At 52.4% G+C, this 114,763-nt stretch carries 110 protein-coding genes, 4 tRNA genes and 1 rRNA gene (1 of these 115 cut by a window edge); 42 read left to right on the top strand and 73 right to left on the bottom strand.

From position 1 onward, the window contains the following. From treB to nrdG, 4 genes are all read left to right on the top strand, one after another. A protein-coding gene (gene treB / locus NNN64_RS02265) for a PTS trehalose transporter subunit IIBC (RefSeq protein ID WP_271440319.1) crosses the window boundary here: on the top strand, positions 1-1,105 show its 3' portion. The gene continues 314 nt to the left of window position 1, outside the view; only the last 1,105 of its 1,419 coding nucleotides appear in the window; its start codon lies beyond the left edge, outside the window; it ends in the stop codon at positions 1,103-1,105. 49 nt (positions 1,106-1,154) lie between these two features. Next, a complete protein-coding gene (gene treC, locus NNN64_RS02260; RefSeq protein WP_271440318.1) occupies positions 1,155-2,807 on the top strand; it encodes an alpha,alpha-phosphotrehalase in 1,653 nt (550 codons plus the stop codon). Positions 2,808-3,216: 409 nt separating this feature from the next. Continuing rightward, the gene (gene nrdD, locus NNN64_RS02255; RefSeq protein ID WP_137383946.1) at positions 3,217-5,355 is read left to right on the top strand and encodes an anaerobic ribonucleoside-triphosphate reductase; all 2,139 of its coding nucleotides are present in this window, start codon (positions 3,217-3,219) and stop codon (positions 5,353-5,355) included. 120 nt (positions 5,356-5,475) lie between these two features. Further along, on the top strand, positions 5,476-5,940 hold the full coding sequence (nrdG, locus tag NNN64_RS02250) for an anaerobic ribonucleoside-triphosphate reductase-activating protein (RefSeq protein ID WP_271440317.1): 465 nt from the start codon (positions 5,476-5,478) through the stop codon (positions 5,938-5,940). Positions 5,941-5,943: 3 nt separating this feature from the next. Here the strand turns inward: nrdG and NNN64_RS02245 are convergent, their stop codons facing one another. From NNN64_RS02245 to pmbA, 13 genes are all read right to left on the bottom strand, one after another. Further along, complete coding sequence (locus tag NNN64_RS02245) at positions 5,944-6,228, bottom strand: type II toxin-antitoxin system RelE family toxin (RefSeq protein WP_000220581.1); 285 nt, start codon at positions 6,226-6,228, stop codon at positions 5,944-5,946. Then, positions 6,218-6,460, bottom strand: coding sequence for a type II toxin-antitoxin system RelB/DinJ family antitoxin (locus tag NNN64_RS02240; protein ID WP_000212724.1), 243 nt, complete (start codon positions 6,458-6,460; stop codon positions 6,218-6,220). Before NNN64_RS02240 ends, NNN64_RS02245 begins: the two co-directional genes overlap by 11 nt. A 77-nt stretch (positions 6,461-6,537) precedes the next feature. After that, positions 6,538-8,451: a BglG family transcription antiterminator gene (locus tag NNN64_RS02235; RefSeq protein WP_271440316.1), complete on the bottom strand. Its 1,914-nt coding sequence runs from the start codon at positions 8,449-8,451 to the stop codon at positions 6,538-6,540. 21 nt (positions 8,452-8,472) lie between these two features. Further along, a complete protein-coding gene (dagF, locus tag NNN64_RS02230; RefSeq protein WP_271440315.1) occupies positions 8,473-9,213 on the bottom strand; it encodes a 2-dehydro-3-deoxy-phosphogluconate aldolase in 741 nt (246 codons plus the stop codon). Next, positions 9,210-10,328 carry a DgaE family pyridoxal phosphate-dependent ammonia lyase gene (locus tag NNN64_RS02225; RefSeq protein ID WP_271440314.1) on the bottom strand — a complete coding sequence of 373 codons (1,119 nt, stop codon included), beginning with the start codon at positions 10,326-10,328 and terminating at the stop codon, positions 9,210-9,212. The genes dagF and NNN64_RS02225 overlap by 4 nt, the downstream gene beginning before the upstream one ends. Further along, on the bottom strand, positions 10,312-11,445 hold the full coding sequence (locus NNN64_RS02220) for an amidohydrolase/deacetylase family metallohydrolase (RefSeq protein ID WP_271440313.1): 1,134 nt from the start codon (positions 11,443-11,445) through the stop codon (positions 10,312-10,314). The genes NNN64_RS02225 and NNN64_RS02220 overlap by 17 nt, the downstream gene beginning before the upstream one ends. 111 nt (positions 11,446-11,556) lie before the next feature. Continuing rightward, entirely contained in the window at positions 11,557-12,201 is a 645-nt protein-coding gene (locus NNN64_RS02215; RefSeq protein ID WP_003830379.1) for a DUF4310 family protein, read from the bottom strand. An 11-nt stretch (positions 12,202-12,212) separates the two neighbouring features. After that, entirely contained in the window at positions 12,213-12,989 is a 777-nt protein-coding gene (locus NNN64_RS02210) for a DUF4311 domain-containing protein (RefSeq protein ID WP_003025764.1), read from the bottom strand. Positions 12,990-13,011: 22 nt separating this feature from the next. Then, on the bottom strand, positions 13,012-13,311 hold the full coding sequence (locus tag NNN64_RS02205; protein WP_038636649.1) for a DUF4312 family protein: 300 nt from the start codon (positions 13,309-13,311) through the stop codon (positions 13,012-13,014). Positions 13,312-13,313: 2 nt separating this feature from the next. Continuing rightward, positions 13,314-13,676 carry an SFCGS family glycine-rich protein gene (locus tag NNN64_RS02200; RefSeq protein WP_137383954.1) on the bottom strand — a complete coding sequence of 121 codons (363 nt, stop codon included), beginning with the start codon at positions 13,674-13,676 and terminating at the stop codon, positions 13,314-13,316. A 10-nt stretch (positions 13,677-13,686) separates the two neighbouring features. After that, positions 13,687-13,995 carry a PRD domain-containing protein gene (locus tag NNN64_RS02195; RefSeq protein ID WP_016151467.1) on the bottom strand — a complete coding sequence of 103 codons (309 nt, stop codon included), beginning with the start codon at positions 13,993-13,995 and terminating at the stop codon, positions 13,687-13,689. Between the two features lie 345 nt (positions 13,996-14,340). Then, positions 14,341-14,727 (bottom strand): cytochrome b562, encoded by a 387-nt coding sequence (gene cybC, locus NNN64_RS02190; protein WP_005134218.1) that lies wholly within the window; start codon positions 14,725-14,727, stop codon positions 14,341-14,343. A gap of 80 nt (positions 14,728-14,807) precedes the next feature. Then, positions 14,808-16,160, bottom strand: coding sequence for a metalloprotease PmbA (gene pmbA / locus NNN64_RS02185; protein WP_271440312.1), 1,353 nt, complete (start codon positions 16,158-16,160; stop codon positions 14,808-14,810). A gap of 95 nt (positions 16,161-16,255) precedes the next feature. Between pmbA and yjgA the strand changes: the two genes are divergently transcribed. Then, complete coding sequence (gene yjgA, locus NNN64_RS02180) at positions 16,256-16,807, top strand: ribosome biogenesis factor YjgA (RefSeq protein WP_137378430.1); 552 nt, start codon at positions 16,256-16,258, stop codon at positions 16,805-16,807. A 36-nt stretch (positions 16,808-16,843) separates the two neighbouring features. Here yjgA and NNN64_RS02175 read toward each other — a convergent pair whose 3' ends face one another. Both NNN64_RS02175 and mpl read right to left on the bottom strand, forming a co-directional pair. Beyond that, positions 16,844-17,368 (bottom strand): GNAT family N-acetyltransferase, encoded by a 525-nt coding sequence (locus NNN64_RS02175; RefSeq protein ID WP_271440311.1) that lies wholly within the window; start codon positions 17,366-17,368, stop codon positions 16,844-16,846. A gap of 142 nt (positions 17,369-17,510) precedes the next feature. After that, a complete protein-coding gene (mpl, locus tag NNN64_RS02170) occupies positions 17,511-18,890 on the bottom strand; it encodes a UDP-N-acetylmuramate:L-alanyl-gamma-D-glutamyl-meso-diaminopimelate ligase (RefSeq protein WP_271440310.1) in 1,380 nt (459 codons plus the stop codon). Positions 18,891-19,065: 175 nt separating this feature from the next. Between mpl and fbp the strand changes: the two genes are divergently transcribed. Continuing rightward, complete coding sequence (gene fbp, locus NNN64_RS02165) at positions 19,066-20,064, top strand: class 1 fructose-bisphosphatase (RefSeq protein ID WP_271440309.1); 999 nt, start codon at positions 19,066-19,068, stop codon at positions 20,062-20,064. A 125-nt stretch (positions 20,065-20,189) separates the two neighbouring features. On the opposite strand, the gene NNN64_RS02160 is transcribed toward fbp, so the two are convergent. The 5 genes from NNN64_RS02160 to ytfQ all read right to left on the bottom strand — a co-directional run bounded on the left by NNN64_RS02160 (position 20,190) and on the right by ytfQ (position 25,992). Next, positions 20,190-21,302, bottom strand: a complete 1,113-nt coding sequence (locus tag NNN64_RS02160; RefSeq protein WP_271440308.1) for a methyl-accepting chemotaxis protein — start codon at positions 21,300-21,302, stop codon at positions 20,190-20,192. 103 nt (positions 21,303-21,405) lie between these two features. Then, positions 21,406-22,407 carry a galactofuranose ABC transporter, permease protein YjfF gene (yjfF, locus tag NNN64_RS02155; protein ID WP_271440307.1) on the bottom strand — a complete coding sequence of 334 codons (1,002 nt, stop codon included), beginning with the start codon at positions 22,405-22,407 and terminating at the stop codon, positions 21,406-21,408. Continuing rightward, positions 22,394-23,416, bottom strand: a complete 1,023-nt coding sequence (ytfT, locus tag NNN64_RS02150; protein ID WP_271440306.1) for a galactofuranose ABC transporter, ATP-binding protein YtfT — start codon at positions 23,414-23,416, stop codon at positions 22,394-22,396. Before ytfT ends, yjfF begins: the two co-directional genes overlap by 14 nt. 13 nt (positions 23,417-23,429) lie before the next feature. Continuing rightward, positions 23,430-24,932, bottom strand: a complete 1,503-nt coding sequence (ytfR, locus tag NNN64_RS02145) for a galactofuranose ABC transporter, ATP-binding protein YtfR (protein ID WP_271440305.1) — start codon at positions 24,930-24,932, stop codon at positions 23,430-23,432. Between the two features lie 103 nt (positions 24,933-25,035). Next, positions 25,036-25,992 (bottom strand): galactofuranose ABC transporter substrate-binding protein YtfQ, encoded by a 957-nt coding sequence (gene ytfQ, locus NNN64_RS02140; protein ID WP_271440304.1) that lies wholly within the window; start codon positions 25,990-25,992, stop codon positions 25,036-25,038. Between the two features lie 309 nt (positions 25,993-26,301). Between ytfQ and ppa the strand changes: the two genes are divergently transcribed. The 3 genes from ppa (at position 26,302) to NNN64_RS02125 (ending at position 30,204) form a co-directional block, all read left to right on the top strand. After that, positions 26,302-26,829, top strand: coding sequence for an inorganic diphosphatase (gene ppa, locus NNN64_RS02135; RefSeq protein WP_005134479.1), 528 nt, complete (start codon positions 26,302-26,304; stop codon positions 26,827-26,829). Positions 26,830-27,038: 209 nt separating this feature from the next. Continuing rightward, complete coding sequence (gene yncE / locus NNN64_RS02130; RefSeq protein WP_271440303.1) at positions 27,039-28,109, top strand: 7-bladed beta-propeller protein YncE; 1,071 nt, start codon at positions 27,039-27,041, stop codon at positions 28,107-28,109. Between the two features lie 85 nt (positions 28,110-28,194). Further along, complete coding sequence (locus NNN64_RS02125; protein ID WP_271440302.1) at positions 28,195-30,204, top strand: TonB-dependent receptor domain-containing protein; 2,010 nt, start codon at positions 28,195-28,197, stop codon at positions 30,202-30,204. A 57-nt stretch (positions 30,205-30,261) separates the two neighbouring features. On the opposite strand, the gene NNN64_RS02120 is transcribed toward NNN64_RS02125, so the two are convergent. The 3 genes from NNN64_RS02120 to tamA are packed head-to-tail and all read right to left on the bottom strand — an operon-like array spanning position 30,262 to position 36,115. Then, positions 30,262-30,606 (bottom strand): gamma-glutamylcyclotransferase family protein, encoded by a 345-nt coding sequence (locus NNN64_RS02120; RefSeq protein ID WP_048212859.1) that lies wholly within the window; start codon positions 30,604-30,606, stop codon positions 30,262-30,264. 2 nt (positions 30,607-30,608) lie between these two features. Then, positions 30,609-34,385, bottom strand: coding sequence for an autotransporter assembly complex protein TamB (gene tamB / locus NNN64_RS02115; RefSeq protein WP_271440301.1), 3,777 nt, complete (start codon positions 34,383-34,385; stop codon positions 30,609-30,611). After that, complete coding sequence (gene tamA, locus NNN64_RS02110) at positions 34,382-36,115, bottom strand: autotransporter assembly complex protein TamA (RefSeq protein WP_271440300.1); 1,734 nt, start codon at positions 36,113-36,115, stop codon at positions 34,382-34,384. The genes tamB and tamA overlap by 4 nt, the downstream gene beginning before the upstream one ends. A gap of 212 nt (positions 36,116-36,327) precedes the next feature. Here tamA and msrA point away from each other — a divergent pair, with 212 nt between their 5' ends. Together msrA and NNN64_RS02100 are read left to right on the top strand one after the other, a co-directional pair. Beyond that, positions 36,328-36,966 (top strand): peptide-methionine (S)-S-oxide reductase MsrA, encoded by a 639-nt coding sequence (msrA, locus tag NNN64_RS02105; protein WP_271440299.1) that lies wholly within the window; start codon positions 36,328-36,330, stop codon positions 36,964-36,966. 296 nt (positions 36,967-37,262) lie between these two features. Then, positions 37,263-38,600: a hemolysin family protein gene (locus NNN64_RS02100; RefSeq protein ID WP_271440298.1), complete on the top strand. Its 1,338-nt coding sequence runs from the start codon at positions 37,263-37,265 to the stop codon at positions 38,598-38,600. Positions 38,601-38,665: 65 nt separating this feature from the next. Here the strand turns inward: NNN64_RS02100 and NNN64_RS02095 are convergent, their stop codons facing one another. Next, positions 38,666-38,872 (bottom strand): DUF1107 domain-containing protein, encoded by a 207-nt coding sequence (locus NNN64_RS02095; RefSeq protein ID WP_003025710.1) that lies wholly within the window; start codon positions 38,870-38,872, stop codon positions 38,666-38,668. A 326-nt stretch (positions 38,873-39,198) separates the two neighbouring features. Between NNN64_RS02095 and NNN64_RS02090 the strand changes: the two genes are divergently transcribed. After that, on the top strand, positions 39,199-39,756 hold the full coding sequence (locus tag NNN64_RS02090) for a YtfJ family protein (RefSeq protein WP_271440297.1): 558 nt from the start codon (positions 39,199-39,201) through the stop codon (positions 39,754-39,756). Here NNN64_RS02090 and cysQ read toward each other — a convergent pair. Beyond that, on the bottom strand, positions 39,746-40,486 hold the full coding sequence (cysQ, locus tag NNN64_RS02085; RefSeq protein ID WP_271440296.1) for a 3'(2'),5'-bisphosphate nucleotidase CysQ: 741 nt from the start codon (positions 40,484-40,486) through the stop codon (positions 39,746-39,748). The genes NNN64_RS02090 and cysQ overlap by 11 nt on opposite strands. 188 nt (positions 40,487-40,674) lie before the next feature. Here cysQ and NNN64_RS02080 point away from each other — a divergent pair, with 188 nt between their 5' ends. Continuing rightward, positions 40,675-42,618 (top strand): bifunctional 2',3'-cyclic-nucleotide 2'-phosphodiesterase/3'-nucleotidase, encoded by a 1,944-nt coding sequence (locus NNN64_RS02080; RefSeq protein ID WP_271440295.1) that lies wholly within the window; start codon positions 40,675-40,677, stop codon positions 42,616-42,618. Between the two features lie 62 nt (positions 42,619-42,680). On the opposite strand, the gene NNN64_RS02075 is transcribed toward NNN64_RS02080, so the two are convergent. Continuing rightward, entirely contained in the window at positions 42,681-43,061 is a 381-nt protein-coding gene (locus NNN64_RS02075; RefSeq protein ID WP_271440294.1) for a winged helix-turn-helix transcriptional regulator, read from the bottom strand. Between the two features lie 89 nt (positions 43,062-43,150). Here NNN64_RS02075 and NNN64_RS02070 point away from each other — a divergent pair, with 89 nt between their 5' ends. From NNN64_RS02070 to NNN64_RS02060, 3 genes are all read left to right on the top strand, one after another. After that, positions 43,151-43,999 (top strand): SDR family oxidoreductase, encoded by an 849-nt coding sequence (locus NNN64_RS02070; protein ID WP_271440293.1) that lies wholly within the window; start codon positions 43,151-43,153, stop codon positions 43,997-43,999. An 81-nt stretch (positions 44,000-44,080) separates the two neighbouring features. Then, complete coding sequence (locus NNN64_RS02065) at positions 44,081-44,905, top strand: AraC family transcriptional regulator (RefSeq protein WP_271440292.1); 825 nt, start codon at positions 44,081-44,083, stop codon at positions 44,903-44,905. 76 nt (positions 44,906-44,981) lie between these two features. After that, complete coding sequence (locus tag NNN64_RS02060; protein WP_271440342.1) at positions 44,982-45,950, top strand: DMT family transporter; 969 nt, start codon at positions 44,982-44,984, stop codon at positions 45,948-45,950. Between the two features lie 61 nt (positions 45,951-46,011). Here NNN64_RS02060 and NNN64_RS02055 read toward each other — a convergent pair whose 3' ends face one another. Next, the gene (locus NNN64_RS02055) at positions 46,012-47,583 is read right to left on the bottom strand and encodes a methyl-accepting chemotaxis protein (RefSeq protein WP_271440291.1); all 1,572 of its coding nucleotides are present in this window, start codon (positions 47,581-47,583) and stop codon (positions 46,012-46,014) included. Positions 47,584-47,828: 245 nt separating this feature from the next. Between NNN64_RS02055 and ytfE the strand changes: the two genes are divergently transcribed. After that, positions 47,829-48,491 (top strand): iron-sulfur cluster repair protein YtfE, encoded by a 663-nt coding sequence (gene ytfE / locus NNN64_RS02050; RefSeq protein ID WP_137383984.1) that lies wholly within the window; start codon positions 47,829-47,831, stop codon positions 48,489-48,491. Between the two features lie 131 nt (positions 48,492-48,622). Here the strand turns inward: ytfE and cycA are convergent, their stop codons facing one another. Then, on the bottom strand, positions 48,623-50,032 hold the full coding sequence (gene cycA / locus NNN64_RS02045; protein ID WP_271440290.1) for a D-serine/D-alanine/glycine transporter: 1,410 nt from the start codon (positions 50,030-50,032) through the stop codon (positions 48,623-48,625). Between the two features lie 308 nt (positions 50,033-50,340). Continuing rightward, on the bottom strand, positions 50,341-50,961 hold the full coding sequence (gene fklB, locus NNN64_RS02040; RefSeq protein ID WP_170974407.1) for an FKBP-type peptidyl-prolyl cis-trans isomerase: 621 nt from the start codon (positions 50,959-50,961) through the stop codon (positions 50,341-50,343). Between the two features lie 218 nt (positions 50,962-51,179). Between fklB and NNN64_RS02035 the strand changes: the two genes are divergently transcribed. Beyond that, positions 51,180-51,830: an OapA family protein gene (locus tag NNN64_RS02035; protein WP_271440289.1), complete on the top strand. Its 651-nt coding sequence runs from the start codon at positions 51,180-51,182 to the stop codon at positions 51,828-51,830. A gap of 88 nt (positions 51,831-51,918) precedes the next feature. Here NNN64_RS02035 and NNN64_RS02030 read toward each other — a convergent pair whose 3' ends face one another. The 6 genes from NNN64_RS02030 to NNN64_RS02000 all read right to left on the bottom strand — a co-directional run bounded on the left by NNN64_RS02030 (position 51,919) and on the right by NNN64_RS02000 (position 55,347). Then, positions 51,919-52,842 carry a DMT family transporter gene (locus tag NNN64_RS02030; protein ID WP_202039798.1) on the bottom strand — a complete coding sequence of 308 codons (924 nt, stop codon included), beginning with the start codon at positions 52,840-52,842 and terminating at the stop codon, positions 51,919-51,921. A gap of 142 nt (positions 52,843-52,984) precedes the next feature. Next, positions 52,985-53,434 (bottom strand): 50S ribosomal protein L9, encoded by a 450-nt coding sequence (gene rplI / locus NNN64_RS02025; RefSeq protein ID WP_137383988.1) that lies wholly within the window; start codon positions 53,432-53,434, stop codon positions 52,985-52,987. A gap of 41 nt (positions 53,435-53,475) precedes the next feature. Continuing rightward, positions 53,476-53,703 (bottom strand): 30S ribosomal protein S18, encoded by a 228-nt coding sequence (gene rpsR, locus NNN64_RS02020; RefSeq protein ID WP_000135199.1) that lies wholly within the window; start codon positions 53,701-53,703, stop codon positions 53,476-53,478. Between the two features lie 4 nt (positions 53,704-53,707). Next, the gene (gene priB / locus NNN64_RS02015) at positions 53,708-54,022 is read right to left on the bottom strand and encodes a primosomal replication protein N (RefSeq protein ID WP_003025674.1); all 315 of its coding nucleotides are present in this window, start codon (positions 54,020-54,022) and stop codon (positions 53,708-53,710) included. Positions 54,023-54,028: 6 nt separating this feature from the next. Then, the gene (gene rpsF / locus NNN64_RS02010) at positions 54,029-54,424 is read right to left on the bottom strand and encodes a 30S ribosomal protein S6 (RefSeq protein ID WP_003025672.1); all 396 of its coding nucleotides are present in this window, start codon (positions 54,422-54,424) and stop codon (positions 54,029-54,031) included. Between the two features lie 158 nt (positions 54,425-54,582). Continuing rightward, positions 54,583-55,347 carry a TSUP family transporter gene (locus NNN64_RS02000; protein ID WP_271440288.1) on the bottom strand — a complete coding sequence of 255 codons (765 nt, stop codon included), beginning with the start codon at positions 55,345-55,347 and terminating at the stop codon, positions 54,583-54,585. A gap of 298 nt (positions 55,348-55,645) precedes the next feature. Between NNN64_RS02000 and yjfY the strand changes: the two genes are divergently transcribed. Continuing rightward, positions 55,646-55,921 (top strand): DUF1471 family protein YjfY, encoded by a 276-nt coding sequence (gene yjfY, locus NNN64_RS01995; protein WP_202039800.1) that lies wholly within the window; start codon positions 55,646-55,648, stop codon positions 55,919-55,921. A 131-nt stretch (positions 55,922-56,052) separates the two neighbouring features. On the opposite strand, the gene NNN64_RS01990 is transcribed toward yjfY, so the two are convergent. From NNN64_RS01990 to ulaA, 6 genes are read right to left on the bottom strand one after another with little or no spacing between them, the layout of a single operon-like run. Then, positions 56,053-56,739, bottom strand: coding sequence for an L-ribulose-5-phosphate 4-epimerase (locus NNN64_RS01990; RefSeq protein WP_271440341.1), 687 nt, complete (start codon positions 56,737-56,739; stop codon positions 56,053-56,055). Continuing rightward, on the bottom strand, positions 56,739-57,593 hold the full coding sequence (locus NNN64_RS01985) for an L-ribulose-5-phosphate 3-epimerase (RefSeq protein ID WP_271440287.1): 855 nt from the start codon (positions 57,591-57,593) through the stop codon (positions 56,739-56,741). Before NNN64_RS01985 ends, NNN64_RS01990 begins: the two co-directional genes overlap by 1 nt. A 9-nt stretch (positions 57,594-57,602) precedes the next feature. Continuing rightward, positions 57,603-58,253, bottom strand: a complete 651-nt coding sequence (ulaD, locus tag NNN64_RS01980) for a 3-keto-L-gulonate-6-phosphate decarboxylase UlaD (protein WP_271440286.1) — start codon at positions 58,251-58,253, stop codon at positions 57,603-57,605. A gap of 12 nt (positions 58,254-58,265) precedes the next feature. Beyond that, complete coding sequence (gene ulaC / locus NNN64_RS01975; protein ID WP_271440285.1) at positions 58,266-58,733, bottom strand: PTS ascorbate transporter subunit IIA; 468 nt, start codon at positions 58,731-58,733, stop codon at positions 58,266-58,268. 11 nt (positions 58,734-58,744) lie between these two features. Continuing rightward, on the bottom strand, positions 58,745-59,050 hold the full coding sequence (gene ulaB / locus NNN64_RS01970) for a PTS ascorbate transporter subunit IIB (RefSeq protein WP_045439008.1): 306 nt from the start codon (positions 59,048-59,050) through the stop codon (positions 58,745-58,747). Positions 59,051-59,065: 15 nt separating this feature from the next. Beyond that, positions 59,066-60,463 carry a PTS ascorbate transporter subunit IIC gene (gene ulaA / locus NNN64_RS01965; RefSeq protein ID WP_271440340.1) on the bottom strand — a complete coding sequence of 466 codons (1,398 nt, stop codon included), beginning with the start codon at positions 60,461-60,463 and terminating at the stop codon, positions 59,066-59,068. Between the two features lie 367 nt (positions 60,464-60,830). On the opposite strand from ulaA, the gene ulaG reads away from it, so the two are divergent. Both ulaG and ulaR read left to right on the top strand, forming a co-directional pair. Beyond that, positions 60,831-61,895: an L-ascorbate 6-phosphate lactonase gene (ulaG, locus tag NNN64_RS01960; RefSeq protein WP_271440284.1), complete on the top strand. Its 1,065-nt coding sequence runs from the start codon at positions 60,831-60,833 to the stop codon at positions 61,893-61,895. Positions 61,896-62,000: 105 nt separating this feature from the next. Then, positions 62,001-62,756, top strand: coding sequence for an HTH-type transcriptional regulator UlaR (gene ulaR, locus NNN64_RS01955; RefSeq protein WP_271440283.1), 756 nt, complete (start codon positions 62,001-62,003; stop codon positions 62,754-62,756). Here ulaR and yjfP read toward each other — a convergent pair. Further along, entirely contained in the window at positions 62,753-63,502 is a 750-nt protein-coding gene (gene yjfP / locus NNN64_RS01950; protein WP_271440282.1) for an esterase, read from the bottom strand. The two genes, ulaR and yjfP, sit on opposite strands and share 4 nt — an antisense overlap. Positions 63,503-63,683: 181 nt before the next feature. On the opposite strand from yjfP, the gene bsmA reads away from it, so the two are divergent. Further along, positions 63,684-64,013: a biofilm peroxide resistance protein BsmA gene (bsmA, locus tag NNN64_RS01945; RefSeq protein WP_271440281.1), complete on the top strand. Its 330-nt coding sequence runs from the start codon at positions 63,684-63,686 to the stop codon at positions 64,011-64,013. A gap of 147 nt (positions 64,014-64,160) precedes the next feature. Further along, positions 64,161-64,436, top strand: coding sequence for a DUF1471 family protease activator YjfN (yjfN, locus tag NNN64_RS01940; RefSeq protein ID WP_005134428.1), 276 nt, complete (start codon positions 64,161-64,163; stop codon positions 64,434-64,436). An 85-nt stretch (positions 64,437-64,521) separates the two neighbouring features. Here yjfN and NNN64_RS01935 read toward each other — a convergent pair whose 3' ends face one another. The 15 genes from NNN64_RS01935 to nnr all read right to left on the bottom strand — a co-directional run bounded on the left by NNN64_RS01935 (position 64,522) and on the right by nnr (position 82,370). Next, positions 64,522-66,144, bottom strand: coding sequence for an isovaleryl-CoA dehydrogenase (locus NNN64_RS01935; RefSeq protein WP_271440280.1), 1,623 nt, complete (start codon positions 66,142-66,144; stop codon positions 64,522-64,524). 119 nt (positions 66,145-66,263) lie between these two features. Next, positions 66,264-66,995: a 23S rRNA (guanosine(2251)-2'-O)-methyltransferase RlmB gene (rlmB, locus tag NNN64_RS01930; RefSeq protein WP_271440279.1), complete on the bottom strand. Its 732-nt coding sequence runs from the start codon at positions 66,993-66,995 to the stop codon at positions 66,264-66,266. Positions 66,996-67,065: 70 nt separating this feature from the next. Then, positions 67,066-69,528, bottom strand: coding sequence for a ribonuclease R (gene rnr / locus NNN64_RS01925; RefSeq protein WP_271440278.1), 2,463 nt, complete (start codon positions 69,526-69,528; stop codon positions 67,066-67,068). Positions 69,529-69,566: 38 nt separating this feature from the next. Next, positions 69,567-69,992 carry a nitric oxide-sensing transcriptional repressor NsrR gene (nsrR, locus tag NNN64_RS01920; protein WP_005134424.1) on the bottom strand — a complete coding sequence of 142 codons (426 nt, stop codon included), beginning with the start codon at positions 69,990-69,992 and terminating at the stop codon, positions 69,567-69,569. Between the two features lie 228 nt (positions 69,993-70,220). Continuing rightward, positions 70,221-71,519 carry an adenylosuccinate synthase gene (gene purA, locus NNN64_RS01915; protein WP_005134423.1) on the bottom strand — a complete coding sequence of 433 codons (1,299 nt, stop codon included), beginning with the start codon at positions 71,517-71,519 and terminating at the stop codon, positions 70,221-70,223. A 102-nt stretch (positions 71,520-71,621) separates the two neighbouring features. Further along, a complete protein-coding gene (locus NNN64_RS01910; RefSeq protein WP_005122170.1) occupies positions 71,622-71,819 on the bottom strand; it encodes a DUF2065 domain-containing protein in 198 nt (65 codons plus the stop codon). Between the two features lie 83 nt (positions 71,820-71,902). Then, positions 71,903-72,907 (bottom strand): protease modulator HflC, encoded by a 1,005-nt coding sequence (hflC, locus tag NNN64_RS01905; RefSeq protein WP_005122169.1) that lies wholly within the window; start codon positions 72,905-72,907, stop codon positions 71,903-71,905. A 2-nt stretch (positions 72,908-72,909) separates the two neighbouring features. Beyond that, entirely contained in the window at positions 72,910-74,163 is a 1,254-nt protein-coding gene (gene hflK, locus NNN64_RS01900; protein WP_271440277.1) for an FtsH protease activity modulator HflK, read from the bottom strand. A 189-nt stretch (positions 74,164-74,352) separates the two neighbouring features. After that, the gene (gene hflX / locus NNN64_RS01895) at positions 74,353-75,633 is read right to left on the bottom strand and encodes a ribosome rescue GTPase HflX (protein ID WP_271440276.1); all 1,281 of its coding nucleotides are present in this window, start codon (positions 75,631-75,633) and stop codon (positions 74,353-74,355) included. Positions 75,634-75,707: 74 nt separating this feature from the next. Further along, positions 75,708-76,016 carry an RNA chaperone Hfq gene (gene hfq, locus NNN64_RS01890; RefSeq protein WP_003025584.1) on the bottom strand — a complete coding sequence of 103 codons (309 nt, stop codon included), beginning with the start codon at positions 76,014-76,016 and terminating at the stop codon, positions 75,708-75,710. 210 nt (positions 76,017-76,226) lie between these two features. Beyond that, complete coding sequence (gene miaA, locus NNN64_RS01885; protein ID WP_271440275.1) at positions 76,227-77,177, bottom strand: tRNA (adenosine(37)-N6)-dimethylallyltransferase MiaA; 951 nt, start codon at positions 77,175-77,177, stop codon at positions 76,227-76,229. Beyond that, the gene (gene mutL / locus NNN64_RS01880; protein WP_271440274.1) at positions 77,170-79,032 is read right to left on the bottom strand and encodes a DNA mismatch repair endonuclease MutL; all 1,863 of its coding nucleotides are present in this window, start codon (positions 79,030-79,032) and stop codon (positions 77,170-77,172) included. The genes miaA and mutL overlap by 8 nt, the downstream gene beginning before the upstream one ends. Before the next feature lie 9 nt (positions 79,033-79,041). Further along, positions 79,042-80,373 (bottom strand): N-acetylmuramoyl-L-alanine amidase AmiB, encoded by a 1,332-nt coding sequence (gene amiB / locus NNN64_RS01875; RefSeq protein ID WP_271440273.1) that lies wholly within the window; start codon positions 80,371-80,373, stop codon positions 79,042-79,044. Positions 80,374-80,389: 16 nt separating this feature from the next. Then, positions 80,390-80,851 carry a tRNA (adenosine(37)-N6)-threonylcarbamoyltransferase complex ATPase subunit type 1 TsaE gene (gene tsaE / locus NNN64_RS01870; RefSeq protein ID WP_271440272.1) on the bottom strand — a complete coding sequence of 154 codons (462 nt, stop codon included), beginning with the start codon at positions 80,849-80,851 and terminating at the stop codon, positions 80,390-80,392. Beyond that, positions 80,823-82,370 carry a bifunctional ADP-dependent NAD(P)H-hydrate dehydratase/NAD(P)H-hydrate epimerase gene (nnr, locus tag NNN64_RS01865; protein ID WP_271440271.1) on the bottom strand — a complete coding sequence of 516 codons (1,548 nt, stop codon included), beginning with the start codon at positions 82,368-82,370 and terminating at the stop codon, positions 80,823-80,825. Before nnr ends, tsaE begins: the two co-directional genes overlap by 29 nt. Between nnr and queG the strand changes: the two genes are divergently transcribed. Further along, the gene (gene queG, locus NNN64_RS01860) at positions 82,369-83,508 is read left to right on the top strand and encodes a tRNA epoxyqueuosine(34) reductase QueG (RefSeq protein WP_271440270.1); all 1,140 of its coding nucleotides are present in this window, start codon (positions 82,369-82,371) and stop codon (positions 83,506-83,508) included. The genes nnr and queG overlap by 2 nt on opposite strands. Before the next feature lie 269 nt (positions 83,509-83,777). Here the strand turns inward: queG and NNN64_RS01855 are convergent. The 4 genes from NNN64_RS01855 to orn form a co-directional block, all read right to left on the bottom strand. Further along, positions 83,778-83,853 (bottom strand) — tRNA-Gly (locus NNN64_RS01855). Positions 83,854-83,889: 36 nt separating this feature from the next. Further along, positions 83,890-83,965: transfer RNA gene (locus NNN64_RS01850), tRNA-Gly, on the bottom strand. A gap of 36 nt (positions 83,966-84,001) precedes the next feature. Continuing rightward, positions 84,002-84,077, bottom strand: a tRNA-Gly gene (locus tag NNN64_RS01845). A 241-nt stretch (positions 84,078-84,318) separates the two neighbouring features. Next, positions 84,319-84,864: an oligoribonuclease gene (orn, locus tag NNN64_RS01840; protein WP_040232952.1), complete on the bottom strand. Its 546-nt coding sequence runs from the start codon at positions 84,862-84,864 to the stop codon at positions 84,319-84,321. Between the two features lie 106 nt (positions 84,865-84,970). On the opposite strand from orn, the gene rsgA reads away from it, so the two are divergent. From rsgA to mscM, 3 genes are all read left to right on the top strand, one after another. Beyond that, positions 84,971-86,023: a small ribosomal subunit biogenesis GTPase RsgA gene (gene rsgA, locus NNN64_RS01835; protein ID WP_271440269.1), complete on the top strand. Its 1,053-nt coding sequence runs from the start codon at positions 84,971-84,973 to the stop codon at positions 86,021-86,023. Positions 86,024-86,115: 92 nt separating this feature from the next. Next, positions 86,116-87,084, top strand: a complete 969-nt coding sequence (gene asd / locus NNN64_RS01830) for an archaetidylserine decarboxylase (protein WP_271440268.1) — start codon at positions 86,116-86,118, stop codon at positions 87,082-87,084. Positions 87,085-87,101: 17 nt separating this feature from the next. After that, positions 87,102-90,416, top strand: a complete 3,315-nt coding sequence (gene mscM / locus NNN64_RS01825; RefSeq protein ID WP_271440267.1) for a miniconductance mechanosensitive channel MscM — start codon at positions 87,102-87,104, stop codon at positions 90,414-90,416. 94 nt (positions 90,417-90,510) lie between these two features. On the opposite strand, the gene yjeM is transcribed toward mscM, so the two are convergent. Both yjeM and epmA read right to left on the bottom strand, forming a co-directional pair. After that, positions 90,511-92,013 (bottom strand): glutamate/gamma-aminobutyrate family transporter YjeM, encoded by a 1,503-nt coding sequence (yjeM, locus tag NNN64_RS01820; protein ID WP_271440266.1) that lies wholly within the window; start codon positions 92,011-92,013, stop codon positions 90,511-90,513. Between the two features lie 216 nt (positions 92,014-92,229). Next, on the bottom strand, positions 92,230-93,207 hold the full coding sequence (gene epmA / locus NNN64_RS01815; protein ID WP_137384013.1) for an elongation factor P--(R)-beta-lysine ligase: 978 nt from the start codon (positions 93,205-93,207) through the stop codon (positions 92,230-92,232). A 324-nt stretch (positions 93,208-93,531) separates the two neighbouring features. On the opposite strand from epmA, the gene frdA reads away from it, so the two are divergent. The 4 genes from frdA to frdD are packed head-to-tail and all read left to right on the top strand — an operon-like array spanning position 93,532 to position 96,825. Continuing rightward, a complete protein-coding gene (gene frdA, locus NNN64_RS01810) occupies positions 93,532-95,322 on the top strand; it encodes a fumarate reductase (quinol) flavoprotein subunit (protein ID WP_003830519.1) in 1,791 nt (596 codons plus the stop codon). Further along, complete coding sequence (gene frdB, locus NNN64_RS01805; protein ID WP_137384014.1) at positions 95,315-96,049, top strand: fumarate reductase iron-sulfur protein; 735 nt, start codon at positions 95,315-95,317, stop codon at positions 96,047-96,049. The genes frdA and frdB overlap by 8 nt, the downstream gene beginning before the upstream one ends. A gap of 10 nt (positions 96,050-96,059) precedes the next feature. Beyond that, positions 96,060-96,455, top strand: a complete 396-nt coding sequence (frdC, locus tag NNN64_RS01800; protein ID WP_271440339.1) for a fumarate reductase subunit FrdC — start codon at positions 96,060-96,062, stop codon at positions 96,453-96,455. A gap of 10 nt (positions 96,456-96,465) precedes the next feature. Next, a complete protein-coding gene (gene frdD / locus NNN64_RS01795; protein WP_048212909.1) occupies positions 96,466-96,825 on the top strand; it encodes a fumarate reductase subunit FrdD in 360 nt (119 codons plus the stop codon). A 41-nt stretch (positions 96,826-96,866) separates the two neighbouring features. Here frdD and ampR read toward each other — a convergent pair whose 3' ends face one another. Then, complete coding sequence (gene ampR / locus NNN64_RS01790) at positions 96,867-97,742, bottom strand: LysR family transcriptional regulator AmpR (protein ID WP_271440265.1); 876 nt, start codon at positions 97,740-97,742, stop codon at positions 96,867-96,869. Positions 97,743-97,873: 131 nt separating this feature from the next. Between ampR and blaCMY the strand changes: the two genes are divergently transcribed. Then, positions 97,874-99,019: a CMY-2 family class C beta-lactamase gene (gene blaCMY / locus NNN64_RS01785; RefSeq protein WP_271440264.1), complete on the top strand. Its 1,146-nt coding sequence runs from the start codon at positions 97,874-97,876 to the stop codon at positions 99,017-99,019. A gap of 93 nt (positions 99,020-99,112) precedes the next feature. Continuing rightward, positions 99,113-99,646: a lipocalin family protein gene (locus NNN64_RS01780; RefSeq protein ID WP_202039898.1), complete on the top strand. Its 534-nt coding sequence runs from the start codon at positions 99,113-99,115 to the stop codon at positions 99,644-99,646. On the opposite strand, the gene sugE is transcribed toward NNN64_RS01780, so the two are convergent. Beyond that, on the bottom strand, positions 99,643-99,960 hold the full coding sequence (gene sugE / locus NNN64_RS01775) for a quaternary ammonium compound efflux SMR transporter SugE (RefSeq protein ID WP_016151397.1): 318 nt from the start codon (positions 99,958-99,960) through the stop codon (positions 99,643-99,645). The genes NNN64_RS01780 and sugE overlap by 4 nt on opposite strands. Before the next feature lie 259 nt (positions 99,961-100,219). Between sugE and NNN64_RS01770 the strand changes: the two genes are divergently transcribed. Continuing rightward, positions 100,220-100,819 carry a LuxR C-terminal-related transcriptional regulator gene (locus NNN64_RS01770; RefSeq protein WP_271440263.1) on the top strand — a complete coding sequence of 200 codons (600 nt, stop codon included), beginning with the start codon at positions 100,220-100,222 and terminating at the stop codon, positions 100,817-100,819. A gap of 30 nt (positions 100,820-100,849) precedes the next feature. Here the strand turns inward: NNN64_RS01770 and ecnB are convergent, their stop codons facing one another. The 3 genes from ecnB to efp all read right to left on the bottom strand — a co-directional run bounded on the left by ecnB (position 100,850) and on the right by efp (position 101,904). Then, positions 100,850-100,996, bottom strand: a complete 147-nt coding sequence (gene ecnB, locus NNN64_RS01765; protein WP_003025482.1) for a lipoprotein toxin entericidin B — start codon at positions 100,994-100,996, stop codon at positions 100,850-100,852. Positions 100,997-101,103: 107 nt separating this feature from the next. Next, the gene (ecnA, locus tag NNN64_RS01760; RefSeq protein ID WP_040232999.1) at positions 101,104-101,238 is read right to left on the bottom strand and encodes a lipoprotein antitoxin entericidin A; all 135 of its coding nucleotides are present in this window, start codon (positions 101,236-101,238) and stop codon (positions 101,104-101,106) included. A gap of 99 nt (positions 101,239-101,337) precedes the next feature. After that, a complete protein-coding gene (gene efp, locus NNN64_RS01755) occupies positions 101,338-101,904 on the bottom strand; it encodes an elongation factor P (RefSeq protein WP_005120972.1) in 567 nt (188 codons plus the stop codon). A gap of 40 nt (positions 101,905-101,944) precedes the next feature. On the opposite strand from efp, the gene epmB reads away from it, so the two are divergent. Further along, a complete protein-coding gene (epmB, locus tag NNN64_RS01750; RefSeq protein ID WP_040232942.1) occupies positions 101,945-102,973 on the top strand; it encodes an EF-P beta-lysylation protein EpmB in 1,029 nt (342 codons plus the stop codon). 131 nt (positions 102,974-103,104) lie between these two features. On the opposite strand, the gene NNN64_RS01745 is transcribed toward epmB, so the two are convergent. From NNN64_RS01745 to NNN64_RS01735, 3 genes are all read right to left on the bottom strand, one after another. After that, on the bottom strand, positions 103,105-103,458 hold the full coding sequence (locus NNN64_RS01745; protein ID WP_137384019.1) for a DUF4156 domain-containing protein: 354 nt from the start codon (positions 103,456-103,458) through the stop codon (positions 103,105-103,107). Between the two features lie 252 nt (positions 103,459-103,710). Then, a complete protein-coding gene (gene groL, locus NNN64_RS01740) occupies positions 103,711-105,354 on the bottom strand; it encodes a chaperonin GroEL (protein ID WP_137384020.1) in 1,644 nt (547 codons plus the stop codon). A 43-nt stretch (positions 105,355-105,397) separates the two neighbouring features. Then, positions 105,398-105,691, bottom strand: a complete 294-nt coding sequence (locus NNN64_RS01735) for a co-chaperone GroES (protein ID WP_005120976.1) — start codon at positions 105,689-105,691, stop codon at positions 105,398-105,400. 275 nt (positions 105,692-105,966) lie between these two features. On the opposite strand from NNN64_RS01735, the gene yjeH reads away from it, so the two are divergent. Then, on the top strand, positions 105,967-107,232 hold the full coding sequence (gene yjeH, locus NNN64_RS01730; protein ID WP_271440262.1) for an L-methionine/branched-chain amino acid transporter: 1,266 nt from the start codon (positions 105,967-105,969) through the stop codon (positions 107,230-107,232). Between the two features lie 49 nt (positions 107,233-107,281). Here yjeH and NNN64_RS01725 read toward each other — a convergent pair whose 3' ends face one another. After that, positions 107,282-107,758, bottom strand: a complete 477-nt coding sequence (locus tag NNN64_RS01725) for an FxsA family protein (RefSeq protein ID WP_271440261.1) — start codon at positions 107,756-107,758, stop codon at positions 107,282-107,284. Positions 107,759-108,095: 337 nt separating this feature from the next. On the opposite strand from NNN64_RS01725, the gene aspA reads away from it, so the two are divergent. The 6 genes from aspA (at position 108,096) to NNN64_RS01695 (ending at position 114,092) form a co-directional block, all read left to right on the top strand. After that, on the top strand, positions 108,096-109,532 hold the full coding sequence (gene aspA, locus NNN64_RS01720) for an aspartate ammonia-lyase (RefSeq protein WP_048212919.1): 1,437 nt from the start codon (positions 108,096-108,098) through the stop codon (positions 109,530-109,532). A 115-nt stretch (positions 109,533-109,647) separates the two neighbouring features. Beyond that, positions 109,648-110,949, top strand: a complete 1,302-nt coding sequence (gene dcuA, locus NNN64_RS01715) for an anaerobic C4-dicarboxylate transporter DcuA (RefSeq protein WP_181509695.1) — start codon at positions 109,648-109,650, stop codon at positions 110,947-110,949. 125 nt (positions 110,950-111,074) lie between these two features. Further along, complete coding sequence (gene cutA, locus NNN64_RS01710; protein WP_003025447.1) at positions 111,075-111,422, top strand: divalent cation tolerance protein CutA; 348 nt, start codon at positions 111,075-111,077, stop codon at positions 111,420-111,422. Further along, entirely contained in the window at positions 111,398-113,107 is a 1,710-nt protein-coding gene (locus NNN64_RS01705) for a protein-disulfide reductase DsbD (protein ID WP_271440260.1), read from the top strand. The genes cutA and NNN64_RS01705 overlap by 25 nt, the downstream gene beginning before the upstream one ends. Before the next feature lie 36 nt (positions 113,108-113,143). Further along, entirely contained in the window at positions 113,144-113,719 is a 576-nt protein-coding gene (locus NNN64_RS01700) for a transcriptional regulator (RefSeq protein WP_271440259.1), read from the top strand. Between the two features lie 297 nt (positions 113,720-114,016). After that, positions 114,017-114,092, top strand: a tRNA-Phe gene (locus NNN64_RS01695). Between the two features lie 551 nt (positions 114,093-114,643). On the opposite strand, the gene rrf is transcribed toward NNN64_RS01695, so the two are convergent. Next, positions 114,644-114,759 (bottom strand): 5S ribosomal RNA (rrf, locus tag NNN64_RS01690). Positions 114,760-114,763: the final 4 nt, after the last annotated feature.

Genomic DNA, 114,763 nt, shown 5'->3' with positions numbered 1-114,763 from the left:
GCTGATTTCTCACTTCGCGGAGATTTTCTTCCCACTGCTCCCTGCGCTGATCAGCGGTGGTTTGATCTTAGGTTTTCGTAACGTCATCGGCGATGTGCCGATGAGCAACGGTCAGACGCTGGCGCAGATGCATCCCTCGCTCAAAACGCTCTACGACTTCTTGTGGCTGATTGGCGAAGCGATCTTCTTCTATCTGCCGGTGGGGATTTGTTGGTCTGCCGTGAAGAAAATGGGCGGTACGCCGATCCTCGGCATCGTGCTAGGCGTCACGCTGGTTTCTCCGCAACTGATGAACGCCTATTTGCTCGGCCAGCAGGTACCGGAAGTGTGGAACTTCGGCCTGTTCAGTATCGAGAAAGTGGGCTACCAGGCGCAGGTTATTCCGGCGCTGCTGGCGGGCCTGGCGCTCGGCTTTATTGAAACGCGGATGAAACGCATCGTCCCGGATTATCTGTACCTGGTCATCGTCCCGGTATGTTCGCTGATCCTGGCCGTATTCCTCGCCCATGCCTTTATCGGTCCATTTGGCCGCATGATCGGCGACGGTGTCGCGTTTGCCGTCCGCCATCTGCTGACCGGCAGCTTTGCCCCGATTGGCGCAGCATTGTTCGGCTTCCTGTATGCCCCGCTGGTGATCACCGGTGTACATCAGACCACGCTGGCTATCGATATGCAGATGATCCAGAGCATGGGCGGCACACCGGTATGGCCGCTGATTGCGCTGTCTAACATCGCTCAGGCCTCTGCGGTGGTCGGCATCATTATCTCCAGCCGTAAACACAATGAGCGTGAAATCTCTGTTCCTGCTGCGATCTCCGCCTATCTGGGGGTAACTGAACCCGCGATGTACGGCATCAACCTGAAATATCGCTTCCCGATGCTGTGCGCGATGATTGGTTCGGGCCTTGCCGGGTTGTTGTGCGGCCTGAACGGCGTGATGGCAAACGGCATTGGCGTCGGCGGCTTGCCGGGCATCCTCTCCATCCAGCCAACGTACTGGCAGGTATTTGGTCTGGCGATGGTGATTTCAATTGTTATCCCGATGGTACTGACTTCGTTCATCTACCAGCGTAAATACCGTCAGGGCACCTTACAGATTGTCTGACTTTTCTTCGGGGCGCAGTTGCGCCCCATCGTATCTCCAGGAAACAGCAATGAATATTCCACACTGGTGGCAAAACGGCGTTATCTATCAAATTTATCCCAAGAGTTTTCAGGACACCACCGGTAGCGGTACCGGTGATTTGCGCGGTGTAACACAGCGTCTCGACTACCTGCAGAAACTGGGGGTCGATGCTATCTGGCTGACGCCATTCTACATTTCACCGCAAGTTGATAACGGCTATGACGTCGCTAACTATATGTCCGTCGATCCGGCCTACGGTACGCTTGCAGACTTTGACGAACTGGTCGCGCAGGCGAAGGCACGTGGCATCCGCATTATTCTCGATATGGTGTTTAACCATACTTCAACCCAGCACGCCTGGTTTCGTGAAGCGCTGGATAAAAATAGCCCGTATCGTCAGTTTTATTTCTGGCGCGATGGCACGTCAGAGGCCAGCCCGAACAACTGGCGCTCCAAATTTGGCGGCAGTGCCTGGAGCTGGCACGCCGAAAGCGAGCAGTATTATCTGCACCTCTTTGCCCCGGAGCAGGCCGATCTGAACTGGGAAAACCCGGCGGTTCGCGCTGAGCTGAAAAAAGTGTGCGAGTTCTGGGCCGATCGCGGCGTGGACGGTCTGCGTCTCGACGTGGTGAATCTTATCTCTAAAGATCAGGACTTCCCGAACGATCCAGACGGTGATGGACGCCGTTTTTATACCGACGGTCCACGCGCACATGAATTTTTGCGTGAGATGAACCGCGATGTCTTTACCCCACGCAACCTGATGACGGTGGGAGAAATGTCATCCACTACGCTGGAACATTGCCAGCAATACGCCGCCCAGGATGGTAGTGAGCTGTCGATGACCTTTAACTTCCACCATCTGAAAGTGGATTACCCCAATGGAGAGAAATGGACGCTAGCAAAACCCGACTATCTGGCGCTAAAAACCCTGTTCCGCCACTGGCAGCAAGGCATGCACAACATCGCCTGGAACGCGCTGTTCTGGTGTAATCACGATCAGCCACGTATCGTTTCGCGTTTCGGCGATGAAGAGAAATACCGCGTTCCTGCCGCTAAAATGCTGGCCATGGTGCTGCACGGTATGCAGGGCACGCCTTATATCTATCAGGGGGAAGAGATTGGCATGACCAACCCACACTTCCGCCAGATAACCGATTATCGCGACGTGGAAAGCCATAACATGTTCGCTGAGCTGAATGCGCAGGGACGCGATGCCGACGAATTACTGACGATTCTGGCCAGTAAATCCCGTGATAACAGCCGCACGCCGATGCAATGGGATGCCAGCAAACACGCAGGCTTCACGCAGGGTGAACCATGGATCAATCTGTGCGACAACGCAGCGGATATCAATGTCGCAGCGGCGCTGAATGATGACGACTCGGTGTTCTATACCTATCAGAAGCTGATCGCATTGCGTAAAGCGGAGCCGGTTCTCACCTGGGGTGATTACCAGGATCTGCTACCTGACAGCCCGCACATATGGTGCTATCAGCGCGAGTGGCAAGGGCAGCGGCTTCTGGTCATTGCCAACCTGAGCGACACCTTCCAGCCCTGGCAACCCGCCAACACCCAGGGAAACTGGCAGGTGATGATGCACAACTACGCCGAGGTCGCCAGCCAGCCAGGCGATATGACATTACGTCCTTTTGAAGCCATCTGGTGGCTGCAAAAATAGCTTGCAATTGGCGTTGAGCCCGGTACGTATAGCGCTACCGGGCTTCACCGAAGATGTCTGTCTTACCTTCCTGTTTTTGTTGAATAATTAATCAGATTTTTCTTGCCACAATTTACAATCGGCTACAGTGCCCGTCATCTGTACGCTCCAGTTTTTACTTTGCGCTACATCAAATAAATCGTAAACATCCTTGATGCAAATCACTACATATAGAACTTAAAATGCACGCCGACCCAATATGTTGTATTAATCGACTACAATTGCTACAACGACATTTCCCCGGTTAGCGGTGGAATTGTGGATAAAGTGGGTCGGGATTGCGGGAAGTCATTGGCCTGATAGATGAATAAACCCATGGCCGCTTCCCCAACCTCTGTGGATAACCTGTTCTTATAAATATGGAGTGATCATGACACCGCATGTGATGAAACGAGATGGCTGTAAAGTGCCGTTTAAATCAGAGCGCATCAAAGAAGCCATTCTGCGTGCAGCTAAAGCAGCGGGAGTCGATGACGCAGATTACTGTGCCACCGTCGCAGAAGTCGTTAGCAGTCAGATGAATGAGCGCAGCCAGGTCGATATCAACGAGATCCAGACCGCGGTAGAAAACCAACTGATGTCTGGTCCGTACAAACAACTCGCCCGTGCGTACATCGAATATCGCCACGACCGTGATATACAGCGTGAAAAACGTGGCCGTCTGAACCAGGAAATTCGTGGTCTGGTTGAGCAAACCAACTCTGCTCTGCTGAATGAAAATGCCAACAAAGACAGCAAAGTGATCCCGACCCAGCGTGACCTGCTGGCGGGTATCGTCGCCAAACATTATGCGCGCCAGCACCTGCTGCCGCGTGATGTCGTCCAGGCACACGAGCGTGGTGATATTCACTATCACGACCTCGACTACTCGCCGTTCTTCCCGATGTTTAACTGCATGCTGATCGACCTGAAAGGTATGCTGACACAGGGCTTTAAGATGGGTAACGCGGAGATTGAGCCGCCAAAATCCATCTCGACCGCGACTGCCGTCACTGCACAAATCATCGCGCAGGTTGCCAGCCATATTTATGGCGGCACCACCATTAACCGTATTGATGAAGTCCTCGCGCCCTTCGTGACCGAGAGCTTTAATAAACACCGTAAAACCGCTGAAGAGTGGCAGATCCCGGATGCTGACGGTTATGCACATTCCCGTACCGAGAAAGAGTGCTACGACGCATTCCAGTCCCTTGAGTATGAAGTAAATACCCTGCATACCGCTAATGGTCAGACGCCATTCGTCACCTTTGGTTTTGGCCTGGGGACCAGTTGGGAATCCCGCTTGATCCAGCAATCCATTCTGCGTAACCGCATCGCGGGACTGGGTAAAAACCGTAAAACAGCCGTCTTCCCGAAACTGGTATTCGCGATTCGTGACGGTCTGAACCACAAGTTTGGCGATCCAAACTACGACATTAAACAGCTGGCGCTGGAATGCGCAAGCAAGCGTATGTACCCGGATATCCTGAACTACGATCAGGTAGTGAAAGTCACCGGTTCGTTCAAAACCCCAATGGGCTGCCGTAGCTTCCTCGGTGTCTGGGAAAACGAAAACGGCGAACAGGTTCACGACGGACGTAACAACCTTGGCGTTATTAGCCTGAACCTGCCACGCATCGCGCTGGAAGCCCATGGTGACGAAGCCACCTTCTGGAAACTGCTCGACGACCGTCTGATTCTGGCACGTAAAGCGCTGATGACCCGTATCGCGCGTCTGGAAGGTGTGAAAGCCCGTGTTGCGCCAATCCTGTATATGGAAGGAGCCTGCGGTGTTCGCCTGAAAGCGGACGATGATGTGTCTGAAATCTTTAAAAATGGCCGCGCATCCATCTCTCTGGGTTACATCGGCATTCACGAGACCATCAACGCGCTATTTGGTGATAAGCACCTGTACGACAGCGAAGAGCTGCGCGCCAAAGGTATCGCCATTGTCGAACGTCTGCGTCAGGCTGTTGATCAGTGGAAAGACGAAACCGGCTACGGTTTCAGCCTGTACAGCACGCCAAGCGAAAACCTGTGTGACCGCTTCTGCCGTCTCGATACCGCCGAATTTGGTGTGGTACCAGGCGTAACCGACAAAGGTTACTACACCAACAGCTTCCACCTTGATGTAGAGAAGAAGGTGAACCCATACGACAAAATCGACTTCGAAGCGCCGTACCCGCCGCTGGCAAGCGGAGGCTTCATTTGCTACGGCGAGTACCCGAATATTCAGCACAACCTGAAAGCGCTGGAAGACGTGTGGGATTACAGCTACCAGCACGTGCCGTATTACGGGACCAACACGCCAATCGATGAGTGCTACGAATGTGGCTTTACTGGTGAGTTCGAATGCACCAGCAAAGGCTTCACCTGCCCGAAATGTGGTAACCACGACGCCGCGCGCGTATCGGTAACCCGTCGCGTATGCGGCTACTTAGGCAGCCCGGACGCCCGTCCGTTTAACGCCGGTAAGCAGGAAGAAGTGAAGCGCCGCGTTAAGCATTTAGGTAACGGGCAGATAGGTTAATTTCCGTTTGCAAAGGCCGTAGGCCTGATAAGACGCAATCGCGTCGCCATCAGGCATCACAATGTTGCCGGATGCGGTGCAAGCACCTTATCCGGCCTACATTCTTTCTGGACATCTTCTATGCAATACCACCAATATTATCCCGTCGATATCGTTAACGGCCCCGGCACCCGCTGCACCTTGTTTGTTTCCGGGTGCGTGCATGAATGCCCTGGCTGCTATAACAAAAGCACATGGCGGTTAAACTCCGGTCTGCCATTCACCAAAGAGATGGAAGACAAGATCGTTGCCGATCTTAACGACACGCGCATTCATCGCCAGGGTATTTCGCTGTCCGGCGGCGATCCGCTGCACCCGCAAAACGTGCCGGATATCCTGAAACTGGTACAGCGTATTCGCGCTGAATGTCCGGGGAAAGACATCTGGGTATGGACCGGTTACAAGCTCGATGAACTCAACGCCGCGCAGATGCAGGTAGTGGATCTCATCAACGTGCTGGTCGATGGCAAATTTGTGCAGGATCTTAAAGACCCGGCGCTGATCTGGCGCGGCAGCAGCAACCAGGTTGTACATCATTTGCGATGATAGTTAAAGCCGTTTGTTTGCATCGTGATAGACGGCTGAATGTTCTCGCTTGCCGACCGCGACAACAAACACAATCACAACTTCATCCCGAACCTGGTACACCAGACGATAGCCGGACGATTTAAGCTTAATTTTATAGCAGTCAGGAAGACCGTTTAAACGGGCAGAGTCAATTCTGGGGTTCAATAGCACATCAGCCAACTTTTTCTTAAGCTGAGCCTTCACCGTATCGCCCAGCTTATGCCACTCTTTTAAGGCCCTCGGGTCGAATTCCAGTTCATAAGTCATCCAGACTAACCTTGATTCCCTTTTGCGGACTAGACAGCCTCTCCCGAACTGTCTGAATCAGTGCATCTTCACTGTCGCTAAGAGTGACGGTTTTCACTGGCATGCGCCCCGTTTCCGCGACGTACTGGAACAGTAATCGCACGGCTTCCGTTGGCGTAATGTTCAGTTTTTCCAGCACGGCATAAGCCTCATTTTTGAGTTTGTCATCCAGACGGACGTTCAGCGTGGCCATTATGCCTCCAATAGAATCGAATGTGTAATGCAGTCTAGCATTACATTCGCATTACATCGAATTCTGGATAACACCTCTCAAAAACGACTGACGCACTCCATCGCAACCGTTTTGAACTCGGTGAAATTCCGGCACGCGCAGAGCCGCGCCATGGCGCGTTCACGCAGGAAGGTGACGAAAATATCGTAAATGGCCATCGCTTCTTCGTATTCGCTTTTGCTAATGGCGAGCAAGAAAATCACGTGTGCCGTTTCATCGCCCCAGGCGATACCCTGCGGGGCAAGGATGGTGTAGACCACCGTTTTCTTTGCCAGCAGACCGAGGGCGTGCGGCAGGGCAATGCCGTCACCCAACATGGTGCTAACAATGGCCTCACGTTCCACAACCGAATCAAGAAACTCCGCGTCGACAAAACCTTCATCCTGCAACTGGTGGCATAACGTTTTGAACAGCGTCTGCTGATCCATGGTGCCGTCGATAATACGAAAGTGGGCGGCATCGAAAAACTTGTTCAGCATCCACGGACGGGTTCGGTCCACCAGCACCAGTTTGCCAATCTGCTCCAGTTGATAATCGGTAGGGAACGGCGCAATCATCACCACAGGCTTATCTTTTTCATCGATCCGCGCGGTAGAAATAACGAAGTCTTCGCTGATGCTTTCACGCTGTTCGTAGTCGCGTAGCGTCACGGTGCCCACAATATCAATCTGCGGATATTTTCGCGCCAGCACCGCTTCAATCATCCGCACCATCGCATTTCCCGCATCACAGACCAACAGCACACGCGGTTGACGCTGGTAACCGATGTTGTAACTACGTTCCAGCCCAACGCCAATATGCAGAACCAGAAAGCCGATCTCATTTTCACTGATGGTATACGGCGTATATTTTCCCCACCCCGAGACGGCGGCCAGCGTCATATCCCATGCCATCGGGTAGTGCTGTTTAATATTTTCCAGCAACGGATTAGGGATCATTATCTGGTAACGCACCCGGGTGATCATCGTCTTAATATGTGTCAGCAGATCGGCATGCAATTGCTGGTCATTCAGCAGGTTGTAGTTGTACTGGGTGTTGATAAAACGCAGGATGTAATTGACCAGCGCTTCGTCATCATCGGCATTGATGGCGCTGGGCGCAATCTCCTGTACCTGACGGGCGGCAATGTGTACCTGAAGCCAGTTTTCTTCATACACGGAAAGCGGCTTGTCTGCCAGTTGGTGCAAAATCCCCGCAATCTCTCTTGCCGCCAGGCACACCGCCTGTTCAGTTTCTTCAGCGGCAAATTCAGGCAGTGGATACCCTTCGCTAATCCGCCGGATAGCCACCGCACAGTACAAGCGCAGAAACAGCTCGCCCTCATCGGTCAGACGAATATGAAAACGGGCAAAAATATCCTGTAAAACCGGCTGTAGTTGCTCAGGGATCCCGGCATTCAGCGCCTCTTGCGTCACTAACGGATGCTGCGGATCCTGCTGCGCCAGCGTCCACAGCAGATCGGTCAAACAGGCGCGAATCGCCATCTCGCTGCCGAACAGCTTCATGCCATGCCGGGGACGCGTTTCCAGCGTCAGATGATAACGTTGCAGGTGTTCACGGACTTCGGCCATATCGTTTTGCAGCGTCGCACGACTGATAAACCATTCATCAGCCAAATCTTCAAGCTTCAGTGAAAAGGCCGACGTCAGAAAACGGACCACCAGCCAGTGTACCCGCTCCTGGCTGGTTCGTGGAATGCGCAGCAACGTTTCAGGCTGCTGCGTTTGCAGGGAGTGATAACTTGCCGGGTCATCAATTTTAAGCTGGTAACCGCTGCCCCTGCTGAGAACAAACTGCGCGCCGTACTGGGTAAGCAGCGCGTTTAGCGCCGTAATATCCGCACGTACGGTGCGTGTAGAAACCGACAACCGCTGCGCCAGCTCATCCTGCGGGAGCGCTTCGTTTTGCAGCATGTCAAACAGCTGCGCTAAACGTTGGTTGGGGAATCTCACGTCAGTTTCCTCATCTGTTAATTAGCCTACGCAGGCGCGGGTGATCGCCAGCAGTTGGCGAACGTCCTGCGGACGGGTATCGCCACTCACCTTATCAATAATCGAACTATAGATGTGAGGAATGATTTTGCTCACTCCAGCATCAAGGGCGATCTGCAGGATTTCCGCGAAATTTTCCAGGTCTATACCGCCGGTAGGCTCAAGCCAGAAGTCGTGGCGGGCGCAGGCCTGCGCGACCGCGATGTATTCGTCACGGCATTTCAGACCGCCCATCGGAAAGTACTTAATTGAGCTACCGCCCATATCTTTGAGCAGAGCAATCGCGGTTTCAACCGGCACAATGCCGTCTGGTGCCTGGCTGCTTAGCGGACCGGTGGAAATTTTCACCCTGCCCGGCGTCCCCGTTGGCGAGACCAGACCATTGACTACCGTATCCTGCTGGCCCAATAACGCACGGCTGGTTGCCACGCCGGTAAACACCTGATTAACATGCTGAGGCTGCACCTGGCGGGAAATTTCACTGACCATTGCCGACTGGTTCGGATCGCCCGCACCCAGCCCCACAGACAGTGCATTGTCAATAAGCGCAGCGTATTCACGCATATCCGCAACCGCGCTTTCAACGTTGGGGTAATTTTTTGACAACACGCCAACCAGCACGTGTCCTTCCGCCGCCGCATAAATATCCCGGGCGTTCTGTTTGGAGCCTGCCAGCACGTTCAGACAGACGCGATCGCGGTAAAAATTAGGGGTTAATTTCATGCTTTTTTCTCCTGCGAAATCACTTCAGCAATCCGGCGAGCCACAATCTCCAGTTGCGCACGATCGACGCTGCGCACATCCGCCTCAATGATGCCTTCGTTGGCTTTGTAACCACGGAAGTAAATCGCATACTCCCCCTGTTTCAGCGCCTCGACCAGTTCGCCCGTAGCGATACCGGTTACCGCTTCATCAAACTTAATTTCTGCGCGTGCAATGTCGCGTCCTGCACTGTCCCACACGACACGAGCGCTCACGCCATTCAGGGCATTCAACGCCGCTATAAACGGCGTCATTTTTTCTACCATCTCCGCACCGCTCTCTTTCTGCGCGCTTAGATACAGTTCGATAGCACAGGTCAAACCGAGGATGCCTTCTTTGCCGACCTTCATTGCCCGGCCAATGCCCGCCGTCTGGCGCTTGACCCATTCAACATACTGCGTTTTGCCAATCACCAGACCGCTGGTTGGCCCTTCAATCGCCTTCGCACCGCTGTAAATGACCAGGTCCGCGCCGACACGGTAGTAACATTGCAAATCCTCTTCCGCCGCCGCATCGACGATCAACGGTAGGTTATGCGTGCGAGCGACCACCGCAGCCTGCTCCACGCTGAGCATGCTTTTCTGTACACAGTGGTGCGATTTGATATACAGAATGGCCGCCGTGCGCGGTGTAATAGCCGCAGCCAGTTGCGCCGCCGAGCATTCGTTGGCATAGCCCGCTTCCACTAACTTACCGCCGCCGAGCGCCACCATCGCGCCAACCGGAGCGCCGAAGTTAACGTTGTGGCCTTTGGGTAGCACGATTTCGTTGTTATCGACAGGCGTCACGTGCAGGTTTTCCAATAGCCAGTCACTGTCTTTAACCAGCACCGCCGCCACCGACTGGGCAATCCCTGCCGAGGCACAGGAAACGACGGTTGCCCCTTCCACATCCAGTAACTTCGCAATGTACTCACCTGTCTTATTGACCAGATCTTTCATTTCGAAGTATTGATTCATCCCCGCCATCGCAGCCTGAACCACTTCCGGTCGTGGCGTGGAGACACCCAGTGCCGTCATGCGACCGGATGTATTAATCACCTGTTTTAAATGGTACTTCTCAAAAATTGAAGGCATGTTCCGCGCTCCCTTGTTCGGTCATATAGCCCTTACCCGCACGTATTGCGGCAAGCGGCACCAGCAGTTGTTCAGCCTGCAGGCTGTCGTTTTCGGCATCTACCAGCACGCCTGGCTGGCGTTTCAACGCAAAGAGGGTCAGATCGGCATCCAGCCCCACCTGCAGTCGGCCCTTGTTTTTCAGCCGCAGACCATCGGCCGCATTGGCGGTTACGCATTCAATAACCTGCGGCAGTGACATGCCGATAGCGAGAAACTTCGACATCACATTCGCCAGGGAATGCACCGGGCCGCTGATACGGTTGCGACAGTAAATATCGGAACTGATGGTGTGCGGCAGAATACCCAGTTCGATAGCGCGTTTCGCCACCGCAAAGCTGAGGCTGGCTGTACCGTGCCCAACGTCCAGACGAACCCCGCGCGAAATCGCCCGTGTCACCGATGCACGCAGCTCACCTTCCGGTGTCAGAATGCGGTTTGGCTTACCGTTGTAGCAGTGGGTGATGATGTCGCCCGCCATCAGGCGTTCGGCAATCTCATCCAGATCCGGGGGGTTATTGCCGATGTGCACCATCAGCGGCAGGTCACCGTTCTGCGCCTGCATCGCTTTAGCCCGATCCAGCGGTGTAATGCCATTTTCACCGACCACGCTGCTGCTCATGCGCGCCTTCAGACCCACGATAAAATCGGGGTGGCGTTTCACCGCCTGCTGCACCGCATCGGCGTCGATATTGGCCATGTTAGCCAGCTCGTTCTGCGCGATAAGCCCAACGCGGGAGATATTCAGCAGTGCATAAACTTCAGTGGCTGCACCGCGCGTCAGCGTGTAAAAATCGTCAATATCATCAGCGCCAGTACTGCCCGCATCCACCACCGTAGTGACGCCGGTGGCAATGCCCACGCTGTCGGGTTGGTCATGATAAATCGGGGATTTGGGATAACAGTGGACGTGGGAATCAATCCAGCCTGCGCTGACGTAGCACTCGCCGCGTAAGTCGATGATGTTTGCCGCCGGGCTATCAATGTCGCCCAGCGCCGCAATTTTGCCGTCCTTGAGCGCAATATCACTCACCGTATCGTCAACCAGACGCGCATGGCGCAGGAGTAAATCAAACATGTCTCTCTCCTGTTGAAATGGGGGCGGTCGTGTAGGCCTGATAAGCGCAGCGCCATCAGGCGTCATTTCCGGATGGCGGCTGCGCCTTATCCGGCCTACAACGGCACACCATCAACTAATGGCAATCGGGAAGATGGAACCGAGGATCATCGCCCCAAGGATCGCACCGCCGGTGATTGGTTTCTGCCACAGGTAAAACAGCAGTGCGCCCGCCAGAGAGCCGATCCCGATAGGAATAGAGGCCGTCATGGCACTGAGGATAATCAACGGCCCAAGGAAGCGGCCGGAGGCGTTGCCGGCCCCCATCATCACGTCAGCCCCGTAGGTCGAGTCGCTCTGATTGATGGTGAACTTACGCGCCAGAATGATGATGTAGCCAATCGCCAGACCAATCACCAGACCGGTGACCAGTGAGGCGGCAAAATTGGCGACCGGGAAAATAATGCCCGCCCCCAGTAGCAGCGCCGGAACGCCTAACCCAACACCGGTCTGAATCGCCCCGCCGATGTCCAGAATCCCCACCAGAGACCCTTCAATGATGCGGGCAAACAGGAAGCTTGCACCAAAAGCCGCTACCGCGCCGTAGGAGCCGGTATCCATTCCCGCTTTAAGCATCGCCACGAATGCCACTTCGTTGAATGCACCAATGCCATACAGGTAGTACATGTGCGTTCCGGCAAAGACGCCAGAAGAGAGCAGGCCAACGAAGATCGGGAACGACCAGTCGGCAAACCAAAAACCTTTATTTTGTTCCATGATGGCCTCCGTTATTTGCCGCTGAGCGAGTTGTGGATCAGTTCCAGCCAGTTAGGCACGGTCAGATGGAAAGATTCGATCATCTTCATATCGAAGCCGCGGAAGAAGCCGCTCAGGACGAACAGCGCGACGATAGCCACCATCATCACTTTGGTGACGTGGTTCCAGCCGCTCTCTTCAACACCTTTACCAATCAGGATACCGAGGACCAGACCCGGAACGGCGTTACCCATAATCAGCTGTGCTGCACCACCGAAAACGGTCGCCCAGAAGCCAGATTTTTTACCGGCATCGATCGCCGCCAGCCAGAAGATCACCGGCATTACCGTGTTGACCAGCAGGTTGGCTGCGGGAACCAGCACCTTAACGGCGGTAACCTGCAATGCTTCGGGTACGGATGATGCGGTAAGGTTCAGGAACGTCACAACGATCATGCCAATGACGCCACAAGCAATCGCCATGCGTTTAGGATCGTGCAGCGTTTCACCGACGTTGCGATTTTTGATCATCAGCGCGGCGGCACCCCAGTTGGGGATGATGCGGTGGTCAACGTCCTGAGTGAACGCCCCCGCCGCAACGGAAGAAGCCCAGGCGTTAAAGAAGAAGCCCAGGCCGAACGAGAAGTGAGAAGCCGGATCCCCTTCACAGGAATTCAGTTCCCCAAGGGTACGAAATGCGCCCATCCCTTGAGTGGTAGGCGCATGAAACATGCGTGCAGCCCCAGCGCCGACACCGACGCCAACCAGCGCGCCGATGATGAGCGATTTTATTAATATTATCAGGAACATAATTATGCCTTTTAATAGAGAATCAGCGTTGCGTAACGAAATCCACCTTGTCGAGATTGATGGCAGTCACGTTGACAGTCACATCCAGCTCCACGCTGAAAGTGCGTCTTTCCCGGCGTAGAAAGAGGAATAAAAACGCCTCTTTGCGCACCGTTTCACGCGCTTGAACGACCTGCACATCCTGTGGCTCAATACGCAGTAAGATATGCGGCGATGCTTTCATCACCGCAGCCTGAACGTGGTTCAGGGCATCGGCAAAGGCGCGCGCTTTGGCTTCGCCCTTGCCAGTGACTCTCACCGTGGTGGTGAATTGCTCTTTCATACTTAAGCGCCGTATTTCTTTTGCCACGCCTGTACCAGGCGCTCGCCGAGCTCTTCTTTGTCCATAAAGCCGAACCCCAGCACGTTGCAACCTTCGTTGATGGCGGTCACGCCCTCTTCAACTGAGCGCATTCCATATTTCGCCTTGTAGCCGTATTTGGTCTGTGCAGTGATAGCCCCCGCGCCGCCGCTGCCGCAAAACGAGATGCCAAAGGTGGCATTTTCCGCTTTCATCACATCGCCCAGCTTCATATCAGCGGCAACGCCCGGTACCACAACCGCACGGCCGCCTGCTTTCTCAACACCAGCCGCCACTTTCTGGCCTTTACCCAGACGATCGCCAATCACTACGGTAATCTGTTCCATCTTTTGCTCCTTAAAGGTTGTCTTTCGCGACTTCGAAGTGCACCGACAGCAGCCAGGCCTCTTCCTCAGGAAGATTGCCAAACTCGGCGACGACGTCGCGGGCAAGCGCCATTGATTCGGCAGATATTTCATCAAATAAGCTGGCATCGACTTCAGGTAGCGGTTCACCCGTGACCGAGCGGTGCGCCATAGCGCGAACGTGCGATGTCAGCATCTGTTCCTGTACTGCGTTGGGAATAATGTGGCGTTCACGCAGCAAGGCATACACCTGCGCCAGCATGCGGTCGGCCAGTTCCACCGATTCCCCCATGTCATTCATTACAGCTCCGTTATTCACTCGTCTTACCCCACTAATGGCTCTGAGGGTAAAGTAGCGGTGGAGGTTAAAGGTTTGTAGCGAGTTATTTTCCACTTCGAAGTGGAAACGGACGCAGCGACAGTGATCTGTGCCGCAAAAAGGGCGGGATTGGTTATTTTCCCCTTGGATAACGTGATGGAGATCGCACGAGATAGCAGGGAAACCGCAAGCGGCAGGAAAAACGGGTTGGCGTTAAAAGTTAAATAATGTGATGGGGATAACGTTTACTTATGGGTGAGAGTGGTGCCGGAGGGCGACGCTGTCGCGTCTTATCCGGCCTACGGTTGCGCAGGCCGGATACATAAATTAACGATACTTCTTATGGTAAGCGTTGCGGGTGGTTTTCAGCTCTTCCGCTGCGGCTTTCGCCTCTGAGACTTTACCTTCATTCGCCAGTTTCAGCGCACCGTCGATCTGGCCGATCAGCGTGTCAAAACCGTGGCGGAAATCTTTCATCTCCGGGCTATCAGGGGATTTGCTTTCCAGCTTCGGTGGTGTTCCTTTCTGTGCATCCAGCGCAGCTGTACGCATTTTCGTTAACGCATCTTTTAACTCGGTCGCGTTATCCGTTTTTTCAACGATCTTCAGGTTGTCGTTGAGGATCCCCATGTCGTCTTCAAGATCGGCTGCAAAGGCAGAAGAACCAAGAACCAGCGTTGAAGCCGCGACGATCGCTAACAGGTGTTTACGCATTGCTCACTTCCTTTTTATTATTAAAAAATAACGCCAGATACCCTAAATCATTCGAGCTGCAGCTTGAAGTATGACGGGTATTACTGCCCGGCGATCTTCATCTCCGGCAACAGTACCGAACCACACTGTATATTGCTGCGGGTTTCAATATCATTACCGACGGTGACGATATTTCGCCACATATCTTTTAAGTTACCGGCGATGGTAATTTCGCTCACCGGGTACTGAATTTCGCCATTTTCAACCCAGAAGCCCGCCGCGCCGCGCGAGTAATCTCCGGTAATACCGCTCACGCCCTGCCCCATCAGCTCAGTCACCACCAGGCCGGTGCCCATCTCTTTGAGCAACTGCTCGAAGCTTAGTCCCTGCCCCGGAATTCGCCAGTTGTGAATTCCGCCCGCATGGCCGGTGCTCTTCAGCCCCAGCTTACGCGCAGAGTAGTTGGTCAGCAGCCACTGGGTCAGCACGCCATCTTTAATAATGTCACGGCGTTCCGTACGCACGCCTTCGCTGTCAAATGGCGAAGAGGCCAGCCCTTTCAGCAGGTGCGGATGTTCTTCAATGGTCAGCCATTCCGGCAGAATTTGTTTGCCCAGCGAATCCAGCAGGAACGTGGATTTGCGGTACACCGAGCCACCCGCAATGGCGCCGACGAGGTGTCCAAACAGCCCGGTCGCCACTTCGTTGGCAAAAATAACAGGTGCTTTCATGGTGGAGAGCTTACGCGGTGACAGGCGCGATAACGTGCGGCGAGCACAGTCGGCCCCCACCCATTCCGGCGTTTGCAGATCGCCCATCGCACGGCCAATGGTGTAGGCATAATCGCGTTCCATATCACCATTTTCTTCAGCGATCACGCAGCTGGAAAGAGAGTGACGCGTAGAGCAGTAACCCTGCAACATGCCATGGCTGTTACCAAACACTTTGATGCCATAGTGGCTGTTAAAGCTGCCGCCTTCGGTATTGGTGATGCGTTTGTCCGCCTGCAACGCTGCCTGTTCAGCGCGCGCCGCCAGTTCGATAGCTTCATCAGGCGTGACTTCCGCCGGATGGAACAGGTCTAAATCGGGTGCATCAAAGGCCAGCAGGTCTTTATCAGCCACGCCTGCGCACGGATCCGGTGAAGTGTAACGGGCGATATCCAACGCGGCCTGCACGGTGCGCGCAATCGCCTGTGGGCTTAAATCGGTGGACGATGCGCTGCCCTTACGGTTCTGGTGATAAACCGTAATCCCCAGCGCACCATCGCTATTGAATTCTACGTTCTCCACTTCACCATAACGGGTGCTGACGCTAATACCCGTGGTCTTGCTTACAGCGACTTCCGCGCCATCCGACTGACCTGACGCTAATTCCAGTGCTGTCGAGACCGCTTCTTCCAGAATCTTACGCTGCGCTTCAACTTGTGAGATTACTTTCATCGCAAATGCCATAATGTAGAGAGAGTTTCTCTGAAGTCTAACAGAGAACCGTTTTTCAGTGCGCATCTTAACTGGTAACATTAGCCTCTTTTTTTAAGGAGCCTGACATGACTAAGCAGCCCGAAGACTGGCTCGACGACGTTCCCGGTGATGACATCGAAGACGAAGACGATGAAATTATCTGGGTCAGTAAAAGTGAAATTAAACGTGACGCCGAGGAGTTAAAACGCCTGGGTGTGGAACTGGTCGAACTGGGGAAAAACGCGCTGGATAAAATCCCGCTCGATGCGGATTTACGTGCCGCAATTGAGTTGGCCCAGCGTATTAAGATGGAAGGACGCCGCCGCCAGCTGCAGCTCATTGGTAAGATGTTGCGCCAGCGCGATGTCGATCCAATCCGCCAGGCACTGGACAAGCTGAAAAACCGCCACAACCAACAGGTTGTACTGTTTCACAAGCTTGAGCAACTGCGCGATCGCCTGATCGTCGAAGGTGATGATGCCGTAGAAGAAGTGCTGAACCTGTGGCCAACCGCCGATCGCCAGCAGCTTCGCTCTCTGGTTCGTAATGCGAAGAAAGAGAAAGAAGGCAACAAGCCGCCGAAATCAGCACGTCAGATCTTCCAGTATCTGCGTGAACTGGCGGAAAACGAAGCGTAATTCCGCAAGGATGCCCCATCTCCTGGGGCACCACCTTTACAACGCCATCACATGATGGCGCAAATCCTCATTAAAGCGCTGGTAGCGTTCTGCATCTATTGCGTGCGGATAGCTCAGTACAATCAGTTCATGGTCAGCGATCCCCTGATGATACGCCGGATGCGTATGCGCCCATTCATTCGCACAAAACCCCATCGACTCATAAAAGCGTAAACGTTTATTAGCGATATCCGTTGTTAACGGATCAATCTCCAGAATCGTCATCGGAGAACGGGTGAGAATGGTGTGTAACACTTTTTTGCCATAGCCTTGCGAACGTAGCGCGCCATCAATCGCCAGATGCTCGATATACGTATATTCGTCGAAATCCCAGCAACCGCTGAGCCCCACAAATGTCGTACCGTCAAACCACGCTTCCAGCGCATAGTGCGGGTTACTTAACGCCAACTGTTTCGCTGGCATTTCCCGCTGCTCATGCCAGGGAAACGACTGAGCGTAAAGCGCATCCAACGGGAGAAAAAGTGCCGAGGTGGTAGATGTTATTTTTTCGCGAGTGAGCATAGTTAATACCGTTGTAGACAATCACGACCCTGCCAGAAAAACGTAATGCCTGTACCGCCTGGCGCGCAAAATAAAAAACCAGCCGCATAGCGGCTGGTCGCAGATGCACGCCAGAACAAAGACATCCAGACCTGGCGTTATTTTACTCTTGCGCTTCAGCCTGAGCTTTCTTCGCCAGACCATCCAGCAGTTTTTGATGAATACCGCCAAAACCACCGTTGCTCATTACCAGGATATGATCGCCGGGTTGTGCGGTTTTCACTACCATATCCGCCAGCGCATCCACATCACCACTCCAGTGAGCTGGCTGGACACAGGCTTCAGCGACTTCCGCTACCTGCCACGGAATATGCGGTGGTTGCAGCAGGAATACTTCGTCCGCGCGGCCTAATGATGGCGCGAGATCGTCTTTGCACAGTCCCATTTTCATGGTGTTAGAGCGAGGTTCCAGCACCGCAATAATGCGTGCCGTGCCGCCCACTTTCCCGCGCAGCGCCGCAAGCGTTGCCAGAATTGCGGTTGGGTGGTGGGCAAAATCGTCATATACCGTCACGCCGTGCGCTTCACCACGCAGTTCAAGTCGACGACGAGCGTTAATGAACGAGCCTAGCGCATTCGCCGCATCGGCTGGCAGCACCCCCACGTGACGGGCTGCCGCAATCGCCATCAGGCCATTGTGCATGTTGTGTTCGCCTACCAGGCCCCACTTAACTTCACCCACTTTTTCACCGTCCAGCCACACTTCCCACTCGGAAGCATCGGTGGTCAGTTTTTTCGCCTGCCAGTGACCCTGTTCGCCCACCAGCTCCTGTTCGCTCCAGCATCCCATCGCCATCGTCTGTTTCAGATTGATGTCGTTTTCCGGGTAGATGATGCGTCCCTGACCCGGCACGATGCGCACCAGGTGATGGAACTGTTTCTGAATCGCTTTCAGATCGTCAAAGATGTCCGCGTGATCGAACTCAAGGTTGTTGAGGATCAGGGTTCGCGGGCAGTAATGCACAAATTTGGAACGCTTATCAAAGAAGGCGCAGTCGTACTCGTCCGCTTCAATCACGAAAAAGTTGCTTTCACCCAGACGCGCGGAAACTTCAAAGTTACCCGGCACGCCGCCGATCACGAATCCCGGTTTATAACCACAGGCCTCGAGGATCCAGGTTGCCATTCCCGCCGTAGTCGTTTTACCGTGCGTCCCCGCTACCGCCAGTACCCAGCGATCGCGCAACACAAAGTCATGCAGCCATTGCGGACCAGACATGTATGGAATGTTCTTCTCCAGCACCGCTTCCACGCAGGGATTACCACGGGTCATCGCATTACCGATGATCACCAGGTCCGGTTGTGGGTCGAGCTGGCTGGCATCGTAACCCTGAATCAGATCAATACCTTGTTTCTCAAGTAAGGTGCTCATCGGCGGATACACATTGGCGTCCGAACCCGTTACTTCATGACCGAGCGAGCGTGCCAGCATCGCCAGACCGCCCATGAAAGTGCCACAAATTCCCAAAATATGAATGCGCATACGTCACTATCCTTTTTTAATCTGGGGGCCATTTTACGCACATGTCTGGCAACTGAGAAACGCATTTCAGGATATTCCGTAGTTTGCTGGCGCGATTCACCTGAGCGCGATAGCTGAAATATTTGTTAATATTGTTGCGGTCGCTTTACTCCACATAAATTGCAGGGAAAGTGTTATGAAAACGTTAGGTGAATTTATTGTCGAAAAGCAGCACGAGTTTTCTCATGCTACCGGTGAACTCACTGCTTTGTTGTCGGCAATAAAGCTGGGCGCCAAGATCATCCACCGCGATATCAATAAGGCCGGTCTGGTCGATATCCTGGGTGCCAGCGGTGCAGAGAACGTGCAGGGAGAGGTGCAACAAAAACTCGATCTGTTCGCAAACGAAAAACTGAAAGCTGCACTGAAGGCGCGCGACATCGTGGCGGGTATTGCCTCAGAAGAAGAAGATGAAATCGTCGTCTTTGAAGGCTGTGAACACGCAAAATACGTTGTGCTAATGGATCCACTGGATGGCTCATCCAACATCGATGTAAACGTCTCTGTCGGTACGATTTTCTCTATTTACCGCCGCGTAACCCCTGTCGGCACACCGGTCACGGAAGAGGATTTCCTGCAGCCGGGCAACAAACAGGTTGCTGCTGGTTACGTTGTTTATGGTTCATCCACCATGCTGGTGTACACCACCGGTTGTGGCGTACACGCCTTCACCTACGATCCTTCTCTGGGCGTATTTTGCCTCAGCCAGGAACGTATGCGCTTCCCGGCCAAGGGGAGCACTTACTCCATTAACGAAGGCAACTACATCAAATTCCCGAACGGCGTGAAGAAATACATTAAATTCTGCCAGGAAGAAGATAAGGCCACTCAGCGCCCGTACACCTCGCGCTACATTGGCTCTCTGGTTGCCGATTTCCATCGCAACCTGCTGAAAGGTGGGATCTATCTGTACCCAAGCACCGCCAGCCACCCGCAAGGGAAACTGCGTCTACTGTACGAATGCAACCCGATGGCCTTCCTGGCCGAGCAAGCGGGCGGCAAGGCAAGCGATGGTAAAGACCGTATTCTGGATATCACCCCAGAAAGCCTGCACCAGCGTCGCTCCTTCTTCGTCGGTAATGACCATATGGTCGACGATGTAGAGCGCTTTATCCGCGAGTTCCCGGACGCGTAAGCGCAACATCCCGGCCTATAACGCGTTGTAGGCCGGATAAGCGAAGCGTCATCCGGCACGATGTGGTGATATTGCCGGATGTCGGCGTAAACGCCTTTATCCGGCCTACAAAATCCTACGTTCGGTTAGGCTGTCTGTAGCTTAAATACGGCCATGGCTTCGATTAGCGCTGAAGACTGCTCTTCCAACGAGCGGGTAGCCGCTGAAGACTGCTGTACCAACGCCGCGTTCTGCTGCGCCGTTTCATCCATCTGACTCACCGCAATATTCACCTGCTCAATCCCACGGCTCTGCTCCTGAGACGCGCTGGCAATTTCACGCATCAGCTTGGTCATACGCATAACCTCGGTCGCGATTTCATCCATGGTCTCCCCCGCCTGTTGCGCCAATTCACTTCCCTCACCCACATGCGTATGGGAATCACTGATCAATGTACGGATCTCTTTTGCCGCCTCGGCGCTACGGCTGGCAAGATTGCGTACTTCCCCTGCTACCACCGCAAAACCACGGCCTTGCTCACCCGCGCGCGCCGCTTCAACGGAGGCATTGAGTGCCAGGATATTGGTCTGGAAAGCAATACCGTCAATCACACTGAGGATATCGGCAATTCGGCTGGAGCTGCCGGAAATATCGCGCATTTTTTCAATTACATAGCACACCATCTCACTGCCCCGATCGGCGGTATCCGATACCGATTTTGCCAGCTGATGCGCCTGCTCTGCGTTTTCCGCGTTCTGTTTCACGGTCGCGGTGAGTTCTTCCATACTGGCAGCGGTCTGTTCCAGTGACGTGGCGGTGGATTCTGTACGTTGCGCCAAATGCTGGTTGCCTGCGCTCAATTCACGACTGCCAACATCAATTTGCGAGCTGGCTTCACGCACACGCTGCACAGAATCACCTAACGCATGGCGCATTTCACCCATCGCAGCGTTAAGGCGGTTGAATTCGGCGCTGGCCGATAACGTGCTAACAGGCGACAAATCGCCTGTCGCCAGACGTTCCAGCTGTTCAATAATATTATCCAGGGGTTTAAGAAACTTATTTCGCAGCATAAACCAAATGACCGCCAGCAACGCAATGGCAGCCAACATAGCAGCACTCATAATACCGTGATAAACCAAAGAGTTAATAACACGGGTGGCGGCATAAAGCCCCATACTGCCGGTCAGCAACAGAAGAAACGTCAGCAGAGACAATAACACCAACAAACTTGATCGAATTGAAAGGGATTTTGGCATCGTTATATTTCCGGTTGTAGGGATAAAACAGACCTGTACAGAACCTATCGACTACAACCGGAAAAAGTTTAGGTATTTAAATGTTTTCTGGAAAATCATGATGTTACTTTGGTACTTCAGCCGTGCTCACGCGGGTGACCGGCGAGCTCTGACGATTTTCCCAAAGCACCGTGAGACCACGTTGTAAGGCAATAAAAATAAACAATAAAATGCCAATCGCGATTTTTGTCCACCAGGAACTTAATGTGCCATCAAAATTAATATAGGTCTGAATCAGCCCCTGAATGGCAACACCAAATAAGGTACCCAAAACCGTACCAACCCCACCGCTGAGCAACGTACCGCCAATCACCACCGAGGCGATAGCATCCAGTTCTACTCCGACACCTGCCAGCGCATAGCCCGCCTGGGTGTAAATGGAAAAAACAATGCCGGCCAGCGTCGCAAGCCCAGTAGACAGCATATAGATACGGATTGTCGTGCTGCGGGTTGAGATGCCCATCAGGTTGGCCGAAGTGGCGCTGCCACCAATGGCGTAAACCTGATTACCAAAGCGCGTACGGTGCGCCAGGAATATACCGATGACGACGACCCCTAGCATCAGTAATCCCATCGCACTCAGGCGACCGCCGCCGGGAATTTTCCATGCCAGACTTGAGAACGTGTCATAAACAGGATGGTTAATCGGGATGGATTCTTCTGAGACCAGATAGCTGACGCCGCGCAGGAAGAACATTCCCGCCAGGGTAATGATAAATGCCGGGATCTTCAGGGCATCAATCAGCAACCCCATAAACGCACCAAACGCACAGCCCATTGCCAGAATCAAAGGAAACGCCAGCAGTGGCGAAATCCCCCAGTAACCAATCGCTTTTGCTAAAAATACCCCCGTAAAGGCAATCACCGACCCGACGGAAAGATCGATCCCCCCGGAGAGAATGACGAAAGTCATACCCACGGCGATAATCCCTAAAAAGGCGTTATCAGTCAGAATATTGCAGATCACCCGGGTGGAGGCAAAAGCCGGAAATTGCGTCAGGCAGTAGAGGTAGCCCAAAATAAAGACCCCGAGGGTGATCATCAGCGGTAAATTACGTTTTATCACGACCGCGCACTCCTTTTATCAGGCTGATAAAGCGTTGTGACTGCACGACCAGCACGCACAACACCACGATGGCTTTGACCACCTGATTCAGTTCCGGCTGGAAGCCCGACAGTAAAATCCCGGTGTTCATCCCCTGAATGATCAACGCGCCAATTACCGATAGCAGCAGGTTAAAACGTCCGCCCATCAGCGAGCCACCGCCAATAACTACCGCGAGGATGGCATCCAGCTCCAGCCATAACCCGGCGTTATTGGCATCGGCCCCGCGAATATCCGCGGTGACGATAATGCCGGCAATCGCTGCGCACAGGCCGCTCAGTACATAGGTAAGCATCACAATGATGCGGGTGTTGACCCCGGCATTTTTCGCCGCACGAATGTTGATACCTACCGCTTCAATAAACATGCCCAGCGCCGTTTTTCGGGTCAGCAACCAGAACACCACCAGCGTTAGCAGTGCAATAATTACCGGCGTGGGGAAAAGCAACAGCGAGCCGCTGCCAAACCACGACAGATCAGGTGAGTTGAAGGTGACGATCTGCCCGGAGGTGATCAACTGCGCCACCCCACGCCCGGCCACCATCAGGATCAGCGTCGCGACAAACGGTTGGATCTTGAGGATCGCCACCAGAATCCCGTTCCACAATCCCGCCAGAAGGCCGGAGCCTAAGGCAGCAAGCAGCACCACGGGTAAGCTGTGCCCGGCAACCGTCATCGCAGCGGTTGTCGCCCCTGCAATAGCCATCACCGCCCCAACGGACAGATCGATGCCGCCAGTGGCAATCACCAGCGTCATACCAATCGCCAGCAGCGCCACGGGCGCGGCGCGGTTGAGAATATCAATCGGGCTGCCGAACAAGCGGCCATCTTGCAAAATGACCTGATAAAAGTGCGGCGCGACCAGGCTATCCACCAGCAACACCAACAGCAGCGCCACCAGTTGCGGCATTCCCTTTGGCCAGCGAAACCGCCGCTCAGGCGGATTGGATTGAGGGAGAGATTGAGGCATCACCATAGTCTCCTTAGGCCGCAATAGCGTTCATGATCGCCGGTACGGACAATTCAGCCAGCGGGATCTCGGCCACCTGTTTGCGATCGCGCATAATAATGACCCGATCGGCATAGCCCACTAACTCTTCCAGTTCGGATGAAATCACCAGCAGTGCCAGACCATCCGCGCACAGCGTTTCGATCAGGCGGATAATCTCAGCATGCGCGCCGACGTCGATCCCCCGCGTGGGTTCATCAAGGATCAAGAACTGCGGTTTGGTCAGCAACCAGCGCGAGAGCAAGACTTTTTGCTGATTGCCGCCGGAGAGAAACTCAATCGGCTGTTCGGCATTAGGCGTACGGATACCGAGCTGACGAATAAAGCGCTCGGCGATCTCGTTTTGTTCTTTTCGCGGGATAGGCCGCAGCCAGCCTCTCTGCGCCTGCAGGGCCAGAATGATATTTTCCCGTACCGAAGCCGCGGCGATGATGCCATCCGTTTTGCGATCCTCCGGGCAGAAGCCGATCCCCAGACACGAAGCCTGATGCGGCGATCGCAGCACCTGCGGTTTACCTTTGATCAGCGCGCTACCGCTGTCTGCGGGTTTAATACCGAAGATCACTTCCGCCGTTTCTGTTCGTCCCGATCCCAGCAGCCCCGCCAGCCCAACGATCTCGCCGGGGCGTACCTGCAGATCGAACGGTGCAATCGTACCTTTCTTACCAAAATCACTGAATGCCGCCACTGGCTTATCGCTCAGCAATGTGCGGCCCGCGCGCTGTAGTGCATGGGTATCCAGTTCACGACCCAGCATCATTTTCACCAGTTCGATTTGCGGTAATTCCCGGGTTTCACGGCAACCCACAAACCCGCCGTTACGCAGGACGGTGATGCGATCGCTGACCTGATAAACCTGATCGAGAAAATGGGTGACGAAGATCAGGCTGACGCCGCGATCGCGAAGATGGCGCATCAGACCGAACAGCATTTCAACCTCCTGGGTGTCGAGGCTGGCGGTGGGTTCATCGAGAATTAACACTTTCGCGGAGAGATCGATCGCCCGACAGATGGCAACTATCTGCTGCATCGCCACCGAAAAGCGGTTCAGCGGCTCGCGCACGTCGAGCGAAAAACCGTAAGACGCCATCAGCTCCGTGGCACGTTTTTCCATTTGCTTGCGTTGCAACAAACCGAAGCGCCGCGGCTCACGACCAATAAAAAGATTATCTGCCACCGACATATTGGGCAGCAGGTTTACTTCCTGATATACGGTGCCAATCCCCAATTGCTGGGCATGAGCAGTATTCTTAGGGGAGATAGTCTGGCCTTCGAGCCAGATCGTGCCGCGATCGGCATGATAAACGCCGGTCAGCGCTTTGATCAGCGTCGATTTTCCGGCCCCGTTTTCTCCCAGCAGCGCCATAATCTCGCCACGACGCAAACTGAAATCCACATTATCCAGCGCCTTAACGCCGGGAAAGAATTTGCTTAATCCTTCGGTACGGAGGATTTCCTGATGTTGGTCGGTGGTCATGGTTCCCCCTGCCTCACGCCGGATGGCGCTACGCTTATCCGGCCTACAAAAGAGCGAAATGTAGGCCGGGCAAGCGCGGCGCCCCCGGCATTTTCATGAAGGCCTAGTAGCCCATGTTTTTCTTCTTCTCTAACTCTTCTTTCGCCGTATCCGGCAGATAGAGGATCGACTTGGTAATGGTCAGCTTCTCAGGCATCGTGCCGTCTTTCTTGAATTTCTCCAGCGCATCGAATGCCGGCCCTGCCATATTTGGCGTCAACTCGACGCTGGCGTTGGCTTCGCCATCAATCATCGCTTTATAGATATCCGGTACGCCGTCGATTGAACCGGTCAGAATATCTTTGCCCGGCTTCAGACCCGCTTCTTTAATCGCCTGGATAGCCCCGATCACCATGTCATCGTTGTGAGCGTAAACCATGCAGATGTTCTTGCCGTTATTTTCAGCTTTGATAAAGCTCTCCATGACTTCTTTGCCTTTGCTGCGGGTGAAGTCCCCGGACTGAGAGCGAATAATTTTGATGTTTGGCGCGCTGGCGATGGCTTCGGCAAAACCTTTTTTACGGTCAATCGCCACGCTGGCCCCGACGGTCCCTTGCAGCTCAACCACGTTACACGGTTTGCCGTTCACCTCTTTAATCAGCCAGTCGCCGATTAATTTACCTTCCAGCACGTTATTGGCAGTAACGGTGGTCATATAGAGAGATTTGTCTTTTACATCGATGGAACGATCGAGCAAAAAGACCGGAATGTTGGCATCTTTCGCTTCTTTTAACACCGGCTCCCAACCCGTTGCCACGACCGGCGCAATAAAGATGGCATCCACACCCTGTGCAACAAATGAGCGTACGGCTTTAATCTGGTTTTCCTGTTTTTGCTGGCCGTCAGCGATTTTCAACGTAATACCACGCTTTTCGGCCTCGCTTTTCGCCACATTGGTTTCCGCCGCGCGCCAGCCGGATTCAGAGCCAACCTGCGAAAATCCTACGGTTAAAGGGGCTGCCATTGCCATAGACGACATGGCTGTCGAAACTGCTGTGACTAAAAGTAAGCGCTTCCACATAAGTGCGTCCTCGTAGGGGGAATATTGTTGGTTAATAAACAGTCGCGAAAAAACTATAGACAATTGAGCATGTAACGAATTGCGTTACATCACACTTCAAAAAAGTAAATAAAACGTTAATCACAACTTTGTAATCGCTTTCATATCACTATGAAAAATGCGGCTGAAGATATGGATTTTTCTGTCACGAAAGAGAAGGAAAATGAAGAAAATGTGCACCGCGAAATCGAAAACAAGCGGAGACATTCGGCGCGAGTTGGCTATAATACCCGCCACTTGTTTGCCATAGCTTATTTAAAGGAAACAGACATGAGCTTACTCAACGTCCCTGCCGGTAAAGATCTGCCGGAAGATATCTACGTTGTTATCGAGATCCCTGCAAACGCAGATCCGATCAAATACGAAGTTGACAAAGAGAGCGGCGCCCTGTTCGTTGACCGCTTCATGTCCACCGCGATGTTCTATCCGTGCAACTACGGTTACATCAACCACACCCTGTCTCTGGATGGTGATCCGGTAGACGTTCTGGTCCCGACTCCGTACCCGCTGGAGCCAGGTTCAGTTATCCGCTGCCGTCCGGTTGGCGTACTGAAAATGACCGACGAATCCGGTGAAGATGCGAAACTGGTTGCCGTACCGCACACCAAACTTAGCAAAGAATACGATCACATCAAAGATGTGAACGACCTGCCGGACCTGCTGAAAGCGCAGATCACTCACTTCTTCGAGCACTATAAAGACCTCGAAGCGGGCAAATGGGTGAAAGTTGACGGTTGGGACAACGCTGAAGCGGCTAAAGCTGAAATCGTTGCTTCCTTCGAGCGCGCGAAGAAATAATTTCGCCTGCACTGAAAACCCTGAACACCAGCCTCTGGTTAGTAAGGGTTTTTTTATGCCTGTACTTTCCCTCCCTTTATTCTCCCGGTAGCCCGCTGGTTTCTTTTTGACCTACCAGATTGGGTAGTCACATTTCATTCATCTTATTTGCGAATGAGATTAGATCTCATTATCATTCGCAACACGTAAATAAATGTGAATAAAAGTCAATGAACCTCCACACTGTGAAGTCCCTGAAACACTATTCCGGCGTAGCACTCGTCACGGCGCTGTTATTTACCAGCCTGCCCAGCACGGCAGAGACGCTGCCTGAAAACGATTTTCTGACCCACGATGTCGGTAACGGCGTGTATGAACTGGCGGTTGATAGTCAGCAGAACACGCTTTTTGCCGCCTCGTCTCCGTCATTTGATAAAGACAAAACCAGCGGGCTTATCTACAAACTCGATCTGGAAAAACTCACAACCACCGAAGTCATCAAGACCAGCCGCCGCGCCTTCGCCACCGCGCTGGATGAAGAGAACCAGGTACTGTATGTCGGTAATACACTGGAAGGTTCAGTCACCTTAATCGATACCCGCAGCGGTAAAGAGCTGGCGATACTGCAACTGAGCGAAGCCAGCAACCCGAAAGACATTGTCCATACCCGTGAAATGGTGCTCGATAAACAGCATCACCGCCTGTATGTCTCCGGCGTGGCTGAAAAAGGCATTGTCTGGGTCGTGGATACGCAAAAACGTGAAAAAATTGCCACCCTTGAAAACATGGGTCAGTACCCGACCGGTATGGCCGTTGATGCTGATAAAGATCGCTTGTATGTCGTGAATGGCCGAAATGAACTGATTACGCTGGATACCACCAGCCATAAAATTATTAACCGTTTTACCATTGAATCTGACAAAAAACATTTCTTCCTGAATATTGCACTTGATGCAAAAAATAATCGTGCGTTTCTGACCGATCCTGATCTGGCTGATGTTCTGGTTGTCGACATTAATAATGGAAAAGTTATTGCACCAGTTAAGGTCATTAATTCTTTAGCCGTGCTATATAACGAAAAACGCCAGGAAGTCTATATCACCCACCGTAATGCAAAGCGCATCAGCATTGTGGACAGCAAGACTTATCAGGTAAAACAAAGTATTAAAACCAAGGCCTTACCTAACATCCTGGCGCTTTCGGCTGATGCTAACACCTTGTATGTCAGTGTAAAGCAGTCGGAAAAGATGATTGGCATAAAACCCGACTACGTGCTGAAAGTCGATCTCTCTAAATATTAATAATTAAAAATGCTTCTTACACCTTGCAGCTATTCCGGGCTGCAAGGTGATATTTTTATTTTTTTACTTTTCAGGTGTCTATATTATGAAAACGCGTCAACTTATTACGCTGACAGGGATCGTTGCATTCTCAGGCGGTGTTATTTTCCCCACTCAGGCAGAAGAACTCACAGAAACCTCACGCAATAGCGAAGATGAAATGGTGATCACCGCATCCGGGTTCTCGCAGCAAAAGCGCGAAGCGCCGGCCACCATTTCCGTTATCGATCGTAAAACGCTGGATATTCAGCCGGACCGTAACATCGGTGAAGCCATTAAAAATCTTCCTGGCGTCTCGGTCACCAACAGCAGCGGCATGAACGCGGGCAGCATTATGATCCGCGGTATGGACCCGTCCTATACCGCTTTTATGGTTAACAGCGTCAAACAGAATACCGGTGAGTCGCGCCCCTACGGCCATGATATTGGTACCGAAGCCAACTTCTTACCGCCTATGGAGGCCATTGAGCGTATCGAGGTTATTCGCGGGCCAATGTCCTCGCTGTACGGTTCAGACGCTATCGGTGGCGTCGTCAACGTCATCACCAAAAAACCGTACGGCGCGAAAGACTGGACGACGGCGATTGCGGCGAATACCTGGCTTCAGGAACACCAGTATTTGGGTAATACCAGCCAGATGAACCTGTTTACCATGGGGCCGATTGTGCCCGATGTGCTGGGCCTTAGCGTGGCGGCCGACTGGCTCGACCGTCGCGATGACGATCGCAATAATTATTTCGGCAAACACAACCGCAAATCCGTTGATATGACGCTGGGCCTGGCCGCCAGCGAAAACAACCTGTTCGATCTCAACGTGGTCACCGGCGAGCAGGAGAAAAATCGCACTCAGAAACGCGGTGCCCCGTGGTCATGGCTGTTCGATCGTAATGCCGCCACCCTGACGCATACCGGCTGGTACGCAGACGATACCATCGCGACAACCAACTACATTAATTACGAGAAAGGCCGTTCGAAATACGTCTATAACGGGCAGACTCCACAGTATGTGCAGATGGAAAACTATGTCGCTAATTCGCAAACCACATTTACACTCGACAACCATAAACTGACCATCGGGGCGAATTTTACCCGCGAAGAGTTAAATGACCGCTTTGATGTGGCTAACAAAACGCTGCCCGGCTCAGAGCCGGTAACCAAAATCAGCCGCAACGGCTGGGCGCTGTTTGCTGAAGATGGTTGGAGTATCGACGATTTCATCCTGACCACCTCGGCACGTATGGATCAGGACGATAACTTTGGCACGCATATTACGCCAAAAATGTACGGTAACTGGGCCTTCAGCGATACCTGGGCGCTAAAGGGCGGTATTTCGGCAGGATATAAAAAGCCGGAGCTACGCGCGACCTCCAGCAACTTCGTCACCCCTTACGGCTCAACCGTGCCTTATCCATTCCTGACGGTAGGTAATGACGACCTGAAACCAGAGAAAAGCGTTAACTCTGAGCTGGGTCTCTACTGGACGGGCGATGCGCTGGCTCTGGATAGCACGGTCTTCTATACCCAGTTCAAAGACAAAATCGCTGAACAAACCATTTGTGAAACCACGGCGACAAACCAGTGCTCGGTGAATGGCTACAAAGCAGATTCCGTCAGTAAATACTTTAACGTCAGTGAGGCAGACGTATACGGCATTGAGCTGAATGCCGACTGGCAAATTAGCGCCGACCTCAAAGCCAACGCTAACTACACCTGGAACCACAGCGAGCAGAAAAGCGGCGTCAACAAAGGCTACGCGCTGAACGACTACCCGCGTCATATGGCGAATCTGTCGCTGACCTGGGCGGCGACACAGAGTCTCGACGTGTGGAGTACAGTGAACTATCGCAGCAGTAACCGCAACAGCGGCAATAATTACAAATACGATGACTACACAATGGTTGATGTGGGCGTACGTTATCAGCTCAATAAGCACACGCAGTTGATGGCTGGCGTCTACAACGTGTTGGATGAAGATCCGAAGCTGACTACCGCGTGGAATGAATCCGCTCAGGTGGAAGGCCGTCGCTATAATCTCGGCGCGCGCGTAGAGTTTTAAGCCTTAAATAAACAACGCCGCCCGAAGGCGGCGTTGTTTATTCTCGTAGGCGATATATCAGTACTGGTCTCGGTCTAACCAGTTACCGCTTTCAATCAGCGTTAATCCCTCGACTGAACGTTGGTACACGTACATCCATGCACTTCCGTACGGCGTCTGAATTAACTGGCGTGCATATTCGCCACCTCGCGTACGCAGAGCGTCAAGCTCTGCCAGCGTGGCGTTGTCAATACGATAAACTTCCCCGTGTACTGTTCCATTTCCCGGAACGGCGCCTGGATAGTGGCCCAGGCTGTACAACTGGTAGTTGTCGATACTGAAATTTCCCAGCAACAGGGCATTGGTCATCCAGTGGCTGTTGCCTTGTTTGGTTCGTAAACTGCCGTAGACAAATATTCGCATTGCTAAAACTCGAACTGATAGAGCAAATCAAGTGCCTGATCTACGCCAGACACTGCTTCCAGATATAGCTTAGGCATCAGACGATAACGTAGCGTGAGTGTCGCTAAAGAGTCAAATATACCCACACCATATTTCACCTGCAGACCTGGCAGTACGTATCCGCTGACAACCACCTGAGAGGAGTCACCCACCCCTTGCGTGTCCAGTGCCAGATTGCTTACGCCAAATGTCTCCCCGATTTTACCCACAACCTGACCACTTTGTGCAACCCCCAGGCCAATAAGCATTGATGTCATCGCCGCACTATCGCTCTGTTCGCTATCGAGTCCTTGTCCGCGTAGCAGATAGGAAAGTGCCATTTGCTGCGACATCGCCGGGTCGGAGAAGATCTCCGCCTTCGGTTCATCGGCAGTACCAGTGACGCGAACACCGGCGATCACGTCGTCTTCGGTGGCATCTGGGTTACGAATTGCTTCTATGTTGAGTAACGGCTGATCCGGCGGACCGGAGAATAACAGCTCACCCTTACGCACAATCAAATCCTGACCATAGGCATGGAAACGCCCGCTCGGGATATTGATCTGCCCGTTCAACCCCAGCCCCTGCTTATCCTGTGCAACTTTCAGATCGCCCGTTAGACGCGCTTTCAGACCAAAGGCATCGATACGTACGTTGTTGCCTACATGAATGTTCAGGTTACTGTTGATCGGAATACCCGCGCTTTGCGGCTTCTCTGGCTGCAGATTGTCGTTGAGCATCACCATGTCGCTGGACACTCCCACCGCGCTTTCCGGCAGGTCATGCACCACAATACGCGCCCACGGCACATCCACGTTGCCATCAAGGGTAAACAGGCTCGGCGTGGCTTCGAAGACCACATCCGGCGAAACGTCCAGACGAACCATCGGCGGCACGGTAATACGCACCCTGCTGCCTTTGGCTGCAACACGCGCCCGCCAGTTATCTATCTGGCTCCAGTCGGCATCGCCGCTGAGGTTAATCTGCCCCTGCTGCGTACGCACCACGCCCGCCAACGTCGAACGCGTTCCGTTAAAGTTCACAGCCAGCTGGCTGGGCTGCATGTCAAACGGCATAAAGTTACCGTCGATATCCAGACCGCTAAGCTGCAGTTGTCCAAGCAGTTGCGGACTTTGCACATCGCCGCCCAGACGCAGATTGGCGTTGATCATTCCCGCGGCTTTTTCACCTCTGGAGAAGATGGGATTCACCATCGCCAGATTGAAGTTGCGGATATTCACATTACCGCCAAGATTACGTCGTCCCTGCGGATCGGTTACCTGCACCTGTCCGTCGAACTGCCCGTTATTGGTCAGGCGAATCAGCCATCCCAGCTCAGCACGGTTGTTGTGCAGGTCAGCGGTCAGGTTCAGCGTCTCAAACGCGACCGGTAAAGCAGCATCGTTTACGCTCTGGGTGACCTTCACGTTACGCCCACTTAGCGTGACCTGTCCCTGCGGCAGCCCCTCTTTGGTGGTGTCCCAGCTCACATCCGCTTTGCCACTGAAGACGCCGCTGGCCTGGGTTGTATCCGGCATAAACGGTTTCAGCATCGCCAGATCGAAACGGTTCAGATTCACCACCGCGCGACCTTCCGCACCCGCATCAATCGTTTGTGGCACGCACAGTTCCGCATTCGGGTTATTCCAGCAGTGTGGCCCAATGCTGATTTTCTGCTCCTGGTTACGGTAATCCAACGCAATCGCACGGTTAAGCGACCACGGACCGACCGGCGTCTGGAAGCGGGTATTGCTCAACGCCCCTTTCCAACGCTGTTCTTTGCGATCGAAGCTGCCGGCCAGATCCAGTTGCCCGGAAACCGGCTCCCCTTGAATGCGTAGCTGTAATTCATGCTGTTTTTCACTGCCTTTCGCGTTCAGAGTGACCAGCCCGATATTGACGTCAGGTTGCACAATCCGCTCTACGCGCACGTTGAGGCTACCGGCGATTTGCTCAGCTGATTTCACATCGCCCTCGACGCGCACCTGAGCCACGGAAAGTTCCTGCCAGCGCAGACCACGGGCGGTGATATCCGCCAGCAGTTGCGGTGCCTCGACCGTACCGCGAACTTTAATCAGTCCTTTTGCCGTACCACCTAACCCCGGCAGTGCGTTATCCAGACTCGGGGCATCAATCGTCGCATCCAGATTGAGATCTTTAACCCCCAGTTCCCCTTTTACCTCAGCGCTGTTGCGCCCCAGTTCCAGGTGTAGGCCTGGAATGGTCCACTGCAGGTAGCTATTCCCCTTCAGTGAGCCGTTCACATTGACCTTATTCTGTTTCACATTCCCGGTCAGCTTAAGTTCCGGAACCTCCATCTGCCAGCTTCCGCCATACAGACTGCCGCGGGTTTTCACCAGACCATTCAGTTTTGACGGCCAGTCAGGGATCTCTTTTGCCGTATTGATGCCATCCAGCGTCAACTCTCCGCGCCAGCTAATGGCCTGCTGCCAGTCCACCAGCGCCTTCAGCTCGGTTTTTCCTTCCAGCGCCGCAATGCTGAGTTTGTCGAGATTGATCTGTTGTTCGTTACCTTTGGCATCCAGCGTAATGGTGGCCGGAGGGATATCCTGCCCTTTCACGGCGGTGCGCATCGATAACGTGTAGTCGGTCATTTTGCCGGTCAGCTTGAGCTTGATATCATCAGCCTGGAACTGCTTGTCGCCAGTGAACGGCCAGTAAACCTGTTTACTGTTCACCTCCAGATTGAGCGGTAACCCCGCTTCCGCCAGGCGCGTCTGCGCACGCAGATCCAGATCGACCGGACCGGAAAGATTGACGCCAACCTCCAGCTGTTCACGCAGTGCGCCGCCGACCTTCAGCTTCACCTTTTCGCCTTTTAACGGGTCGATGTTGAGTGTGCTGTTTAACGTAATATCGACCGGCCATGTGTCGGTGAGTTGTGCCGTGCCGCTGGCTTTTACTGTTCCCTGATTCGAGTCGATATCCAGCACATCAAGCTTCATGTTGCCGTCAATACTGCTTACTTTCAGCAGCATGTTATGTATCGCTAAATCCGTATCCCCGGTCACGCGCAGCTGCTCGCCACGAAACTCTTCAATGTTGAGATTCAGCGGCAGATGGACATCGGTCATCTCCGGTAGCACCGGCTTTGAGAACAGATCTTTTAGCGTTTCACCCAGCGGTTTTTCGTCCGGCTGCGGATGTTGAATCTTCGGTTCGACAACCTCTTCCTGCGCCACATCTGCCACTTTAGGCAGCGCGATCAGCAGCCCCTGTAATGACGTAGGCTTCAGGGTCAACGTTTTTTCCTGCCAATTGAGGCCGGACGTGAAATCCAGGACGGAAACCGTGGTGTCATCAATTTTGATATTGATGTTGTTAAGCGCCACGTGTGAAAGCGTGATGGGATAAGGCGTGGAAAGGTTGAGCGGCCCGCTCTCTTCTTCTGCAACCGGCGCGGAAGGCGGCATCTTTTTACTGTCGATCGCCACGTTGATATCTTTCAGCGACAGATCGTTGACGCACAGGCTGCTGTTCCACAGGCAGTTGAGTCCCACCGCCAGATGTACTTCACCGGCATTTACCGCCACACCGGGCTGGTCGTAGCGGATATTTTTCAGCGACAGATCCCGCCAGCCGCCGGTAACCTGGCCAATCTCCAGCCCAGGCACCCAGCGATTAGCTGCCTTGAAGACCAGATGCAGACCGGAGGTTGTCCCCACCAGGAAAGCGACGGTACCTAACAACAGCAGGATAAAAACCAGCACCCCGAGGCTTATCTTCTTCCATAAACTCATAATTCAGGCCCCAGACCGATGTAAAACTGTAAACCATGTTCATCTTTGTCGCCTACAGGGACGGCAAAGTCGAGCTTGATAGGCCCCACCGGCGACTGCCAGCGTACACCGACCCCGGCACCGGTTTTGAAATCGCTTCTGCGGATATCGCTGACCGCTTCACCGCTATCGACAAACATCGCGCCCCACCATTTCCCGGTCACGTTGTATTGATATTCCAGCGAACCGGTCGCCAGCTTCGAGGCCCCTTTCAGCTTACCGTCACTGCCTTCAGGCGAAATAGATTTGTATTTATAGCCGCGGATACTACGGTCGCCCCCGGCGAAGAAACGCAGATCCGGCGGGACTTTGTCGAAGTCACCGGTTTCAATCCAGCCGAGGTTACCGCGCATCACAAAACGGTGCTTGTCGTACAGTGTACGGATCCAGACGTTCTGCGCCTGGAAGACGGAGAAATCAACGTCTGAACCCCAGGCCGTATTGGAATAGTCAATGGAATAGCGCTGGGAATCACCCCAGACAGGCATCAGGCCGCCGCGCGAGCGCGTCCGGCTAATCATCACGCCCGGATAGAGCAGCATCGTCGTGTTGGTGACGTCACCCTGGGTAAAGTGGTCGAGGCTCCAGCGCAGGTTGATTGCACGCTGCCAGCCACTCGACAGATCCCAATAGCGGGAGACCGCGAGCGTGGTAGAGTCCTGTTCGGTGTCGTTTAAATCGGTACGCTTAAATCCCCCCTGCACCAGGTAATACTGCTCCAGCGGGTTCTTTAACAACGGCATTTTATAGCTGAAATCAAGGACCTGCTCTGGCGCAGAAATACTGGCACTGGTGGTCAGGCTATGGCCGTAGGAGTTCATCCACGGCTTTTTCCACGAGGTTTTCAACCGCGGCCCAACGTCAGTCGAGTAGCCGGCCCCGGTTTCGATGGTATTTTCAGTGCGCGGCGAGACCACGCCTTTTAGCGGCAGTACTTTGGTTTCACGGGCTTTATCAAATTCAGGCGCCACCACCACGGAATTAAACCATCCGGTTGCCGAAAGGCGACGGTTTAGCTCAGCCAGATCTTTCGACTCGTACTCTTTACCCTCTTTGAACGGCACCAGGTTTTGCAGGTACTCATCGCGAATTTGCGAACCTTCAAAAGTGACATGGCCAAAGCGGTAGCGCTCTCCGCTGTTGTAATCAATATCCCAGAATGCCTGGCGGCGATCGAGTGCAATTCCGAGCTGACTTTTATTAAATTCGCTGTCGAAATAGCCTTTACGCAACGCCACACTGGTGAGCGACTTTTTGAAGCTGTCATAATCGCCTTGATTCAGCACGGTGCCAATGGCCGGACGCGTCTTCAGCAGATCCAGATAATCGCGGTCCGTACGTGCGCCGCCGCGCAGAATCACCTCGGTGCCGCCAATCAGCACCGGCTCGCCGGGCGTCACTTTAGCAATCAGCACCTGACGTCCTTTCGCCGGTGGTGGACGTAACTCAAAATCAATGGTCGGCTCAAAGTAGCCCAGCGCTTTTAGCCCTTCGCGGATAGCATCATCAACGCGCGCACGAAAACGCCGGTCTGGTGTGACTTCGTCACTCTGAATCGTGGACAGCTGCGCACGGACGTTTTTCTCCAGCGGTCCTGATAATCCTTCGACCTGTAAGCGAACATTCGCAGCGGCGGCGGAGCCACTTAAGCACAGTAATCCCACCCAACATAACTGACGGATATGTGGCACATTTTCTCCTGAATATCCTTTTTTCCCACCCCTGGAAAAAAATACTATGCCGTTCCTCGGCTTAACAAAAAATCAACAATAAGAGTTGAAAAACAGACGACAACCCAAATATTTCTTATGTTTAACTCTAGACGCATTCACACTATTTATTGTGGGCAAAGACGCGTCTCGTTACAACCTTAACCCAAATGACTGATTTCGGGAGAACGGCCATGAGTTTATTTGATAGAAAGCATCTTGTTACTCAAGCAGATGCGCTACCTGGACGCAATACCCCGATGCCGGTAGCAACGTTGCATGCGGTTAATCAGCATTCGATGACCAACGTGCCCGACGGCATGGAGATAGCCCTCTTCGCCATGGGATGTTTCTGGGGCGTGGAGCGCTTATTCTGGTCACTACCAGGGGTATACAGCACAGCAGCCGGATACACCGGTGGCTATACCCCAAACCCAACCTATCGGGAAGTGTGTTCTGGCGATACGGGCCATGCCGAAGCGGTACGCATCGTCTATGACCCGCATGTTATCAGCTACGAACAACTGCTGCAGGTGTTCTGGGAAAATCATGACCCGGCGCAGGGTATGCGTCAGGGTAACGACCAGGGCACTCAGTACCGTTCCGCGATTTATCCACTAACTCCGGAGCAAAGCGCAGCCGCGCAGGCCAGCCTTGAACGCTTTCAGGCGGCAATGACCGCCGCGGGCGACGAACGCGACATTACGACGGAAATCAGCACGGCGACCCCGTTCTACTACGCCGAGGACGATCATCAGCAGTATCTGCATAAAAACCCTTATGGATACTGTGGCATTGGCGGCATAGGCGTTTGCCTGCCACCGCAGAATTAACCCGCAACGGCCCGATAGCACAGCGCTTATCGGGCATTTCCACGCCCTTAACGTGACCTCTGGCGGCTTTACAGTACCTTACGCTATACTAGCGTCTGAATTTACCGGCTCAACTCCACGAGCAGGTTTTCAATGAATTTTCCATTGGATTTATACTTTATGGATTTCGGGTTGCAGGACAAAACGCCATAGGTGTTTTGAACAGCGCTAGCGCTGGCCCCAACGCCCCTGCAACTTGAAAGACGACGAGTACCAACTTCTCCCTTCCGAGGATCTGGCGTAACGCTGGATAAGATATGTTAAACAGTATTTTAGTCATTCTCTGCCTGATCGCCGTGAGTGCGTTTTTCTCGATATCCGAGATCTCGCTCGCCGCATCACGCAAAATAAAACTTAAGTTGCTTGCCGATGAAGGCAACGTAAATGCACAGCGTGTTTTGAAGATGCAGGAAAACCCCGGCATGTTCTTTACCGTCGTGCAAATTGGTCTTAATGCGGTTGCTATTCTTGGCGGTATCGTCGGTGACGCAGCGTTTTCACCGGCATTTAACGGTCTGTTCTCGAAATACTTTGCCCCAGAGCTGTCCGAACAATTGAGCTTTATTCTGTCGTTCTCCCTGGTGACTGGCCTGTTCATCCTGTTCGCGGATTTAACCCCGAAACGCATCGGTATGATTGCGCCAGAAGCTGTGGCTTTGCGTATCATCAACCCGATGCGCTTCTGTCTGCTCGTGTTCCGCCCGCTGGTATGGTTCTTTAATGGCCTGGCAAATAACATTTTCCGTCTGTTTAAGATCCCGATGGTGCGTAAAGATGACATCACTTCGGACGATATCTACGCCGTAGTAGAAGCCGGCGCATTGGCAGGGGTTCTGCGCAAGCAGGAACATGAGCTGATCGAAAACGTATTTGAACTGGAATCCCGTACCGTGCCGTCTTCAATGACCTCGCGCGAAAACGTTATCTGGTTTGATCTGCACGAAGACGAACAGAGCCTGAAGAACAAGGTGGCGGAACATCCGCATTCCAAGTTTCTGGTCTGTAATGAAGATATCGACCACATCATTGGCTATGTGGATTCCAAAGACTTGCTTAATCGCGTACTGGCAAACCAAAGCATGGCGCTGAATAGCGGCGTGCAGATCCGCAACACGCTGATTGTGCCGGATACGCTGACGCTCTCAGAAGCGCTGGAAAGCTTCAAAACCGCAGGCGAAGACTTTGCCGTCATCATGAACGAGTATGCACTGGTAGTGGGGATTATTACGCTTAATGACGTAATGACGACGCTGATGGGTGACTTAGTCGGCCAGGGTCTGGAAGAACAGATCGTCGCGCGTGATGAGAATTCATGGCTGATTGACGGCGGTACGCCGATTGATGACGTGATGCGTGTGCTGGATATCGACGAGTTCCCGCAGTCCGGTAACTATGAAACCATCGGCGGTTTCATGATGTTCATGCTGCGTAAAATCCCGAAACGCACCGATTCAGTGAAGTTCTCAGGCTACAAATTTGAAGTGGTGGATATCGATAACTACAAGATCGATCAGCTGCTGGTAACACGTCTGGACAGTAAACCGAGCGTCCTGGTACCGAAACTGCCGGATGCAAAAGAAGAGACCAGGGCGTAATCCCGCCAGAAACATCAACGGCTCCCATCAGGAGCCGTTTTTTTAACTACTGCATAGCACTTTGGTTAAGCCATCTCTGTCTGCAGACGCAAAACCTGACGGTTAACTTCGGACATAACAGAAAAATGCAGTTTGTCCTTCACTTTTGGGATAAGAATCTTACCCTTATCAAACTCAAAAGCGCCTACATCCTTGATATATAACCGTCCACGAAACAGGATCTTCACGTACTTCGCCACCTGCAGCGGGTTGTATCGTTGGAAAATTTTCATTGTATCTCCTGCTGAGCGTTACGCCTTTGCGGTACCACAATCGGTCCGACAATCCTCAGGCGCAAATTTTAATGCCTTATGACTATAGACTATCTGAACCATGTTTCCAGCGTGTATAAGTTTATTTACCTTCAGGTTACAATTATTCAGAATTATCTTTTCAACGCTTCGCTGTCTTCAGTATAAGCCTTCATTTTTCGCAGGATTTGTGCGCCCGTCCGCAAACTGGCATCGCGCTTGCGGGAAAAAGCATCATTCGCACATATGATTAAATTCCAGGCCCAAGTGGTCGGATCACCTGCAAAATAAAGAAAGAAGGAAAACCCATGACCTTACAAAAACTGCTGGCCCTGTCGTGCCTGCTGCTGCCGATGATTGCCTCCGCGCATAAGTTTGAAACCAACCAACGTGTACCGCCAGTGGGCATTGCCGATCGCGGCGAACTGATTCTCGATAATGATAAGTTTAGCTACAAAAACTGGAATAGCGCGCAACTGCCAGGGAAAGTCCGCATTGTGCAACACATCGCCGGACGTACCTCCGCCAAAGAGAAAAATGCGACACTGATTGAAGCCATCAAAGCGGCAAATCTGCCGCATGATAAATACCAGACCACCACCATCGTCAACACGGATGATGCCATTCCTGGTTCGGGCATGTTCGTGCGCAGCAGCCTGGAGAGTAATAAGAAGCTCTACCCGTGGTCACAATTTATTGTCGACAGCGAGGGTATTGCGCGTAAAGCCTGGCAACTGGATGAAGAGAGCTCCGCTATTGTCGTTCTCGACAAGGACGGACGCGTACAGTGGGCAAAAGATGGTGCGCTAACGCAGGATGAGGTGCAGCAGGTTATCGCCCTGCTGCACAAATTGCTCAGTAAATAGAGACGCGGAAGCCGGGGTTAAGGAACGATTCACGCGGTGTGTAATCCAGAGGTTTTCCCTGCCAGTCGTGAACGTGAGCCCCGGCAGCGGCTGCAACCGCGTGGCCTGCTGCGGTGTCCCACACGTTTGTGGGTCCAAAACGCGGATACAGTTGCGCCTGCCCTTCGGCAACCAGACAGAACTTCAGCGACGAGCCAATCGACGTGGTCTGATGTTCGCCCAACTGTTGCAAATACTCTTTTAGCTCATTGTCCGCGTGCGAACGGCTAATCACCACCAGCGGTGGACGAGCATCACGAACCTGAATTTGTTTGCGTACACCGCATTCTTCTTTCCACGCTTTGCCCTGTTCCGCGCTGTACATCACTTTCATCACAGGGGCATACACCACGCCCAGCACCGGCTTTCCCTTCTCGATAAGCGCAATGTTAACGGTAAATTCACCGTTACGCTTAATGAACTCTTTGGTTCCATCCAGCGGATCGACCAACCAGTAGCGCTGCCAGTGTTGACGAACATCCCAGCCAGGGGGTGCCTCTTCAGACAGAACCGGAATATCCGGCGTTAGCGCCAGTAATCCTTCGAGGATCACCGTGTGCGCGGCAATATCCGCCGCAGTGACCGGAGAATCATCCTGCTTGCTGGTAATCTCCATCGGTTTGCGTCCATCGTAGACCTGCATAATGGCATCGCCCGCGTTCCGTGCAAGCTGGCATACATGTTCTAGCATTCTCCACCTCGTTTCTGTCAGTGGTGTTAACTCGTTGTTTTACTTATACCCGATCGTCAAGGGATCCGCCAACTGTGATAGCGTCTGCGGTTTTAAACGCTATATTCATGTCATGATTCACAGTTCTGTAAGCAAGAAGATTTATATACATTTTCTTTTGTGGCTTAGATCTTAAAAGGATGCCCCTGATGATTAAGTTTAGTGCAACGCTTCTCGCCACGCTGATTGCAGCCAGCGTGAATGCCGCGACCGTCGATCTGCGCATAATGGAAACCACTGATTTGCATAGCAATATGATGGATTTCGATTATTACAAAGATACGGCGACTGAAAAATTCGGCCTGGTGAGGACGGCGAGTCTAATTAATGCAGCACGCAGCGAAGTCAAAAACAGCGTGCTGGTTGATAACGGCGATCTGATTCAGGGCAGCCCGCTTGGGGATTACATGGCTGCCAAAGGGCTTAAAGCGGGTGAAACACATCCGGTATATAAGGCGCTCAACACGCTGGACTACGCAGTCGGCAACCTTGGTAATCATGAATTTAACTACGGCCTCGACTATCTGCACAATGCCCTCGCTGGCGCGAAATTCCCCTACGTTAATGCCAATATTATCGATGTTAAAACCCAAAAGCCGCTGTTCACCCCTTATCTGATTAAAGACACTGACGTCGTCGACAAAGAGGGGAATAAGCAGACGCTGAAGATAGGTTACATCGGCTTTGTGCCCCCACAGATCATGACCTGGGATAAAGCCAACCTCAGCGGTAAAGTGACCGTGAACGACATCACCGAAACCGCACGTAAATATATTCCGCAGATGCGGGAAAAAGGCGCGGATGTAGTAGTAGTGATTGCTCACTCCGGTCTTTCTGCCGACCCGTATCAGACCATGGCGGAAAACTCCGTTTATTACCTCAGCGAAGTGCCGGGCGTGGACGCCATTATGTTTGGCCATGCTCATGCCGTCTTCCCGGGGAAAGATTTTGCCAACATCAAAGGAGCAGATATCGCGAAAGGCACGCTCAATGGTATACCTGCAGTCATGCCGGGCATGTGGGGCGATCACCTGGGCGTGGTAGATTTGGTACTGAATAACGATAGTGGTAAATGGCAGGTCACCCAGGCGAAAGCCGAGGCGCGCCCGATTTACGACGCCGCTGCGAAAAAATCACTGGCGGGCGAGGACCAGAAAATCGTTAAGATCCTGAAAGCCGATCACGACGCCACCCGCGAGTTCGTAAGCAAACCCATCGGTAAATCAGCCGACAACATGTACAGCTATCTGGCACTGGTACAGGATGACCCCACCGTACAGGTGGTGAATAACGCGCAGAAAGCCTATGTGGAACACTTTATTCAGGGTGACCCGGATCTGGCAAAACTGCCGGTGCTCTCTGCTGCCGCGCCATTTAAGGTCGGAGGACGTAAGAACGATCCGGCAAGCTTTGTGGAAGTCGAAAAAGGCCAGCTAACCTTCCGTAATGCCGCTGATTTGTATCTCTATCCCAACACCCTGGTGGTCGTAAAAGCCAGCGGTAAAGAGGTTAAAGAGTGGCTGGAATGTTCCGCCGGTCAGTTTAATCAGATAGATATTCACAGCAGCAAGCCGCAGTCGCTGATTAACTGGGATGGGTTCCGTACCTATAACTTTGACGTCATTGACGGCGTGGATTATCAGATTGATGTTTCACAGCCGGCCCGTTACGACGGCGAGTGCCAGACCATAAACCCGCAAGCGGAACGTATTAAAAACCTGACCTTTAACGGCAAACCTATCGATCCTGATGCAACCTTCCTCGTCGCAACCAACAACTATCGTGCCTATGGTGGTAAGTTCGCCGGAACCGGAGACAGCCACATCGCCTTTGCGTCGCCGGATGAAAACCGCGCGGTGCTGGCTGCATGGATAAGCGCTCAAACGAAGAGCGCCGGTGAAATCCACCCGGCGGCAGATAACAACTGGCGTCTGGCACCGATTCACAGCGATAAGAAACTGGATATTCGATTTGAAACGTCACCGTCCGATAAGGCCGCGGCGTTTATCAAAGACAACGGGCAGTATCCGCTGAAGAAAGTCGCCACCGACGATATCGGCTTTGCGATTTATCAGTTGGATTTGAGTAAGTAATTTTCGTGCCGGATGCGACGCAATAGCGTCTTATCCGGCCTACAAAATACGCCGCCTACCCATCACGCCGCCCGCTCGTCCCGCTGCGCCAAAACCTGCGGTAAATTCATTTCAATCCAGTCGGCCAGTGCCGCAACTTTATCGCTCACCTGCTCACCCAACGGGGTCAGGCTATACTCCACATGCGGCGGGACGACCGGATACGATACCCGGTTGATAAACCCGTCCTGCTCCAGCGCCTGCAGTGATTGCGCCAGCATCTTTTCGCTGACGCCGCCCATTTTGCGACGTAAATCGCTGAACCGGTGCGTACCGTCACGCAGCGCCACCAGAATCAATACGCCCCAGCGACTGGTGACGTGTTTTAACACCTCGCGGGAGGGACACTGCTCGGCAAACAAATTGCCGTCGCGCAATTGCTGAGAAAGCGTTGACGCTGTCATCTCTATACTTACCTTTTTGTACGTACTTACTAAAAGTAAGTTTAGGTGTTAGCGTGTTTAAACACAAGACCAATACCAAGGAGTTCCCCATGATTGCGATTACCGGCGCCACTGGCCAATTGGGCCAACACGTTATTGAAAGCCTGTTGAAAACCGTACCTGCCAGCCAGATAGTGGCGATTGTACGCAACCCTGCTAAAGCGGCAGCACTGAGTCAGCAAGGCATCATCGTTCGCCAGGCGGATTACACCGACGAAACCGCCTTTACGACGGCTTTGCAGGGTATCGACAAGCTGCTGCTGATCTCGTCGAGCGAAGTCGGACAACGTACTCCGCAGCATCGCAACGTGATTAACGCGGCGAAAGCTGCCCACGTGAAATTTATCGCCTATACCAGCCTGCTTCACGCCAACACCTCCCCGCTGGGGCTGGCTGATGAGCATGTGGCAACCGAGAAGATGCTGGCAGACTCCGGCATTGCCTACGCGTTGTTACGTAACGGCTGGTACACCGAAAACTATCTGGCGAGTGCGCCAGCGGCACTGGAGCACGGCGTGTTTATTGGGGCTGCAGGAGAAGGCAAAATCGCCTCAGCGACCCGCGCCGACTATGCCGCAGCCGCCGCGCGCGTTATCAGCGAAGACGGTCACGCTGGTAAAATCTACGAACTGGCAGGCGATGAGGGCTGGACGCTGAGCCAACTGGCCGCTGAGCTGGCCAAACAGAGTGGTAAAAAGGTGGTGTATCAGAACCTGAGTGAGGCCGATTTTGCCGCCGCGCTAAAAGGTTTTGGTCTGCCTGCCGGACTGGCGGACATGCTGGCCGATTCTGACGTCGGTGCCTCCAAAGGCGGGCTCTTTGACGACAGCCATACGCTGGGCAAACTGATTGGCCGCCCAACCACCTCGTTGGCGGACAGCGTCAAAGGTATCGTGTAAGTGTTAAAAATCGGTTAATTGTGGTGGCATCCTCACGCATCCTCTCTGATAATGACAAGATGATGCGTGGGGAGAGATAACGTGCAAGGTGTACCTGAGCAGTTTTTTGATGAGAAAGACAGCGCCCGCTTTCGCCACCTGGCGCAGGTGCCAGGCGTTGAACTGTACCATGCACACATCTCCCGTTATGCGTTTGAGCCGCACACCCATGAAGCTTTCGGCATTGGCGCGATTGAAGCCGGTGCCGAGCGTTTTCGCTACCGTGGCACGCAATACGTAGCGCCTGCCCACTCCGTTGTCACCATGAACCCCGATGAACTGCACACCGGTGAAGCTGAAACCGCCGACGGCTGGCGCTATCGGATGATTTACCTTGAGCCCGATCTTCTGGAAGAGGTCACCGGCGTTCGTCACTGGTGGTTCCATGACGTTACCCGTCACGATCCGCTGCGCTCGCGTCAGATCTGTTCATTGATCCATGGTCTGTGGAACACCGAAGACCCGCTGGCGCAAAAGGGATTGCTGCTCGATCTGATCGATACATTCCAGCCGCTGGCTCGCCATGCACCGGTATTACCGGAGGGGGCACATCGCTTCGAACGCGTGCGTGAATACCTGCACGATAACTACATGCACCCTGTGACACTCGATGAGCTGGCTCGCGTGGCGTCACTCAGTCCCTGGCATTTTCAGCGCCAGTTCAAATCTCATTTTCACGTCACACCGCATCAGATGCTGATGGCGATCCGCCTGTGGCGAGCCAAAGGTTTTCTTACCTACGGTATGCCTGCCGCAGATGTGGCCGCCGCCACCGGACTGACCGACCAATCGCACCTCACCCGCGCCTTTACCCATCGCTATGGCATTACGCCGGTACGCTATCAGAAGCAGGTTTATTCGCGCTAATGCGCAATCTCATACAATACAGTGATGTTTTCCCTGCCTACACTCAGCGCTATGTTTAATGATGTGGATGTCAAAAATGATTAGCGGTGTGTTGTATGCCCTGCTTGCCGGGCTGATGTGGGGATTAATTTTTGTCGGACCCTTGCTCGTACCGGAATACCCGGCGGTATTACAGTCGATGGGGCGTTATCTGGCATTGGGGCTGATCGCACTACCGTTGGCCTGGCTGGGTCGCGGGCGTCTGCGTCAGTTGACGCATAAAGACTGGATAACGGCGCTGGCGTTAACCCTGATGGGCAACCTGATTTATTACGTTTGCTTGGCCAGCGCCATTCAGCGCACCGGCGCGCCGGTTTCAACCATGATCATCGGCACATTACCGGTCGTGATCCCGGTCTTCGCCAACCTGCTTTATAGCCAACGCGACGGCAAATTATCGTGGTGGCACCTGGCTCCAGCGCTGGTACTGATCGGCATGGGCCTGCTGTGCGTGAATATCTCTGAGCTCAGTCAGGGGTTGCCTGATTTTAGCGGCTGGCGATATGGTTCAGGCATCGCTCTGGCGCTGATCTCCGTGGTGTGCTGGGCCTGGTACGCGCTACGCAATGCCCGCTGGCTGCGGGAAAACCCGGATAAGCATCCAATGATGTGGGCAACGGCTCAGGCGCTGGTGACGCTTCCGGTTTCGCTGCTGGGGTACATCGCAGCCTGCCTGTGGCTGCGTGGACAAACACCGGAATTCTCGCTGCCCTTTGGCCCGCGACCGGACGTGTTTATCGGCCTGATGATCGCCATTGCGATATTGTGCTCGTGGGTTGGCGCACTGTGCTGGAACGTCGCCAGTCAGAAGTTGCCGACGGTGATCCTCGGACCGCTGATTGTCTTTGAAACACTGGCGGGTCTGTTATACACCTTTATGCTGCGTCAGGAGATGCCACCATTGCTGACGCTAAGCGGTATTGCGCTGCTGGTAATAGGCGTGGTAATTGCGGTGCGGTCAAAACCGCAGAAACCGGCGGTAGTGCCGGTTTCAGGGGATGCCTGATGGCGCTGCGCTTATCAGGCCTACAAGGACTGTACGATCTCATGTAGGCCGGATAAGGCGTTTACGCCGCCGTCCGGCGCGACACTTTAAACACCGCCACCGTCTGATTCAGTCTGGCCGCCTGCTCTTCGAGCGCGGCAGCTGCAGAGGCAGACTCTTCCACCAGCGAGGCGTTTTGCTGTGTCACACGATCCATTTCGGCAACGGCCTGCCCGACTTGATCGATACCCCGACTCTGCTCATCGGACGCTGACGCAATTTCGCTCATAATATCGGTAACCTGAGTGACGGCACTGACAATTTCCGCCATCGTCTCACCCGCTTCATGCACCAGTGCCGTACCGGCATTGACCCGATTCCCTGAGTCATCAATCAGCGCCTTAATCTCTTTCGCCGCCTGAGCGCTACGCTGCGCCAGCGTGCGCACTTCACCTGCCACCACGGCAAAACCGCGCCCCTGTTCACCCGCACGCGCCGCTTCTACCGCCGCATTCAATGCCAGAATATTCGTCTGGAAAGCAATACCGTCGATAACCGTGGTAATTTGCGCAATTTTGCTGGAACTGGTGGCGATTTCATCCATCGTACGCACCACGCCGTCGACCACTGTTCCGCCTTTCTGCGCCGTCTGCGAGGCATTTTTTGCAAGGCTAGTCGCCTGTCGCGCATTGTCCGCATTCTGTTTTACGGTGGCCGTGAGCTGTTCCATACTGGCAGCCGTTTCTTCCAGAGAAGCAGCCTGCTGTTCAGTGCGCGAAGAGAGATCGTTACTGCCTGCGGCAATTTCACCCGCACCGGTATAGATAGTATCCGCACCGTCACGTACCACGCTAACCGTATTCGCCAGCGCCTGCTGCATATCACGGACGTTCTGTGCCAATAGCGCCATTTCGTTACTGCCATCGGCGGTAATAGTGTGGGTCAGATCACCTGAAGCGATATGGCGAATATGTCCCATCACTTCGTGGAGTGGTTTCAGCAGGACACGCTGCATGGCAATCCAACTGACGATAATGACGGTCAACACAATCAACAGTACGGCGGACAACAACCAGATAATTTTCTGGTAATCATTTTCGTTATCCCGTACTCCCTCATTCGCCAGTGCGGCTTGTGCGGCACGCCACTCCTGATAAACCTCCTGCATGGCCGTCTGCTTTTGCTCGGCATTCTGTTTGAACATGTCTTCCAGTTTGCCTTCAGCCAGCAGCGCGTTCATTTTTGCAAGCGCAGTAGAATAGATACCGTACTGTTCTTCCAGTCGGTCTGCCAGACTTTCATCCAGACCCGGCGTTTCCGGCAGCGCGTAGTATTTATCGTAATGCTCTTTTGCGTCTGCCAGCAGGCGATTCGCCGTGTTCACTAACTCCGTCAACTGTCCGCCATTAATTTCGCTCGCCATCGTCCCTTGCAAACGCAGCATGCCCCGGTTGAGCGTGACGCGAGCCTGGTTCAGGCTAATCCATGCATCGGTAAACTCCGCCACGTTCTGGCTGGAAAGTTGAGAAACGTTAAAGTTTTCCTTGTCGTTTTTAAGCGCGCCAATAAAAACGCCTGCGGAAATGAGCTGCATCGCGCCCAGGGCGAGTAACACGGTGATAAGTAAGGTTATCACTTTGATTCGTTTGAACATCTGTTGCCTTTTAGTTATGCAGGTATTGTCTGAGGTCTAACTATCGGCAGCAGCGTCGGCTTATTTAATCTTGCGGCGTAGCTTTTTTCACCGCGTTACCCCTTTTCAATAAGATTCAGCACGTTAAAGGGACAAGAATTTTTCGTGACAGTCATCACAAAATCCTCTGCCCCGAAAGGGTTATATCCTTCCGCATAAGTTGCATTTAAAATACATCTTATATTATTGAGAATGAGGTAACGGCTATGTCTTATCGCGATCAACCTTTAGGTGAACTGGCGCTCTCTATTCCTCGCGCGTCGGCACTGTTTCGTAAATACGATATGGATTACTGCTGCGGCGGTAAGCAAACGCTGGCACGCGCTGCCGCACGTAAAGAGCTGGATGTGGAAGCTATCGAAGCGCAGCTCGCTCAGTTGGCTGAGCAGCCGCTGGAAAAAGACTGGCGCACCGTGGCACTGGCAGAAATCATCGACCATATCGTCATACGTTATCATGACCGCCACCGCGAACAGCTGCCGGAGCTGATCCTGCAGGCCACTAAAGTTGAACGTGTACATGCCGACAAGCCGAGCGTACCGCGTGGTCTGGCGAAGAACCTGACGATGCTGCATGAAGAGCTGTCAAGCCACATGATGAAAGAAGAGCAAATTCTGTTCCCAATGATCAAACAGGGAATGGGGAGTCAGGCGATGGGACCAATCAGCGTGATGGAAAGCGAACATGACGAGGCCGGCGAACTGGTAGAAGTGATCAAGCACATCACCAACAACGTAACGCCGCCGCCAGAAGCCTGCACCACATGGAAAGCAATGTATAACGGCATTAACGAGATGATCGACGATCTGATGGAACACATCAGTCTGGAAAACAATGTGTTGTTCCCGCGTGCGTTAGCCGGGGAGTAACCTTTTGCCCGGTGGCGGCTTCGCCTTACCGGGCCTACAACGACCTTGAACGTAGGCCTGATAAGCGCAGCGCATCAGGCAATCCCGACGGCATAAACGCCTTATCCGGCCTACACCTCACTGCTTAGCGATTAACGCGTACCTGCCATACGTTTCTTACCGATAAACAACCAGCCCAGACCCAGAGCGATAAACCACAGCGGCGTGACGATCAGCGCCTGACGGGTATCCTCTTCCAGCGTCAGCAGCACCAGTACGAAGACGAAGAACGCCATACATACCCAGCACATCAGCTTGCCTAACGGCATCTTGTAGATCGATTTCTCATGCAGGTGTGGACGCTGTTTGCGATACACCAGATAAGAGCAAAGAATGATGGTCCAGACAAACATAAACAGGATTGCCGACACGGTGGTGATCATGGTGAACGCACCGATTACGCTCGGATTCACGTACAGCATTACCACGCCGCCCAACAGGCAGATACAGGAGAAGGTCAAGCCTTTCGCCGGCACCGCACGTTTAGACAGCTTAGCAAACGCTTTTGGCGCAACACCTTCCTGAGCCAGACCAAACAGCATACGGCTGGTAGAAAACACGCCGCTGTTTGCGGAAGAGGCCGCTGATGTCAGCACCACAAAGTTAATCAGGCTCGCCGCCGCTGGCAGACCTACCAGCACAAACAGTTCAACGAATGGGCTCTTAGTGGGAACCACCGAGCTCCACGGCGTCACGGACATAATCACGATCAGCGCGAAAACGTAGAACATGATGATACGGATTGGAATCGAGTTAATCGCGCGCGGCAGAGACTTTTCCGGATCTTTAGTTTCTGCAGCCGTCGTACCCACCAGTTCAATACCAACAAACGCGAAGACTGCTATCTGGAAGCCCGCAAAGAAGCCACTCAGACCTTTCGGGAACCAGCCACCGTCATTCCACAGATGAGTAAACGAAGCCTGAACGCCGGTTGGCGACTGGAAGTGCGTCAGTACCATCACCAGACCGACGACAATCAGGCCGACAATGGCGACGATTTTGATCATCGCAAACCAGAACTCCATCTCACCAAACATTTTCACCGTGGCGAGGTTAAGAGCCAGCAACAGAATGATCACCGCCAGCGATGCCACCCAGTCTGACAGTCCGGGGAACCAGAATTGCGCATACGCCGTAATCGCAACGACGTCTGCCATCCCGGTAACCACCCAGCAGAACCAATAGGTCCAGCCGGTAAAATACCCGGCCCATGGCCCGAGCAGGTCGGAGGCGAAATCACTAAAGGATTTGTATTCGAGATTCGAGAGCAGCAATTCTCCCATTGCCCGCATCACGAAAAACAGCATAAAACCGATGATCATATAGACAAAAATGATCGACGGCCCGGCGAGGCTGATGGTTTTCCCAGAGCCCATAAACAGGCCGGTACCAATAGCGCCACCAATGGCAATAAGTTGAATATGACGGTTTGTGAGATTGCGCCGTAGCGACTGTTCAGACGAAGCCTCTTCAACGGCTTCGACTTTTACCTGATCTACCATGTTTTTTCTTCCTGTACCTGTCTGTGTTGTTCAGGCTCTACGGCCTTTAGTGTGTCTATGATACGACGATCCTGTTGGCAGGACTCATCGATATTAGGTAAGAATCGGCGGGATGAATACTAAGATTTAGATATAATGTTAATTTTATGTTTAAAGTGAGTGTCATATCACTCTGATAGCGAGAATCAGTTCACAAAAATACACGCAATAACATCATTTGCAAGATAAAATATCGACATCGGCATAACAATAGCTTTTCACGCTATTTTGTTGCTCCCCCCAGCGTCGGGGGGAACAGAAGTCACTGCTTACAGGATTTCAAGCAGCTCAACTTCAAATACCAGCGTGCTGAACGGAGGAATGGACGCGCCAGCGCCACGCTCACCGTAAGCCAGTTCCTGAGGAATCGTCAGTTCCCATTTGGAACCTACCGGCATCAGGGTCAGTGCTTCAATCCAGCCTGGAATCACGCCGTTAACCGGGAATTCAGCTGGTTCACCACGCGCAACAGAGCTGTCAAACACGGTACCGTCGATCAGTTTACCGGTATAATGCACGCGTACGTGGTCGGTACGTGCCGGGATAGAACCTTCACCCTGAGTCAACACACGGAACTGCAGACCGGATTCAGTGCTATTCACACCTTCTTTCTCACGGTTTTCTTCCAGATATTTGACGCCATCAGCCGCCATAGCCTGGAAACGCTCGCGACGTACTGCATCAGCACGTTCGTGAATTTCGCGCAGCGCACGGTGCACAACATCAACAGGCACTGCCGGGTGTTTACCTTCCAGCGCATCAGCGATACCCGCTACCAGCGCTTCAGGCAACAGCCCTTCCAGACCGGATTCGCTCAGCTGCTGCCCTACCTGCAAACCAATGCCGTAGCTTGCTTGCGCTTCGATAGTGTCAAAAGTCGGGGTAGCCATCATATTTCCTTTCATCGGATGTAAAGTAGCGGGCAGCATATCAGCCATGCCGCATCCGGTAAAACTTTGTCTCGGGAACAGATGACAAATCGCGAGGAAAAAGAAACAATGCTATTGCCCGCATCAATGTCACGAAAGCGGGTACCTGAACAAGTATCATAGAGTTAGCGATCTATACTCTATGACAGAGGAACGAGACGCGGAGCAGGAGGAAAGCCATGCCCGGGCGCTTTGAATTAAAACCAACCCTGGCGAAAATCTGGCATGCACCGGACAATTTTCGCATTATGGACCCGCTACCGCCTATGCATCGCCGTGGCATTATTGCTGCTGCCATCGTGCTGGTGATAGGTTTCCTGCTCCCTTCCAATGACACCAACGATACCCCGGTGGTCACGCGTAATGCGCAGCTGGATTTGCAGTCGCAGTCCCAGCCGCCAACTGAAGCACAGCTTCAGGCACAGTTGGTCGCACCACAAAATGATCCCGGCCAGGTGGCTCCCGTTGCGCCGGAACCCATCCAGGAAGGCGATCCCGATACACAGCCACAGAGCCAGCAATCACAGTCTCAGACACAGCCCTTTCAGCAGAATAGTGGTATTGAGCAGCAGTGGCGTACCTACCGCGTAGACTCAGGGAAAACGCTGGCGCAGGTCTTCCGGGACCATAACCTTCCGCCAACTGATGTGTACGCAATGGCGCAAGTGGAAGGTGCCGGAAAGCCACTGAGCAATTTGAAAGACGGCCAGATGATCCAAATCAGGCAGAATGCTAACGGGGTGGTGACCGGGTTAACCATTGATAGCGGAAATGGTCAGCAGGTGTTGTTTACCCGTCAGCCCAACGGCAGCTTTATTCGCGCCCGTTAAATGTACTGATTGCCGGGTGGCGGCTTCGCCTTACCCGGCTTACGCCCCCCGCGATTGTAGGCCTGATAAGCAGTAGCGCCATCAGGCGTTACCGCTTCACCTTATTCACCCACCAAATCCCCGAACAGACCAGCACCAGCGCCACCGCATATTTCCATTCGAGAATGTTCTCACCGAGGAAAATTGACGACAGCACCGCCCCTGAAACCGGGATCAGGAAGTTAAACGGCGCGATCATTCCTACGCGGTTGTACTTGAGCAAAATGCTCCACAACGCGAAGGCCACCGATGAAAGCAACGTCAGGTAACCCAGAATAGCCACTGAAGCAGATCCGTGTACGGTCAGTGTCCCGCCAAAAGCATAGCCGCCAATAACCAACGCCAGACCGCCCATCCCCAGTTGGTAACCTGTCATGACCGTTGGGTCTACCGTCTGAGAAATGCGCTTACCGTACAGCGTGGCCGCAGAGAGAATAAAGGCCGCCATCACGACTGAACCGTCCCCTAACAGGCTGAAACTAAAATCCATTCCGCTGTTGAAGTTCACCACCATCACGCCGGTAAAACCCAGAATACAACCCAGCGCTTTGTTGTAGCTTAGTTTGTCGTTTTGATAGATAAAATGGGCCAGAAGCACGCTAAAGAATGTACCGGTAGCGTTCATGATTGACCCCTTTACACCTGTCGTGAATGCCAGACCGATATAAAAGAAAATGTATTGCAGCGAGGTTTGCGTCAACCCAAGCAGCGTAAGCTGACCAAACTGACGTGGGCTTAACCTGCCAATTGGTTTACGTTGCACCATCGCCAGCAGCAACAGCAATAATCCCGCAAACAGGAAACGATATCCGGCAAAGACAATTTTTGACGGAATGTCATCCGTGGCAATCTGGAAGATCTCGTATCCGCTTTTTATCGCTGGATAAGCGCTCCCCCACAACAGGCAACAGAAGGCTGCGCCCAGGTAGACAACATTTTTACGCGCGAACAGAGGTTGGTGCGTTGGTTCCATTCCATCACCACTTTGAAATAATGTTTTATTTTTATGATTATCCCGAAAAGGACAAAGAATAGCCAGAGCGAAAAACAGGAGGGTAGAAAAGCAAAACGCCGGCACAAGGCCGGCGCTTTTACGCGGTCATCAGAATAAAAACTTATTCTGCAACTACGTTTACAGTCAGCTTAGCAAACACTTCGCTGTGAACCTGGAAGCTCACTTCGTGCTCACCAGTGGTACGCAGAACGCCGTTCGGCAGACGAACTTCGCTCTTAGCAACGTCAACGCCAGCTGCAGTTACAGCGTCAGCGATGTCGCGAGTACCGATGGAACCGAACAGTTTACCTTCGTCGCCAGCTTTAGACGCGATGGTTACGGTTTCCAGTGCGTTGATTTTCTCAGCACGAGCTTCAGCAGCGGCCAGAACGTCAGCCAGTTTGGCTTCCAGTTCAGCGCGACGCGCTTCGAAAAATTCAACGTTTTTCTTGGTAGCAGGAACAGCTTTACCCTGTGGTACCAGGAAGTTACGAGCATAGCCCGCTTTAACGTTAACCTGATCACCCAGGCTACCCAGGTTTGCTACTTTATCAAGCAGAATAACTTGCATTACCTTATCCTCTCAAAGTCGTATTAATGGACCGTGACCGATTACTGATGACGATCAGTGTACGGCAGCAGGGACAGGTAGCGAGCGCGTTTGATAGCGCGAGCCAGCTGACGCTGGTATTTTGCACGGGTACCGGTGATACGGCTTGGGACAATCTTACCGCTTTCGGTGATGTAGTTTTTCAGCGTAGCGATATCTTTATAGTCGATCTCTTGAACGCCTTCCGCGGTGAAACGGCAGAACTTGCGACGACGGAAATAACGTGCCATATGGCTAGTCTCCAGAATCTATCAATTCAATCTGCTCGGCATGCAGAACCATTTTGCTCAGGCCGTTCTTTGCCTTATGGCAAGAGATGAACCCCTGAACGGTCACTGCGCTACCGACCGTTATACTGTGAGTAATGGCCTGGTTTTCGTGTCCGCTAATAATAACGGGCATTTGGCACCACGCCTGCCGGTGAAACCCGGCTTCCTCCTGCACAGAACGATGCTCAAGCACGAACTGGCAATGAGGAATTCCTGATGGACTGACCTTTCGAAGGGGAGCCCTGCACACAGTGCCGGACAGCGCCAGACGGTTGGTCATCAGAAATTACTCTTCAGAATCCCCAGCTTCAGCATCATCTGCGGTTTCGTTAGCGAAATCATCGCGACGTTCACGACGCTCGTCTTTCGCTTTAACCATCGGAGATGCTTCGGTAACAGCGTGTTTAGTACGCATAACCATGCTGCGGATAACGGCATCGTTGAAGCGGAAGGTAGTTTCCAGCTCATCGATCACTTCCTGCGGCGCTTCAACGTTCATCAGAACGTAGTGAGCTTTGTGCAGTTTGTTGATCGGGTAAGCCAGCTGACGGCGGCCCCAGTCTTCCAGACGGTGGATCGTGCCTTCTGCACCAGTGATGGCAGCAGTGTAGCGTTCGATCATACCCGGAACCTGTTCGCTCTGGTCAGGATGGACCATAAAAACGATTTCGTAATGACGCATCGAATTGCTCCTTACGGATTATTCAGCCTCCTGTCTGGGTCAGCCGAGGCCCATGGAGGCAAGGAACGTGTTAAAGGTCGGCTGAAAAATGACGCGTCATAATACTGGGGCCAGCAGGTAAACTCAAGGCGCTTGTACGATTATTTATCATGTCGCCATTAATACATATCCAGCAGCATTTTGACGCTGATGCAAATGGAGACAATCACAATCATGGGTCGGATGACTTTCTTGCCACGCGTCAGTACGACCGTCGCGCCAAGACGTGCGCCGAGGGACTGCCCGGCAAACATCACCAGCCCCAGCGACCAGATCATTTTACCGCCGAAAATGAAAAACAAAATCGAGGCGATGTTCGACGCCAGGTTAATAAAGTTAGAGTGAATTTGCGCCTTATCGATGCTGTATCCCCACAACAGGATATAGCTGAGCGTATAAAAGGAGCCGGCCCCAGCGCCGAGAAATCCATCATAAAAACCAATACAACCACCACCGATCAACGAAAAGAGAAACAGGGAGACTTTTTGCTTTCTCTTCGGCTCGCTGAGATTAGGCGCAAAAATAAAGTAGATAGCGACAGCAATAATCAGTACCGGCAGCAGTTTTCTCAGCAGTTCAGGCTCAATGAACTGAATAAGCGTCGTACCTAACGCCGAACCAATAAAAGCAGATAAGAACACAGACTTATGTTCCTGTACGTTGATGTGTCCCCGGCGTAAAAAGTAAATCCCAGAGGTCAGCGAACTGCCCAACGCCTGAATCTTATTGGTTGCCAGCGCGTTAGCCGGGGGTAAACCGGAAATCAGTAATGCGCCAATAGAGAGAAACCCGCCGCCGCCAGACACCACGTTAATAAAGCCAGCCACCAGCGCGACCATAAACATAATCACAAAGTAGCTGAAATCCATGAATGAAGTATCCATAAGTTTTTGCCTTATAATCATAAAGTTATGTTGATTATTCAGCCCACTATAAACGGCGTACTCCTCTGGTAAAATTGACAATTTGGTAAGAGTTTATGCCTGGGAAACAGGTATTTTTTATCGCAGCGGTAGATATCAGCTGACTGTTAATTAAAGGAAAGATGGCAATGCGGTAATTTTTTGAACAACTGCATCAGAAATGGTCGCTATCGACTACGTTGGTTGCGGTTAAAATTACATCAGAAGCTAACGACTCACAGGAGACAAGCAACCAAAGACCGCAGTCGAGGAGGTACATATGCGAGCCCGTGTTTTGACCCTTCTGGCTGTGCTTTTGCTGAGCGCAAATGCAATGGCAGCCATCAAAATTGACAATCATCAGGCCAGAAATATGGATGATGTACAGAGCTTAGGCGTAATTTACATAAATCATAACTTCGCCACTGAAAGTGAAGCCACTCAAGCTCTGAACGAAGAGACAGATGCGCAAGGCGCAACTTACTACCACGAGATCCTCATCAGAGAACCCGGTAGTAACGGCAACATACACGCCAGCGCAGACATTTATCGCTAGCACCCGGAAATAACCAACGAGAACATTGCCACAGTTTGACTTGCCCCCTTTATTGGGGGCTTTTTTTGCAAAAAAGCCCTGAAGCCAGATCGATAACATCCCCTGAATGATTTGGCTCCAGGACTTAGCCGTTACTTCTGTCCATAATAGGCGTTTGGGCCATGCTTACGCATAAAATGCTTTTTCATCAGATAACCATCAATGGGGTTTAGCGCCGGGTTGATGCCACGCGCAATCCACGCCATTCTTGCCACCTCTTCCATCACCACCGCGTTATGCACCGCCTCATAAGCGTCTTTCCCCCAGGCAAACGGGCCATGCTGGTACACGACGACGCCAGGCGTATGCAGTGGCGCAGCGTCTCCCAGTGTTTCAATGATGACCTTACCGGTATTCAACTCATATTCGTCCTGCACTTCTGCTTCGTTTAACGCCCTGGTACAGGGAATATCGCCAAAGAAGTAATCTGCATGCGTTGTGCCAAGCGCCGGAATGGACTGCCCCGCTTGCGCCCACGCTGTGGCATGAGTTGAGTGGGTATGCACCACGCCGCCAAGCGACGGATAACGGCAGTACAGCGCCAGATGCGTGGCCGTGTCAGATGAAGGGCGATAGCGCCCTTCAACCACGTTTCCGTCCAAATCTACCACCACCATGTCGTCGACCTGCATGGTTTCGTAGGCAACACCGCTAGGTTTAATCACCACCAGCCCATGTTCACGATTGATGGCGCTGACGTTGCCCCAGGTAAAGGTCACCAGCCCGTAGCGTGGAAGATCCATGTTAGCTGCAAAAACCTGCTGCTTGAGCTCTTGTATCATGTTGCCTCCATCAGACCGGCACTGGCCATCCGCGCTTTCACCCAATCGCGCGCCTTTGCCACTTCTAGCACGGGGTTCTCCGCCGTTTCACTCCACATTTCAATCAGGTATGGCCCGCAATACCCACTCTGCTTGAGCGTCTCGAAACAGCGTTCGAAATCAACAACCCCTTCACCGAAGGGGACATTTTTAAAGATACCCGGCCGGGTATCTTTCACATGCACCGCCACGATATGCCCAACACCCGCCTGCAGTTCCATCTGTACGTCATTATCCCACGCCGACAAATTGCCAATGTCAGGATAGAGCTGGAACCACGGATTATTGAGGTAGTGGGCATAGCCCAGCGCCTTACTGATCGAATTCATCAACGGATAATCCATGATCTCCATCGCCAGTGTGACCTGTGCGCGACTCGCCATCTCGACACTCTCTTTCAGCCCATCACGAAACCGACGGCGCGTTTCGTTATTGGCCTGCTGGTAATAGACGTCGTAACCCGCCAGTTGAATAACGCGAATACCGATATCCTGCGCAAACCGAATCGCTTTACGCATAATCTCAAGCCCCTGCTCGCGTACCGCATCATCTTCACTACCCAGCGGGAAACGACGGTGGGCGCTCAGGCACATAGAGGGGACACGCACACCGGTTTCGGCAATAGCGGTGACCAGCGTAAGACGCTGTTCGCGACTCCAGTCAAGCCGCGACAGGCGCGCGTCGGTTTCATCAACCGACATTTCGACAAAGTCAAAACCCAACTCCTTTGCCAGGCGTAGGCGCGCCAGCCAACACTCCCCGGCAGGGAGCGCTTTTTCATAGATGCCAAGTGGGATCTGTTTTGACAACATGTCCGCTCCTTATCCCCACAGTTGGGCAATGGAACGTTTGAACTGACGCGCAGCCTCCACCGGAGAGGCGGCGTCGCGGATGCTGCGACCAGCAATAAAGACATGAATCGGAATCCCCTGGAACAGCGGCAGGTCTTCCAGCGCCAGCCCCCCGGTAACGGTGACCTTGAAGCCCATATCAGACAGACGTTTGATGGCACTGATATCCGCCTCCCCCCATGCCACACCGGCCGCCTGCGCATCGCGGCTGCGGTGATATACCACCTGCCCAATACCCGCTTCGCGCCACTCTTGTGCTTGTTCCCACGTCCAATAGCCAGTCAGTTCAATCTGTACGTCGCCGTTAAACTCGTGCGCCACTTCCAGCGCACCTTTGGCAGTATTGATATCTGCACAGCAAATCACAGTGACCCAGTCGGCATTGGCTTCAAAGCACATACGCGACAGGATTTTTCCCGCATCGGCAATTTTGGCATCCGCCAGCACAATTTTATGTGGATAGAGCGCCTTCAGATCACGTACGGCGCGTACGCCTTCAGCAACACAAAGGATGGTGCCGACCTCAATAATATCCACCTCTTCGGCAATCAGCCGCGTCGTTTCATACGCAGAAGCCATTGATTGGTTATCCAGCGCAACCTGCAACATAGGTAATGACATTTTATTGTTCCTTTAAACAGCCGCCGCAGTGGCGTTATCAATTAAATCCAGCACTTCCTGCGCGGTGCGGCAGGCGCGTAAACGGTCAAAATTGGCTTCATCATCAAACAGGTTAACGATCTGCATGATGCCGACTTCCTGATGCGTATTAGCATCAACCGCCGCCATTGTGATCAGGATGTCGACCGGGTCATTATCTTCATGGTTGAACACTAACGGTGTTTTCAGCGTGACCAACGCAAAACCGGTTTTTTTAACCCCCTCTTCAGGGCGCCCATGCGGCATAGCCAGCCCAGGGGCAATCACAAAATAAGGACCGTGCTGTGCAACCCCGTCGAGAATAGCCTGGTAGTAGCGTGGCTCGACCACATCAGCCTTAACCAGCAGATCCACGCCCAGCTTTACCGCGTCCTGCCAGTTACTGGCGTCAGCCTGTAAAAGGATGGCGTTATTGTCCGCCAGCGAATCTCGTAGTTTCATATTCCGTGTCCTTACTTCACGTCCTGCGGAAAGTGTTCTTTAATCACTTCCAGCAGTTTTGGACCAAAATCAGCGGGAGACAGCATGTTGCGCACCCCTACAACATACTTATTGCCAGAAACGGTAATTTCGCCGGCGATGTGGGTAGAGGCGATGATGATGTCCGCGCCGCTCAGTTCACTTTTGTACTCACCCACTGCACAGCTATTCACCGTGTGGTCAATATTTGACTGAGTTAAAAACTGATCCACCTTCATTTTCATGATCATGGAACTGCCCTGTCCGTTGCCACATACAGCCAGAATACGTACGGTCATAATCGGAACTCCTTATTAAGCAGACTGTTCTGCCAGTTGTTTTTCTGCGTCTTCCTCAGCGCGCAACGTGCGTCCTGCGAAAAACATATAAGCCAGTGCAATCAGAATAATGACGGCCATAAAAATCAGTCCGATAGAGGCAAACCCTTGCATCATAGGTGGAGCCAGAATCGACCAGTCAGCCATTCCCATCCAGGCGCTCATACCGGTGAGTTTTACCGCCCAGACACAGCCAAATATTTCGATCATGCCCATCACCAGACAAATCTTGAGCGCCGCTCGCCAGCCGCCAAAATGGTTAGCAAATACGCCGATAGTGGCGTTAGAGAAGAACATTGGAATAAAGCCGGGAATAATCAGAATGGAAGAGCCGAGGCCTACCAGAATGCCAACAGCAATCAGTTGACCAATGGTGCCCCACATAAAACCCCAGACCACAGCGTTTGGGGCAAAGCTGTATATCGCCGCACAGTCAATCGCCAGTACTGCCCCAGGAATCAAACGTTGAGAAATACCGTTGAACGCTTCTGAAAGTTCAGCAACGAACATACGCACACCCTGGGTGATGATGAAAATGGCAACAGCGAACGAGAAACCAGTTTGCAGGATATACACCGTCCAGTGCGTTTTTCCCGCCATCGCCTGGACCACATCAATACCAAAAGAGAGCAGAATTGCACCGAAGAAAAGAGTCATCACGATCGCGGTTGAAACGATGTTGTCATGGAAGATATTCAGCCAGCCCGGCAGTTTAAGGTCTTCGACACTCTCTTCTTTCTTACCGAGATAGGGGGCAATTTTGTAAGCAATCCAGGAGGCGAACTGCTGCTGGTGACCAATGGAGAAGCCACAGCCATCGGTCACTTCTTGCGTCGGCTTATACATCATATTGGAGGTAATACCCCAATAGAGCGACACCAGTACCGCCGTACAGATAATGGTGGTCCACATCGGGTAACCAAAGATATACAGAGAAACCGCAATCAGCCCTGCCTGTTGGAACATGATGTGTCCGGTCAACATGATGGTGCGGATACCGGTAATACGTCGAAGAAGTACGTAACAAATATTCAGCGCCAGCGCTAACAGCACCGCATACCCCACCCAGCTATAGGCATCCCCCATGCGTTCAATGGTTGCCATCATTGAGGCATAGGTATCTGAAATTGCCCCATTGATGCCATAGACCTCAGACATCTTAGCCACTACCGGTTTGAACGTGCTGGTCAGGATGCCGGACCCTGCCTGCAGCAACATAAAGCCGATGATCGTTTTGATCGTGCCTTTGATAATGACGCTGACACTTTTACGCAGCAAGATGTAGCCGAGACAGGTCACAATCCCCAGCAGCAGTGGGGCGTTAGTCATAACCTGATTAAAAAAGACGGTAAAGATGTTGTAGAGGATCTCCATAACGATCTCCAGTAGACGAAGTTGCTGAACATTCATTACAGATGCCCAGGATGTTGTGCCCCCACTCTAGTTTTCAAAAGTAATCACAACAAGATTGAATTTGATTAAATGTGATGCAGTACGCAAATAATTCTCTCACTGTAAGAAAGGTCTTGTTCGCTATTCAGCAGTAAAAAAATAACTTCTGATAAAACAAATAAATACAATTAAACACTGATACAAAAACAACTTATAACCCTGTGAATTCTCCCCATTCCTTGCGGTGACATAAAAAATCAGCACATTGCCTTCTTGATAAAATGATGTCAGTATCAATCAAATTAAATCACGTTATGATTCGATATGAATAAACATGAGGGTAAATGCGATGAGTAAAGTAAAAAGCATCACGCGTGAATCATGGATCCTGAACACATTCCCGGAATGGGGAAGTTGGCTAAATGAAGAGATCGAGCAGGAACAGGTTGCACCGGGCACCTTTGCGATGTGGTGGCTTGGCTGTACTGGAATTTGGCTGAAGTCGGAAGGCGGGACGAACGTCTGCGTCGATTTCTGGTGCGGCACCGGTAAACAAAGCCACGGCAATCCACTGATGAAAACCGGCCACCAAATGCAGCGCATGGCGGGTGTAAAGAAACTACAACCCAATCTGCGCACGACGCCGTTTGTCCTTGATCCGTTTGCTATTCGTCAGATCGATGCGGTTCTTGCTACGCACGATCATAACGATCACATTGATGTGAATGTCGCCGCTGCCATCATGCAGAACTGTGCTGACAATGTCCCGTTTATTGGACCACAAACCTGTGTCGATCTGTGGATAGGTTGGGGCGTACCACAAGAGCGCTGTATTGTGGTAAAACCAGGTGATGTTGTTAAGATAAAAGATATTGAAATTCATGCGTTTGACGCGTTCGACCGTACTGCGTTAATCACCCTGCCAGCCGACCAAAAAGCCGCAGGCGTTCTGCCAGATGGTATGGATGCACGCGCAGTCAACTATCTGTTCAAGACTCCGGGCGGCACGTTGTACCACAGTGGCGACTCCCACTACTCAAACTACTACGCCAAGCACGGAAATGAGTATCAGATCGACGTCGCACTCGGCTCCTACGGTGAAAACCCACGTGGGATTACGGACAAGATGACCAGTTCCGACATACTGCGTATGGCGGAATCCTTGAATACAAAAGTGGTGATCCCTTTCCATCATGATATTTGGTCAAACTTCCAGGCTGATCCACAGGAGATCCGCGTCCTGTGGGACATGAAAAAAGACCGCCTGAAGTATAATTTCAAACCGTTTATCTGGCAGGTCGGCGGCAAGTTCACCTGGCCACTGGATAAAGATAACTTCGAATATCACTATCCACGCGGCTTTGATGACTGCTTTACGATTGAGCCGGATTTACCGTTTAAATCCTTCCTGTAATCCATACAAAATGCCGGTTTCTCCCGGCATTTTTTCCCATTTACTTAGTATTTCCAGGCTATTTCAAATATCATCTTTTCAAATCAATTTGTATCGGAATAGCTCATGACTGAAGCACAAAGACATCAAATATTGCTGGATATGCTGGCGCAATTGGGCTTTGTTACCGTTGAGAACGTAATTGAGCGCCTGGGGATTTCACCGGCCACAGCACGCAGGGATATCAACAAGCTCGACGAAAGCGGCAAACTCAAGAAAGTCCGTAACGGCGCAGAAGCAATCACCCAGCAGCGCCCACGCTGGACACCGATGAATCTGCACCAGGCACAGAATCACGATGAAAAAGTTCGCATTGCCAAAGCGGCATCCCAGTTAGTGAATGCAGGCGAAAGCGTGGTGATCAACTGCGGATCAACCGCCTTCCTGCTCGGACGCGAAATGTGCGGCAAACCCGTGCAGATCATCACCAATTATCTGCCACTGGCAAACTATCTGATCGACCAGGAGCATGAAAGCGTGATCATCATGGGAGGGCAATACAACAAGAGCCAATCCATCACACTTAGCCCACAGGGCAGCGAAAATAGCCTGTATGCCGGACACTGGATGTTTACGAGTGGTAAAGGGCTGACCGCTGATGGACTGTATAAAACCGATATGCTGACGGCAATGGCCGAGCAAAAGATGCTCAACGTGGTCGGCAAACTGGTGGTGCTGGTCGATAGCAGTAAAGTTGGAGAACGTGCGGGAATGTTGTTCAGCCGTGCCGATCAAATCGATATGCTGATTACCGGCAAAAATGCTAACCCTGAGATCCTGGAACAACTTGAAGCTCAGGGCGTGAACATTTTACGGGTTTAGAGGTGCTGGCGGAAAAACGATACTGTCGCAGCGAGCGCTTCTGGCGTGATGCGGTGTCGGACTCCCGCTTCCCACAGGCAGGTTAGATTGTTATCCAGACCTGCCTGAATTAACGCCTGCTGCAAACGGAACGTTTCCACAGCCGGAACCACATCGTCATCCTGGCCATGCCACAACAGTAATGGTCTGTCGGCCAGACGTTGCAACTGATGTGTAACATCCCACTCGGCCAGTGGGGCGATAATCTTATCAAATTCCGCCTGCTGTTCTGGCGTCTGAACCACTACGGGGGGGAAAAGCGTTTGTGCAAGCCGGGTAAAATACCCCGAACCCATCAGGCTCGCTGCACATTTTACGTCAGGATGACGCGCCATAATGCCCAGAGCCGTCATTGCCCCCATTGAGGCTCCCCCGACGGCAAGACGTTCATCTGATAGCCAATTTTCTGCCACCAGCGCCGCACGTAACGTCGCAAACTCCTGCATATTTTGCTGCAAAATCTGCCAGAAGCGATACATTCTCCCCTGCGCATCGCGAGTGAAGCGGGCACCATGATCGGGCGCATCTGGCATCACGACCCGGAATCCGGCCTGTGCCAGAGCAACGGCAAAATAGCTGTAGACCAGACCAGAAGAGGTAAACCCGTGATAGAAGATAATACAAGGGAGTGAACATTCGCGTTTACCCGCAGGAACGGCGTGCAAGACAGGGATACCAGCCAGCTGGCATGTTTCAATTTCTATCATTTGTCGCCTCTTTTTTTCTGGTATGCCATGGAGAAATACTTAACGCAAGTGAATGTGTTCAGCAATGATTCATAATGTTGAGAACTGGGTTACGCTTTCGCAACATTTTCATTCGAAAATCGCGTGAGAGATAACAATTCGGGAACATTCCCCTAAAGGGAATTTAATAAGGCACTACACTATGGCTATCAGGAAACGAGATAGAGTTATGCGTCGGTTTGCCTCTTTGTTGCTGGTGACGTTTTTAAGCGCCTGTAGCGTATTACAGGGTACACCACAACCTGCACCGCCCGTAGCCGACCACCCGCAAGAAATCCGCCGCGACCAGAGCAACGGGTTGCAGCGAATAGGGACAGTCAATGCGCTGGTAAGAGGCTCTCCAGATGATGCGCTGGCAGAGATCCGTGCCAAAGCCGTCGCGGCTAAAGCTGATTATTACGTTGTCTTATTAGTTGATGAGACCGTAGTGACAGGCCAATGGTATTCACAAGCTATTTTGTATCGTAAATAACATTGGGTTGAAATTTAGTCAGCTTTACATTGCTTTGCGCCCCTATGCGTTTACCTGTGCACAATAAACCAACAGCAGGGAGCTTGAGGTTTATTATCGCGATGGAATGCCCTGCCATGTGTAGGGGTACGAATAATGGAGCTGACGATGAAACAATCACTTGCCTTATCCTCACTGCTGCTTTCTGCCGGACTGGTCGGTACAACGGCGCAGTCTGCCGAGTTCGCCAGTGCTGACTGCGTAACAGGCCTGAACGAAATTGGCCTGATATCGGTCAGTAACATTGCAGGAAACCCGCAGGACGTAGAACGCGTTGTGGCGTTAAAAGCGGATGAACAAGGTGCCTCATGGTACCGGATTATTCAGATGTATGAAGAACAGCAGCCAGATAACTGGCGCGTACAGGCCATACTTTATGCATAACAAATTGCCGGATGGCGTAAACGTATCCTGCCGGTATTGAACGTAGGCAGAATACGACGCGACAGCATCGCCATCTGGCATAGTCTTACCGTATTCCTCCCGTCGCCCGCAGTAGCAAATCACTCTGCACCTGTGCAGACAACTGTTTTACACCACGCGTATCCAACATCATCTGACACCAGGCCTGCGCGACTGGCGGAGAGGCATAACGCAGTACCTGCGCGCCACACCCGAGCAGAAAAAGCTGCTGCGTAATCTCCCTCGCCAACGCCTCACTGGGCTTACGCAGGTGTTGCTGCAACTGACGCACCATCCGATCGTAATGACGATCTTGCCCTTTTACTTCGGCAAAAGCCTCACTGAGCATATCGTACATGCCGGGTTGTTTCGTCAGTACCCGCAATACATCAAGACACATGATGTTGCCGGAGCCTTCCCAGATACTGTTTACCGGCATTTCACGGTACAAACGCGGCAACTCACTCTCCTCGCAATAGCCAATTCCGCCCAGCACTTCCATCGCCTCGGCAACAAACGGCATGCCATTTTTGCAGATGGCAAATTTCGCTGCGGGTGTGAATAATCTGGCCCACAGGGCTTCTTTCGCATCGGTGCGGCGATCCCAGGCTCGCGCCAGCCGAAACAATAATGCGGTCTGCCCTTCCAACTGCAATGCCATTCGGCTTAGTACCTGACGCATCATCGGTTGTTCGATCAAAGGTTTACCAAATACCTGCCGCTGATGTGCATGATAAATCGCCACGGAAAAAGCACGTCGCATCATGCTGTGACTACCCAGCGCGCAGTCGAAACGCGTCATACCGCCCATTTTCAGGATGTGGCGAATACCTTCCCCTTCCTCGCCCAGCAGCCAGCCGATAGCATCCTGAAACTCGACCTCGCAACTGGCATTAGAACGGTTACCGAGCTTATCTTTCAGGCGTTCAAGGCGGATGGCGTTGCGTCGACCATCAGGTAAGAATCGCGGTACAAAGAAGCAGGATAAGCCCCCCCTTGTCTGCGCCAGTACCAAATGCGCATCGCTTTGCGGCACGGAGAAAAACCATTTATGTCCCACCAGGCGATATGAGCCATCTGCAAGACGTTCAGCCTGAGTGGTATTGCTCAGCACATCTGAACCCCCTTGCTTCTCCGTCATTCCCATACCAATCAGCACCCCACGCTTTTGTCCACCGGGCAGCAAATGTGAGTCATAGCGATCGCTGCGCAGAGGGGTAAACCAATCATGAAATTGTGAAGGTAGCATCTGCAGTAACAGCGGCGTGGCGGCAAAGGTCATGGTTATCGGGCACAAGGTGCCCGCCTCCACCTGCGCATGCAGCATAAAACGTGCAGCCCGGGCAACAAACGTGCCCTGCCTGGCCTCCTCTTCCCAGGCCAGGTTATGCACGCGGTTTGCGCACAATCCCTGCATCAGTAAATGCCACGCGGGATGAAACCGCACATCATCCAGTCGTTGCCCTTGCGGATCGTAACGCAATAATTCGGGGGGAAAGGCATTGGCCAGGCGGCCCAACTCAAGCGATTCCGCGGTCCCTAATTGCTGGCCAATACTGGCGAGAAGATCGCTGTCCCAGCCCGCGCCTTCGCGAGCAACGGCTTCACACAGTGCGCCATCGGACAGGTATAAGTTGCTGTTATTGAGCGGTACAGGTTGGTTAAAAACGGTATGCGTTTGCCAGTGCATTGTGTCTCCCTCCGTCAATGGCCGTCGCCATAAGTATGGTCAGTCAGAGAAGAGGATGCCTGGGATAAAGGTCACAAAAAAGCCATCCCGAAGGATGGCTTAAGAGAAGAGGGAATCAATTACCCGCGCTGACGGACGGCTTCAAACAAGCAAATTCCCGTCGCGACAGAGACGTTAAGCGATGAAACGCTCCCAGCCATTGGGATGCTGATCAGTTCATCACAATGTTCACGGGTCAGGCGACGCATACCTTCGCCCTCTGCGCCCATTACCAGTGCCAGACGCCCGGTCATTTTGCTCTGATACAGCGTATGGTCAGCTTCGCCCGCGGTACCAACAATCCAGATGTTCTCTTCCTGCAACATACGCATGGTGCGCGCCAGGTTGGTCACGCGGATCAGCGGTACGCTTTCTGCCGCGCCACAGGCAACTTTTTTCGCCGTCGCATTCAATTGTGCAGAACGATCTTTCGGCACGATCACCGCATGTACACCGGCAGCGTCTGCGCTACGCAGGCATGCGCCCAGGTTATGCGGATCGGTGACGCCATCGAGGATCAAAAAGAACGGCTGGTCAAGTTCCGAAATCAGATCCGGAAGATCGTTTTCCTGATACTGACGACCCGGCTTCACGCGCGCAATAATCCCCTGATGAACCGCACCCTCACTTTTCTCATCCAGGAACTGGCGGTTAGCTAACTGGATGACAACACCCTGTGCTTCCAGTGCATGGATCAGCGGCAGCAGACGTTTATCTTCGCGACCTTTGAGAATAAAGACGTCCTGAAAGCGCTCAGGCGCACGCTCCAACAGAGCCTGCACCGCATGGATGCCGTAAATCATTTCACTCATGAATGTACTCGTTAATAGTTTAGGTGTAACGCCGGGCGGCACGCTGGCCACCCGGCTTACGGTTTATGGCTTATTCCGTGACTTTCTTTTTCGCCGCGCGTTTGGCTTTGGTGGCGGCAGCGATTTTAAGCGTTTTCGCCGAAGGCTTTTTCGCTTTTTTGTCGCCTTTTTTCTCAGCCGCTTTTTTATCCGCCTGAGGTTTGGCTCTGCCTTTTTTCTCACCGCGGAAAGCACTGTCCGGCTCGAAATTCACCTTTTTGCCCATCTGGCGACGTTTACCGGTATTCTTACCTGCATCGCCTTTTTTGGCTTTTTCGCGCGCGGTTTTACCCTCATTGCGCGGAGCACGTTCGCTGGAAATCAGACTAAAGTCGATTTTGCGCTCGTCCATATTGACGGCTTCCACACGGACTTCCACACGATCGCCAAGACGATACATCTGACCGCTGGATTCGCCTGTCAGGCGTTGCCCTACCTGGTCAAAACGATAGTAGTCGTTATCCAGCGAGGAGACATGCACCAGACCGTCGATAAACAGCTCATCAAGACGAACAAAGAAGCCAAAACCCGTCACGCTGGCAATAACGCCCTTAAAGACATTACCGACCTGATCCAGCATAAAATCGCACTTCAGCCAATCAGAAACATCGCGCGTGGCTTCGTCAGCACGGCGCTCTGCCATCGAACAGTGCTGGCCCAGTTGCAGCATCTCTTCCATCGAATAATGGTAGCCCCCCGTCTCCGTGGTGTTACCTTTATGACCCTGCTCCTGCGCCAGCAGATATTTGATAGCACGGTGCAACGAGAGGTCCGGGTAACGACGAATCGGTGAGGTGAAGTGCGCATAAGATTGCAGCGCCAGACCAAAGTGACCACGGTTTTCCGGATCGTAAATGGCCTGTTTCATGGAGCGCAGCAACATAGTTTGCAGCATTTCTGCGTCAGGTCGGTCAGCAATCGACTCCAGCAGTTCAGCATAATCACGCGGCTCTGGTTTGTTACCGCCAGGCAGCTCCAGTCCCAGCTCGGCCAGTACCGAGCGGAAAGAATTAATCGCTTCGGTCGTTGGCTTATCGTGAATACGGAACAGTGCAGGCTCTTTGGCTTTCTCAACGAATCGCGCCGCTGAGATATTCGCCATGATCATGCACTCTTCAATCAGTTTGTGCGCGTCATTACGCTGCGTCTGTTCAATACGCTCGATACGGCGTTCAGCATTGAAGATAAACTTCGCTTCTTCACTTTCAAACGAGATACCGCCGCGCTCTTCACGCGCTTTATCCAGCACTTTGTAGAGGTTATGCAGCTCTTCAATATGTTTCACCAACGGCGCGTACTGCTCACGCAGTTCCTGATCGCCCTGCAGCATATGCCAGACTTTGGTGTAGGTCAGACGAGCATGGGAGCTCATTACCGCTTCGTAGAATTTAAAGCCGGTTAAACGACCTTTTGACGAAATGGTCATTTCGCACACCATACACAACCTGTCCACCTGCGGGTTGAGCGAACACAATCCGTTGGAAAGTACTTCCGGCAGCATCGGTACAACCTGCGACGGGAAGTACACGGATGTACCGCGGCTACGGGCTTCCTGGTCCAGCGGGGTCGGTGGGCGAACGTAATAACTTACGTCAGCAATCGCCACCCACAAACGCCAGCCGCCGCCACGCTTTTTCTCGCAATAGACGGCATCATCGAAATCACGCGCATCTTCACCATCGATTGTAACCAGCGGCAAATCACGCAAATCAACACGCCCGACTTTCGCTTCTTCCGGTACTTCTTCTTTCAGACCGGCGACCTGTTTCTCTACGGCCTGCGGCCAAATATAGGGAATTTCATGAGTACGCAGGGCCATATCAACGGCCATGCTGGTGCCCATATTATCGCCCAGCACTTCGACAATTTTACCCACCGCTTTGGTACGACGAGTCGGGCGCTGAGTGAGTTCAACCACCACCACAAAGCCCATACGGGCACCCATCACCTCTTCAGGCGGGATCAGGATGTCAAAACTCAGTCGGCTATCGTCCGGTACGACAAATCCCACACCAGCGTCAGTAAAGTAGCGACCAACAATCTGGCTAGTTTTCGGTACCAGCACGCGCACGATACGTGCTTCGCGGCGGCCTTTACGATCCGCACCCAGCGGTTGTGCCAGTACCTGATCGCCATGAATGCAGGTTTTCATCTGCTCGCTGGACAGGTACAAATCATCTTTGCGTCCTTCGACGCGCAAGAAACCGTAGCCATCACGATGGCCAATAACGGTGCCTTTTAGCAGGTCAAGACGCTCCGGCAGCGCGTAGCACTGACGACGGGTAAAGACCAGTTGCCCGTCACGCTCCATCGCGCGCAGGCGGCGACGCAGCGCTTCCAGCTGCTCTTCACCTTCAATATTGAGTTCAGCGGCCAGCTCATCGCGGTTGGCCGGTTTTTCACGTTTAGTTAAATGTTCGAGGATAAATTCCCGGCTCGGGATAGGGTTCGCGTATTTTTCAGCTTCGCGCTCCTGGAAAGGATCTTGTGACATCGAGGTTCCTCCATTGTCAGCTCTGATGAAGATTTTCGTCACTCCACCAGCAATAATTTATAAAGCGGTTGATTCTCTTCAACCAAATCAGCAAGTGTGTAGTTGTCCAGTTCCGTGAGAAAACTTTGCACTGCCTTAGAAAGCGCCTGCTTGAGTCGGCAGGCAGGGGTAATGTGGCAAAACTCGCTGCTACAGTTAACCAGCGATAAGGGTTCCAGCTCGCGAACCACATCACCAATTCCAATAGCCTTAGCCGGTTTGCCCAGGCGGATGCCGCCATTTTTTCCACGAATAGCAGTAACGAAGCCCGCCCGGCTAAGTTGATTGATTATTTTGACCATATGATTACGGGACACGCCGTAGACTTCTGTCACCTCAGAAATACTGGTCATACGTCCTTCGGGTAGCGACGCCATGTAGATTAGCGCACGTAATCCGTAATCGGTGAAACTTGTTAACTGCACATCAACCTCAGGAAAAGGGATAAAACGGATAAGCCTGGTAGTATTATTTATATTGATGATAAACCAGCCACCAGCCAGGTCGCTAATTTATTTCAGTTCGGGAAGGAAAAAAGCGAGGAATTCACTCTTTGTTAAGCCGGATGGCGGTGAAAAGCGCCTGATCCGGCCTACAAAATAACACATGTAGGCCTGATATGCGCAGCGCCAGCGGCACTGCGCCAAACATGATTATGCGTCGAACGGGTCGCGCAGGATCATGGTTTCAGTACGGTCTGGGCCAGTTGAGATAATATCAATCGGCACACCGGTCAGTTCTTCAATACGCTTGATGTAGTTCAGTGCTGCCTGCGGCAGACCACTACGTTCCTTCACACCAAAGGTGGATTCAGACCAGCCAGGCATGGTTTCGTAAATCGGCTCAATACCTTTCCAGTCGTCTGCTGCCAACGGAGTAGTCGTGACTTCGCGGCCATCCGGCATACGGTAAGCAACACAGATTTTCACCTCTTTCAAACCGTCCAGTACGTCCAGTTTGGTCAGGCAGAAGCCAGACAGGGAGTTAATCTGTACCGCACGGCGCACAGCGACGGAGTCCAGCCAGCCGGTACGACGACGGCGACCCGTCGTTGCGCCATACTCGTTACCTTGTTTGCACAGGAACTCGCCGACATCATCAAACAATTCAGTCGGGAACGGACCTGCACCTACACGGGTGGAGTATGCTTTGATGATACCCAGAACGTAGTCCACATAACGCGGACCCAGGCCGGAGCCGGTCGCCACGCCACCCGCAGTGGTGTTGGAGGACGTTACGTACGGATAGGTACCGTGGTCGATATCCAGCAGAGTACCCTGCGCACCTTCAAACATGACGAAATCGCCACGCTTACGCGCCTGATCCAGCAGATCGGAAACATCAACAACCATAGACGTCAGGATGTCGGCAATCGCCATCACATCATCCAGCACTTTCTGGTAGTCAACTGCTTCAACTTTGTAGAAATTCACCAACTGGAAGTTGTGATATTCCATCACTTCTTTCAGTTTTTCAGCGAAAGTTGCTTTATCAAACAGATCGCCAACGCGCAGACCGCGACGAGCCACTTTATCTTCATAAGCCGGGCCGATACCACGACCGGTGGTACCGATCGCTTTCTCACCGCGCGCTTTCTCACGAGCGTTATCTAACGCAACATGATAATCAAGGATCAGCGGACACGCTTCAGACAGCAGCAGGCGCTCACGAACCGGGATACCACGATCTTCCAGCCCTTTCATCTCTTTCATCAGCGCGGACGGAGACAGAACAACACCGTTACCGATGATGCTGGTTACATTCTCGCGAAGAATACCTGATGGAATAAGATGGAGGACGGTTTTTTCACCGTTGATTACGAGAGTATGGCCTGCGTTGTGACCGCCCTGGTAGCGCACAACATATTTAGCCCGTTCAGTCAGAAGATCGACGATCTTCCCTTTACCTTCGTCACCCCATTGGGTGCCCAGTACGACGACGTTGTTACCCATTTTTCAAAATCACCGTTTGCTTAAAAATGGATTCTACCACCGCTTTTTCAGATATACAGCACTTTTTGCATCCAAAAATCTGCAAATTAGTCTACTTATTGATCAGCCAATCGTTTTCCTCAACATGTAGTAGACGACAACGCCCGCGACCACAAGACCTCCACCAAAACGACGCAAAATATTTTCAGGAAGTTGTGCCATCGCCGAGATCATTTTCTTCCAGGCGCGGGGATACAGCATAGGACCCAAGCCTTCCAGCACCAAAACCAGCGCGAGCGCCAGCAAAATTGTTGAATTCATCCGTCGTCCTTATATAAAAAAGAAAACCACCGTATCCCTGGGGATACCGGTGGTTTTGCTGGTCTAAAACCGCTGGAACTATTTTAGCGTGTTGCGCTATTCGGCGTCTTCATGTAACGGAAGAAATCGCTGTCCGGGCTCATGACCATGACATCCTGGTTTCCTTCGAAGCTCTTCTCGTAAGCGCGCAGGCTACGGATGAAGGCATAGAAGTCAGGATCCTGACTGAACGCATCGGCAAACAATTTAGCGGCTTCTGCATCGCCTTCACCGCGCATAATGCGGCCCTGACGCTCAGACTCTGCCAGCGTTTTAGTGACTTCATAGTCCGCTGTTGCACGCAGTTTTTCCGCTTCTTCCTGACCCTGTGAACGATGGCGACGTGCTACCGCTTCACGCTCAGCGCGCATACGGTTGTAAATAGCCTCGGACACTTCAGCTGGCAGGTTGATTTGCTTGATACGCACATCGACCACTTCGATACCCAGTGCCGCCATACTGTTCGGGTTGATGACCGGGACTTTACCGTTCGTTTCAGCCTGCACACGTTCAGCCGCTTCGGCAATCGCGCTATCCGCCGCCGGAGTCGCGACTTCATCTTCTGTGCCAGCAGAACCGGAGTTCAACGCATCACGGACTTCCAGAGTCAAACGACCGCGGGAATCAGTAACGATATCTTTCACGTCCAGGCGACCGATTTCAGAACGCAGACGGTCAGAGAACTTACGTTTCAACAGCACTTCTGCCTGAGAAACATCGCCACCGCCCGTTGCCAGGTAGTAGCGGCTAAAGTCACTGATGCGCCACTTGATGTAGGAGTCAACGATCAGGTCTTTCTTCTCTTTGGTCACAAAGCGATCGGCCTGGTTGTCCATGGTCTGAATACGCGCATCCAGCATCTTAACGGATTCAATAAACGGAATCTTGAAGTGCAGGCCTGGTGCAACGACCAGCGGCTTGTTGTCATCGTCACGCAGAACTTTACCAAAGCGCAGGGTAATACCGCGCTCGCCTTCTTTGACCACAAAGACAGACATGAACAGAACTACCAGAACGATGATAATAATCGCAATAACTGACTTACGCATCGTTATTCCCCCTGACGCTGGTAGTCGTTACGCTGCGCATTCGCGCGGCGTTGGTCCATAATATCGCCCTGACTGGTGGACGAGGTGTTGCTTGCTCCAGTGCTGGAAGACGTTGCCGGTGGCAGACGCAGCAGATTTGAACTGCTGTCAGTCTTAGCTGCTGGCGCAGTACCGCCTTTCAGCATCTGATCCAACGGTAGAACCATCAGATTACTGCCCTTATCGTTAACCAGTACTTTACGGGTATGGCTCAGCACTTTTTCCATGGTTTCGATATACAGACGCTCGCGAGTAATCTGCGGTGCGGCTTTATATTCCGGCAGAATTTTTGCGAAGCGAGCCACTTCACCCTGTGCTTCCAGGATGGTCTGGGTCTTATACGCACGTGCTTCTTCCAGAATACGCTGCGCCTGACCGTTTGCACGAGGCTGAACTTCGTTGGTATACGCTTCTGCTTCACGGATGTACTGCTGCTCGTTTTCACGCGCTGCGATAGCATCATCAAACGCCGCTTTTACCTCTTCCGGCGGACGTGCAGCCTGGAAGTTGACGTCCAGCAGGGTGATACCCATATTGTACGGACGAATGGTTTCTTCCAGTTCACGCTGGGTATCGCTACGAATAACGGTACGCCCTTCGGTCAGGATACGATCCATGGTGTATTTACCGATGACCCCACGCAGGGCGCTGTCAGTTGCCTGACGCAGACTGTCATCCGCGCTGGTTACGCTGAACAGGTAACGCTGCGGATCGGTCACACGGTACTGCACGTTCATTTCAACGCGCACGACGTTTTCGTCTGATGTCAGCATCACGCCGGATGCGGCAAGTTCACGCACAGCTTCAACGTTGACCGGAGTCACTTCGTCGATAAAGGTCGGTTTCCAGTTCAGACCCGGCTCAACCAGATGGCTGAATTTACCGAAGCGTGTCACCACGCCACGTTCCGCTTCTTTAATGGTGTAGAAACCGCTAGCCGCCCAGATAATGACGATAGCTGCCGCTGCGATAGTAAAGACTCGGCCGCCCAGTTGCGGACGCGGGCCTTGTGATGAACTACCACCGCCAGAGCCAGTACCTTTACCGCCACCCAAACCACCGAGTTTTTTACTCAGTTTGCGGAAGATATCATCCAGATCGGGAGGTCCCTGATCGCGACCACCTTTGTTTCCATTTCCCTCAGGGTTGCCGCCAGGTTTGCTGCTTCCCCAGGGGTCGCGGTCTTGTCCGTTATTACCGGGCTGATTCCACGCCATTTTTGTGCTCCATATTTGTTATGCGATGCTATACCTGCGTCTTTTGCGCTGCAGATGCGTTGGCTACGTCTTTCAACCCCAGTCACATAGTTGACTATGTGCCTGGAGATTTCAGGACTTGCCGCCTTCCTGCCGCATAAAATCCACGAGGAATAGAGGCGAAAAAATCTTCAGGCCATATCCGTCAGGTCAGACAACATAGTCTTCCAGTGCCGGTTCTTGTTTACAGAGGCGACGCCAGTCTACGATCGGCATACGTACTTGCAGACCTACGCTACCGTCTTCCTCCATCCACTCTTTCTCTATTGCCTGAAGTTGGTAAAACCGGCTTCTCAGTCGCCCTTCCTGCGGCGGCAGACGCAACGTATGTTGCGCAACCTCACCGGAAAGTCGCTCTGTCAAAGCCTGAAAAAGCTGTGGTATGCCAATTCCCGTTTGCGCTGAGACCCACACGCGAATGGGTTTATTCTCTTCATCTCTGTCGATACGCGGTTCAAAATCATCCAGCATATCGATCTTATTCATTACCAGCAGCGTCGGGATTTCATTTGCATCGATCTCTTCAAGAACCGTGTCGACGGCCTCAATGTTTTCCTGCACACGAAAATCTGCCGCATCAATAACGTGCAACAGCAAGGTCGCCTGACGAGTCTCCTGCAAAGTGGCCTTAAACGCCGCCACCAGGTCGTGCGGCAAATGACGGATAAACCCTACAGTATCCGCCAGCACGGTTTCACCGACATCCGCAACGTCTATTCGGCGCAGCGTCGGATCCAGGGTCGCGAACAGTTGATCCGCTGCGTAGACCCGAGCTTCGGTTATCTGGTTGAACAGGGTGGATTTTCCGGCGTTGGTATATCCCACCAGTGATACGGTTGGGACATCCGCTTTCTTGCGCGACTGCCGCCCCTGCTCACGTTGCTTTTCAACTTTTTCCAGGCGCGACTGTATTTGCAAAATGCGATTACGCAGCAAACGACGGTCAGTTTCGAGCTGGGTTTCACCCGGACCACGCAAACCAATCCCGCCTTTTTGCCTTTCAAGGTGAGTCCAGCCACGGACCAGGCGTGTAGCCATATGGCGCAACTGCGCCAGCTCAACCTGCAACTTACCCTCATGGGTCCGCGCACGCTGGGCAAAAATATCTAAAATGAGACCAGTCCTGTCGATAACAAGACACTGGCATAACTGTTCCAGGTTACGTTCCTGGGCAGGGCTTAGAGCATGATCAAAAATCACCACCGCAGCGCCAGTCGCTTTTACGGCTTCGGCAATTTCGATTGCCTTACCTTCACCAACAAAAAACTTCGGGTGCGGTGCTTTACGGCTCCCGGTAATCACCTGCATTGCTTCGACACCGGCGGAAGAAACCAGAGATTCAAACTCCTGGAGGTCTTCCATATCTTTGTCTTGCGAAAAATAGATGTGTACCAGTACCGCCTGCTCACCGGCATCATAACGGTCAAACAAGCGTCAACCCCTCAATATATATCAACGGGGAACGCAGGATCTCTGGCTCCCCGTGTGTAAAACAGCCTAAAACCTTATTCGGTTTCTTCGCTGTCCTGTTGCGCTGATGAACCCTGCGCGTTGCTACCGTGATGGTAGTTGCTGCCAGTGCCGCCGGTGGCATTATTGCTGTGATGAGAAACCGGGCGAGACGGGACAACAGTGGAAATCGCGTGCTTATAGACCATCTGGCTGACCGTGTTTTTCAACAGGATCACGAACTGATCAAAAGACTCGATTTGACCTTGCAGCTTAATACCATTCACCAAATAAATAGAAACTGGAACACGTTCCCGACGCAGTGCGTTCAGGAACGGATCTTGTAAAGATTGCCCCTTAGCCATTCTCTCTTTTCCTTATATGCTTATTTGTACTTAATACACTTGATCCTTCAGGTTGCCTCTACGTTAGCGACGTTCGTTCACCCCTGTCACTTACTTGAGTAAGCTCCTGGGGATTCACTCTCTTGCTGTCTTGATGCAACTTGAATGACTTTGCGTATTGAACCTTATGGTTCTGAAAAATTGCGCACGATACGTTTCAATTGTACACATTCAGTTCGCGATAGCACCAACAACCTGTAATACTTCGTTTCGCGCCTGGTCAGGCTTTTCACTGTCAAGCCAGTGCACCCCTTCCCAACCACGCAACCAGGTTATCTGCCGCTTCGCTAACTGCCTCGTGGCGCAAACACCTCTATAAACCATTTCATCGTATGAAATTTCGCCTTCAATGTATGACCACATCTGGCGATACCCTACACAACGAATGGAAGGCAAATCCGTATGCAAATCTCCTCGGGCAAAAAGCGCCCGGACTTCTGCTTCAAAACCTGAAGCTAACATCTGATGAAAACGCTGCTCAATTCGCTGATGGAGCAATTCACGGCTCGCCGGAGCGATCGCAAACTGGTGCACCTCATACGGCAAAGCATCTCCTGACGTTTGCGTCAGCTCCGTTAAAGTTTTACCCGAAATGAAAAAAACTTCCAGTGCCCGGGAAAGTCTTTGCGGATCATTTGGATGAATCCGCGCCGCAGCTACCGGGTCAATCTCCTGAAGCTGTCGGTGTAACGCGTCCCATCCAAGCTCTGCCGCCTGCTGCTCGATTCTGGCCCTGACCTCCGAGTCCGCCGACGGTAACGGTGACAACCCTTCAAGCAACGCTTTGAAATATAACATTGTGCCACCCACTAACAGCGGGATACGCCCCGCTGCGGTGATATCGGCCATCTCGGCTAGCGCATCGCGACGAAAATCCGCTGCAGAATACGCTTGCGCCGGATCACGAATATCCAGCAATCGGTGTGGTGCGGCCTTCAATTCATCAGCATCAGGCTTCGCGGTGCCGATATCCATCCCCTTGTAAATAAGGGCGGAATCAACGCTTATCAACTCTACAGGCAAAACTTTACGCAATTCAATTGCTAATGCCGTTTTACCGGAGGCCGTCGGCCCCATTAAAAAAATTGCCTTTGGCAGGCTCGCCTTACAGGTATCACTCATGTTTCAGGGCGTTCATTACCGAATGTAAATCAACAGGTTGTAACAGACCACCCGGCGGCGCCTTCACGAGTTGTGGGCATAGCCGCTCAACATCCGCCAACAGCGTAATCGCCTGAGCCATGCTCCACTGCGGATGCTCGCTCATCAGATTACGTGCAATCCACTGCGCAATGTTGCCCGGTTCAAATACGGTTTGCTGCGCCAGGTAGCCTATCAGTTCAGGAATCAAGATTTGTAAATTTTGTTGGCGTAAGGGTAAAGGCACCGCTCGGATGGTCACATGCTGCGCATCCAGCTGAAATTCAATCCCCAAATCAGCCAGTTGGCTTTGTCCTTTTTGCAACGCGGCTTTTTCATCAGCGGTGACTTTTAGACGCAATGGGATCAGCAGCGGCTGAGCGCAAACAGGACCCTGCCCAGGCGTAAGCTGCGCCTGACGCAACCACCGTTCCGCAACAGGTAACGCCAGCAGCCGAATCTGGCCATCGCTTTCCAGTAATGCACAGTCTGTCCCTACGATAGTCAGCACCCGTCCAAACCCCTGACTGTTGCCGGTAAGAGGTACCGTCGGTGTTTCAGCGACCGGTGGTTTGTGCATCGGAGCCGGTGTCTGCAGCAGGCGCTGATAAATTTCGCCTTGCTGCTTTTGATATCCAGGCTGGGCATGCGGCCAACTGGCGCTTGCCTGCCCCTGGCGACCACTCCCACTACTGGAAGAGGCAGAATAATGGGGAGTAGCAGGTTCACGCGCTGGCGCAGGTTCGGCAAAATGGTTACGCCCTGCCGCCACGCGATTTTCCGGGATGTGTCTCGGGGCGAGTTCTTCGTCATCAACCAACGGCAGCGAGGTTTCCAACTGCTGTTGCAGGACGCTTAACACCCCTTGATAAATAAAATCATGCACCAGACGAGACTGGTGAAAGCGTACCTCATGTTTGGCTGGATGCACGTTTACATCCACCTGATGCGGGTCAATTTCCAGATACAGTACAAATGCGGGTTGCTGATCGGCGCCAAGCTTATCTTCACAAGCCTGGCGAATGGCATGGTTGATCAGTCTATCGCGCATCATCCGGCCATTCACATAGCAATACTGGATTTCCGCCAGCGCCGCCGTCGTGTGGTTCGGATCGGCCACCCAGCCGCGCAGCGCCAAATCGCCATGCTGCCATTCAATCGCCAGAGCATGCTCCAGAAACGGTGTCCCGCAAATAGCACCCAGTCGGCGCTCTTTTTGTCCATCCGCCGCGACAGCACGATACTGGCGCACCATTTTGCCGTTGTGCGACAGATTAATCGTCACATCGAAACGCGCCAACGCAATGCGGCGGATAATTTCGTCGATGTGGTTAAATTCCGTTTTCTCCGTGCGCATAAACTTGCGTCGTGCTGGCGTGTTGTAAAACAGATCCAGTACTTCCAGCGTGGTACCCACCGGATGCGCAGCGGGTTTAACCGTCACATCCATGTCACGCCCTTCAGCATAGGCCTGCCAGGCTTCGGGTTGTTCTTGCGTACGCGATGTCAGTGTTAAACGGGAAACCGAGCTGATACTCGCCAGTGCCTCTCCACGAAATCCAAGGCTTACAATCGCTTCGAGATCGTCAAGCGAGGCAATTTTACTGGTGGCGTGACGCGCCAGCGCCAGCGCCAGCTCGTCTTTTTTAATCCCACAGCCGTTGTCACGAATACGGATAAGCTTCGCCCCGCCGCGTTCGATATCAATATCAATGCGCGTTGCACCCGCATCGATGCTGTTTTCTACCAGCTCTTTAACCACCGACGCAGGTCGTTCCACCACCTCGCCTGCGGCAATCTGGTTCGCCAGCTGTGGCGGTAGAACCTGAATCGGCATGGCTAATCCTTAGTTTGTTAACGTGCTGCCAGGCGATACGGCACTGGCAGTTTGCGCCGGTGCGCCCTGTGGGCCGGTTTGCATCGGATGCGCCTGGAAATAGTTACGCAGTCCTTTGTAAATCGCCTCGGCCAGCTGCTGCTGGTAATCATCGCTTGCCAACAGCCGTTCTTCGCTGTTGTTACTGATAAAACCGGTTTCGACCAGGACTGACGGGATATCCGGCGAGCGCAATACGCCAAGGCTGGCGTGTTCCGGGCGGCGTTTATGCATCGAACCAATACGTTCTAACTGACCGATCATGCTGGTCGCCACATCATAGCCGACACGTTGCGAATGACCGAACTGCAGGTCCAGTACGGCCTGACTGAGATAGGGGTCAGACTGGCTGTTAGCCAGCACATCACCCGCGCCGCCCAGCAGTTCCGACTGTTTCTCGTGCTGCTCCAGCCAACCGGCCATTTCACTGTTGGCACGACGGTTTGACAGCACCCATACGGAAGCGCCTGTCGCATCGCGGTTTGGTGCGGCATCCGCATGAATAGAGACCAGGAAGTTGGCATTTTGTTTACGCGCAACATCAGAACGGCCCATCACTGAGATAAAGTAATCGCCGTCACGGGTGAGTACCCCCTTAAACATCGGATCATCATTCAGCAAGCCGCGCAGTTTGCGTGCAACAGCGATAGTGACGTTTTTCTCGCGTGTACCACCAGGGCCGATCGCCCCTGGGTCCTGTCCGCCGTGTCCGGCATCGATAGCAATAACAACTTTATCGCCGTTGCTGACGCGAGCCTGAGCTGCCGGTCTCGTGGCCGTATTGCTGCTGGTCACCGCGGTGGTGCGATCATTTTCTGCTTTAAACGGATTACGTGCTGGCTCAACGGGACGCGGAGCAACAACCGGTGCCTCGACACGCTTGACCACCACAGGTGGCGGCGGTGGCGGTGGCGGCGCATCCGCTTTAATCGTAAACACAACGGTGTAATTGCCACCGTTTTGTCGTTTTACGGCTTCTGCTTTTCCGTTTTCGGTTAAATCGACAACCAGCCGCAGAGACTGGGCATCATTTGGCGTACCCGAACGGATCGCCTTCACCAGATTATTGCCGCTGAACAGCAGTGGTAATCCCTGAATCACACCGGTTTGTTTAATATCCAGCGTGACCGTTCGTTTCCCCTCCTGTGACACAGCGTATTCCGGCTCACCGATAAAGCTCAGCGTAATCCGCGCCTGTTGATCGCCATTGGAAACCTGAAGATCGGAGAGGCTGGCGGCCCCTGCCTGCGCGCACAGCAGGACCAGGGTTGCCATCAGCCAGTTTCTGATGCGATAAATCATCCCGCCACCCTTAAGGTTAATCGGCCAAACGCGCCAGCAATAAATCACCCGATGAGGAGACCGCACTTACGCGCGCCTCACGACCTTGCGCCTGATATTCAATGTGTATTTCGACGTCCGGGTCTGGCAGTACACCTTTACCTTGTTGCGGCCATTCCACCAGGCAGATGGCATCATTGGCAAAATAATCGCGGATCCCCATAAATTCCAGCTCCTCCGGGTCCGCAAGGCGATACAGGTCGAAGTGATAGACCATTAAATTATCGAGTGCATAGGGTTCGACCAGTGTGTAGGTCGGGCTTTTTACATTACCTTTGTGACCTAACGCCTGCAGAAATCCCCGACTGAAGGTCGTTTTACCCGCCCCCAGGTCGCCATATAAATAAATAACCGTCGCGCCGTCACAGGCTTTGGCTACCCGCTGTCCCAGGTCTAAAGTTGCCTGCTCATCAGGTAGTGGAATTACTCGATTCATCATGATAAACGTCAATCACATCAGGGTTAACAATACGCTGTAGCGTGGTAAAGAGATCTGTCGCCAGCATGCCGCGCATACCAAAACGCGCTGCCAGTACATCCGCCGCCGCACCGTGCGCAACACATCCCGCACACGCTGCATCATACGGGGTAAGCTTCTGTCCGAGCAATGCGCCAATAATACCGGAAAGCACATCCCCCATCCCGCCGCTGGCCATTCCGGCATTGCCGGCATCAATAATACTCAATGCAGCCTGTTCAGAGGCGACAACCGTCCCCGCGCCTTTCAGCACCACCACACCTCCGTACCGTTTTACCAGACGTTGTGCACAAAGTAAGCGATCGTCCTCAATTTCTGCAATGGAACAACCCAGCAGCCGTGCTGCCTCACCCGGATGCGGCGTGATCACGCGATTGTGACGTTTATCGGGATTGATTGCCAGCAGGTTAAGCGCATCGGCATCCCAGAGCATCGGTTTGCGAAAATTCTCGACCTTTTGCAATGCTTTTTTGCCCCACTCCTGCTGTCCAAGACCAGGACCAATCACCACGACATCCGCCCACGCCAAACCCTCTTCCAGCGTCTTTGGCATTAGCGTATCGACCATGAGTTCCGGTCGGGCAGTCAAAATGGGGGCGATATTTTCACTGCGCGTCAGTACTTTGACCAATCCAGCCCCCGCACGCAGCGCCGCTTCACCGGCCATACGAATGGCCCCCCCCGTGCCGTGGTCACCGCCAATAATGACCAACCGACCATGGGAACCTTTGTGTGAGGTAGGTCGACGTGGTGTTAACCAATGCGCAAGCTGCGAGGCTTCATAACGCTGAATCGGCGCATCTTGCCTGGCAAGCCAGGCGTCCAACCCAAGCGCGTTAAAGTGCAGATGTCCGGTAACATCGCGCGCTTTGCCAGTTAACAGCCCTGGTTTCAACGCAATAAAGGTGACGGTATGCGCTGCGTTTATCACCGCCCCCGGTGTCGCTCCTGTTTGTGCCAGCAGACCAGAAGGAATGTCTACGGCGACGATGGGGGCAGGATGGGTATTGGCATGCTCAATCAGCGTCCGGAGAGGTTCGCGCGGAGCCTGTTTTAAACCGGTCCCCAACAGCGCGTCGATAATGACATCCACACGACCTGGCCAGACGATATCTGTAGAATGGATGACGCCCCCCGCATTAAGCCAGGCATCGCGCGCCTGCTGTGCTTCCTCGGGAAGCGTTTTATCGCTCTCCTGCGCCAGCAATGTGACATCAATACCCAGCGCTTTAGCGAGTCTTGCCACCACATACCCATCACCGCCATTGTTACCGTGGCCGCATAGCACCAGCCAGTGTTGAGCGTGCGGATATGCGTTCCGGGTAGCCTGAAACACAGCCTCTCCCGCGCGCAGCATCAGTTCATAAAGCGTCAGCCCTAAGTTGTCTGCCGCCTCTCGTTCCATCCGTTTGATGTCATCGGCGTGCCAGATGGAGTGTGGTATACTTGCGAGGTTTTTCTTCATTGTATGGTCCGTCATGTCAGAGCCCCTCGATCTCAATCAGTTAGCGCAAAATATTAAACAGTGGGGGCTGGAACTTGGCTTTCAGCAGGTCGGTATTACCGATACCGACCTCAGCGAAGCCGAACCCAAACTGCAGGCCTGGCTGGATAAACACTATCACGGCGAGATGGACTGGATGGCCCGTCACGGCATGATGCGCGCCCGACCTCATGAATTATTGCCCGGTACATTACGCGTTATCAGCGTGCGAATGAACTATCTTCCTGCCAACGCGGCCTTTGCCAGCACGTTGAAAAACCCCTCCCTGGGTTACGTCAGCCGTTACGCGCTTGGACGTGACTACCATAAGTTGCTACGTAACCGCTTAAAAAAGCTGGGCGAGATGATTCAACAGCACTGCGCTTCGCTGAATTTTAGACCTTTTGTCGATTCAGCGCCCATTCTTGAGCGTCCACTGGCGGAAAAAGCCGGGCTTGGCTGGACAGGTAAGCACTCACTTATCCTCAACCGTGAGGCTGGCTCATTCTTCTTTCTCGGTGAGTTACTGATCGATTTGCCTCTCCCGGTTGATAAGCCAGTCGAAGAAGGATGCGGCAAATGCGTGGCCTGTATGACCATTTGTCCTACCGGCGCTATCGTTGAACCCTACACGGTGGATGCGCGCCGCTGTATCTCTTATCTCACGATCGAACTGGAAGGCGCGATCCCGGAAGAGTTTCGTCCGCTACTGGGGAACCGCATCTATGGCTGCGATGACTGCCAGCTCATCTGCCCCTGGAATCGCTATTCGCAGTTGACGGCAGAGGATGACTTCAATCCGCGCAAGCAGCTTCATGCTCCGGAGTTAATAGAACTATTTAGCTGGAGCGAGGCGTGGTTTTTGAAAGTCACGGAGGGATCTGCCATTCGTCGTATTGGCCATCTGCGCTGGCTGCGCAATATCGCCGTTGCGCTGGGAAATGCCCCCTGGGATGAAGCCGTAATCAATGCGCTGGAAACCCGCAGAGGTGAGCACCCACTTCTCGACGAGCACATATCATGGGCGATTGCCCGGCAAATTGAGAAGCGAAATGCCTGCGTAGTGGAAGTACAGTTACCGAAGAAACAACGCCTGGTCAGGGTCGTTGAAAAAGGATTGCCGCGCGATGCTTAAATCATCCACAGCTTGTGTATAAAAATAAAAACACATTGATATTCAAGAGGGAAAAAATCGTCAAGTGATCGCATTAACAATTTGAAATGATAATTAGTTCAACAATTTCAATTGGTTACAAAGATATTATTCACCTGACGAAGTTATTTGCATTCAAGGAATGATGCCTCGACCTGTGGATAAGTCTGTTTACAGAAGTATGTCAATGGCGAACGAAAACGTCCCCAACGCGATACTACGTTGTGGATATTTTTATTGAGATAAGAATTTGGAGCGGGAAACGAGACTCGAACTCGCGACCCCGACCTTGGCAAGGTCGTGCTCTACCAACTGAGCTATTCCCGCTTGGGTGGTCTGTGCTTAACAAGCACTTTCAAATTTTGGAGCGGGAAACGAGACTCGAACTCGCGACCCCGACCTTGGCAAGGTCGTGCTCTACCAACTGAGCTATTCCCGCTTGGGTGGTCTGTGCTTAATAAGCACTTTCAAATTTTGGAGCGGGAAACGAGACTCGAACTCGCGACCCCGACCTTGGCAAGGTCGTGCTCTACCAACTGAGCTATTCCCGCAAATTTGTACTTCTTTTGTTGCTGCCGTAACGTGTAATTCTCTGTCGTTACGGGAGGCGCATTATACGAGAAATCCGTTTAGCTGCAACCCCCCTAAAAGCGATTTTTTCGTTTTTCTGCTCAAGTGCTGAATTTATCGACAAGTCGTCTAATTTAGCGGCAATCCTGCCCCAGTGCAAGCGCACAGGAACGATATTCGTAGGCCGGGCAGAGTACAACCGCCACCCGGTCATCCACAAAATCAAAGCTTAATAAAATGCTCGCGATAGTAAGCCAGCTCAGCAACGGACTCACGAATATCGTCCATTGCCTGGTGCGTTCCTTGTTTCTTGAAGCCATCAAGGATCTCTGGTTTCCAGCGACGGGCCAACTCTTTAAGCGTGCTGACGTCCAGATAGCGATAATGGAAATACGCCTCCAGTTCCGGCATATATTTAAACAGGAAACGGCGATCCTGGCCGATGCTGTTGCCGCAGATAGGTGATTTTCCTTCAGGTACCCACTCTTTTAAAAAGGCCAGCGTTGCCAGTTCAGCTTCACGATCGCCCATGGTGCTCGCTTTTACGCGTTCCACTAGCCCACTTCCGGTATGCGTACGTACGTTCCAGTCATCCATTAGCGCCAGTTGCTCATCAGACTGATGTACTGCAATTGTTGGTCCTTCAGCCAGGATATTCAGGTTGGCATCAGTCACTAGCGTAGCGATCTCAATAATGCGATCGCGCTCGGGATCCAGACCTGTCATCTCCAGATCGATCCAAATCAGGTTGTTTTCATTGGCACTCATGCTATTTTCCACCCTTCAGACGTCACATTCAGTGTGACTATATTCATCTAAAATTGCGTGTATCATAAATGTTTTGCCCATTATGGGCGACCAGGAGCCAGTCCGATTGAGTAAGAATAAACTCTCCAAAGGCCAACAGCGCCGCGTGAACGCCAATCACCAGCGTCGTCTTAAAACGTCCGCGGAGAAGCCCGACTACGACGACAACCTGTTTGGCGAGACCGCTGAAGGCATCGTTATCAGCCGTTTTGGCATGCATGCCGACGTAGAATCTGCTGACGGTGAAATTCACCGTTGCAACATCCGCCGTACCATTCGTTCGCTGGTTACCGGCGATCGTGTGGTCTGGCGTCCGGGTAAAGCGGCAGCAGAGGGCGTGAATGTTAAAGGGATCGTTGAGGCGGTACATGAGCGTACCTCCGTACTCACACGCCCGGACTTTTACGACGGGGTGAAACCCATTGCGGCCAACATCGATCAAATCGTGATTGTTTCAGCCATCTTACCTGAGCTGTCACTGAATATTATCGACCGTTATCTGGTGGCTTGCGAAACCTTGCACGTAGAGCCCATCATCGTACTCAACAAAATCGATCTGCTGGACAACGAAGGTATGGCCTTCGTTAACGAGCAGATGGACATCTATCGCAACATTGGTTATCGCGTGTTGATGGTCTCAAGCCGCACCAAAGACGGCCTGAAACCGCTTGAAGAAGCATTGACCGATCGTATTAGTATCTTTGCTGGTCAGTCAGGCGTAGGCAAATCCAGCCTGCTCAATAACCTTCTCGGCCTGCAGGAAGAGATCCTGACCAATGATGTCTCCGACAACTCAGGTCTTGGGCAGCACACCACAACAGCTTCTCGCCTGTACCACTTCCCTCACGGCGGCGATGTCATCGACTCCCCCGGTGTACGTGAGTTTGGGCTGTGGCATCTTGAACCGGAACAAATCACTGATGGCTTTGTCGAATTTCATGACTATTTAGGCCATTGCAAGTATCGCGACTGTAAACATGATGCAGATCCGGGCTGTGCAATCCGTGAAGCTGTCGAGGAAGGGAAAATCGCTGAGATTCGGTTTGAAAATTATCACCGCATCCTGGAAAGCATGGCGCAGGTAAAAACGCGTAAAAACTTTTCTGATACAGACAACTGACAACTAAGCTAAGCATCGCTAGAATCGTCCCCCTTTTTTCAGGATCCGGCCCCTATGCCGGATCGGGAACAAATTATGGCCTGGAGGCTACCTTGTTAAACTCATTTAAGCTTTCGCTACAATACATTCTGCCGAAACTATGGCTCACTCGCCTGGCGGGTTGGGGTGCGAGCAAACGTGCAGGATGGTTGACCAAACTGGTCATCGATCTGTTCGTGAAATATTACAAGGTCGATATGAAAGAGGCGCAAAAGCCGGACACCGCCAGCTATCGTACCTTTAACGACTTTTTTGTTCGCCCGCTGCGCGAAGATGCACGCCCGATCAATACCGATCCCAATGTGCTGGTCATGCCCGCTGACGGCGTGATTAATCAGTTGGGTAATATTGAGGAAGACAAACTGTTGCAGGCCAAAGGGCATAGCTACACCCTTGAAGCGCTGCTGGCAGGCAACTACCAGATGGCGGATAAATTCCGTAACGGGACGTTTGTCACGACTTACCTCTCACCGCGTGATTACCACCGCGTCCACATGCCGTGTAACGGTATCTTGCGAGAAATGATGTACGTGCCAGGCGATCTCTTCTCTGTGAACATCCTGACCGCGCAGAACGTGCCGAACCTGTTTGCCCGCAACGAACGTGTTATTTGCCTGTTTGATACCGAATTCGGCCCGATGGTGCAGATTCTGGTCGGTGCGACCATCGTCGGCAGCATTGAAACCGTATGGGCTGGCACCATTACCCCACCACGTGAAGGCGTGATCAAACGCTGGACATGGCCGGAAGGCGAAAGCGAAGGCTCTGTGGCGCTGCTGAAAGGTCAGGAAATGGGCCGCTTTAAACTCGGTTCAACCGTTATCAACCTGTTTGCGCCGGGTAAAGTTAATCTGGTTGCACAGTTGCAGGATCTGTCGGTAACCAAAATTGGCCAGCCGATGGCCATCTCGACCGAGACCTTCGTGACGCCAGCGGCAGAGCCCGTGCCATTGCCGAAAGAAGAGATCGAAGCAGAACACGATGCCAGCCCGCTGGTTGAAGACAAAAAAGACGAAAGTTAACCATAGGAATCGCTGCTGTGCGCCTGATTATCACTTTTCTGATGGCCTGGTGCCTCAGCCAGGGGGCGTACGCTGCGACGGCCCCCGACAGTAAACAACTCACTCAGGAACTGGAGCAGGCAAAGGCGGCGAAACCCGCTCAGCCAGAAACCGTTGAGGCGCTCCAGTCCGCGCTGAATGCTCTTGAGGAGCGGAAAGGCTCCCTTGAGCGTGCTGAACAATATCAACAGGTTATCGATAACTTCCCCAAGCTGTCCGCCACGTTACGCGCACAGCTAAACAACCTGCGCGACGAACCGCGTAGCGTACCGACCGGCCTCACGACGGATGCATTAAACCAGGAGATCCTTCAGGTCAGCAGTCAGTTACTGGATAAAAGCCGCCAGGCTCAACAGGAGCAGGATCGCGCCAGGGAAATCGCCGACTCGTTAAGCCAGCTTCCCCAGCAACAAACCGATGCTCGCCGCCAGCTAAATGATATTGAGCGGCGCCTTGGTACAGCCAACAGTAACTCAGCGCTCAATCAAGCAATGCAGGCAGAATCCGCCAGGCTTAAAGCCCAGGTCGATGAACTGGAACTGGCTCAGCTTTCCGCAAACAACCGTCAGGAACTGGCGCGAATGCGCTCCGAACTGGCAGAAAAACAGAGCCAACAGCTCGACGCTTACCTGCAGGCATTACGCAACCAACTCAACAGCCAGCGCCAGCGTGAAGCCGAACGTGCGCTGGAAAGCACGGAACTGTTGGCAGAAAACAGCGCAGGATTGCCGGAAGGCATCATTGACCAGTTTAAAGTTAACCGTGAGCTGTCTCAGGCACTCAATCAGCAGGCACAACGTATGGATCTGGTCGCCTCCCAGCAGCGTCAGGCCACCAGCCAAACGTTGCAGGTACGTCAGGCGCTGAATACGCTGCGGGAACAGTCACAATGGCTTGGCGTCTCGAATATGCTGGGAGAAGCACTGCGTGCACAAGTTTCTCGTCTGCCAGAAATGCCCAAACCCCAGCAGTTAGATACCGAAATGGCACAGCTGCGCGTACACCGCATGCGCTATGAAGATCTCCTCAACAAGCAGCCGCAATTACGTCAAATTCACCAGGCCGACGGACAACCACTAACCGCTGAGCAGAGCAGCATTCTCAACGCCCAGTTGCGCACTCAGCGTGAACTACTGAACTCACTGCTACAGGGTGGCGATACACTGATCCTCGAGCTCACTAAGCTAAAAGTCTCCAATAGCCAACTGGAAGACGCGTTGAAAGAGGTCAACGAGGCGACGCACCGTTATCTGTTCTGGACATCAGACGTCAGCCCCATCTCGCTTTCCTGGCCTGTCGACATTGTTCAGGATCTGCGCCGCCTGATCTCACTTGATACATTTAATCAGCTCGGCAAAGCCACGATCATGATGCTGACCAGCAAAGAAACGCTGCTGCCACTGTTCGGTGCGCTGGTGCTGGTTGGGTTTAGCCTTTCTTCACGTAAACACTTCACCCGCTTTCTTGAACGCTCGTCAGCGCGTGTTGGTAAAGTCACCCAGGACCACTTCTGGCTCACGATACGCACGGTATTCTGGTCGATACTTGTGGCCTCACCGCTGCCAGTGCTATGGGCAACGCTGGGTTACGGATTACAGGAAGCCTGGCCCTACCCGCTGGCCGTCGCGATAGGAGACGGCGTTACCGCAACGGTACCCATGCTGTGGGCGGTAATGATTTGCGCCACCTTCGCACGCCCCAACGGTCTGTTCATTGCGCACTTTGGCTGGCCGCGTAACCGTGTCGCGAAGGCCATGCACTATTACCTGATGAGTATCGGGCTGATTGTCCCGCTGATCATGGCGGTGATTATGTTTGATAACCTCAATGACCGGGAATTCTCCGCTTCATTGGGGCGCCTGTGCTTTATCCTGATTTGCGGAGCGCTGGCGATCGTAACCCTGAGCCTGAAACGCGCCGGTATACCGCTGTATCTCGACAAAGAAGGCAATGGCGACAACATGGTCAACAGCATGCTGTGGAATATGCTGATGGGTGCACCACTCATTGCTATTCTCGCGGCTGCTGTGGGCTACCTGGCAACATCACAAGCCTTGCTGGCGCGCCTGGAGACTTCGGTAGCAATCTGGTTCTTGTTACTGGTGGTCTATCACGTCATTCGCCGTTGGATGCTAATCCAACGTCGCCGTCTGGCATTCGATCGTGCCAAGCATCGACGTGCTGAAATGCTGGCGCAACGCGCGCGCGGTGAGGAAGAGCCACCTCATTCAACCAGCCTTGAAGGGGCCGTCGATCTTGACGAAAGCGAAGTGGATCTTGATGCAATCAGTGCACAATCACTGCGCCTGGTGCGTTCTATCCTGATGCTCATCGCCCTGCTCTCGGTTATCGTGCTGTGGTCAGAAATTCATTCCGCTTTCGGCTTCCTGGAAAATATCTCACTATGGGATGTCACCTCCACGGTGCAGGGCGTAGAAAGTTTAGAGCCCATTACACTGGGTGCGGTGTTAATTGCGATTCTGGTGTTTATTATCACGACGCAGTTGGTGCGAAACCTGCCCGCATTGCTGGAACTGGCGTTGCTACAACACCTGGATTTAACCCCCGGTACCGGTTATGCCATCACCACCATCACCAAATATCTGCTGATGCTGATTGGCGGTTTGGTGGGCTTCTCAATGATTGGTATCGAATGGTCAAAACTGCAGTGGCTGGTAGCGGCTCTCGGTGTGGGGCTGGGCTTTGGCTTGCAGGAGATCTTCGCCAACTTTATTTCTGGCCTGATCATCCTGTTTGAAAAACCAATCCGTATTGGCGACACGGTGACCATTCGCGATCTCACCGGTAGCGTGACGAAAATTAATACCCGCGCGACCACCATCAGCGACTGGGACCGCAAAGAGATCATTGTGCCCAACAAAGCGTTCATCACCGAGCAGTTTATCAACTGGTCACTATCTGACTCGGTCACGCGTGTCGTGTTAACTATCCCGGCGCCGTCGGAAGCTAACAGCGAGGAAGTCACACAAATCCTGCTTACCGCCGCACACCGCTGTTCGCTGGTGATCGACACACCTGCCCCGGAAGTCTTCCTGGTTGACCTTCAGCAAGGGATTCAGATCTTCGAACTGCGTATCTATGCTGCGGAGATGGGACACCGTATGCCGCTGCGCCACGAGATCCACCAACTGATTCTGGCAGGCTTCCGTGAGCACGGTATTGATATGCCATTCCCGCCGTTCCAGATGCGTCTGGAAAGTCTGGGGGGTAAGCAAACGGGAAGAACGTTAAGTTCTGCGGGCAGAAGCAGTCGTCCGGCGGGAAGTTTGTAGCACATGATCCAGGCAAGAAATGCCGGATGGCGACCCGTTGGGTCTAATCCGGCCTACGAAGATGCTTCTTTGTAGGCCGGATTAAGCAGGTCGTTTATTCCACAGCCCACTCAGGCTCATTGGCCGCGCGGCGACTGTAGTTCTGATAAATCGCCATCGCCAGCAGAGAGAAGAATATCGGACCGCCAGTCATCCACAGCGCACTGTTCCAGTCTCCGGCCTCGATCACCGGCTGGATGATGGTAAATACGTTGGCAAACGTCACCACCAGTACCACCACTCCCGTTGCCAGCAACGTTGCCGCCCGGGTTTTAAAAATAACAAACGGCCTTTCCAACCCCACGCGGGATTTGAAGAACGGAAACGCCAGCGCCAGGAACAGATACGGCAACGTCATAGATACGTTCGCCATCAGCGTCAGTTTGTTATAAAACGCGGAGGCCGTATCACCGCCGAAGGAAACTAACAGAATAAACAAACTCACCAACAGGCACTGCATCCACATTGCTGTCGTTGGCATACCCATCGCATTCAGTTTGGTCATCGGTGCCGGCCACAGCGCTTTTGGTGTTCCCTGAATAATCGCTTTCAGCGGCGAGTAGCTAAGGGTAAAAAAAGCACCGGTATAGGCAAGGAACATGGAAAGCCCGGTAATACGCGCAAACCATACCCCCATCGTCGTTGCCGTCTCTGGGGAAAGGTGCAGCGCATTACCCAATGTCATGCCAAGACTTTTCATCAGGATATAAGTAATATTACCAAGGTTAACGGAACCATTACTTAATACCTGCTGCCAGTTGGTGCTAACACCCCACAAAAATATGGCCAGCGAATAACCAACTGAAATGACGATAGCGGCAAAGACAATGCCTTTTGCAAAGTTCTTTTCTGGTTTCTCCGTTTTATCGACCAGTCCACCCACGGCTTCAATTCCACCATAAGCAAAAATGGCAAATACCACGAACGACAACATTGCCAGGCCTGACTGATATCCCGGATTGGGTGAAGATGTAAAATTAATATCCTGCGCAAAGTGGCCACCTGTTAATAACAAAATAGCGACACTCACTAACAACAGAACTAAGTTAAGACACATTACGGCAATTCCGCCTACAGCCGTAATACGTGCAATCTTATTAATACCGCGAGAAGCAACACAGGTCACCACCACCATCCAGCCGACCGCGAGCAGTCCGACAACCTGGGTTGGTTCAAGCCCGGCGATACCCCAATGCTGCGTCATGTCTGCACCGAATAAGAAGGTGGAGAAAGGCACCCATACTTTTGCCGCCGTGCTAACCATCCATATCACGTAGGAAGAGAACCACATAAACGTGCCGATAAACGCATAGCGTGGTCCAACACTATTATTCATCCACGAATATATCCCGCCCTCCTCTTTCCGATAGGCGGAACCCATTTCTGCCATCATTAACGCGAAGGGAATAAAGAATAATAATGCAGAAAATATATACCAGGGAATCGCACTATATCCCATCAAATAAAATGCAGAGGGACTATTTGCAAATCCGAAAACTGACGTGAATATCATAAGGATGAGACCTATCAGGCTCATCTTCTTTATTGTTTGGGTCATTCAACCATCCCTTACTCTGGCAAGCGTTTAGCAAACGCCGCTCACCGATTGGCACCGCTCTCTTTGCAGAGTTCAGCAATTAAAAATCAACACAGAATTGATACCTAAACGATACCAGATATCCAGAGTCAAATTGTGGCTATTAGAGGGAAAGTGAAAAAATGTGCTACAAAGTGGCGGTTTTACCGCCACTTTGTTTTGTGAAGGGAAAACACGTTATGCACGATCGACGGTAAAGGCGATAACGTCAGCCAGGCTATCAGCGCCCAGCGCCAGCATCACCAGACGATCAACACCCAGCGCCACACCAGAGCAATCCGGCATCCCAACTTTCAACGCTTCAAGCAAGTTGTTGTCAATTGGCTGTTGCGGCAGGCCACGCGCTGCACGTTTACGATTATCCTGCTCAAACCGTTGCTGCTGTTCACGCGCATCGGTCAACTCATGGAAACCATTCGCCAGCTCAATACCTTTGTAATAAACCTCAAATCGCTCTGCGACCCGATGATCTTCAGTACTGATTTGTGCCAGTGACGCCTGGCTGGCCGGGAAATGGTACACAAACGTTGGTTTGTCTTTGCCAATATGCGGCTCAACACCCATTGTAAACAGCAGTTGCAGCAAGGTATCCCGGTCTTCTTCAGTATCCGCGATATTGCTGAGATCCAGCTTCGCCGCCACTTCTCGCAGTTGGGTTTTATCCGCAGACAGCGGGTCAATCTCCAGATGACGCTGGAAAGCTTGCTGGTAAGAAAGGCTTTCGGCAGGTGAACAGTCCAGCACTTGCTGCAGCAAATCATCCACTTCGTTCATCAGGCGATACATGTCGTAGTGTGGGCGATACCACTCAAGCATGGTGAACTCAGGATTATGATGGCGCCCCATTTCTTCATTACGGAAGCTGCGACATAGCTGATACACCGGGCCACATCCAGCGACCAGCAGGCGCTTCATATGGTATTCCGGGCTGGTCATTAAATAGAGGTTCATCCCCTGGGAATGACCAGGGCCAACGAAACGCGTTTCGAACGGGAACAGATGAATGTCCGTTACCGTCGCCTGACTCATGCAAGGTGTCTCAACCTCAAGCACTCCACGATCGGCAAAAAAGCGGCGAATCTCCGCTATAATTGCTGCACGTTTTAACAGATTGGGGATGGACGCGCTCGGCTGCCAGGTTGCCGTTTCGCTCATGGTTGTTTCTCCGATTTCAGACAAGGGCACGAAGTCTACTCGTATCGTGCTAGCGAGACAAATTTCACGCGGGAATAATAAACACTGGCTGGCGGGTAAAAAAAGCAATATTGGGTGGTTTAGTAATTAAATTAATCAAATTCAATGATAATTCAGCCCTCTGATACGCTAAAAAAATCGAACACGTCAAATTTCCCTCACATCCCTAAGACTATACTATTGTACCTATAAAGGAGCAGTGGAAACGCGTTCATAACCTGTTTGAATCCGATTAAGCATCTGAATTCGGGCGGGGATGAAATAACAACAATCTGGAGGAATGTCGTGCAAACCTTTCAAGCCGATCTTGCCATTATAGGCGCCGGTGGCGCGGGATTACGTGCTGCAATTGCTGCCGCACAAGCAAATCCCAACGCTAAAATCGCACTGATCTCAAAAGTGTACCCAATGCGCAGCCATACCGTTGCTGCCGAAGGCGGCTCTGCTGCTGTCGCGCAGGATCATGACAGCTTTGACTACCATTTTCACGATACGGTAGCAGGCGGAGACTGGCTGTGTGAGCAGGATGTCGTGGATTACTTTGTCCACCACTGCCCAACTGAAATGACGCAGCTGGAACAATGGGGCTGCCCATGGAGCCGTCGTGAAGACGGTAGCGTCAACGTACGTCGCTTCGGCGGCATGAAAATCGAGCGTACCTGGTTTGCCGCGGATAAAACCGGCTTCCACATGCTGCATACGCTGTTCCAAACTTCTTTGCAGTTCCCGCAGATTCAGCGCTTTGATGAACACTTCGTTCTGGATATCCTGGTTGACGACGGTCATGCTCGCGGCCTGGTCGCCATGAACATGATGGAAGGCACCCTGGTACAAATCCGTGCTAACGCAGTCGTGATGGCAACGGGCGGTGCGGGTCGTGTTTACCGTTACAACACCAACGGCGGCATCGTAACCGGCGACGGTATGGGCATGGCGCTGAGCCACGGCGTTCCGCTGCGTGATATGGAATTCGTTCAGTATCACCCAACCGGTCTGCCTGGTTCCGGTATCCTGATGACTGAAGGCTGCCGTGGTGAAGGCGGTATTCTGGTCAACAAAAATGGCTACCGCTATCTGCAAGATTACGGCATGGGCCCGGAAACTCCGCTGGGTGAGCCGAAAAACAAATACATGGAACTCGGTCCGCGTGACAAAGTTTCTCAGGCTTTCTGGCACGAATGGCGTAAAGGCAACACCATCTCCACCCCACGTGGCGATGTCGTTCACCTCGACCTGCGTCACCTCGGCGAGAAAAAACTGCTCGAACGTTTACCGTTCATCTGCGAACTGGCGAAAGCCTACGTGGGTGTCGATCCGGTTAAAGAACCGATCCCAGTACGCCCGACCGCACACTACACCATGGGCGGTATCGAAACCGATCAGCACTGCGAAACCCGTATTAAAGGTCTGTTCGCGGTGGGTGAATGTTCCTCTGTTGGTCTGCACGGTGCTAACCGTCTGGGCTCCAACTCTCTGGCGGAACTGGTGGTCTTTGGCCGTATGGCGGGTGAGCAGGCTGCAGAACGTGCTGCAACGGCTGGCGCTGCAAACAGTGCCGCGCTCGATGCCCAGGTTGCTGGCGTTGAAAAACGTCTGAAAGATCTGGTTAACCAGGAAGGTAACGAAAACTGGTCTAAGATCCGCGACGAAATGGGTCTGTCTATGGAAGAAGGTTGCGGTATCTACCGTACACCGGAACTCATGCAGAAAACCGTTGATAAGCTGGCTGAGCTGCAGGAACGCTTCAAGCGCGTACGTATCACTGATACCTCCAGCGTCTTTAACACCGACCTGCTGTACACCATTGAACTGGGTCACGGCCTGAACGTTGCCGAATGTATGGCGCACTCCGCGCTGGCACGTAAAGAATCCCGCGGCGCGCACCAGCGTCTGGATGAAGGCTGCACCGAGCGTGACGACGTTAACTTCCTCAAACATACCCTCGCCTTCCGCGATGCTGACGGCACGACTCGCCTGGAATACAGCGACGTGAAAATCACCACTCTGCCACCAGCTAAACGTGTATACGGTGGCGAAGCGGAAGCAGCCGATAAGAAGGAGAAGGCGAATGGCTGAGATGAAAAACCTGAAAGTTGAGGTGGTGCGCTATAACCCGGAAACCGATACCGCGCCGCACAGTGCTTTCTATGAAGTTCCTTATGATGAAACCACGTCTCTGCTGGATGCGTTGGGCTACATCAAAGATAACCTGGCACCGGACCTGAGCTATCGTTGGTCCTGCCGTATGGCAATCTGCGGCTCTTGCGGCATGATGGTCAACAACGTGCCGAAGCTGGCGTGCAAAACCTTCCTGCGTGATTACACCAGCGGTATGAAGGTTGAAGCGTTGGGCAACTTCCCGATTGAACGCGATCTGGTCGTCGATATGACGCACTTCATCGAAAGTCTGGAAGCGATCAAGCCGTACATCATTGGTAACCCGCGTACTCCGGATCAGGGTCCAAACACCCAGACTCCGGCGCAGATGGCGAAATATCATCAGTTCTCCGGTTGCATCAACTGTGGTCTGTGTTACGCCGCGTGTCCGCAGTTCGGCCTGAACCCTGAGTTCATTGGACCGGCTGCAATTACGCTGGCGCATCGCTATAACGAAGATAGCCGCGACCACGGTAAGAAGGAGCGTATGGCTCAGTTGAACAGCCCGAACGGCGTTTGGACCTGTACTTTCGTGGGCTACTGCTCCGAAGTCTGCCCGAAACACGTCGATCCGGCTGCGGCCATTCAGCAGGGTAAAGTTGAAAGTTCAAAAGACTTTCTTATCGCTACCCTGAAACCACGCTAAGGAGTGCATGATGACGACTAAACGCAAACCCTATGTGCGGCCGATGACGTCCACCTGGTGGAAAAAGCTGCCATTTTATCGCTTTTACATGCTGCGCGAAGGCACGGCAGTTCCGGCAGTCTGGTTCAGTATTGAACTGATTTTCGGCCTGTTTGCTCTGAAGCATGGTGCTGAGTCCTGGATAGGCTTTGTCGGCTTTTTGCAAAACCCGGTGGTGGTCATCCTCAATCTGGTTGTTCTGGCTGCAGCGCTGCTGCATACCAAAACCTGGTTTGAACTGGCGCCGAAAGCCGCCAACATCATCGTAAAAGACGAAAAAATGGGGCCAGAGCCGATCATCAAAGGTCTCTGGGTAGTTACTGCGGTTGTGACCGTAGTCATACTGTATGTAGCCCTGTACTGGTAAGGAGTCCGGGATGATTAATCCAAATCCAAAACGCTCTGACGAACCTGTATTCTGGGGTCTGTTTGGTGCAGGTGGTATGTGGGGCGCAATCATTGCGCCGGTAGTGGTTCTGCTGGTTGGTATTATGCTGCCGCTGGGTCTGTTCCCGGGCGATGCGCTGAGCTATGAGCGCATTATGGCATTTGCCCAGAGCTTCATCGGACGCGCATTTCTGTTCCTGATGATCGTTCTGCCGCTGTGGTGTGGTTTACACCGTATGCACCACGCTATGCATGACCTGAAAATCCACGTGCCTGCTGGCAAATGGGTATTCTACGGCCTGGCTGCAATCCTGACCGTTGTAACAGCGATTGGCATTCTGACTATCTAATCGCAGTTGCTACCTATTAGGCCCGCCACTGGCGGGCCTTTTTATTTGTGCACAACGCCGGTCAACCAGCGGGAAAAATCACGCATCGCAGGCGTCTCCGGACGGGATTGCAATCGCGTAATCCAGTAACTTCCCAAATCAATCTGCGTTAAAAACAGTTGTACGATACGCTCACTGTTCAGCAAATGCGTGAACATTCTGACGGGAGCAATCGCCACCCCCAGCCCTGCCTGCGCCGCTTCAAGCATCGTGACGGACGAGTCAAACACGATCACATTGTGCGTTGGTGAAGGGGGAGCCTCTCCGGCCGCCTGCATCCACAGCGCCCATTCATCACGACGATACGATCGTAATAGCGGAAATTTCAGGATATCTGCAGGCGTCTGAATCTGAAAGGCCAGATCGGGTGAACAAAGTGGAGACATCAGCGCGCTACATAAATATTGCGCATCGGTATCGTGCCAGGCTCCACCGCCATAGCGAATGGTATAATCCAGGCCTTCGGCGGCAGGATCAACACGGTTATTATGCGTGGAAAGCTGTAAATCGATATGCGGATAACCCCGTTTAAAATCGTGTAGAAGTGGGAAAAGGCACCCCACCGCAAAAGTGCCCACCACACCAATTTTCAGTTTTTCCTGAGCCTGGTTACCGGCAAAACGGTCTAACATCGCCGCCATACGATCGAAGGAATCATTAAGTACAGGTAACAGACTTTCACCTTCTGTCGTGAGCATCAGTCCCCGTGAAACGCGGATAAAGAGCTGACAATTCAGCTGTTGCTCCAACGCTTTCACATGCTGGCTGATAGCAGAATGCGTTACATTCAGCTCAATTGCTGCGCGGGTAAAGCTGAGATGCCTGGCGGCCGCTTCAAAAGCCCGCAGAGAATTAAGTGGGATATAGCTACGCGTCATCATCTTGCCTGTTAGAAAAACTTATATCTGCTGCTAAATTTAACCGTTTGTCAACACAGTGCAAATCAAACAAACTTGTCGCGTCTGATGGGCCCGGACACCCTTTCGCTTTTTATTACGGAAATGATTTCATGATGAAAAAATCGTTATGCTGCATGCTGCTGATGGCCGCTTCTTTCTCAACGTTTGCCGCCTCGAACACAGAACAACACATTGCCGATATCGTTAACCGCACCATCACACCGCTGATGAAAGAACAGGCCATTCCGGGTATGGCCGTGGCCGTTATCTACCAGGGAAAACCGTATTATTTTACCTGGGGTAAAGCTGATATCGCCAATAATCGCCCGGTCACACAGAATACGCTGTTTGAGCTAGGTTCAGTCAGTAAGACCTTCAATGGCGTGCTGGGTGGCGATGCGATCGCCCGCGGCGAAATCAAACTCAGCGATCCGGTCACCCAGTACTGGCCGGAACTCACAGGCAAACAATGGCAGGGCATTCGTCTGCTGCACTTAGCCACATACACGGCTGGTGGCCTGCCGCTTCAGGTCCCCGACGAGGTGACGGATAAAACCGCATTGATGCACTTTTATCAAAACTGGCAACCTCAGTGGGCCCCAGGCGCTAAACGTCTCTATGCTAACTCCAGCATTGGTCTGTTTGGCGCACTGGCGGTGAAACCCTCAGGAATGAGCTACGAAGAGGCGATGACCAGACGCGTCCTGCAGCCATTAAAACTCGCACACACCTGGATTACCGTTCCACAGAACGAGCAACGGGATTATGCCTGGGGCTATCGCGATGGTAAGCCCGTACATGTTTCGCCGGGCCAGCTTGATGCCGAAGCGTATGGTGTGAAATCCAGCATTATGGATATGGCACGCTGGGTTCAGGCCAATATGGACGCCAGCCACGTACCGGAGAAAACCCTGCAGCAGGGCATCCGGCTCGCACAGTCACGTTACTGGCGCATTGGTGAGATGTACCAGGGCTTAGGCTGGGAAATGCTGAACTGGCCAGTAAAAGCAGAGACGATTATCAACGGCAGCGACAGTAAAATCGCTCTGGCGGCGCTTCCGGCCGTTGAGGTAACCCCACCAGCCCCCGCAGTAAAAACCTCCTGGGTACATAAAACAGGTTCGACTGGCGGATTTGGTAGTTATGTAGCTTTTATTCCGGAGAAAAATCTGGGCATCGTGATGCTGGCCAATAAAAGCTACCCGAATCCTGCTCGCGTCGACGCGGCCTGGCGCATCCTTGAAAAACTGCAGTAACCGGCGTTGAGGTCCGATCCGTCGGGCCTCCTTTCTTCCACGTCTTTTCCTGCTGTCATCTACACTTAACAAAAATACAGCAAGGAATATCCCATGCGCATTCTGCCTGTCGTTGCTGCAGTCACGGCTGCATTTCTGGTAGTGGCTTGCAGTTCACCTACGCCGCCCAAAGGCGTTACTGTTGTAAACAACTTTGATGCCAAACGTTATCTTGGCACCTGGTATGAGATCGCGCGGTTCGACCACCGCTTTGAACGTGGGTTGGATAAAGTTACTGCAACCTATAGCTTGCGCGATGACGGTGGGATCAACGTCATCAACAAAGGCTACAACCCGGACCGAGGCATGTGGCAAAAAACGGAAGGCAAAGCCTATTTCACCGGCGATCCTGGACGGGCTGCTCTTAAGGTCTCGTTCTTCGGTCCCTTCTATGGCGGGTATAACGTGATTGCACTCGACCGGGAGTATCGCCATGCGCTGGTCTGTGGCCCGGATCGCGACTATCTGTGGATCCTCTCTCGCACCCCAACGATTTCAGATGAGATGAAACAGCAGATGCTGGCAGTCGCGACCCGGGAAGGGTTTGAAGTGAACAAGTTGATTTGGGTAAAACAGCCAGGCGCTTAGTGGGTGCTGAGCTTCAGGCCAATAATGCCGGCAACAATCAACCCCAGGCTGAGCAGACGCGCCGGGCTGGCTGATTCACCCAGTAGCAGAATGCCGGTAATGGCTGCCCCTACCGCGCCAATCCCGGTCCAGACGGCATAAGCTGTACCAACTGGCAGCGTTCTCATCGCCCAGGAAAGCATAGCGATACTGACGATCATCGCCACAATGGTGATAATACTTGGCGTTAAACGGGTAAAACCGTGGGTATATTTCAAACCAATCGCCCAGACAACTTCAAGCAGGCCCGCGATAAGTAAAACGATCCAGGACATAACAGGCTCCAGAACACTATGGGGCCGTCCCCGGGTGAAAGATGCGTTTGCAGGTCGTCCCGCAAAGCGGATGTATGAAATGGCATTTTTGCCCGGGAGAAAATGAATTTCAACCTTTTTATTCATTGCTTACTTAAAGCAAGAATTAAGCCCAATTAGAGGCGTAGTTCCCGCATTTGGCTCACATTGGACTTCTCTATGATGGGGAGCTTTCTGAACTCAGGAAGCCGTTTGATCCTCTTCTGAATGCGATAGGTTTATGCTTAAAATTTTAGTGATTGACCGGTGCCACTTCACCCGCACAGGGATAGAGGCCTTGCTTAATCATTCTGGTATGTTCAACTCTTCATTTCTGGTGTCAGGGATTAATAATCTGATGTTGGCTAAAGAGCATATTTTGCAGTGGAAGCCACATCTGGTAATCGCAGATTTATGTAGTTTTCTCAGCGATATTCACTCCAGCCCCCCTATCGCACCCTTTTTTATGAGCTGTGGCGCCATCCCGCTGATTTTACTACAATCAGGCGACCGATCGCATAACCCAATCGATCCCCCTCACTCTGCCGTTCACTCGACATTGTCCAAACACATCACGTTGCATGATCTTTCGCGCACGATCCAAAATGCGCTACAGATCCGCCCCGTATTAGATACACCTAAAAATGCCACACCGCTGCTTACACCACAGGAAGAGAAGGTACTGTCGTTGTGGATGGATGGCGTTGATAACAATGCAATAGCCGCCACGCTCTGCATTCATGGTAAGACGGTGTACACCTATAAGCGAAATATCCGTATGAAGCTACACCTGGGGAACCGATTTTCACCGTTTCTCTCTCTACCTGAGAAGATGAATTAACGGTACGACTGTGCGTCGTACCGTTCATAGTTATTGCTGAGCCTTTGTCGCTGCGCCAGAAATGGCGCTACCGCCCTCAGAAATATCCTGACCTACGCCTCGCGTCGTATTACACGCCGTTAATACGGAAGAAAGTACCAACACAGAAAAGATCGCAGCAATTGTCTTCTTAACCATAACGTCTTCCTTTTCTAGCCAATATTGTTTGTGTATAGCTACTTAATAATAGACAAGATCCGGGGGGGTGACGGATAAACGACCGTTTTTAAGACAATATGAGGGGACTAGCTGGCAGCGTGAGAAATTGAATTACCAAGATGTTTGATATCTTCACCAAAACCGCGCGCCGTATTACAGCCCGCCAGGAGGGTGCTGGTGAAAAGGATAAGCATTACAAGACCGAGAAGACGTTTCATCATTCCTGCCCTGGAAAAGTATGGCGCAGCAACCTGCACCAACATCTTAAAAATACGCAAAATCATTCAGGCCGCCTGATGCAGCCTGAAAGATGAAGAATATTACTTCACGCGGGATACGTATTCACCAGAGCGGGTATCCACTTTGATGACTTCGCCGATCTGTACGAACAGCGGAACTTTAACCACAGCACCGGTGGACAGCGTCGCTGGTTTACCACCAGTACCTGCAGTGTCACCTTTCAGACCTGGGTCAGTTTCAATGATTTCCAGCTCAACGAAGTTCGGCGGGGTCACGGAGATAGGCTGACCGTTCCACAGGGTCACGATGCACTCAGCCTGATCCAGCAGCCATTTAGCGCTATCACCTACCGCTTTCGCGTCAGCAGCAAGCTGTTCGAAAGTGGAGTTGTTCATGAAATGGTAGAATTCACCGTCGTTGTACAGGTAAGTCAGGTTCATATCTACAACGTCTGCGCCTTCAGCGGAGTCGGTGGATTTGAAGGTTTTCTCTACACGAGTACCGGTCAGCAGGCGGCGCAGCTTAACGCGTGCAAATGCCTGGCCTTTACCCGGCTTAACGAATTCACTGGCTTCAACCGCATAAGGTTCGCCATCCATCATGATTTTAAGACCGGCACGAAAATCGTTGCTATAGTAAGTCGCCATAAGGCCCTCTGAAATTGTTAACTGGTAGCTAAGCCACAAAATGGCGCATATTGTAACCCTAAACACCCCATCCAGAGAAGATTGGTTAGTACAACTTGCCGATGTTCTCACCGATCCGGATGAACTATTACGTCTTTTGAATATAGACGCTGATGAAAATTTGCTCGCTGGTCGTGAGGCAAAACGTCTTTTTGCCCTTCGCGTGCCGCGATCGTTTATCGCACGCATGGAGAAAGGCAACCCCAACGATCCGCTACTGCGTCAGGTGCTTACCTCGCAAGATGAATTCGTTGCCGCCCCCGGATTCTCTACCGATCCACTGGAAGAGCAGCACAGCGTCGTTCCTGGATTGCTGCATAAATATCGCAACCGGGCGTTGTTGCTGGTAAAAGGCGGATGTGCGGTAAACTGCCGCTATTGCTTCCGTCGCCACTTCCCGTATGCCGAGAACCAGGGGAATAAACGCAACTGGCAGGTGGCGTTAGATTACATCGCCGCGCACCCTGAGCTGGATGAGATTATTTTCTCCGGTGGCGATCCCCTCATGGCTAAGGACCACGAGCTTGACTGGTTACTCACGCAACTGGAGGCCATTTCACACATTAAGCGTCTGCGAATTCACAGCCGCTTGCCCATTGTGATCCCGGCTCGCATTACTGAAGGATTAGTCGATCGTTTTGCACGATCTTCTCTGCAAATTCTGCTGGTGAATCACATTAATCACGCGAACGAAATTGATGAGACATTTCGTCAGGCGATGGCCAGCTTACGTAAAGTGGGGGTCACATTGCTTAACCAAAGCGTCCTGCTGCGTGGCGTGAACGACAACGCACAAACGCTGGCAAACCTGAGCAATGCATTGTTTGATGCGGGCGTGATGCCCTATTACCTGCATGTTTTGGATAAAGTGCAGGGAGCCGCTCACTTTATGGTGAGTGACGATGAAGCGCGTAAAATCATGCGAGAGCTGCTGACGCTTATTTCAGGCTATATGGTCCCAAAACTGGCGCGCGAAATTGGCGGTGAGCCAAGTAAAACGCCGTTGGATTTGCAATTACGACAGCAGTAACCCCTAGCAGTAACCCCTGTGAGTGCCCTGTTCAGGGACACTCCGTGCTGTGCTTATCAGGCCTACGTTTACTGATACCTGTAGGCCGGATAAGACATGTCAGCCTCGCCAGCCGGCATCAACAGCATCTATCAGTTAGGGCACTTATAAACCTGGCCATTCATCTCGCTGGCGGTCGGGACAAAACTGGAGAGCATTCCCTGAGATGGGCTGCTGACGCCATAAATCACGTTACCGCCCATTGCAGCGGCCTGGTTACGCAGATCGTTCGCCGCGCCACGCATAGAGCCACCTTCTTCGCCATGCTGGCCAGAAAGCCAGTTGCTCTGTTTACCGGTCGCAGTGCCGAGCAGTTGACACTCAGCACCAGGCTTATCTTCAACAAAGCGAACGCTTTGTCCGGCTGAACTCAGTTCATTGCTGGAGCTACAACCCGCCATCAGTAGCGCGGCACCAACGATCCCTGCTAAATATTTCACGTGCATGTCATTCCCCATAATCAATTAGTTGGACCTTATGTCCGTAGCTGAATCATATACTAAAAAGATGACCAAAAGAAAAACCCCCGGACATTTCTGCCCGAGGGTTTCTCATTTTTCGCGAGATATGTATTTAATCAAATAATTCAAGTTGCAGGCAGGCGGCAAGTTCATGAATCCCCAGGAGCTTACATGAGTAAGTGACTGGGGTGAACAAACGCAGCCAACGAACCCGCGGCTTGAAGTATGAAGATTAAATTACATCATGCCGCCCATTCCACCCATACCGCCCATACCGGCAGCACCTAAGTCAGGCGCATCGCCTTTCGGCAGGTCGGTAACCATGCACTCGGTGGTGATCATCAGGCCCGCAACAGAAGCCGCGTACTGCAGAGCAGAACGGGTTACTTTGGTCGGATCCAGAATACCCATATCGATCATGTTGCCGTATTCTTCAGTTGCAGCGTTGTAACCGTAGTTACCGTCGCCCGCTTTCACGGTGTTAGCAACAACAGACGGCTCTTCGCCGCAGTTCAGAACGATTTGACGCAGCGGAGATTCCATTGCGCGCAGCGCAACTTTGATACCCACGTTCTGGTCTTCGTTCTGACCTTTCAGGCCAGCAATTTTGGATGCTACGCGGATCAGCGCTACACCACCACCAGCAACCACGCCTTCTTCTACCGCAGCACGGGTCGCGTGCAGGGCATCTTCAACGCGAGCTTTCTTCTCTTTCATTTCAACTTCGGTTGCAGCACCGACTTTGATCACAGCAACACCGCCAGCCAGTTTCGCTACGCGCTCCTGCAGTTTTTCACGGTCGTAATCAGAAGTTGCTTCTTCGATCTGCTGACGAATCTGAGTCACACGACCCTGGATTGCCGCTTCTTCACCCACGCCATCGATGATGGTGGTGGTGTCTTTGTTGATAACAACACGTTTCGCCTGACCCAGATCTTCCAGGGTCGCTTTTTCCAGCTCCATACCGATCTCTTCAGAGATAACGGTACCGCCAGTCAGGGTTGCGATATCCTGCAGCATTGCTTTGCGACGGTCGCCGAAGCCAGGTGCTTTAACTGCAGCCACTTTAACGATGCCACGCATGGTGTTAACTACCAGAGTAGCCAGCGCTTCGCCTTCAACATCTTCAGCGATGATCAGCAGCGGCTTGCCTGCTTTAGCAACGGCTTCCAGAACCGGCAGCATTTCGCGGATGTTGGAGATTTTCTTGTCAGCCAGCAGGATGAACGGCGTTTCCAGTTCTACTGCGCCAGTTTCCGGCTTGTTGATGAAGTAAGGAGACAGATAGCCGCGGTCAAACTGCATACCTTCAACCACGTCCAGTTCGTCCTGCAGACCGGTACCGTCTTCAACGGTGATCACGCCTTCTTTACCGACTTTGTCCATCGCTTCAGCGATCAGTTTACCTACGGTTTCGTCGGAGTTAGCGGAGATGGTACCAACCTGAGCAATAGCTTTAGAGTCGGAGCACGGTACGGACAGTGCTTTCAGTTCTTCAACTGCAGCAGCGACAGCTTTGTCGATACCACGTTTCAGATCCATCGGGTTCATACCCGCGGCAACAGCTTTCAGGCCTTCAGTAATGATAGACTGGGCCAGAACGGTTGCGGTGGTGGTACCGTCGCCTGCAGCGTCGTTCGCTTTAGAGGCAACTTCTTTCACCATCTGCGCGCCCATGTTTTCGAACTTGTCTTCCAGCTCGATTTCACGTGCAACAGAAACACCATCTTTAGTGATGGTCGGTGCACCGAAAGATTTATCCAGAACTACGTTACGGCCTTTTGGACCGAGGGTAACTTTCACTGCATCTGCCAGTACATTTACGCCGCGCAGCATTTTCACACGAGCGTCGTTACCGAATTTTACGTCTTTAGCTGCCATTTTCTCTTTCCCTTAAATTCGTATGTTCAGTGTCGTTCGCGGATTAGGCTTCAACAATTGCCAGGATGTCGCTTTCAGACATGATCAACACTTCTTCATTGTCGATCTTCTCAGATTTAACACCGTAGCCATCGTTGAAAATGACGATATCGCCGACTTTCACGTCCAGCGGCTGTACAGAACCGTTGTCCAGGATGCGACCCTTACCGACAGCGATGATTTCGCCACGAGTTGATTTACCTGCTGCGGAACCGGTCAGTACGATGCCACCAGCAGATTTGGATTCAACTTCTTTACGTTTGACGATCACACGATCATGTAACGGACGAATACTCATTGATAGCTCTCCTTTGAGAAAGTCTTTATCAGTTATGGGTGACGCCGGCCCGTAAACGGTATCCCGGCTAGTGACCAGAGAGATGGGGATGGGCTTTTGTGCCTTCAAGGGGGCAAGCGAAAAAAAATTTTTATCAGCAGAAAATCCCGTCAAAACACCGACACGCCTCACATTTCATAACGATTTCAGCCACGTCGTCATAAGCAAATCCTATTGTGATACCATCGAAAATCTGCGCTGTAGCCCGGTACATGGGCATAACCGGATAACAACTTATGAGCGGACTAAAACAAGAGCTGGGACTGGCTCAAGGCGTTGGCCTGTTGTCGACATCATTGTTAGGTACAGGCGTTTTCGCCGTCCCCGCACTGGCTGCGCTGGTTGCTGGCAACAACAGCCTGTGGGCATGGCCGGTGCTGATCGTTTTAGTCTTTCCTGTGGCGATTGTCTTCGCCGTACTCGGTCGCCATTTTCCCAGCGCAGGCGGTGTGGCGCATTTTGTCGGCATGGCCTTTGGCTCACGGCTTGAGCGCGTTACCGGATGGCTTTTTTTATCGGTAATTCCAGTGGGGTTACCTGCGGCATTGCACATCGCCGCAGGATTTGGCCAGGCAATGTTTGGCTGGCATGGTTGGCAGCTTCTGTTGGCTGAACTTGGCACGCTGGTATTGGTCTGGTACATCGGTTCGCGGGGTGCCAGCTCCAGCGCTAACCTGCAAACGGTGATTGCCGGACTGATCGTAGCGCTGATTGTCGCCATCTGGTGGGCTGGCGAGTTGAAACCGAGTGAGATCCCCTTTCCTGCCATCGACAAGATTGAGTTTCCCGGACTTTTTGCCGCGCTGTCGGTGATGTTCTGGTGCTTTGTTGGCCTTGAGGCGTTCGCACACCTGGCCTCTGAATTCAAAAATCCGGAACGGGATTTCCCGCGCGCCCTGATGATTGGCCTACTCCTGGCCGGTTCCGTGTACTGGGCATGTACCGTCGTTGTATTACATTTTGATGCCTACGGCGAACAGATGGCGGCGGCGGCATCGCTGCCTGAAATCGTCGTCCAACTGTTTGGCGTTCAGGCCCTGTGGGTTGCCTGCATCATTGGTTATCTGGCCTGCTTTGCCAGCCTGAACATTTATATCCAAAGTTTCGCCCGTCTGGTGTGGTCGCAAGCACAATATAAACCGGAGAGCTATCTGGCTCGCCTGTCCCCTCGCCATCTTCCGGGTAATGCGCTAAACGCGGTATTGGGTTGCTGCGTCATCAGTACCTTGTGCATCTATATGCTGCAAATCAATCTCGACGCGTTAATCGTCTACGCTAACGGCATCTTTATTATGATTTATCTGCTGTGCATGCTGGCAGGGTGTCGATTGCTAAAAGGGCACTATCGCGTACTGGCGATAGTGGGGGGGCTACTGTGCCTACTGCTGCTGGCGATGGTCGGCTGGAAGAGTCTGTATGCGTTGATTATGCTGGCAGGACTGTGGCTGTTTTTACCCCGCAGGCCGGATAAGGCAACGTTGACGCCATCATCCGGCCTATAAATACTTTTGCCGGATGGCGCTAACGCTTATCCGGCCTACATACTGATGCTTAATCCCGACGATCGTCTTTATGTTCGATGCTGTCGCGCTTGTCATCTTTGCGCTGAAATTCACCGTCAAAGGTATCACCACCGCCAGTTCCGGCACTAAATCCACCACCTGGCATACGCGAAAAACGCAAATGCGGCAGTAACTTCATGGTCAAATGTTTCTGCACTGGTGGTAATAAAAGAAGAAGACCGAGGAAATCGGTGAAGAAACCAGGCAACACCAACAGTAAGCCGGCGATAATCAGCGACACGCTCTTGATCATTTCTGCAGCCGGACTTTCACCTGCTGCCATTTTCTGTTGCATCAGTAAAAAGTTCTTAAATCCTTGGTTACGAACCAGAGACATACCGATAACCGAGGTAAAAATAACCAAAATCAGGGTCATCAGGACACCCAGCACATGGGCGACCTGGATAAAAATAGATATCTCTATGTAAACATAGAGAAAAATGGCAAGTAATGGTATCCAGCGCAAAGGGCTCTCCTGTTGAAAACAGTCGTTTTCACCAACAACTGTTCGAAAATTGTGTGACTTGCATCACTCTAATATTGTGGTGATTAGCAAAATTTCAAGCTACTTGTACACTAATATTTGGTGTTAATCCTAAAGGGGTGATCTATTTCACAGAATAATAAATAAGGGGTAAATTCCACGTTTTAAGTGATCCAGATTACGGTAGAAATCCTGAACCAGCATATGATCTCGGGTATCAGACCGATGCAGGGGATAATCGTCGGTCGAGAAACAATCGAAATCACATATATCCTGTGTGTTTAGTCAAATCATTGGCAGCTTGAAAAAGAAGGTTCACATGTTAAACAACATTCGTATCGAAGAAGACTTGTTGGGTACCAGGGAAGTTCCAGCGGACGCTTACTATGGTGTTCACACTCTGAGAGCGATTGAAAACTTCTACATTAGCAACAACAAAATCAGTGACATTCCTGAATTTGTTCGCGGCATGGTAATGGTTAAAAAGGCAGCGGCACTGGCCAACAAAGAGCTGCAAACTATTCCTAAGAGCGTGGCAAATGCCATCATCGCGGCGTGTGATGAAGTCCTGAATAACGGAAAATGCATGGATCAGTTCCCGGTAGATGTTTACCAGGGTGGTGCGGGTACCTCCGTCAACATGAACACCAACGAAGTGCTGGCCAATATCGGTCTGGAACTGATGGGTCACCAGAAAGGTGAATATCAGTACCTGAACCCGAACGACCACGTCAACAAATGTCAGTCTACCAACGACGCTTACCCGACCGGTTTCCGTATCGCTGTTTACGCATCCATCATCAAACTGATTGATGCTCTTAACCAGCTGCGTGAAGGCTTCGAGCAAAAAGCTGTTGAATTCCAGGACATCCTGAAAATGGGTCGTACCCAGTTGCAGGATGCTGTACCGATGACCCTCGGTCAGGAATTCCGTGCTTTCAGCGTACTGTTGAAAGAAGAAGTGAAAAACATTGGACGTACCGCTGAGCTGCTGCTGGAAGTTAACCTCGGCGCAACTGCAATCGGTACGGGTCTGAACACACCGAAAGAGTACTCTCCGCTGGCAGTGCAAAAACTGGCTGAAGTGACCGGTTTCGCCTGCGTTCCGGCAGAAGACCTGATTGAAGCAACCTCCGACTGCGGCGCATACGTTATGGTGCATGGTGCACTGAAACGTCTGGCTGTGAAAATGTCCAAAATCTGTAACGACCTGCGTTTGCTCTCCTCTGGTCCACGTGCCGGCCTGAATGAGATCAACCTGCCGGAACTGCAGGCGGGTTCTTCTATCATGCCAGCAAAAGTGAACCCGGTTGTTCCAGAAGTTGTAAACCAGGTTTGCTTCAAAGTCATCGGTAACGACGTTACTGTTACCATGGCATCTGAAGCAGGCCAGCTGCAGCTGAACGTAATGGAACCGGTTATCGGCCAGGCAATGTTCGAATCTATCCACATTCTGAGCAACGCTTGCTACAACCTGCTGGAAAAATGCGTTAGCGGCATCACTGCTAACAAAGAAGTGTGTGAAGCATTCGTTTATAACTCCATCGGTATCGTCACCTACCTCAACCCGTTCATCGGTCACCACAACGGCGACATCGTCGGTAAAATTTGTGCCGAAACCGGTAAGAGCGTGCGTGAAGTTGTCCTGGAGCGCGGTCTGTTGACCGAAGCAGAACTGGACGATATCTTCTCTGCACAGAACCTGATGCACCCGGCTTATAAAGCAAAACGTTATACTGATGAAAGCGAACAGTAATCGTGTAGGGTAGTACCAGAGAGGGCACGTCATGATGACGTGCCTTTTTTCTTGCACGAAGTTACTTAAAAACAACAATTTAATATCAACTTGTTAAACAACAAGGAAGGCTAATATGATAGTTTTAGAACTTATCATCGTTTTGCTGGCAATCTTTTTAGGTGCCAGACTTGGGGGTATCGGTATTGGATTTGCAGGTGGGCTGGGTGTTCTGGTTCTCGCCGCTATTGGCGTAAAACCGGGTAATATTCCGTTCGATGTTATTTCCATTATCATGGCGGTTATCGCTGCTATCTCTGCCATGCAGATTGCAGGTGGTCTGGACTATCTGGTCCACCAAACTGAAAAACTGCTGCGTAAGAACCCGAAATACATCACAATCCTTGCACCGATCGTGACCTATTTCCTGACCATCTTCGCGGGTACCGGCAACATCTCTCTGGCAACGCTGCCAGTTATCGCTGAAGTCGCGAAGGAGCAAGGGATCAAACCTTGCCGTCCGCTCTCTACTGCCGTGGTTTCTGCACAGATTGCGATTACCGCATCACCTATCTCTGCGGCCGTGGTTTACATGTCTTCCGTAATGGAAGGTCATGGTATCAGCTACATTCACCTGCTGTCAGTGGTCATTCCGTCCACCCTGCTGGCTGTGCTGGTGATGTCCTTCCTGGTCACCATGCTGTTCAACTCTAAACTGTCTGACGATCCGATTTATCGTAAGCGTCTGGAAGAAGGTTTGGTTGAGCTGCGCGGTGAAAGACAAGTTGAAATCAAAGCCGGTGCGAAAACCTCCGTATGGTTGTTCCTGCTGGGCGTAGTTTGTGTCGTCGTTTACGCCATCGTCAACAGCCCAAGCCTCGGTCTGGTTGCTAAGCCGCTGATGAACACCACCAACGCCATTCTGATCATTATGCTGAGCATCGCGACGCTGACGACAATCATCTGCCGCGTTGAAACTGACTCCATCCTGAACTCCAGCACCTTCAAAGCAGGTATGAGTGCCTGTATTTGTATCCTGGGTGTTGCATGGCTGGGTGATACCTTCGTATCTCACAACATTGACTGGATCAAAGATACTGCAGGTAGCGTAATTCAGGGTCATCCGTGGCTGCTGGCCGTCATCTTCTTCTTTGCTTCTGCACTGCTGTATTCTCAGGCTGCAACGGCTAAAGCACTGATGCCGATGGCTCTGGCACTGAACGTTTCTCCACTGACCGCTGTAGCGTCTTTCGCTGCGGTTTCTGGCCTGTTCATTCTGCCTACCTACCCAACTCTGGTTGCGGCGGTTCAGATGGATGACACCGGTACTACCCGTATCGGTAAATTCGTCTTTAACCATCCGTTCTTCATCCCAGGTACGCTGGGTGTGGTTCTGGCTGTCTGCTTCGGCTTCTTGCTGGGTAGCTTCATGCTGTAAGTTTTACCTGCGGGGTGCTTATGCATCCCGCAGTTCCTCCCCCCCTCGCTTTAACTAACATCCTTCCCTTGTCCGTTGTATAGTTACCGTTCTCTTGCTGGTTACTCTGTTATTTCGAGGTGTTTATGCTTGATGTAAAGAGTCAGGATATTTCCATCCCCGATACCGTTGTGGTGCTTTGTACCGCCCCGGATGAAGCAACGGCCCAGGATCTGGCAGCCAAAGTACTGGCAGAAAAACTGGCCGCCTGCGTGACTCTGCTGCCCGGTGCAACGTCTCTCTATTATTGGGAGGGTAAGCTGGAGCAGGAATATGAAGTCCAGATGATTTTAAAAACCACCGTCACGCACCAGCAAGCACTTCTCGATTGCCTGAAGTCTCATCATCCGTATCAAACCCCTGAACTTCTGGTTTTACCCGTCACTCACGGAGACTTTGATTACCGCTCATGGCTCAACGCATCCTTACGCTGATCCTGCTGCTATGCAGCACATCCACTTTTGCCAGATTATTCGATTCGCCTGGCCGCTCGCAGTTTGTTCCTGCTGACCGGGCATTTATTTTTGATTTTCAGCAAAACCAACATGATCTGAACCTCTCATGGCAGGTAAAAGACGGCTACTACCTGTACCGCAAACAGATAAGCATTACGCCATCACAGGCCGATATTGCCGAGGTAAAGCTGCCGCCAGGCGTCTGGCATGAAGATGAGTTTTACGGCAAAAGCGAAATTTACCGTAAGCAGTTGAACGTTCCGGTAACGATCAATCAGGCCGCATCTGGAGCAACGCTGACCGTCACTTACCAGGGCTGTGCCGATGCCGGATTTTGCTATCCGCCGGAAACCAAAACCGTTCCACTCAGCGAAGTCATGGCTCGTACAGATGCGACGCCTGCACCAACGCCTGTTACAGTCGCCCCGGAAGAACAATCACAACCAGCCGCCCAACTCCCCTTTTCCGCACTGTGGGCATTGCTGATCGGGATTGGCATTGCCTTTACCCCTTGTGTACTGCCGATGTATCCACTGATTTCCGGGATCGTACTCGGTGGTAAACAACGCTTATCAACCGGGCGTGCGCTGCTGCTGACCTTCATCTACGTACAGGGAATGGCGCTCACCTACACTGCTCTGGGTCTGGTTGTTGCGGCTGCCGGGCTACAGTTCCAGGCCGCGCTACAGCATCCCTATGTACTGATTGGGCTTGCCATTGTCTTTACGCTGCTGGCCTTGTCGATGTTCGGCTTGTTCACATTACAACTCCCTTCCTCACTGCAAACACGTCTGACATTGATGAGTAATCGCCAGCAAGGCGGTTCTCCGGGCAGCGTATTTACAATGGGAGCGATTGCTGGACTGATCTGTTCCCCTTGCACCACGGCACCACTGAGCGCGATTTTGCTGTATATCGCACAGAGCGGGAATATGTGGCTGGGAGGCGGTACGCTGTATCTGTACGCACTGGGGATGGGATTACCCCTGATGCTGATTACCGTATTTGGTAACCGCCTACTGCCAAAAAGTGGCCCATGGATGGAACAGGTCAAGACTGCTTTTGGTTTCGTCATCCTTGCGCTTCCCGTCTTTTTACTCGAGCGGATTATCGGCGATGAGTGGGGCATTCGCCTGTGGTCACTGCTTGGCGTGGCATTCTTTGCCTGGGCGTTCATCACCAGTCTGCAGGCAAAACAAGGCTGGATGCGTATCGTGCAAATTGTCCTGCTAGCTGCGGCGCTGGTAAGCGTACGACCATTGCAGGATTGGGCATTTGGTGCGTCGCATGCCCAAACCCAGACGCACCTGAACTTCACCCCAGTGACATCGGTGGACGAGTTAAATCAGGCACTGGAGCGAGCCAGAGGCAAGCCTGTCATGTTGGATTTGTATGCTGACTGGTGTGTTGCTTGTAAAGAGTTCGAGAAGTACACCTTCAGTAGCCCACAGGTGCAACACGCGCTGGGCGATACGGTGCTGTTGCAGGCGGATGTCACCGCAAACAATGCACAAGATGTCGCACTTCTTAAACATTTACAGGTATTAGGGCTGCCGACAATTCTGTTCTTTGATGCCCAGGGTAAAGAGCATCCGCAAGCACGGGTAACGGGCTTTATGGATGCATCGACCTTTAGTGCGCATTTGCGTGATCGCCAACCGTGAGCGACACTTGCAAAAGGAAATACGGAGGAGAATACCGTGCAACGTGAAGATGTCCTGGGAGAAGCCCTGAAATTACTTGAGGTTCAAGGGATAGCCAATACCACACTGGAAATGGTGGCTGAGCATGTCGATTATCCACTTGATGAACTGCAACGCTTCTGGCCTGATAAAGAGGCCATTCTATACGATGCCTTGCGTTACCTCAGCCAACGGGTGGATATCTGGCGGCGTCAGCTTTTGCTGGATGACACGCTGAGTGCTGAGCAGAAACTACTGGCACGCTATAACGCACTGTCCGAATGCGTGAGTAATAATCGCTATCCCGGTTGCCTGTTCATCGCTGCCTGCACGTTTTATCCCGATCCTGGCCATCCTGTCCATCAGTTAGCTGATCAGCAGAAAAAAGCTGCACATGACTTCACACATGAGCTGCTGACGACACTGGAAGTTGATGACCCGGCCATGGTCGCCAAACAGATGGAACTGGTGCTGGAGGGCTGCCTGAGTCGCATGCTGGTTAATCGCAGCCATGCTGATGTAGAAACAGCACATCGTCTGGCCGAAGATATCCTGCGTTTTGCTCAGTGTCGTCAGGGTGGCGCACTCACCTAAACGAGCATTCCTTTCCGGCGCACGGCTAAAACCGCACCATCTTCACGGTGGTGCGAAATGTTCTGTTATTCACCTTGTCTTACCATGCACCCACGCAGCTGGAATCAGCAAAAACCACCGTATTTAGCACGCAATACATGTCACCATGGTTGTGCCTCCTTACACCTGGATTATCAGGGATAATTTGTGCAAACTTCAGGCAAAAACACACAGATTGCCGTAATATTAAGCGGTTGAGCAGCTTTTCCTGAAATTTGATTGACTGGCATGCGTGAATACGGTTTAATGCGCCCCGTTGCCCGGATAGCTCAGTCGGTAGAGCAGGGGATTGAAAATCCCCGTGTCCTTGGTTCGATTCCGAGTCCGGGCACCACTATTTAAAGAACCCAGCCTATGGCTGGGTTTTTGCTTTTATAGCCTCTGATCTTTCTAAAGCAATCACAACCCCTCTCAACCCCCCATCTCACTGCGTAAATCCTACATCGATACAAAACTGTTAGATTCAACAACTTAAAAGGATGACCGTACCCACTACTGAAGGTGGGATACGGATAACAGGGCAGGTTTTTACAGTTGTAGATCGGATAAGGCGGGACGCCGCATCCGGCGAAATGCCGCCCCGCCGGGAGTGCCTGATGCGCTGCGCTTATCAGGCCTACAACATACATTCAGTCCGGCGCATCCGCCTGTTTCCGGAAAAACACGCAGACGCAAAAAAGCCCGTCCGTCAGGATGGGCTTCTTCACTTATTTGATGCCTGGCAGTTTATGGCGGGCGTCCTGCCCGCCACTCTCCGGGCCGTTGCTGCGCAACGTTCAAATCCGCTCCCGGCGGATTTGCCCTGCTCAGGAGAGCGCTCACCGACAAACAACAGATAAAACAAAAGGCCCAGTCTTTCGACTGAGCCTTTCGCTTTTATTTGATGCCTGGCAGTTCCCTACTCTCGCATGGGGAGACCCCACACTACCATCGGCGCTACGGCGTTTCACTTCTGAGTTCGGCATGGGGTCAGGTGGGACCACCGCGCTACAGCCGCCAGGCAAA

Origin of the sequence: Citrobacter sp. Igbk 14, from assembly GCF_028069825.1 — a bacterium.
Taxonomy (GTDB): Bacteria; Pseudomonadota; Gammaproteobacteria; order Enterobacterales; family Enterobacteriaceae; genus Citrobacter.
The sequence above is the reverse complement of the archived record's forward strand: the minus strand, read 5'-3'. Positions and strand labels throughout refer to the sequence as shown.

Excerpts from the sequence above, each read along its gene's own strand:
- treC (WP_271440318.1), top strand. The coding sequence starts at position 1,155 with ATGAATATTCCACACTGGTGGCAAAACGGCGTTATCTATCAAATTTAT.
- nrdD (WP_137383946.1), top strand. The coding sequence starts at position 3,217 with ATGACACCGCATGTGATGAAACGAGATGGCTGTAAAGTGCCGTTTAAA.
- nrdG (WP_271440317.1), top strand. The coding sequence starts at position 5,476 with ATGCAATACCACCAATATTATCCCGTCGATATCGTTAACGGCCCCGGC.
- NNN64_RS02245 (WP_000220581.1), bottom strand. The coding sequence starts at position 6,228 with ATGACTTATGAACTGGAATTCGACCCGAGGGCCTTAAAAGAGTGGCAT.
- NNN64_RS02240 (WP_000212724.1), bottom strand. The coding sequence starts at position 6,460 with ATGGCCACGCTGAACGTCCGTCTGGATGACAAACTCAAAAATGAGGCT.
- dagF (WP_271440315.1), bottom strand. The coding sequence starts at position 9,213 with ATGAAATTAACCCCTAATTTTTACCGCGATCGCGTCTGTCTGAACGTG.
- NNN64_RS02225 (WP_271440314.1), bottom strand. The coding sequence starts at position 10,328 with ATGCCTTCAATTTTTGAGAAGTACCATTTAAAACAGGTGATTAATACA.
- NNN64_RS02220 (WP_271440313.1), bottom strand. The coding sequence starts at position 11,445 with ATGTTTGATTTACTCCTGCGCCATGCGCGTCTGGTTGACGATACGGTG.
- NNN64_RS02215 (WP_003830379.1), bottom strand. The coding sequence starts at position 12,201 with ATGGAACAAAATAAAGGTTTTTGGTTTGCCGACTGGTCGTTCCCGATC.
- NNN64_RS02210 (WP_003025764.1), bottom strand. The coding sequence starts at position 12,989 with ATGTTCCTGATAATATTAATAAAATCGCTCATCATCGGCGCGCTGGTT.
- NNN64_RS02205 (WP_038636649.1), bottom strand. The coding sequence starts at position 13,311 with ATGAAAGAGCAATTCACCACCACGGTGAGAGTCACTGGCAAGGGCGAA.
- NNN64_RS02200 (WP_137383954.1), bottom strand. The coding sequence starts at position 13,676 with ATGGAACAGATTACCGTAGTGATTGGCGATCGTCTGGGTAAAGGCCAG.
- NNN64_RS02195 (WP_016151467.1), bottom strand. The coding sequence starts at position 13,995 with ATGAATGACATGGGGGAATCGGTGGAACTGGCCGACCGCATGCTGGCG.
- cybC (WP_005134218.1), bottom strand. The coding sequence starts at position 14,727 with ATGCGTAAACACCTGTTAGCGATCGTCGCGGCTTCAACGCTGGTTCTT.
- pmbA (WP_271440312.1), bottom strand. The coding sequence starts at position 16,160 with ATGGCATTTGCGATGAAAGTAATCTCACAAGTTGAAGCGCAGCGTAAG.
- yjgA (WP_137378430.1), top strand. The coding sequence starts at position 16,256 with ATGACTAAGCAGCCCGAAGACTGGCTCGACGACGTTCCCGGTGATGAC.
- NNN64_RS02175 (WP_271440311.1), bottom strand. The coding sequence starts at position 17,368 with ATGCTCACTCGCGAAAAAATAACATCTACCACCTCGGCACTTTTTCTC.
- mpl (WP_271440310.1), bottom strand. The coding sequence starts at position 18,890 with ATGCGCATTCATATTTTGGGAATTTGTGGCACTTTCATGGGCGGTCTG.
- fbp (WP_271440309.1), top strand. The coding sequence starts at position 19,066 with ATGAAAACGTTAGGTGAATTTATTGTCGAAAAGCAGCACGAGTTTTCT.
- NNN64_RS02160 (WP_271440308.1), bottom strand. The coding sequence starts at position 21,302 with ATGCCAAAATCCCTTTCAATTCGATCAAGTTTGTTGGTGTTATTGTCT.
- ytfT (WP_271440306.1), bottom strand. The coding sequence starts at position 23,416 with ATGCCTCAATCTCTCCCTCAATCCAATCCGCCTGAGCGGCGGTTTCGC.
- ytfR (WP_271440305.1), bottom strand. The coding sequence starts at position 24,932 with ATGACCACCGACCAACATCAGGAAATCCTCCGTACCGAAGGATTAAGC.
- ytfQ (WP_271440304.1), bottom strand. The coding sequence starts at position 25,992 with ATGTGGAAGCGCTTACTTTTAGTCACAGCAGTTTCGACAGCCATGTCG.
- ppa (WP_005134479.1), top strand. The coding sequence starts at position 26,302 with ATGAGCTTACTCAACGTCCCTGCCGGTAAAGATCTGCCGGAAGATATC.
- yncE (WP_271440303.1), top strand. The coding sequence starts at position 27,039 with ATGAACCTCCACACTGTGAAGTCCCTGAAACACTATTCCGGCGTAGCA.
- NNN64_RS02125 (WP_271440302.1), top strand. The coding sequence starts at position 28,195 with ATGAAAACGCGTCAACTTATTACGCTGACAGGGATCGTTGCATTCTCA.
- NNN64_RS02120 (WP_048212859.1), bottom strand. The coding sequence starts at position 30,606 with ATGCGAATATTTGTCTACGGCAGTTTACGAACCAAACAAGGCAACAGC.
- tamB (WP_271440301.1), bottom strand. The coding sequence starts at position 34,385 with ATGAGTTTATGGAAGAAGATAAGCCTCGGGGTGCTGGTTTTTATCCTG.
- msrA (WP_271440299.1), top strand. The coding sequence starts at position 36,328 with ATGAGTTTATTTGATAGAAAGCATCTTGTTACTCAAGCAGATGCGCTA.
- NNN64_RS02100 (WP_271440298.1), top strand. The coding sequence starts at position 37,263 with ATGTTAAACAGTATTTTAGTCATTCTCTGCCTGATCGCCGTGAGTGCG.
- NNN64_RS02095 (WP_003025710.1), bottom strand. The coding sequence starts at position 38,872 with ATGAAAATTTTCCAACGATACAACCCGCTGCAGGTGGCGAAGTACGTG.
- NNN64_RS02090 (WP_271440297.1), top strand. The coding sequence starts at position 39,199 with ATGACCTTACAAAAACTGCTGGCCCTGTCGTGCCTGCTGCTGCCGATG.
- cysQ (WP_271440296.1), bottom strand. The coding sequence starts at position 40,486 with ATGCTAGAACATGTATGCCAGCTTGCACGGAACGCGGGCGATGCCATT.
- NNN64_RS02080 (WP_271440295.1), top strand. The coding sequence starts at position 40,675 with ATGATTAAGTTTAGTGCAACGCTTCTCGCCACGCTGATTGCAGCCAGC.
- NNN64_RS02075 (WP_271440294.1), bottom strand. The coding sequence starts at position 43,061 with ATGACAGCGTCAACGCTTTCTCAGCAATTGCGCGACGGCAATTTGTTT.
- NNN64_RS02070 (WP_271440293.1), top strand. The coding sequence starts at position 43,151 with ATGATTGCGATTACCGGCGCCACTGGCCAATTGGGCCAACACGTTATT.
- NNN64_RS02060 (WP_271440342.1), top strand. The coding sequence starts at position 44,982 with ATGATTAGCGGTGTGTTGTATGCCCTGCTTGCCGGGCTGATGTGGGGA.
- NNN64_RS02055 (WP_271440291.1), bottom strand. The coding sequence starts at position 47,583 with ATGTTCAAACGAATCAAAGTGATAACCTTACTTATCACCGTGTTACTC.
- ytfE (WP_137383984.1), top strand. The coding sequence starts at position 47,829 with ATGTCTTATCGCGATCAACCTTTAGGTGAACTGGCGCTCTCTATTCCT.
- cycA (WP_271440290.1), bottom strand. The coding sequence starts at position 50,032 with ATGGTAGATCAGGTAAAAGTCGAAGCCGTTGAAGAGGCTTCGTCTGAA.
- fklB (WP_170974407.1), bottom strand. The coding sequence starts at position 50,961 with ATGGCTACCCCGACTTTTGACACTATCGAAGCGCAAGCAAGCTACGGC.
- NNN64_RS02035 (WP_271440289.1), top strand. The coding sequence starts at position 51,180 with ATGCCCGGGCGCTTTGAATTAAAACCAACCCTGGCGAAAATCTGGCAT.
- NNN64_RS02030 (WP_202039798.1), bottom strand. The coding sequence starts at position 52,842 with ATGGAACCAACGCACCAACCTCTGTTCGCGCGTAAAAATGTTGTCTAC.
- rplI (WP_137383988.1), bottom strand. The coding sequence starts at position 53,434 with ATGCAAGTTATTCTGCTTGATAAAGTAGCAAACCTGGGTAGCCTGGGT.
- rpsR (WP_000135199.1), bottom strand. The coding sequence starts at position 53,703 with ATGGCACGTTATTTCCGTCGTCGCAAGTTCTGCCGTTTCACCGCGGAA.
- priB (WP_003025674.1), bottom strand. The coding sequence starts at position 54,022 with ATGACCAACCGTCTGGCGCTGTCCGGCACTGTGTGCAGGGCTCCCCTT.
- rpsF (WP_003025672.1), bottom strand. The coding sequence starts at position 54,424 with ATGCGTCATTACGAAATCGTTTTTATGGTCCATCCTGACCAGAGCGAA.
- NNN64_RS02000 (WP_271440288.1), bottom strand. The coding sequence starts at position 55,347 with ATGGATACTTCATTCATGGATTTCAGCTACTTTGTGATTATGTTTATG.
- yjfY (WP_202039800.1), top strand. The coding sequence starts at position 55,646 with ATGCGAGCCCGTGTTTTGACCCTTCTGGCTGTGCTTTTGCTGAGCGCA.
- NNN64_RS01985 (WP_271440287.1), bottom strand. The coding sequence starts at position 57,593 with ATGTTGTCAAAACAGATCCCACTTGGCATCTATGAAAAAGCGCTCCCT.
- ulaD (WP_271440286.1), bottom strand. The coding sequence starts at position 58,253 with ATGTCATTACCTATGTTGCAGGTTGCGCTGGATAACCAATCAATGGCT.
- ulaC (WP_271440285.1), bottom strand. The coding sequence starts at position 58,733 with ATGAAACTACGAGATTCGCTGGCGGACAATAACGCCATCCTTTTACAG.
- ulaB (WP_045439008.1), bottom strand. The coding sequence starts at position 59,050 with ATGACCGTACGTATTCTGGCTGTATGTGGCAACGGACAGGGCAGTTCC.
- ulaA (WP_271440340.1), bottom strand. The coding sequence starts at position 60,463 with ATGGAGATCCTCTACAACATCTTTACCGTCTTTTTTAATCAGGTTATG.
- ulaG (WP_271440284.1), top strand. The coding sequence starts at position 60,831 with ATGAGTAAAGTAAAAAGCATCACGCGTGAATCATGGATCCTGAACACA.
- ulaR (WP_271440283.1), top strand. The coding sequence starts at position 62,001 with ATGACTGAAGCACAAAGACATCAAATATTGCTGGATATGCTGGCGCAA.
- yjfP (WP_271440282.1), bottom strand. The coding sequence starts at position 63,502 with ATGATAGAAATTGAAACATGCCAGCTGGCTGGTATCCCTGTCTTGCAC.
- bsmA (WP_271440281.1), top strand. The coding sequence starts at position 63,684 with ATGGCTATCAGGAAACGAGATAGAGTTATGCGTCGGTTTGCCTCTTTG.
- yjfN (WP_005134428.1), top strand. The coding sequence starts at position 64,161 with ATGAAACAATCACTTGCCTTATCCTCACTGCTGCTTTCTGCCGGACTG.
- NNN64_RS01935 (WP_271440280.1), bottom strand. The coding sequence starts at position 66,144 with ATGCACTGGCAAACGCATACCGTTTTTAACCAACCTGTACCGCTCAAT.
- rlmB (WP_271440279.1), bottom strand. The coding sequence starts at position 66,995 with ATGAGTGAAATGATTTACGGCATCCATGCGGTGCAGGCTCTGTTGGAG.
- rnr (WP_271440278.1), bottom strand. The coding sequence starts at position 69,528 with ATGTCACAAGATCCTTTCCAGGAGCGCGAAGCTGAAAAATACGCGAAC.
- purA (WP_005134423.1), bottom strand. The coding sequence starts at position 71,519 with ATGGGTAACAACGTCGTCGTACTGGGCACCCAATGGGGTGACGAAGGT.
- NNN64_RS01910 (WP_005122170.1), bottom strand. The coding sequence starts at position 71,819 with ATGAATTCAACAATTTTGCTGGCGCTCGCGCTGGTTTTGGTGCTGGAA.
- hflC (WP_005122169.1), bottom strand. The coding sequence starts at position 72,907 with ATGCGTAAGTCAGTTATTGCGATTATTATCATCGTTCTGGTAGTTCTG.
- hflK (WP_271440277.1), bottom strand. The coding sequence starts at position 74,163 with ATGGCGTGGAATCAGCCCGGTAATAACGGACAAGACCGCGACCCCTGG.
- hfq (WP_003025584.1), bottom strand. The coding sequence starts at position 76,016 with ATGGCTAAGGGGCAATCTTTACAAGATCCGTTCCTGAACGCACTGCGT.
- miaA (WP_271440275.1), bottom strand. The coding sequence starts at position 77,177 with ATGAGTGATACCTGTAAGGCGAGCCTGCCAAAGGCAATTTTTTTAATG.
- mutL (WP_271440274.1), bottom strand. The coding sequence starts at position 79,032 with ATGCCGATTCAGGTTCTACCGCCACAGCTGGCGAACCAGATTGCCGCA.
- amiB (WP_271440273.1), bottom strand. The coding sequence starts at position 80,373 with ATGATTTATCGCATCAGAAACTGGCTGATGGCAACCCTGGTCCTGCTG.
- tsaE (WP_271440272.1), bottom strand. The coding sequence starts at position 80,851 with ATGATGAATCGAGTAATTCCACTACCTGATGAGCAGGCAACTTTAGAC.
- queG (WP_271440270.1), top strand. The coding sequence starts at position 82,369 with ATGTCAGAGCCCCTCGATCTCAATCAGTTAGCGCAAAATATTAAACAG.
- nnr (WP_271440271.1), bottom strand. The coding sequence starts at position 82,370 with ATGACGGACCATACAATGAAGAAAAACCTCGCAAGTATACCACACTCC.
- orn (WP_040232952.1), bottom strand. The coding sequence starts at position 84,864 with ATGAGTGCCAATGAAAACAACCTGATTTGGATCGATCTGGAGATGACA.
- yjeM (WP_271440266.1), bottom strand. The coding sequence starts at position 92,013 with ATGACCCAAACAATAAAGAAGATGAGCCTGATAGGTCTCATCCTTATG.
- epmA (WP_137384013.1), bottom strand. The coding sequence starts at position 93,207 with ATGAGCGAAACGGCAACCTGGCAGCCGAGCGCGTCCATCCCCAATCTG.
- frdB (WP_137384014.1), top strand. The coding sequence starts at position 95,315 with ATGGCTGAGATGAAAAACCTGAAAGTTGAGGTGGTGCGCTATAACCCG.
- frdC (WP_271440339.1), top strand. The coding sequence starts at position 96,060 with ATGACGACTAAACGCAAACCCTATGTGCGGCCGATGACGTCCACCTGG.
- frdD (WP_048212909.1), top strand. The coding sequence starts at position 96,466 with ATGATTAATCCAAATCCAAAACGCTCTGACGAACCTGTATTCTGGGGT.
- ampR (WP_271440265.1), bottom strand. The coding sequence starts at position 97,742 with ATGACGCGTAGCTATATCCCACTTAATTCTCTGCGGGCTTTTGAAGCG.
- blaCMY (WP_271440264.1), top strand. The coding sequence starts at position 97,874 with ATGATGAAAAAATCGTTATGCTGCATGCTGCTGATGGCCGCTTCTTTC.
- NNN64_RS01780 (WP_202039898.1), top strand. The coding sequence starts at position 99,113 with ATGCGCATTCTGCCTGTCGTTGCTGCAGTCACGGCTGCATTTCTGGTA.
- sugE (WP_016151397.1), bottom strand. The coding sequence starts at position 99,960 with ATGTCCTGGATCGTTTTACTTATCGCGGGCCTGCTTGAAGTTGTCTGG.
- NNN64_RS01770 (WP_271440263.1), top strand. The coding sequence starts at position 100,220 with ATGCTTAAAATTTTAGTGATTGACCGGTGCCACTTCACCCGCACAGGG.
- ecnB (WP_003025482.1), bottom strand. The coding sequence starts at position 100,996 with ATGGTTAAGAAGACAATTGCTGCGATCTTTTCTGTGTTGGTACTTTCT.
- ecnA (WP_040232999.1), bottom strand. The coding sequence starts at position 101,238 with ATGATGAAACGTCTTCTCGGTCTTGTAATGCTTATCCTTTTCACCAGC.
- efp (WP_005120972.1), bottom strand. The coding sequence starts at position 101,904 with ATGGCGACTTACTATAGCAACGATTTTCGTGCCGGTCTTAAAATCATG.
- epmB (WP_040232942.1), top strand. The coding sequence starts at position 101,945 with ATGGCGCATATTGTAACCCTAAACACCCCATCCAGAGAAGATTGGTTA.
- NNN64_RS01745 (WP_137384019.1), bottom strand. The coding sequence starts at position 103,458 with ATGCACGTGAAATATTTAGCAGGGATCGTTGGTGCCGCGCTACTGATG.
- groL (WP_137384020.1), bottom strand. The coding sequence starts at position 105,354 with ATGGCAGCTAAAGACGTAAAATTCGGTAACGACGCTCGTGTGAAAATG.
- NNN64_RS01735 (WP_005120976.1), bottom strand. The coding sequence starts at position 105,691 with ATGAGTATTCGTCCGTTACATGATCGTGTGATCGTCAAACGTAAAGAA.
- yjeH (WP_271440262.1), top strand. The coding sequence starts at position 105,967 with ATGAGCGGACTAAAACAAGAGCTGGGACTGGCTCAAGGCGTTGGCCTG.
- aspA (WP_048212919.1), top strand. The coding sequence starts at position 108,096 with ATGTTAAACAACATTCGTATCGAAGAAGACTTGTTGGGTACCAGGGAA.
- dcuA (WP_181509695.1), top strand. The coding sequence starts at position 109,648 with ATGATAGTTTTAGAACTTATCATCGTTTTGCTGGCAATCTTTTTAGGT.
- cutA (WP_003025447.1), top strand. The coding sequence starts at position 111,075 with ATGCTTGATGTAAAGAGTCAGGATATTTCCATCCCCGATACCGTTGTG.
- NNN64_RS01705 (WP_271440260.1), top strand. The coding sequence starts at position 111,398 with ATGGCTCAACGCATCCTTACGCTGATCCTGCTGCTATGCAGCACATCC.